The sequence below is a fragment of the Duganella sp. CF517 genome, assembly GCF_900110275.1.
Taxonomy (GTDB): Bacteria; Pseudomonadota; Gammaproteobacteria; order Burkholderiales; family Burkholderiaceae_D; genus Rugamonas.
In genome coordinates this window covers 689,164-804,506 of sequence record NZ_FODC01000003.1, presented here as the reverse complement: position 1 = coordinate 804,506, position 115,343 = coordinate 689,164, and the positions used below count along the sequence as shown (strand labels likewise).

General features: G+C 66.4%; 92 protein-coding genes, 1 tRNA gene and 5 pseudogenes (2 of these 98 only partly in view). 54 read left to right on the top strand and 44 right to left on the bottom strand.

Features of this window, described 5'->3' with window-relative positions; translation table 11 throughout:
• The 5 genes from BMX85_RS15075 to wrbA form a co-directional block, all read right to left on the bottom strand.
• Positions 1–1,389, bottom strand: the 5' portion of a protein-coding gene (locus tag BMX85_RS15075) for an FtsX-like permease family protein (protein ID WP_090320137.1). The gene continues 1,164 nt to the left of window position 1, outside the view; only the first 1,389 of its 2,553 coding nucleotides appear in the window; it begins with the start codon at positions 1,387–1,389; its stop codon lies off the left edge, out of view.
• A gap of 65 nt (positions 1,390–1,454) precedes the next feature.
• Positions 1,455–1,910 (bottom strand): DUF4124 domain-containing protein, encoded by a 456-nt coding sequence (locus BMX85_RS15070; protein ID WP_090319423.1) that lies wholly within the window; start codon positions 1,908–1,910, stop codon positions 1,455–1,457.
• An 11-nt stretch (positions 1,911–1,921) separates the two neighbouring features.
• Positions 1,922–3,328, bottom strand: a complete 1,407-nt coding sequence (locus tag BMX85_RS15065; RefSeq protein WP_090319420.1) for an FAD-binding oxidoreductase — start codon at positions 3,326–3,328, stop codon at positions 1,922–1,924.
• Positions 3,325–3,732, bottom strand: coding sequence for a DUF2069 domain-containing protein (locus BMX85_RS15060; protein WP_090319417.1), 408 nt, complete (start codon positions 3,730–3,732; stop codon positions 3,325–3,327). The genes BMX85_RS15065 and BMX85_RS15060 overlap by 4 nt, the downstream gene beginning before the upstream one ends.
• A 28-nt stretch (positions 3,733–3,760) precedes the next feature.
• Complete coding sequence (wrbA, locus tag BMX85_RS15055; RefSeq protein WP_090319413.1) at positions 3,761–4,372, bottom strand: NAD(P)H:quinone oxidoreductase; 612 nt, start codon at positions 4,370–4,372, stop codon at positions 3,761–3,763.
• 134 nt (positions 4,373–4,506) lie between these two features.
• Here wrbA and BMX85_RS15050 point away from each other — a divergent pair, with 134 nt between their 5' ends.
• A complete protein-coding gene (locus BMX85_RS15050) occupies positions 4,507–5,814 on the top strand; it encodes a YihY family inner membrane protein (protein ID WP_229210473.1) in 1,308 nt (435 codons plus the stop codon).
• A gap of 191 nt (positions 5,815–6,005) precedes the next feature.
• Positions 6,006–6,464, top strand: a complete 459-nt coding sequence (locus tag BMX85_RS15045; protein ID WP_090319407.1) for a CBS domain-containing protein — start codon at positions 6,006–6,008, stop codon at positions 6,462–6,464.
• Positions 6,465–6,530: 66 nt separating this feature from the next.
• Here the strand turns inward: BMX85_RS15045 and BMX85_RS15040 are convergent, their stop codons facing one another.
• Positions 6,531–8,798, bottom strand: a complete 2,268-nt coding sequence (locus BMX85_RS15040; RefSeq protein ID WP_090319404.1) for a putative bifunctional diguanylate cyclase/phosphodiesterase — start codon at positions 8,796–8,798, stop codon at positions 6,531–6,533.
• A gap of 266 nt (positions 8,799–9,064) precedes the next feature.
• Between BMX85_RS15040 and aroC the strand changes: the two genes are divergently transcribed.
• Positions 9,065–10,162: a chorismate synthase gene (gene aroC, locus BMX85_RS15035; RefSeq protein ID WP_090319401.1), complete on the top strand. Its 1,098-nt coding sequence runs from the start codon at positions 9,065–9,067 to the stop codon at positions 10,160–10,162.
• A gap of 20 nt (positions 10,163–10,182) precedes the next feature.
• Here aroC and BMX85_RS15030 read toward each other — a convergent pair whose 3' ends face one another.
• On the bottom strand, positions 10,183–11,679 hold the full coding sequence (locus BMX85_RS15030; RefSeq protein WP_090319397.1) for an HDOD domain-containing protein: 1,497 nt from the start codon (positions 11,677–11,679) through the stop codon (positions 10,183–10,185).
• Positions 11,676–13,352: a putative bifunctional diguanylate cyclase/phosphodiesterase gene (locus BMX85_RS15025; protein WP_090319394.1), complete on the bottom strand. Its 1,677-nt coding sequence runs from the start codon at positions 13,350–13,352 to the stop codon at positions 11,676–11,678. Before BMX85_RS15025 ends, BMX85_RS15030 begins: the two co-directional genes overlap by 4 nt.
• Before the next feature lie 382 nt (positions 13,353–13,734).
• On the opposite strand from BMX85_RS15025, the gene BMX85_RS15020 reads away from it, so the two are divergent.
• The 4 genes from BMX85_RS15020 (at position 13,735) to BMX85_RS15005 (ending at position 17,062) form a co-directional block, all read left to right on the top strand.
• Positions 13,735–15,498, top strand: coding sequence for an isovaleryl-CoA dehydrogenase (locus BMX85_RS15020; protein ID WP_177196763.1), 1,764 nt, complete (start codon positions 13,735–13,737; stop codon positions 15,496–15,498).
• 48 nt (positions 15,499–15,546) lie between these two features.
• Positions 15,547–16,197, top strand: coding sequence for a uracil phosphoribosyltransferase (gene upp, locus BMX85_RS15015; protein WP_090319391.1), 651 nt, complete (start codon positions 15,547–15,549; stop codon positions 16,195–16,197).
• A 7-nt stretch (positions 16,198–16,204) separates the two neighbouring features.
• Positions 16,205–16,567, top strand: coding sequence for an Hpt domain-containing protein (locus BMX85_RS15010; protein WP_090319388.1), 363 nt, complete (start codon positions 16,205–16,207; stop codon positions 16,565–16,567).
• 291 nt (positions 16,568–16,858) lie between these two features.
• On the top strand, positions 16,859–17,062 hold the full coding sequence (locus BMX85_RS15005; RefSeq protein WP_008448165.1) for a cold-shock protein: 204 nt from the start codon (positions 16,859–16,861) through the stop codon (positions 17,060–17,062).
• An 86-nt stretch (positions 17,063–17,148) separates the two neighbouring features.
• Here BMX85_RS15005 and BMX85_RS15000 read toward each other — a convergent pair whose 3' ends face one another.
• The gene (locus BMX85_RS15000) at positions 17,149–18,063 is read right to left on the bottom strand and encodes a LysR family transcriptional regulator (protein WP_090319385.1); all 915 of its coding nucleotides are present in this window, start codon (positions 18,061–18,063) and stop codon (positions 17,149–17,151) included.
• A 204-nt stretch (positions 18,064–18,267) separates the two neighbouring features.
• On the opposite strand from BMX85_RS15000, the gene aceB reads away from it, so the two are divergent.
• Positions 18,268–19,866: a malate synthase A gene (gene aceB / locus BMX85_RS14995; RefSeq protein WP_090319382.1), complete on the top strand. Its 1,599-nt coding sequence runs from the start codon at positions 18,268–18,270 to the stop codon at positions 19,864–19,866.
• A 55-nt stretch (positions 19,867–19,921) separates the two neighbouring features.
• On the opposite strand, the gene gloB is transcribed toward aceB, so the two are convergent.
• On the bottom strand, positions 19,922–20,728 hold the full coding sequence (gene gloB / locus BMX85_RS14990; RefSeq protein ID WP_090319379.1) for a hydroxyacylglutathione hydrolase: 807 nt from the start codon (positions 20,726–20,728) through the stop codon (positions 19,922–19,924).
• Between the two features lie 20 nt (positions 20,729–20,748).
• On the opposite strand from gloB, the gene BMX85_RS14985 reads away from it, so the two are divergent.
• The 11 genes from BMX85_RS14985 to BMX85_RS14950 all read left to right on the top strand — a co-directional run bounded on the left by BMX85_RS14985 (position 20,749) and on the right by BMX85_RS14950 (position 26,753).
• Positions 20,749–21,573 (top strand): class I SAM-dependent methyltransferase, encoded by an 825-nt coding sequence (locus BMX85_RS14985; RefSeq protein ID WP_090319373.1) that lies wholly within the window; start codon positions 20,749–20,751, stop codon positions 21,571–21,573.
• A 4-nt stretch (positions 21,574–21,577) separates the two neighbouring features.
• Positions 21,578–22,018 (top strand): ribonuclease HI, encoded by a 441-nt coding sequence (gene rnhA, locus BMX85_RS14980; RefSeq protein WP_090319370.1) that lies wholly within the window; start codon positions 21,578–21,580, stop codon positions 22,016–22,018.
• A 94-nt stretch (positions 22,019–22,112) separates the two neighbouring features.
• Positions 22,113–22,823, top strand: coding sequence for a DNA polymerase III subunit epsilon (gene dnaQ / locus BMX85_RS14975; RefSeq protein ID WP_090319367.1), 711 nt, complete (start codon positions 22,113–22,115; stop codon positions 22,821–22,823).
• An 86-nt stretch (positions 22,824–22,909) separates the two neighbouring features.
• Positions 22,910–22,984, top strand: a tRNA-Val gene (locus tag BMX85_RS14970).
• A gap of 125 nt (positions 22,985–23,109) precedes the next feature.
• Positions 23,110–23,292, top strand: coding sequence for a hypothetical protein (locus tag BMX85_RS31030; protein ID WP_229210472.1), 183 nt, complete (start codon positions 23,110–23,112; stop codon positions 23,290–23,292).
• 41 nt (positions 23,293–23,333) lie between these two features.
• The gene (locus BMX85_RS31025; protein WP_229210471.1) at positions 23,334–23,867 is read left to right on the top strand and encodes a hypothetical protein; all 534 of its coding nucleotides are present in this window, start codon (positions 23,334–23,336) and stop codon (positions 23,865–23,867) included.
• Between the two features lie 24 nt (positions 23,868–23,891).
• Positions 23,892–24,455 carry a site-specific integrase gene (locus tag BMX85_RS31020; protein WP_229210470.1) on the top strand — a complete coding sequence of 188 codons (564 nt, stop codon included), beginning with the start codon at positions 23,892–23,894 and terminating at the stop codon, positions 24,453–24,455.
• Positions 24,456–24,684: 229 nt separating this feature from the next.
• Positions 24,685–24,918: a hypothetical protein gene (locus tag BMX85_RS14960; protein ID WP_143067984.1), complete on the top strand. Its 234-nt coding sequence runs from the start codon at positions 24,685–24,687 to the stop codon at positions 24,916–24,918.
• Positions 24,915–25,088: a hypothetical protein gene (locus BMX85_RS30795; protein WP_218147340.1), complete on the top strand. Its 174-nt coding sequence runs from the start codon at positions 24,915–24,917 to the stop codon at positions 25,086–25,088. The genes BMX85_RS14960 and BMX85_RS30795 overlap by 4 nt, the downstream gene beginning before the upstream one ends.
• An 81-nt stretch (positions 25,089–25,169) precedes the next feature.
• Complete coding sequence (locus tag BMX85_RS14955; protein ID WP_218147339.1) at positions 25,170–25,643, top strand: VRR-NUC domain-containing protein; 474 nt, start codon at positions 25,170–25,172, stop codon at positions 25,641–25,643.
• Positions 25,644–25,655: 12 nt separating this feature from the next.
• Positions 25,656–26,753, top strand: coding sequence for a type VI immunity family protein (locus tag BMX85_RS14950; protein ID WP_218147338.1), 1,098 nt, complete (start codon positions 25,656–25,658; stop codon positions 26,751–26,753).
• Positions 26,754–26,828: 75 nt separating this feature from the next.
• On the opposite strand, the pseudogene BMX85_RS14945 reads toward BMX85_RS14950, so the two are convergent.
• Positions 26,829–27,203: pseudogene (locus BMX85_RS14945) on the bottom strand (helix-turn-helix domain-containing protein); the annotation flags it as partial.
• A gap of 99 nt (positions 27,204–27,302) precedes the next feature.
• Here BMX85_RS14945 and BMX85_RS14940 point away from each other — a divergent pair.
• Positions 27,303–27,680: pseudogene (locus tag BMX85_RS14940) on the top strand (integrase core domain-containing protein); the annotation flags it as partial.
• A gap of 140 nt (positions 27,681–27,820) precedes the next feature.
• Here the strand turns inward: BMX85_RS14940 and BMX85_RS14935 are convergent.
• From BMX85_RS14935 to BMX85_RS31010, 4 genes are read right to left on the bottom strand one after another with little or no spacing between them, the layout of a single operon-like run.
• Entirely contained in the window at positions 27,821–28,396 is a 576-nt protein-coding gene (locus tag BMX85_RS14935; protein ID WP_090319362.1) for a hypothetical protein, read from the bottom strand.
• 7 nt (positions 28,397–28,403) lie between these two features.
• Positions 28,404–29,291 (bottom strand): glycine zipper family protein, encoded by an 888-nt coding sequence (locus BMX85_RS14930; protein WP_229210469.1) that lies wholly within the window; start codon positions 29,289–29,291, stop codon positions 28,404–28,406.
• A complete protein-coding gene (locus tag BMX85_RS31015; RefSeq protein WP_229210468.1) occupies positions 29,288–29,638 on the bottom strand; it encodes a hypothetical protein in 351 nt (116 codons plus the stop codon). Before BMX85_RS31015 ends, BMX85_RS14930 begins: the two co-directional genes overlap by 4 nt.
• 49 nt (positions 29,639–29,687) lie before the next feature.
• A complete protein-coding gene (locus BMX85_RS31010) occupies positions 29,688–29,867 on the bottom strand; it encodes a PAAR domain-containing protein (RefSeq protein WP_229210505.1) in 180 nt (59 codons plus the stop codon).
• 407 nt (positions 29,868–30,274) lie between these two features.
• Here BMX85_RS31010 and BMX85_RS14920 point away from each other — a divergent pair, with 407 nt between their 5' ends.
• A complete protein-coding gene (locus tag BMX85_RS14920) occupies positions 30,275–31,147 on the top strand; it encodes a hypothetical protein (RefSeq protein WP_143067983.1) in 873 nt (290 codons plus the stop codon).
• Here BMX85_RS14920 and BMX85_RS14915 read toward each other — a convergent pair.
• The 4 genes from BMX85_RS14915 to BMX85_RS14905 all read right to left on the bottom strand — a co-directional run bounded on the left by BMX85_RS14915 (position 31,144) and on the right by BMX85_RS14905 (position 34,292).
• Positions 31,144–32,271, bottom strand: coding sequence for a sensor histidine kinase (locus BMX85_RS14915; RefSeq protein ID WP_177196762.1), 1,128 nt, complete (start codon positions 32,269–32,271; stop codon positions 31,144–31,146). The genes BMX85_RS14920 and BMX85_RS14915 overlap by 4 nt on opposite strands.
• Before the next feature lie 374 nt (positions 32,272–32,645).
• Positions 32,646–32,855, bottom strand: coding sequence for a hypothetical protein (locus tag BMX85_RS30110; RefSeq protein WP_143067982.1), 210 nt, complete (start codon positions 32,853–32,855; stop codon positions 32,646–32,648).
• Between the two features lie 151 nt (positions 32,856–33,006).
• On the bottom strand, positions 33,007–33,198 hold the full coding sequence (locus BMX85_RS14910) for a hypothetical protein (protein WP_090319350.1): 192 nt from the start codon (positions 33,196–33,198) through the stop codon (positions 33,007–33,009).
• A 68-nt stretch (positions 33,199–33,266) separates the two neighbouring features.
• Complete coding sequence (locus BMX85_RS14905; protein ID WP_229210467.1) at positions 33,267–34,292, bottom strand: glycoside hydrolase family 43 protein; 1,026 nt, start codon at positions 34,290–34,292, stop codon at positions 33,267–33,269.
• Between the two features lie 180 nt (positions 34,293–34,472).
• Between BMX85_RS14905 and BMX85_RS14900 the strand changes: the two genes are divergently transcribed.
• The 11 genes from BMX85_RS14900 to BMX85_RS14850 all read left to right on the top strand — a co-directional run bounded on the left by BMX85_RS14900 (position 34,473) and on the right by BMX85_RS14850 (position 55,835).
• Positions 34,473–35,417 (top strand): alpha/beta hydrolase, encoded by a 945-nt coding sequence (locus BMX85_RS14900; RefSeq protein ID WP_090319344.1) that lies wholly within the window; start codon positions 34,473–34,475, stop codon positions 35,415–35,417.
• A gap of 324 nt (positions 35,418–35,741) precedes the next feature.
• Entirely contained in the window at positions 35,742–38,678 is a 2,937-nt protein-coding gene (locus tag BMX85_RS14895) for a TonB-dependent receptor plug domain-containing protein (RefSeq protein ID WP_229210466.1), read from the top strand.
• 1 nt (position 38,679) lies between these two features.
• Positions 38,680–40,131: a glycoside hydrolase family 43 protein gene (locus tag BMX85_RS14890; protein ID WP_218147337.1), complete on the top strand. Its 1,452-nt coding sequence runs from the start codon at positions 38,680–38,682 to the stop codon at positions 40,129–40,131.
• A gap of 154 nt (positions 40,132–40,285) precedes the next feature.
• Positions 40,286–42,562 carry a TonB-dependent receptor gene (locus BMX85_RS14885; protein ID WP_090319338.1) on the top strand — a complete coding sequence of 759 codons (2,277 nt, stop codon included), beginning with the start codon at positions 40,286–40,288 and terminating at the stop codon, positions 42,560–42,562.
• Positions 42,562–44,526 (top strand): serine hydrolase domain-containing protein, encoded by a 1,965-nt coding sequence (locus BMX85_RS14880; protein WP_090319335.1) that lies wholly within the window; start codon positions 42,562–42,564, stop codon positions 44,524–44,526. Before BMX85_RS14885 ends, BMX85_RS14880 begins: the two co-directional genes overlap by 1 nt.
• A gap of 20 nt (positions 44,527–44,546) precedes the next feature.
• Positions 44,547–46,532, top strand: a complete 1,986-nt coding sequence (locus BMX85_RS14875) for a serine hydrolase domain-containing protein (protein ID WP_090319332.1) — start codon at positions 44,547–44,549, stop codon at positions 46,530–46,532.
• Between the two features lie 28 nt (positions 46,533–46,560).
• Positions 46,561–48,048, top strand: coding sequence for a M81 family metallopeptidase (locus BMX85_RS14870; RefSeq protein WP_090319329.1), 1,488 nt, complete (start codon positions 46,561–46,563; stop codon positions 48,046–48,048).
• 77 nt (positions 48,049–48,125) lie between these two features.
• Positions 48,126–48,818 (top strand): helix-turn-helix domain-containing protein, encoded by a 693-nt coding sequence (locus BMX85_RS14865; RefSeq protein WP_090319326.1) that lies wholly within the window; start codon positions 48,126–48,128, stop codon positions 48,816–48,818.
• A 209-nt stretch (positions 48,819–49,027) separates the two neighbouring features.
• Complete coding sequence (locus BMX85_RS14860) at positions 49,028–50,161, top strand: NAD(P)/FAD-dependent oxidoreductase (protein WP_090319323.1); 1,134 nt, start codon at positions 49,028–49,030, stop codon at positions 50,159–50,161.
• Between the two features lie 39 nt (positions 50,162–50,200).
• The gene (locus BMX85_RS14855) at positions 50,201–51,499 is read left to right on the top strand and encodes a peptide MFS transporter (RefSeq protein ID WP_090319320.1); all 1,299 of its coding nucleotides are present in this window, start codon (positions 50,201–50,203) and stop codon (positions 51,497–51,499) included.
• A gap of 172 nt (positions 51,500–51,671) precedes the next feature.
• Positions 51,672–55,835, top strand: coding sequence for a YCF48-related protein (locus BMX85_RS14850; protein WP_090319316.1), 4,164 nt, complete (start codon positions 51,672–51,674; stop codon positions 55,833–55,835).
• Between the two features lies 1 nt (position 55,836).
• Here the strand turns inward: BMX85_RS14850 and BMX85_RS14845 are convergent, their stop codons facing one another.
• The 9 genes and pseudogenes from BMX85_RS14845 to BMX85_RS31570 all read right to left on the bottom strand — a co-directional run bounded on the left by BMX85_RS14845 (position 55,837) and on the right by BMX85_RS31570 (position 69,575).
• Positions 55,837–56,349, bottom strand: coding sequence for a M15 family metallopeptidase (locus BMX85_RS14845; protein ID WP_090319313.1), 513 nt, complete (start codon positions 56,347–56,349; stop codon positions 55,837–55,839).
• Positions 56,346–57,569 carry a hypothetical protein gene (locus BMX85_RS14840; protein ID WP_090319310.1) on the bottom strand — a complete coding sequence of 408 codons (1,224 nt, stop codon included), beginning with the start codon at positions 57,567–57,569 and terminating at the stop codon, positions 56,346–56,348. The genes BMX85_RS14845 and BMX85_RS14840 overlap by 4 nt, the downstream gene beginning before the upstream one ends.
• 57 nt (positions 57,570–57,626) lie before the next feature.
• On the bottom strand, positions 57,627–61,820 hold the full coding sequence (locus BMX85_RS14835; RefSeq protein WP_090319307.1) for a hypothetical protein: 4,194 nt from the start codon (positions 61,818–61,820) through the stop codon (positions 57,627–57,629).
• Positions 61,817–65,215, bottom strand: coding sequence for a hypothetical protein (locus BMX85_RS14830; RefSeq protein WP_090319304.1), 3,399 nt, complete (start codon positions 65,213–65,215; stop codon positions 61,817–61,819). The genes BMX85_RS14835 and BMX85_RS14830 overlap by 4 nt, the downstream gene beginning before the upstream one ends.
• Complete coding sequence (locus tag BMX85_RS14825; RefSeq protein WP_143067981.1) at positions 65,216–67,645, bottom strand: hypothetical protein; 2,430 nt, start codon at positions 67,643–67,645, stop codon at positions 65,216–65,218.
• A gap of 827 nt (positions 67,646–68,472) precedes the next feature.
• Positions 68,473–68,595, bottom strand: a pseudogene (locus BMX85_RS30105) (histidine kinase dimerization/phospho-acceptor domain-containing protein); the annotation flags it as partial.
• A gap of 179 nt (positions 68,596–68,774) precedes the next feature.
• Positions 68,775–68,968, bottom strand: a pseudogene (locus BMX85_RS31005) (winged helix-turn-helix domain-containing protein); the annotation flags it as partial.
• A pseudogene (locus BMX85_RS31575) lies at positions 68,937–69,347 on the bottom strand (NAD(P)H-dependent oxidoreductase); the annotation flags it as partial. The pseudogenes BMX85_RS31575 and BMX85_RS31005, both read right to left, overlap by 32 nt.
• 12 nt (positions 69,348–69,359) lie before the next feature.
• A complete protein-coding gene (locus tag BMX85_RS31570) occupies positions 69,360–69,575 on the bottom strand; it encodes an NAD(P)H-dependent oxidoreductase (RefSeq protein WP_218147335.1) in 216 nt (71 codons plus the stop codon).
• Positions 69,576–69,776: 201 nt separating this feature from the next.
• Here BMX85_RS31570 and BMX85_RS14805 point away from each other — a divergent pair, with 201 nt between their 5' ends.
• A complete protein-coding gene (locus BMX85_RS14805; RefSeq protein ID WP_229210465.1) occupies positions 69,777–70,670 on the top strand; it encodes an AraC family transcriptional regulator in 894 nt (297 codons plus the stop codon).
• 8 nt (positions 70,671–70,678) lie between these two features.
• Here BMX85_RS14805 and BMX85_RS14800 read toward each other — a convergent pair whose 3' ends face one another.
• The gene (locus BMX85_RS14800; RefSeq protein WP_090319296.1) at positions 70,679–71,143 is read right to left on the bottom strand and encodes a cache domain-containing protein; all 465 of its coding nucleotides are present in this window, start codon (positions 71,141–71,143) and stop codon (positions 70,679–70,681) included.
• 284 nt (positions 71,144–71,427) lie between these two features.
• Here BMX85_RS14800 and BMX85_RS14795 point away from each other — a divergent pair, with 284 nt between their 5' ends.
• The 13 genes from BMX85_RS14795 (at position 71,428) to BMX85_RS14735 (ending at position 87,154) form a co-directional block, all read left to right on the top strand.
• Complete coding sequence (locus tag BMX85_RS14795) at positions 71,428–72,636, top strand: ABC transporter substrate-binding protein (RefSeq protein ID WP_090319293.1); 1,209 nt, start codon at positions 71,428–71,430, stop codon at positions 72,634–72,636.
• Between the two features lie 25 nt (positions 72,637–72,661).
• A complete protein-coding gene (locus BMX85_RS14790) occupies positions 72,662–74,341 on the top strand; it encodes an AMP-binding protein (protein WP_090319291.1) in 1,680 nt (559 codons plus the stop codon).
• Between the two features lie 59 nt (positions 74,342–74,400).
• Positions 74,401–75,105, top strand: coding sequence for a Crp/Fnr family transcriptional regulator (locus BMX85_RS14785; RefSeq protein WP_177196761.1), 705 nt, complete (start codon positions 74,401–74,403; stop codon positions 75,103–75,105).
• Positions 75,106–75,193: 88 nt separating this feature from the next.
• Entirely contained in the window at positions 75,194–75,667 is a 474-nt protein-coding gene (locus BMX85_RS14780) for a (2Fe-2S)-binding protein (protein ID WP_090319288.1), read from the top strand.
• Between the two features lie 10 nt (positions 75,668–75,677).
• The gene (locus tag BMX85_RS14775; RefSeq protein ID WP_090319285.1) at positions 75,678–77,906 is read left to right on the top strand and encodes a xanthine dehydrogenase family protein molybdopterin-binding subunit; all 2,229 of its coding nucleotides are present in this window, start codon (positions 75,678–75,680) and stop codon (positions 77,904–77,906) included.
• 267 nt (positions 77,907–78,173) lie between these two features.
• Entirely contained in the window at positions 78,174–79,340 is a 1,167-nt protein-coding gene (locus BMX85_RS14770; RefSeq protein ID WP_090319282.1) for a DegT/DnrJ/EryC1/StrS family aminotransferase, read from the top strand.
• Positions 79,337–81,118 (top strand): glycosyltransferase family 39 protein, encoded by a 1,782-nt coding sequence (locus tag BMX85_RS14765; protein WP_307173465.1) that lies wholly within the window; start codon positions 79,337–79,339, stop codon positions 81,116–81,118. The genes BMX85_RS14770 and BMX85_RS14765 overlap by 4 nt, the downstream gene beginning before the upstream one ends.
• Before the next feature lie 52 nt (positions 81,119–81,170).
• A complete protein-coding gene (locus BMX85_RS14760; RefSeq protein WP_090319280.1) occupies positions 81,171–82,184 on the top strand; it encodes a glycosyltransferase in 1,014 nt (337 codons plus the stop codon).
• Positions 82,185–82,195: 11 nt separating this feature from the next.
• Positions 82,196–83,134, top strand: a complete 939-nt coding sequence (locus BMX85_RS14755) for a formyltransferase (protein WP_090320118.1) — start codon at positions 82,196–82,198, stop codon at positions 83,132–83,134.
• Positions 83,131–84,183 (top strand): bifunctional UDP-4-keto-pentose/UDP-xylose synthase, encoded by a 1,053-nt coding sequence (locus tag BMX85_RS14750; RefSeq protein ID WP_090319277.1) that lies wholly within the window; start codon positions 83,131–83,133, stop codon positions 84,181–84,183. The genes BMX85_RS14755 and BMX85_RS14750 overlap by 4 nt, the downstream gene beginning before the upstream one ends.
• A complete protein-coding gene (locus BMX85_RS14745) occupies positions 84,183–85,145 on the top strand; it encodes a polysaccharide deacetylase family protein (protein ID WP_090319275.1) in 963 nt (320 codons plus the stop codon). The genes BMX85_RS14750 and BMX85_RS14745 overlap by 1 nt, the downstream gene beginning before the upstream one ends.
• Before the next feature lie 87 nt (positions 85,146–85,232).
• The gene (locus BMX85_RS14740; protein WP_090319272.1) at positions 85,233–86,675 is read left to right on the top strand and encodes a UDP-glucose dehydrogenase family protein; all 1,443 of its coding nucleotides are present in this window, start codon (positions 85,233–85,235) and stop codon (positions 86,673–86,675) included.
• The gene (locus tag BMX85_RS14735) at positions 86,675–87,154 is read left to right on the top strand and encodes a GtrA family protein (protein WP_090319269.1); all 480 of its coding nucleotides are present in this window, start codon (positions 86,675–86,677) and stop codon (positions 87,152–87,154) included. The genes BMX85_RS14740 and BMX85_RS14735 overlap by 1 nt, the downstream gene beginning before the upstream one ends.
• A 48-nt stretch (positions 87,155–87,202) precedes the next feature.
• On the opposite strand, the gene BMX85_RS14730 is transcribed toward BMX85_RS14735, so the two are convergent.
• The 4 genes from BMX85_RS14730 to BMX85_RS14715 all read right to left on the bottom strand — a co-directional run bounded on the left by BMX85_RS14730 (position 87,203) and on the right by BMX85_RS14715 (position 90,902).
• Entirely contained in the window at positions 87,203–88,588 is a 1,386-nt protein-coding gene (locus BMX85_RS14730; protein ID WP_090319266.1) for a sensor histidine kinase, read from the bottom strand.
• Positions 88,557–89,243 (bottom strand): response regulator transcription factor, encoded by a 687-nt coding sequence (locus BMX85_RS14725; protein WP_090319263.1) that lies wholly within the window; start codon positions 89,241–89,243, stop codon positions 88,557–88,559. The genes BMX85_RS14730 and BMX85_RS14725 overlap by 32 nt, the downstream gene beginning before the upstream one ends.
• Before the next feature lie 160 nt (positions 89,244–89,403).
• Positions 89,404–90,090, bottom strand: a complete 687-nt coding sequence (locus tag BMX85_RS14720) for a response regulator transcription factor (RefSeq protein WP_090319260.1) — start codon at positions 90,088–90,090, stop codon at positions 89,404–89,406.
• Complete coding sequence (locus BMX85_RS14715; RefSeq protein WP_090319258.1) at positions 90,090–90,902, bottom strand: MipA/OmpV family protein; 813 nt, start codon at positions 90,900–90,902, stop codon at positions 90,090–90,092. The genes BMX85_RS14720 and BMX85_RS14715 overlap by 1 nt, the downstream gene beginning before the upstream one ends.
• Before the next feature lie 165 nt (positions 90,903–91,067).
• On the opposite strand from BMX85_RS14715, the gene BMX85_RS14710 reads away from it, so the two are divergent.
• The 3 genes from BMX85_RS14710 to BMX85_RS14700 are packed head-to-tail and all read left to right on the top strand — an operon-like array spanning position 91,068 to position 96,808.
• Positions 91,068–92,573 carry an efflux transporter outer membrane subunit gene (locus BMX85_RS14710; protein WP_090319255.1) on the top strand — a complete coding sequence of 502 codons (1,506 nt, stop codon included), beginning with the start codon at positions 91,068–91,070 and terminating at the stop codon, positions 92,571–92,573.
• A complete protein-coding gene (locus BMX85_RS14705; RefSeq protein ID WP_090319251.1) occupies positions 92,563–93,696 on the top strand; it encodes an efflux RND transporter periplasmic adaptor subunit in 1,134 nt (377 codons plus the stop codon). The genes BMX85_RS14710 and BMX85_RS14705 overlap by 11 nt, the downstream gene beginning before the upstream one ends.
• Before the next feature lie 13 nt (positions 93,697–93,709).
• Positions 93,710–96,808: an efflux RND transporter permease subunit gene (locus tag BMX85_RS14700; RefSeq protein WP_090319249.1), complete on the top strand. Its 3,099-nt coding sequence runs from the start codon at positions 93,710–93,712 to the stop codon at positions 96,806–96,808.
• On the opposite strand, the gene BMX85_RS14695 is transcribed toward BMX85_RS14700, so the two are convergent.
• Positions 96,802–97,890: an NADH:flavin oxidoreductase/NADH oxidase gene (locus BMX85_RS14695; protein ID WP_090319246.1), complete on the bottom strand. Its 1,089-nt coding sequence runs from the start codon at positions 97,888–97,890 to the stop codon at positions 96,802–96,804. The genes BMX85_RS14700 and BMX85_RS14695 overlap by 7 nt on opposite strands.
• A gap of 98 nt (positions 97,891–97,988) precedes the next feature.
• On the opposite strand from BMX85_RS14695, the gene BMX85_RS14690 reads away from it, so the two are divergent.
• The gene (locus tag BMX85_RS14690; protein ID WP_090320116.1) at positions 97,989–98,297 is read left to right on the top strand and encodes an ArsR/SmtB family transcription factor; all 309 of its coding nucleotides are present in this window, start codon (positions 97,989–97,991) and stop codon (positions 98,295–98,297) included.
• A 136-nt stretch (positions 98,298–98,433) separates the two neighbouring features.
• Here the strand turns inward: BMX85_RS14690 and BMX85_RS14685 are convergent, their stop codons facing one another.
• Both BMX85_RS14685 and BMX85_RS14680 read right to left on the bottom strand, forming a co-directional pair.
• The gene (locus BMX85_RS14685; protein WP_090319243.1) at positions 98,434–98,670 is read right to left on the bottom strand and encodes a 2-hydroxymuconate tautomerase family protein; all 237 of its coding nucleotides are present in this window, start codon (positions 98,668–98,670) and stop codon (positions 98,434–98,436) included.
• 34 nt (positions 98,671–98,704) lie between these two features.
• Complete coding sequence (locus BMX85_RS14680) at positions 98,705–99,445, bottom strand: SDR family NAD(P)-dependent oxidoreductase (protein WP_090319240.1); 741 nt, start codon at positions 99,443–99,445, stop codon at positions 98,705–98,707.
• Between the two features lie 158 nt (positions 99,446–99,603).
• Between BMX85_RS14680 and BMX85_RS14675 the strand changes: the two genes are divergently transcribed.
• The gene (locus BMX85_RS14675; RefSeq protein WP_090319237.1) at positions 99,604–100,536 is read left to right on the top strand and encodes a LysR family transcriptional regulator; all 933 of its coding nucleotides are present in this window, start codon (positions 99,604–99,606) and stop codon (positions 100,534–100,536) included.
• A gap of 28 nt (positions 100,537–100,564) precedes the next feature.
• Here BMX85_RS14675 and BMX85_RS14670 read toward each other — a convergent pair whose 3' ends face one another.
• Positions 100,565–102,865: a TonB-dependent receptor gene (locus BMX85_RS14670; RefSeq protein WP_090319234.1), complete on the bottom strand. Its 2,301-nt coding sequence runs from the start codon at positions 102,863–102,865 to the stop codon at positions 100,565–100,567.
• 165 nt (positions 102,866–103,030) lie between these two features.
• On the opposite strand from BMX85_RS14670, the gene BMX85_RS14665 reads away from it, so the two are divergent.
• The gene (locus BMX85_RS14665) at positions 103,031–105,151 is read left to right on the top strand and encodes a LamG-like jellyroll fold domain-containing protein (protein ID WP_229210464.1); all 2,121 of its coding nucleotides are present in this window, start codon (positions 103,031–103,033) and stop codon (positions 105,149–105,151) included.
• A gap of 127 nt (positions 105,152–105,278) precedes the next feature.
• Here BMX85_RS14665 and BMX85_RS14660 read toward each other — a convergent pair whose 3' ends face one another.
• The gene (locus BMX85_RS14660; protein ID WP_090319232.1) at positions 105,279–106,823 is read right to left on the bottom strand and encodes a cryptochrome/photolyase family protein; all 1,545 of its coding nucleotides are present in this window, start codon (positions 106,821–106,823) and stop codon (positions 105,279–105,281) included.
• 113 nt (positions 106,824–106,936) lie between these two features.
• Here BMX85_RS14660 and BMX85_RS14655 point away from each other — a divergent pair, with 113 nt between their 5' ends.
• Positions 106,937–107,179, top strand: a complete 243-nt coding sequence (locus tag BMX85_RS14655) for a TIGR02450 family Trp-rich protein (protein WP_090320109.1) — start codon at positions 106,937–106,939, stop codon at positions 107,177–107,179.
• Positions 107,180–107,330: 151 nt separating this feature from the next.
• Here BMX85_RS14655 and BMX85_RS14650 read toward each other — a convergent pair whose 3' ends face one another.
• From BMX85_RS14650 to BMX85_RS14640, 3 genes are read right to left on the bottom strand one after another with little or no spacing between them, the layout of a single operon-like run.
• The gene (locus BMX85_RS14650; protein ID WP_090319229.1) at positions 107,331–107,756 is read right to left on the bottom strand and encodes a BLUF domain-containing protein; all 426 of its coding nucleotides are present in this window, start codon (positions 107,754–107,756) and stop codon (positions 107,331–107,333) included.
• A gap of 18 nt (positions 107,757–107,774) precedes the next feature.
• Positions 107,775–108,482 carry a GTP cyclohydrolase I gene (folE, locus tag BMX85_RS14645; protein ID WP_090320107.1) on the bottom strand — a complete coding sequence of 236 codons (708 nt, stop codon included), beginning with the start codon at positions 108,480–108,482 and terminating at the stop codon, positions 107,775–107,777.
• 58 nt (positions 108,483–108,540) lie between these two features.
• Positions 108,541–109,506: a MerR family transcriptional regulator gene (locus BMX85_RS14640; RefSeq protein ID WP_090319226.1), complete on the bottom strand. Its 966-nt coding sequence runs from the start codon at positions 109,504–109,506 to the stop codon at positions 108,541–108,543.
• A gap of 153 nt (positions 109,507–109,659) precedes the next feature.
• Here BMX85_RS14640 and BMX85_RS14635 point away from each other — a divergent pair, with 153 nt between their 5' ends.
• Positions 109,660–110,652, top strand: a complete 993-nt coding sequence (locus BMX85_RS14635) for an NAD(P)/FAD-dependent oxidoreductase (protein ID WP_090319223.1) — start codon at positions 109,660–109,662, stop codon at positions 110,650–110,652.
• Here BMX85_RS14635 and BMX85_RS14630 read toward each other — a convergent pair.
• The 3 genes from BMX85_RS14630 to BMX85_RS14620 form a co-directional block, all read right to left on the bottom strand.
• Entirely contained in the window at positions 110,630–112,792 is a 2,163-nt protein-coding gene (locus tag BMX85_RS14630; protein ID WP_090319220.1) for a TonB-dependent receptor, read from the bottom strand. The two genes, BMX85_RS14635 and BMX85_RS14630, sit on opposite strands and share 23 nt — an antisense overlap.
• A gap of 111 nt (positions 112,793–112,903) precedes the next feature.
• Positions 112,904–114,226, bottom strand: coding sequence for a M20/M25/M40 family metallo-hydrolase (locus tag BMX85_RS14625; RefSeq protein WP_090319217.1), 1,323 nt, complete (start codon positions 114,224–114,226; stop codon positions 112,904–112,906).
• 17 nt (positions 114,227–114,243) lie between these two features.
• Positions 114,244–115,343, bottom strand: the final stretch of a protein-coding gene (locus BMX85_RS14620; protein ID WP_090319214.1) for an ATP-binding protein. 1,105 nt of this gene lie beyond the right edge of the window; only the last 1,100 of its 2,205 coding nucleotides appear in the window; the start codon falls outside the window, past its right edge; the stop codon is at positions 114,244–114,246.

The following is a 115,343-nucleotide window of genomic DNA, read 5'->3' as shown; positions in this document are numbered from 1 at the left end:
GGTGGCGGCGCTCCAGCGCTGGTGGGCGAAGCGGAACACGATGGCGGCCAGGCGCGGCATCAAGGCGATCACGCCGACCAGCAGCAGCGCGATCGACAGATAGCCGAAGATCGGCAGCTCGAATACCGGCGGCGCTTGCGACAGCAGCGCGGCCAGCGCGATGCAGGCCAGGGCCGGCCAGGCCGCCGCCAGGCGCGACATGGCCGCTTCCTCGGTGCCGGATTTGAGCGCGACCGCAGGTTTGGCGCGGGCGGCGTCGAACGCCGGCGCGGCGCAGCCCAGCAGCGACACGCCGACGCCGAGCGCGAAGTAGACGGCGGCGGCCACCGGTGTGAAATGCACCGTCGGCTGCACGCCGGAAAAGAAGCCCGCGCCCAGGTCCGCGCCCATGAAATGCAGCGCGGCGGCGGCCAGGCCGTAGCCGGCGGCGATGCCGATGGCCGATCCGGCCACGCCAAGGCTCAGGCCTTCCAGCAGGATCTGGCGCAGCAGGTGGCGCCGGTCCATGCCCAGCACGCGCAGCAGCGCGAACTGGCTGCGGCGGCGGATCACCGACAGCGCCTGCGTGGAGAACACCAGGAAGGCGCCGGTGAACAGGGCCACCAGGGCCAGCACCGTCAGGTTGACGCGGTAGGCGCGGCTCATGCCTTCGTTGCGGCTGTTCTGTTCCTGGTCGTTGGGCTGGTTGACGCGGAAGCGGCCGGGATACTCGCGCTGCAGGTCTTGTTCCAGTTGCGCCTTGAAGGCGTCCCGATTGACGCCGTCGCGCAGTTTCAGGTCGACGCGCGAGAGTTGGCCCAGTTTGTCGAAGCGCCATTGCGCCGCGCCCAGGTCCATCACGCCGATGCGCTGGCCGGCGCGCGCGCTTTGCAGCGATCCGGCCACGCGCAGTTGCAGTTGATCGACGCCGACTTGCAGGGTGATCCGGTCCGCGGTGGGGCGGAGCCACTGCCGCGCGGCGGGCGACAGGAAAATCGCATCGTCGGCCAGCGTGTCGCCCGGGTCGCCGCTGGCCGGCACGCCGATCAAGTCCGGCGCGACGAAGCCGGCGCGGAAGACGTCGATGCCGATGATTTTGAGCGCGGTGCGCTGGCCGGGCACCGAGGCGTCGAATTCCAGCACCGGCGCGGCCACGGTGACGCCGTCGCGCCGCGCCAGGATCGGATAGATCGCCTCGTCGAAGGCCGGCTCGGTGCCGCGCACCTGTACGTCGGCCACGCCGGACAGGCCCTTTATCGCCGACGAGAACTCGTTGAAGGCGGCGGCGTTGATCAGGTGGATCGCGAAGCCGAGCGAGATGCCGACGGCGATGGCGGCGATGGCCACCAGCGCGCGCATCGGGTGCGCCCGCCATTCGCCCAGCAGCAGCCAGCGCGACAGACGGCGCATCGACGCCGCCTCGCGTTTCGATGCGATGCCTTGCCTGCCGCCAGCCGCGCTCACCGTATCGGACATCAGTGGCCGCACTCCAGCGAAAACGATTCACCGGCGCGCTTGGCGCGCAGCCTGGCCTTGTCGGCGTTGGCGTTGGTGGCGCTGCGCGCGTCCTCGTCGGCCCACTGTTTGGTCAACGCGAGCTTGGCGCAGCGCTTGCGCCGGGCCGCCGCGGCGACGGCGGCGCGTTCGGCTTCGCGGGCCTCGCGCTGCTCGACCTTCTGCCGGGACGTTTGCAGCGCCGCCGATTCCTTCTGCATGCGCTGCAAGTCGGCGCTCGCGCCTTCAGCGCCAGCGGGCGCCTTCGGTACCGCCAACGTCGACGACGCGGCGGCGCCGGCCGGGCAGGGCAGGTCGCTGTAACTGATCTTGCCGTCCACGGTACATTTGTAGACGCTTTGCGCGACGGCGTGGTTGGCCGCCAGCGCGGCCGCGCACAGCACGGCGGCGCACGGCGCGCGGAGATGGTGGTTCATGGCGGTCCCGTTCACAGAATTTTCCCGGGATTCATGATACCCAGCGGGTCCAGCGCCGCTTTGATGGCCCGCATCATGTCGAGTTCCACCGCCGATTTGTAATGCGCCAGTTCGTCGCGTTTCAGCGCGCCAATGCCGTGCTCGGCGGAAATCGAACCGCCGAAACCGACCACGCTGTCGTGCACCACCCGATTGACCTTGTCCTGGTTGGCCAGGAAATCCTCGTTGGAAATTCCGTCCGGCGGCGCGACGTTGAAATGCAGGTTGCCGTCGCCCAGATGGCCGAAGCACACCAGCTGGCAACCGGGGAAGGCCGCCTGCAATTGCGGCGCGGTGACGTCGATGAAGTCGGCGATGCGCGATACCGGCAGCGAGATGTCGTGCTTGATGTTCTTGCCGGCCTTGGCCTGCGCCAGCGGGATATGCTCGCGCAGCCGCCACAATCCGGCCGACTGCGTGGTCGATGTCGCCACCACGGCGTCGCTGACGATGTCGCGCTCGAGCGCCGCGCCGATCGCGCGCTCCAGCAGGTCGACCGCGTGCCGTTGAGATTCGCTGCTCGACAGCTCCAGTAGCACGTACTGGGGATGGGCGTCGGCGAAGGGCTTGGGCAGCTGCGGGAACTGCGCGGCGACCAGCTCCAGGCAGTAGCGCGACATCAGTTCGAAGCCGGTCAGGCTGGCGCCGCAGTGGTCCTGCATCAGCACCAATAAACGCAGCGCGTGGGCGGGCGAGGGCAGCGCGGCGAGCGCGGTGATGCTGGCCTTGGGCTGCGGGTACAGCTTGAGCACCGCGCCGGTGATGACGCCCAGCGTGCCCTCGGCGCCGATGAACAGGTCGCGCAGGTCGTAGCCGGTATTATCCTTGCGCAGGCCGCGCAAGCCGCTCCAGATCTCGCCCTGCGGCGTGACCACCTCCAGCCCGAGACACAGCTCGCGCGTATTGCCATAGCGCAGAACGGCCGTGCCGCCGGCGTTGGTGGACAGGTTGCCGCCGATGGTGCAGCTGCCCTCGGCGGCCAGCGACAGCGGGAACAGGCAGCCTTCGGCGGCGGCGGCTTGCTGCGCCTGTTGCAGGATGCAGCCGGCATCGACGGTCATGGTGCGGTTGATGGTGTCGATCTGGCGGATGGCGTTGAGCCGCGCCAGCGACAGCACCACGGCGGTGCCGCTGGCGTCGGGGATGCTGCCCAATACCAGGCCGGTGTTGCCGCCCTGCGGCACCAGCGGCACGCGGTGGCGCGCGCAGGCCTTCACCAGCGCGGCCACCTGTTGCACCGAGCCGGGGCGCAGCACGGCGGCGGCCTTGCCGGTGAAGCGTCCGCGCCAGTCGGTGAGGAAGGGCGCCATGCCGGCGTCGGTGTCGAGCACATAGGCGTCGCCCAGCAGCGAACGGCACTCCAGTAAAAACTCCGTCATTTGACAGTGGTGCCCTTTACCTTGTCGAGCAATTCCTTGGACAGCTTCTTGGCCGCTTTTTTATACGGACGCAGATACATCACGGCGCAGATGAAATAGACGCAGACGATCGCCGCCTCGCCCCAGGCCAGCCGCGACGACAGTTCGTCCGTATCGCTCCAGCCGCGCACCACGCCCTCGGTGAAGTACAGCAGGATCATCATCGAGGTCCACTGCAGGGTGTAGATATCGCGCTTCCACACGCCGTACAGCGGCAGCAGCAGCGGCGCGGCCTTGAGCACCAGCCACGAGCCGCCCGGTTTGAGCGGCGCCAGCACCATCTCCCACAGCACGCACCAGACGATCAGCAGACCGAGGCTGCCGATGGCGCCCCAGTGAAAGTACTTATGCATCGCGTTTTGCATTTTGCATCCCCGTCTGGCATCTTAAAATTTAGGTGGCGGCGCGCAGTTTCATCGCCGTTTCGGCCAGGCGCCGGCCCTGCGCCAGCGCCAGCCGTTTCTCGTCTTCGGTGATGGTCTTCTTGCCATCGAGGCCGGACCAGTGGCTGGCGCCGTAGGGCGTGCCGCCGCTGGAGGTGGTCATCAATTCCGCATTGGTGTAGGGCAGGCCCATCACCATCAAGCCGTGGTGGAACAGCGGTATCATCATCGACAGCAGGGTCGATTCCTGGCCGCCGTGCAGGCTGCCGGTGGAGGTGAACACGCACGCCGGCTTGCCGGCCAGCGTTCCGGCCAGCCATTCGGCGGCGGTGCCGTCCCAAAAATACTTCATCGCCGCCGCCATGTTGCCGAAGCGGGTGGGCGAGCCCACCGCCAGGCCGGCGCAGTCCTTCAGGTCGTCCAACTCGACGTAGGGCGCGCCCTCGGCCGGCACGTCGGCCTCGGTGGCCTCGGCCACCGTCGACACGGCCGGAACGGTGCGCAGGCGGGCGTCACAGCCGGGCACGCTTTCGACCCCCTGCGCGATCAGCTCCGCCAATTTGCGGGTCGCCCCATGACGGGAGTAAAACAATACGAGAATAATCAGATTAGGTTGGTTCATCGGCGGTATTATAGGGCGCTTTCGCTGGGGGCAACACCGCCAGTCTTGTAATCCGATTATCGCTCATGTACGCAAAATATATTCATCCGATTCTTCTTTATGTCTTCAGCACCTGCCGCAACGGCATCGCGACCATGCGATCGCTGTCCTGGCCGGAGGTGCGCGACCTGGTGCTGTTCGCCCACCGCCGCCTGCGCGAGGAAAGCCTGCCCCAGGTGGCCGGCAGCCTCACTTTCACCACCGTGTTCGCGCTGGTGCCGCTGCTGACCATCGCGCTGGCGATTTTCACCACTTTCCCGCTGTTTAACACCTTCCGCACGTCGCTGGAGGCGTATTTCGTCCAGAGCGTGATGCCGAAGTCGATCTCGACGACGATCCTCAATTACCTGACCCTGTTCGCCTCCAAGGCCACGCGGCTGTCGGCGGTCGGCGCGGTGGCGCTGATCATGACGTCGATCGCGATGATGAACCTGATCGAGCGCGTGTTCAACCGCATCTGGCGCGTGCGCGGGGAGCGCAGCTGGACGCGCCGCATCCTGGTCTACTGGGCCATCATCACGCTTGGGCCGCTGCTGATCGGCGTGTCGTTGACGCTGTCGTCGCAGGTGTTCATGGCCACCGTCGACTTGTTCGGCCGGGTGCCGGTGCTGGGCGCGATCATCTACACGGTGGCGTCGCTGGCGCTGACCACGGCCGGTTTCACCTTGCTGTACCTAGCGGTGCCGAACCGCGACGTCGACTGGCAGGACGCCGCCTGGGGCGGGCTGGTGGCCGGACTGGCGTTCGAACTGGCCAAGCGCGGCTTCGCCATTTTCATCACCCAGTTCCCGACCTATTCGAAGATCTACGGCGCGCTGGCGGCGCTGCCGCTGTTCCTGCTGTGGGTCTACGTGTCGTGGGTGATCACCCTGATCGGCGCGCTGCTGGTGGCCGCGCTGCCGGTGGTGAAGTACGAGCGCTGGTGGCACGAGGCCCAGCCTGGCGGCGAATTCGTCGACGCCATGGCGATCATCAAGGTGCTCTACGTGGCCTGCAAATGCGGCGACACGGCACTGGTGGGCGCCGGCGCGATCCGGCTGCGCACCCGGCTCGGTTTCGACGAGATGGATATTCTGCTGGAAAAAATGCTGGCCGAGGGCTGGGTGGGGCGGGTCAAGGTGGAGGCGCCGCCACGGGTCCAGTGGGGCAAGCGGGTCAGCGACGGCACCGATCACTGGGTATTGCTGGCCAACGTCGAGAAACTGACCCTGGCCGAGGTCTACCGCCTGTTCGTTTTTGGCGGCATGCCGGTCAATGCGGGCGTGGTGGCCGTCGGCGACGACGAGCGCGATCTGCAGGCCGCGCGCGAGGCGGCCAGCCTGGCGCGCGAGGTGGAAAACGCCGTGGAAACCGGGCTGGGGAAAACCCTGGCCGAGCACTTCGGGCCGCTGGACTGCCGCTAGGATCGGCGCTGCCATCGGGTGCTCGCTTTGCGCGCCGCATCACACCCAGGCAACATCAGGACAAGAATGTTGTGATTTGCTTATCCGCAGCGCTGGATTTTTTGCCGGGCATAGGCTACATTCGCTATAAGGCTAGAACAACTACAAACCCCATTCACACAGCCTATATCTCAGCGGACAGGACGGCCAAAATGAAAGTCTCCGAAATTCTTCAGGTAAAAGGTAGCATTCTTTATACCATCTCTCCTGACCAGCCTTTGGCGGACGCCGCCAACACGATGGCTGAAAAGGACATCGGCTCGCTGGTCGTCATGGAGTTCGGCGACCTGGTCGGCATGCTGACGTTCCGCGAAGTGCTGCGGGCGCTGCACGACAACGCCGGCACGGTCGGCGGCGGCACGGTGCGCAAGCACATGGACGACCATCCGATCACCGTGACCCCCGACACCGAGGTCAACGAGGTGCGCCGCATCATGCTGGAAAAGCACGCGCGTTACCTGCCGGTGATGAACGCCAAGACCATCCTCGGCGTGATCTCGTTCTACGACGTCGCGCGCGCGGTGCTGGAGGCGCAAAGCTTCGAGAACCGCATGCTCAAGGCGTATATCCGCGACTGGCCGGCCGAGACGGCGGACCAGCATCCGGACTAAAAAACCACGACGCGCAAAAAAAAACGCCATCGGCCCGCGCCCATGGCGTTTTTTGCATGGGGGGCGTCAGGCGGCGCCTTCGAGGGCGTCGTTGCTGAGCCAGCCGTCGAGGGCGGCGGCCGTCATCGGGCGCGCGAACAGGAACCCTTGCGCCAGCGGGCAGCCCAGCGCCTGCAGGATCTGCGCCTGGCGCTCGTCCTCGACGCCTTCGGCGATCACCGACAGCCCGAGGTTGCGGCCCAGCTGGATCACCATCTCGGCGATGCTGCTGCCGCGCGCCGACCCGGTGATCTCGGTGACGAAGGCGCGGTCGATCTTCAGGCGGTCGATCTGCAGCCGCTGCAGATACGACAGCGACGAGAAGCCGGTGCCGAAATCGTCGATGGCGATGCTGACGCCGGTTTGCTTGATCTGACCGAGCATCTTGATCAGCATGTCCGGCTCCTCCATCGCCATCGATTCGGTGATCTCCAGCTCGATGTATTGCGGCGGCGCCTGCGTGTCTTCCAGCGCCTTGCGCAGCATCTCGAGGAAGTGCGGATGGCGGAACTGCACCTGCGAGACATTGATCGACATCATGAAGTCGTGGTGCCCGGCCTTGCGCAGGTCGACCAGCTCGCGGCAGGCGGTGCGCATGACCCATTCACCGAGGTCGATGATCAGCCCGGAGTACTCGGCGATCGGGATGAAGCGGTCCGGCGAGATGAACTTGCCGTCCGGCGTTTGCCAGCGCAGCAGCGCCTCGGCGCCCACCGGCCGGCGCGTGGCCAGGTCGATCTGCGGCTGGTAGACCACGAACAGCTGGTTCTGGCCGAAGGCGGTGCGCAGCGCGTGCATCATGCGCACCCGCTCGCGGATCTCGACGCCCATGCTGCGCGAGAAGTAGAAGTGGCCGGCGCGCTGCTGCGATTTGGCGCGTTTGAGCGCGATGTCGGCGTCCTTCAGCGCGTCGGCGCCGCTGCCTTCGTGCTCCGACAGCCGCACCAGGCCCAGCGTGGCCGACAGCTGCACGTCCTGGCCGTCGATGCTGAACGGGCGCTGGAACAGCGCCAGGATCTTGGCCGGGTTGACCTGCGCCGAGTCGCCCACCAGGCAGAAGATGTCGCCGCCGATGCGCGCCACCGTCAACTGGCCGCCCAGCTCGAACTGCAAGCGGCCGGCGACGGCCACCAGCAGCAGGTCGCCGAACTGGTGGCCCAGCGCGTCGTTGGTCTCGGCGAAGTGGTCGAGGTCGACCAGCGACAGCGTCGACGCTTCGCGCGACGGCCCGGCCAGCGTGGCGTCGAGGATCTCGACCAGGCGGGTGCGGTTGGGCAGCTTCGACAGCTGGTCGTAGAAGGCGGCGTTGTGCAGGTGCGAGACCAGTTCGACATTGTCGAGGCCGACGGCGACGTTGCTGCAGAACACGTCCAGCAACCGCTCGTTGATCTCGCCCGGCTGGCGGCAGACGTCGATGTGGGCGACGAAGTCGCGGCTGGCCTTGCCGGCGAAGTACAGGGTGACCGAATCGGCGCGATAGACGTTGCGGCGCTCCGCCAACGCCAGTTCCATGGCCTGGTGCACGCGCGGCAGCTTTTCGGCCGTCAGGAAGGTGTTGTCGAGGTGGCCGTAGGCGCCCGACGCGGCCATGACCACCAGCTCGTGGCCGCCGTCGTCCTCGCCTTCCTTCACGCACAGCACGCCGCTGTCGTCCTGGCACAGCAGCGCGCCGATCTGCGCCAGCACGCCGGCCGCGAAATTCTTGACGCCGTGCAGGCTCATCAGTTCGGTGCTGCCCTGGACGATCTGGTTCAGGCCGCGCCGGCTGTCGTTGATCTTGCGGATCTGCTCGTACGAACGGATCGCCGCGGTCACCGTCGTAAACAGCTTGATGCGGGTGAGCTCGGACTTGGTCTTGTAATCGTTGATGTCGAAATCGCGGATGGCGTCGATCTCGGGCGCGTAGCCGGGCTGCCCGGTGCGCAGGATGATGCGCACGTCGGCCAGCTTGAGCGTCTCGCGGATATAGCGCACCAGGTGCAGGCCGGCGTCGTCCTGTTCCATCACCACGTCGAGCAGGATGACGGCGATTTCGCGCTCGTGCGCGAGCATGTCGCGCGCCTGGCTGGCCGAATACGCGTGCACGAATTCGAGCGGCCGGTGCTGCATGTCGAGGTTGCCGAGCGCGAAGGTGGTGGTCGAATGGACGTCCTCGTCATCGTCGACGATCATGACGCGCCATACATTGCGCGCGCCCGAGGCGTCGGGCGGGGCTGGATGCTCTTCTAAGAATACCAGATCGTCTTGATCATCCTTGGCCGTGGACGGCTCAAGTGGCGTGATCGGTGGGGGCATGTGTAGCTTCTCCAGGATTTCTCGGTGTTCTTGTGATCAAGTATATAGCGGATTGTCAAAAAGAATGCGGGATTTCCCCCGCTTTGGCCGCGCCGATGCATTCCTGTGTGCAACTTGCCGCTTAGGTGTCGGTTAGTTGTCACACCCGGCTAATATTTTGCCAAGCGATAATTGCCATTGTGCAAATTATTGCCGTGGCCGGCCGCGCGCGGCGGCTGGCTGGTAGAATGAGGAACTTTCCACCTTTTTCCGAAGATTCTCTTCCTATGTCCGGCAATACATTTGGCAAATTGTTTTCTGTTACCACTTTTGGCGAGTCGCACGGCCCGGCGATCGGCTGCGTGATCGATGGATGCCCGCCGGGTTTGCCGTTGTCCGAAGCCGATATCCAGCCGGAACTGGACCGCCGCAAGCCCGGCACGTCGCGCCACGTCACCCAGCGCAAGGAGCCCGACACGGTCGAGATCCTGTCCGGCGTCTACCAGGGCGTGACGACCGGCACGCCGATCGCGCTGCTGATCCGCAACGAAGACCAGCGCAGCAAGGATTACGGCAACATCGTCGACAGTTTCCGTCCCGGCCACGCCGACTACACGTACTGGCACAAATACGGCGTGCGCGATCCGCGCGGCGGCGGCCGCTCGTCGGCGCGCCTGACCGCGCCGGTGGTGGGCGCGGCGGCCGTGGCCAAGAAATGGCTCAAGCAGCAATACGGCACCGAGTTCCTCGGTTGCATGAGCCAGCTGGGCGACATCGCGGTGCCGTTCCAGGACTGGTCGCACGTGCACGACAACCCGTTCTTCGCCGCCAGCGGCGACGCCGCCCTGATTGCCCGCATGGAGGCGGCGATGGACGAGCTGCGCAAGGCCGGCGACTCGATCGGCGCGCGCATCGACGTCATCGCGCGCAACGTGCCGGTGGGCCTGGGCCAGCCGATCTACGACAAGCTCGACGCCGACATCGCCTACGCGATGATGGGCATTAACGCGGTCAAGGGTGTCGAAATCGGCGCCGGCTTCAAGTCGGTGGCGCAAAGGGGCACCGAGCACGGCGATTCGCTGACGCCGCAAGGCTTCATCGGCAACAACGCCGGCGGCGTGCTGGGCGGCATCTCGACCGGCCAGGACATCACGGTGTCGATCGCCATCAAGCCGACCTCGTCGATTCGCTCGCCGCGCGACTCGATCGACAAGGACGGCAACCCGGTCGTGGTCGAGACGTTCGGCCGCCACGATCCGTGCGTCGGCATCCGCGCCACGCCGATCGCCGAGGCCATGCTGGCCCTGGTGCTGATCGACCACGCGCTGATGCACCGCGCCCAGTGCGGCGACGTCAAGGTATCCACGCCCGACATCACGCTGTAAGGGCCGGCGCCGGCGGCCGCTTACACGCGGCTGCTGACGATTTCCTGCGCGTGGCGCCGCTCCACCGCGCGCACCACCAAGGTGCGCATGTCGTTGAGCAGCGAGAACTCGGTCTGGCTCAGCTGGATCGGCGGGAACGAGTCGTCCCAGTCGCCATACAGGAAGCCGGCCGGCTGGCCGTTGGCCGACAGCGGCAGGATCACGAAGCTGCGCGCCTCGGCCAGCGAACTTTTCCACCACAGCGGCAGCTTGGCGGCGAACTTGGCGTCGCGCGCGTTTTCGATGAAGATCACGCGGTCGCTGTTGAGGGCGGCGTGGAACACGTTCGGTTCGTAGGCGTCGTCGAACGTCATCGCCGCCAGCAGCTCCCTGGTGCCTTCGCCGAACGAGATCTTGGCCGAATAATGGCTCTCCTTGCGGTTGCGCACGAAGGCCACCGCGCGCGAAAAATCCAGCCCCTTGTAGACCGTCTCCAGCGCGATTTGCACCATCTGGCCCGGGCTGGCCGTGTCGAGCATGTCGCGCATGTCGGCCAGGCCGCTGAGCAGGATCTTGTTGCCGGCGGCGCGCTGGCGCGTCTTGGCCAGCGCCTTGGCGCGCCGCTCGGCGGGACGCGACAGCGGGGCGATGGTCAGGTCGTTGGCCGCCACCACCTTGGCCTGTTCGATGGCGTGCATCAGATTGGACGGCGCCACGCCCAGCATCACGGCATAGCTTTCGGTCAGCTGCTTGACGATGGCTGCGCCGTCCGGGTCGTCGTGCCACAGCGATTCGGCGCACAAGGCCGACATCGTCGACAGGCCGGCGATCCAGTCGGACGCGCTGACCTCGGCGCCGTCCTCGGCCGGCGCCAGTTTGCGCATGCCCTTGACCAGGTTGGCCGGCAGTCCCCAGTGGAGGGCGGCGGCGTGGCCGATTTCCTCCATGCTCAGGCCCAGCATCTCGGGCGCGACGTCGTCGATGGCGCGGCCATCCTGGTCGGCCAGGCGCTGCAGCTCGTGCCAGCGCTCCGGCATATAGAACGTCATCATCATGCGGCCGAGCGAATGCAGCATCGAGCACACCACGGCCGCCTCGCCGTGCTGGCTTTCGGCCGTGTAGGCGATTTGCTGGGCGACGATCCCCGCCAGCACGGCCTTTTCCATTTCGACGTGGGCGATGGTGGTGTCGGCGGACGTGGCGGACAGCTCCTCGATCAGCTTGAGGCCCAGCGCCAGGTGACCGATCGCCTCGGTGCCCAGCACCAGCACCGCCTTCGAGACGGTGTTGACGTGCTGGCCGAAGGCCGAGTACATGCCGCTGTTGGCCAGCCGCAGCACCTTTTGCGTGAGCACCGGGTCCGACAGCACGGTGCGCGTCATGTTGAATTCCTGCTCGTCCTCGCCGCGCATGGCGCTCAGGATGGCGGTGATGGCCTTGGCGAAGCCGGGCATGTCGCCGCGACGGCGCGTGCAATCCCACAGCTGGGCCAGCGTTTTGTCGCCCAGCGGCGTGCTGGCTTTGAAGCTGTCCGTCATGGCGCCACCTGTCGCAGTTCGGCCGGCACCAGCTTGACGTGGATGCTTTCCCTGAGCGCGGCCAGGGCGACGTTGGCGGCCATCGGCTTGCCGGTCAGGTAGCCCTGGATGTACTGGCAGCCGCGCCGCTCGAGGAACTGCATCTGCTGCTCGGTTTCGACGCCCTCGGCCACCACCGACAGGTCCAGGTGCTTGGCCAGGTCGAGCACGGCGTTGCAGATGGCGCCGTCCTTTTGCGATTCGGGCAGGTCGCGGATGAAGGCGCGGTCGATCTTGAGCACCGAAATCGGGAAGCGTTTGAGGTAGGCGAGCGACGAGTAGCCGGTGCCGAAATCGTCGATGGCGATGCGGGCCTTGCGCGCCGCCATTTTGGACAGGATCGATTCGGCGTGGACCGGATCGACCATCAAAGTGCCTTCTGTGATTTCTAACACCAATTGCTCACCAAGTAGGCCCGAGAACGCGATGGCGTCGTCGAGCACGTCGAGAAACTTATCGTTGCGGAATTGCCGGGGGCTAATATTAACAGAGATGTAGAGGGGGCGTTTCGCCACCTCCTCGAACTGTTTGAGCTGGACGCAGGCGGCCTTGAGCGCCCAGGCGCCCAGCAGGTTGATCAAGCCGTTGGTCTCGGCGATGGGGATGAAGCGGGCCGGCGGCACCATGCCCAGGGTCGGATGCTTCCAGCGCATCAAGGTCTCGAAGCCCTGGATCTCGCGCGTCCTGGCGTCGACGATGGGCTGGTAGTACAGCAGGAACTCGCCCTCGCGCACCGCCTGGAACATCGCCGCCTCGAGCGAGATGTCGTGCGCCGGCGGGCCGGCGTCGGCGGGGCTGTAGACCACGCAGCGCGCCTTGCCGGTTTCCTTGGCGCGCGACATGGCGGCATCGGCCAGCGCGACCAGGCGCACCTCGTCCTCGGCGTGGGTCGGATAGACGGCCACGCCGACCGAGGCGCCGACATAGATCGTGTGGCCGTCGATCTCGAACGGCGACTGCAACGTGGCGATCAGGCGCCCGGTGACCAGTTTGATCTGGGCGTCGGTGGCGGTGCCGGGCAGCACGGCGACGAATTCGTCGCCGCCCACGCGGGCCAGCGTGTCGCTGTCGCGCAGCGTCTTGCGCAGGCGGGCGGCGGCCATGCGCAGCATGGCGTCGCCGATCGGATGGCCCAGGCCATCGTTGACCTTCTTGAAGCCATCGATGCCGATGGTGGCGACGGCGAAGCCCTGGCCGGAGCGGCGCGCGTTGGCGATGACCATGCGCATGCGGTCCGACAGCAGCAGGCGGTTGGGCAGCTCGGTCAGCGCGTCGTGCGTGGCCATGTGGCGCAGGCGCTCCTCGGTGGCGTGCTGGATCGACATGTCGCGCCCGACGACCAGCAGCCCGGCGACCGCGTGGTGCGGGTCGACCAGGCAGGAGAGCCGCAGTTCGTGCCAGACTTCGGCGTCCGCTGTCTTTAGGCGCGCTTCGATCAGGCGCGTGGCGCGCGATTCGGCCACCTCGATCAGCGCGGCCGCCAGCGGCGCCTGGTCGGCTTCACAGATCAATCGGGTCAGCGTGCCGCCCACGAGGGCGTCCGCACGCGCCAGCAGCGCGGTCGCGCGGCGGCTGGCGAAGGCGATGGCGCCGAGCGCGTCGAGACGGAACACGACATCGCCAGCCTCCTCCATGAGGTGGTCCACGAAGTGGTCCGATCGGTCGCGCTGATCGCGCTCGGGCTGTGCTGGATGAGTGGGCTGCATCGCGTGGTTCTACGCTTTCAAGTTGTTCATGTAACAATTGGATTGCTTTTATCTTGCAAAACCAGAACGAAATGTATCACTGATGAGTTTGGATTTACATGAAAATAGACAACATTCTGTCGAGTTTTACTCATTTCTATTGAGAAACCTCTAAAAACCTGCTGGCAGAGGGAAGGGCGGGCCGCCGCGGGCGCTTTTCGCCGCCGCGCGACGACCGGCCGCGGCGCCGGTTCGTGCGCTTGCCTGACACTTTTGTTTGCGCTAGTCTGGCTTGTCAAATTAGCCGGGCGCCGCCCGGGAGGAGCCCGCCGTGAACGCTTTCGAGACCCCTTTCGACACCCATCGGGTGCAAAATACCGTCGCGCCGCTGGAGAATTTCAACTTGTTTACGTCGGACCCGGCGTTGCAGGAAGCGCTGCTGCGCGAAGGCGGTGGCGCGCAGGCCGACGCGCTGCGGGCGCTGGGTGAGCAACTGGGGCGCGCCGAAACGCTGGACCTGGCGCGCCTGGCCAACCAGCATCCGCCGGTCCTGCACAACTTCGACCGGGCCGGCAACCGCATCGACGAGGTGGAGTTCCATCCGGCCTGGCATCGCCTGATGACGCTCCTGATAGGGAGTGGCGCCCACGCATCGCCGTGGCTGGGCGGCGATGGCGCGCAGGTGGCCCGGGCGGCGAAGTATCTGCTGTTCGGACAGGTGGAGAATGGCTCGCAATGCCCGGTGACGATGACCTATGCCTGTGTGCCCGCCCTGCGCCAGGCGCCGGCCATCGCCGCCAAATGGTTGCCGAAGATCCTGTCGATGGAATACGACCCGCGCTCCTTGCCGGTCGAGCAAAAGCGCGGCGCCATCATCGGCATGGGCATGACGGAGAAACAGGGCGGTTCCGACGTGCGCGCCAACACCACCCGCGCCGAGCCGCTGTCGCCGGCGGATGCGAAAGCGCGCTACGGCGACGAGGGCGGCGACGTGTATCGCATCGTCGGCCATAAATGGTTCTTCTCGGCGCCGCAGAGCGACGCGCACCTGATCCTGGCGCAAACCGGCGACGGCGGCGGCGCCGGGTTGTCGTGTTTTTTCCTGCCGCGCTATCTGCCGGACGGCAGCCGCAACCAGATTCGCGTGCAGCGGCTCAAGGACAAGGTGGGCAACCGCTCCAACGCCTCGTCGGAGGTCGAGTTCACCGGCGCCCACGGCTGGTTGATCGGCAAGCCGGGACGCGGCATTCCGACGATACTGGAGATGGGCGGCCACACCCGGCTCGATTGCGTGCTCGGTAGCGCCGGCGCGATGCGCGCCGCGTTGACGCACGCGCTGCACCACGCGCGCGGCCGTTCGGCGTTCGGCCGGCCGCTGTCGGAACAGCCGTTGATGCGCAACGTGCTGGCCGACCTGGCGCTCGAATCGGAGGCTGCCACCGCGTTTGCCATGCGGCTGGCGCGCTGCTTCGACCAGGGCGGCGATCCGGCGCAGCAGCTGCTGGCGCGCATCCTGACGCCGGCCGGCAAATACTGGATCTGCAAGCGCGGCCCGGCCTTCGGCGCCGAGGCGATGGAGGTCGCCGGCGGCAGCGGTTACGTCGAGGACGGGCCGTTGGCGCGCCTGTACCGCGAGCTGCCGGTCAATTCGATCTGGGAGGGTTCCGGCAACGTGATGTGCCTCGACCTGCTGCGGGCCTTCGGCAAGACCCCGGCCGCGCGCGACGCGCTGGCGGCGGAGCTCGAGCTGGCCGGCGCCGGGCAGGGCGCAGGCCATGGCGAAGGTTATGGCAAAGGTGATAGCAAAGGTGATAGTAAAGGTGATAGTAAAGGTGACAGTAACTACGTGCGCTACACCGAGGCGCTGCTGGCGGACCTGGAGCGCCCGCAGGCCGACGAATTCGGCGCGCGGCTGCTGGCCGAACGCGTGGTGCTGGCGGTGCAGGCCGGACTGCTGCTGCGCCACGCGCCCTCGTATGTGTCGTCGGCGTTCGTCGCCTCGCGGCTGGCGCGCGAGCCCGGAGGCGCCTTCGGACGGCTGCCGGCGGGCGTGGATTGCGAGGCGATTCTTGGTCGGGCGCTGGTGCCGGCCTAGTATAATGGGGCGAACATGACACGACAACCCGTCTAAAAAGAGCAAACAATGAAACAAGATCCGCGCTTCCCCAATCTATTCATCACCGACCACCCACTGATCCAACACAAACTGAGTCACATGCGCGAGAAAGATACGTCGACCCGTACCTTCCGCGAACTGCTCAAGGAAATCACGCTGTTGATGGGTTACGAGATCACGCGCGACCTGCCGCTGACCACGCGCACCATCGAAACCCCGCTGATGACCATCGACGCACCCGTCATCGCCGGTAAAAAACTGGCGATCGTGCCGATCCTGCGCGCCGGCATCGGCATGAGCGACGGCCTGCTGAACCTCGTGCCGTCGGCGCGCGTGGGCCACATCGGCGTGTTCCGCGACCCCGACACCCACCAGCCGGTGGAGTATCTGGTGCGTCTGCCGGATCTGGCCGAGCGCACCTTCATCCTGTGCGACCCGATGGTCGCCACCGGCAATTCGGCGGTGCACGCGGTGGACGTGCTGAAGTCGCGCGGCGTGACGGACGAACAGATCATCTTCCTGTCGCTGGTGGCCGCGCCGGAAGGCATCACCGTGTTCCAGAAGTCGCACCCAGGCGTGAAAATCTATTGCGCCTCGCTCGACTCGCACCTGGACGATCACGCCTACATCGTGCCTGGCCTGGGCGATGCCGGCGACCGGATCTTCGGCACCAAATAATCACGCCATGGCCACTCCAGTCGATCCCGATTTCCGCGCCCGCCTGGCGGCGCTAAACGACAAATTCGCCGCCACCGTGCCGGTGACGATGGAAAAGATCACATCGGCGCTGGCCGTCTGCGTCGCCGAAAGCGGGGCGGGGGGCGCGCCGGGCGAGGCGTCGATGCGCGCGCTGCACGAGCTGCTGCACGGCGTGGCCGGTTCGGCCGGCACCTTCGGCTTCGGCACGCTGGGTCGGGAGGCGCGCCGCATCGAGCACCTGCTGCGCGAGGCGATGGCTGCCGGTTCCGGATGGGAGGCGGTGCCGCCCGAGGTGGAAAAACTGCTGCGCTGGGCCGCCCGTGACCCGCACGCAACACTATTCGATTGAGACGTGCGCTTGATGTAAATCAAACCAGTTATCATTTACTTGTCTATAGTGACAGTTACACCACTCACGGACGAGGGAAGAAGTACCGGCGGGGAAGCCCGGACAACTCGGTTTTTCTACCAAAAAAAGCGACGGTTTGCATTTATTTTCGTGAACACGTGCTTTTCTCTCGTAAATGGGTATAATGCGGGATCGTTTAGATTCAAGAGTAGTGCAGTTAGTCTGTCATTTCTTTCTTGCCTCAAACGATATCACGGGCGCAAGCCCAACTTAACTGAAATAGGAATTGTAATGGCAACTGGTATCGTAAAATGGTTCAATGATTCGAAGGGCTTCGGCTTTATCACCCCTGACGAAGGCGGCGAAGATCTGTTCGCTCACTTCTCGGCGATTCAGTCCGCAGGCTTCAAGTCGCTGCAAGAGAACCAGCGTGTTTCTTTTGAAGTGACCGCTGGTCCTAAGGGCAAGCAAGCTTCGAACATTCAGCCTCTGTAATACGCTGAATCAAACGAAATAAAGAAATCCTCGGTACCCGAGGATTTTTTTTCGTCCAACGTTTTGTTGTTGCTGCGATATAAGGGTTATTGCTTCCCCGATTTGCGCCAGTAATCCCCCTGCGCATAGGTATGCCGCAGAAAGTCCACAAACGCCCGTATCCGCAGCGGCAAATGCCGGCGCTGCGCGAACACCGCGTAGATATCGTTGCCCGGTGCCGCGTGATGATCGAGCACCGTTCGCAGCTTGCCCGCCTCGATCTCGCTGCCCACCTCCCACATCGACCGCCATGCCAGCCCCTTGCCGGCCAGCGCCCAGTCGTGCAGCACCTGGCCGTCGTTGCAGCCCATGTTGCCGTTCACCTTCAACACCACGTTCTTGCCGTTGTCGCGGAAGGTCCAGCCGCGCTGGCTGCCCTCGCTGCTGATGGCCAGGCAATTGTGCTTGGCCAGGTCGGCCAGCGTCTTCGGCTCGCCGTAGCGCTTGAGATAGGACGGCGCGGCGACCACCACCCGCTCGTTGTCGGCCAGCTTAACGCTGACCAGGTTGGAGTCGGCCAGGCTGGCGATGCGGATCGCCACGTCGATGCCCTCGCCGACGATGTCGACCACGCGATCGCTCATGTTCAACGTCGCCGTGACGTCGCGATGCTCGGTCAGGAAGGAGGGCAGTAGCGGCGCCACGTGCTGGCGGCCGAAGCCGGCCGGCGCGGAAATCATCAGGTGGCCGGTGGCGTGCGCGCTGCGCTCGGCGACCGCCGATTCGGCCTCCTCCAGTTCCGCCAGGATGCGCTGGCAATCCTCGAGGAAGGCCGCGCCTTCGTCGGTCAGCGCCAGCTTGCGCGTGGTGCGCTGCAATAGCTTGACGCCAAGGCGGCTCTCCAGCGCGTCCAGGCGGCGCCCGATCATGGCCGGCGCGATGCCCTCGGCACGGGCGGCGGCCGACAGGCTGCCGCGGGAGACGACTTCGACGAAGGTGGATATTTGTCTGAACTGGCCCATGGAACCGGCGTGCCTCTCACTTGTGATAAAAACGCATAGATGAAGTGATTTTTAGTCTCGTTTGCATAACTTATGAGTGAATATACTGTAAAACAGAACGCCGCGTAACCGAGCAGCCACACTAAAAGATTCAGGCGCGCAGCCGCAGCATCAGTGCTTATAATTTGGTATGGAAGTTAATATTTTCTTACGGAGACCTATCCCATGACGCAGTCCACCATTACTTTGCCGGCAGGCATGCAAATCACCGGCGAGATCAAGCCCGGCTACGAAAACATCCTGACCGCCGACGCGCTGTCGCTGGTGGCCAAGCTGACCCGCGAGTTCGAATCGCGCCGCCAACAGTTGCTGGCCGTGCGGGTCGAGCGCGCCAAGCGCCTCGACGCGGGCGAGCGTCCGGACTTCCTGCCCGAGACCGCGCACATCCGCGCCGGCGACTGGAAGATCGCGCCGATCCCGAAGGCGCTGGAGTGCCGCCGCGTCGAGATCACCGGCCCGGTCGAGCGCAAAATGGTCATCAACGCCTTCAACTCGGGCGCCGACAGCTACATGACCGACTTCGAGGATTCCAACACGCCGAACTGGGACAACCAGATTACCGGCCAGATCAATATGTTCGACGCCGTGCGCCGCACCATCGCGCTCGAGCAAAACGGCAAGTCCTACAAGCTGAACGACAAGATCGCCACCCTGGTCGTGCGTCCGCGCGGCTGGCACCTGGATGAGAAGCACGTGCTGGTCGACGGCAAGCGTATTTCCGGCGGCATATTCGACTTCGCGCTGTTCATGTTCCACAACGCCAAGGAGCAACTGGCGCGCGGCGCCGGCCCGTACTTCTATCTGCCGAAGATGGAATCGCACCTGGAAGCGCGCCTATGGAACGACATTTTCGTGATGACGCAGAACGAGCTGGGCCTGCCGCAGGGCACCATCAAGGCGACCGTGCTGATCGAGACCATCCTGGCCGCCTTCGAGATGGACGAGATCCTGTACGAACTGCGCGAGCACAGCTCGGGCCTGAACGCCGGCCGCTGGGATTACATCTTCTCGTGCATCAAGAAGTTCAAGCTGGACAAGGATTTCTGCCTGGCCGACCGCGCCAAGGTGACGATGACGGCACCGTTCATGCGCGCCTATGCGCTGCTGCTGCTTAAAACCTGCCACAAGCGCAATGCGCCGGCCATCGGCGGCATGGCCGCGCTGATCCCGATCAAGAACGATCCGGAAAAGAACGAGGTCGCGATGGGCGGCGTGCGCAACGACAAGGCGCGCGACGCCACCGACGGCTACGACGGCGGCTGGGTCGCCCACCCGGGCCTGGTCGAACTGGCGATGACCGAGTTTACCAAGGTGCTGGGCGACAAGCCGAACCAGATCGACAAGCAGCGTCCGGACATCGACGTCAGCGCCGAACAGCTGCTGGACTTCAAGCCTGAAGCGCCGATCACCGAGGCCGGCCTGCGTTACAACATCAACGTCGGCATTCATTACCTGGGCAGCTGGCTGGCCGGCAACGGCTGCGTGCCGATCCACAATCTGATGGAAGACGCGGCCACGGCCGAAATCAGCCGCTCGCAGGTATGGCAGTGGATCCGGTCGGACAAGGGCGTGCTGGACGACGGCCGCAAAGTGACGGCCGACATGGTGCGCGCGATGATACCGGAGGAGTTGGCCAAGGTGCAGCGCGACGCGCCGGGCGGCGACGGCCCGACCTATGTGCGCGCCGGCCAGATCTTCGAACAGATGTCGACCTCGACCGAGTTCGCGGAGTTCCTGACCTTGCCGCTGTATGAAGAAATTTAAATCCGGGTTCTAAAAACCAAAGCCGGCGGATGATGTTTGTCCGCCGGCTTTCGCATCAAAAATCATTTTTCCACAAGCGCAGCGCGGTGAACGTCGCCAGCGCGGTGTCGATACGATCGAGCCGTCCGGCCTTGATCAACTGTTCCGCGATCGCCGGTTCCCGGTAGCGCAGGAAGGGATTGGTCGCCTTCTCGACACCGATCGTGCTCGGCACCGTCGGCAGATTATGCTCGCGCTTGTCGGTCTCCACCTTCACACGCTCTTGCAGCGCCACATTATCCGGCTCGACCACGCGCGCGAAGCGCAGGTTGGACAGCGTATATTCGTGGGCGCAATACACCTTGGTATCATCCGGGAGCGCGGCCAGTTTGCCCAGTGAGCTGATCATCTGCGCCGGCGTGCCCTCGAACAGGCGGCCGCAGCCGCCCGCGAACAAGGTGTCGCCGCAAAACAGCCAGGTCGGCTCGTCGGCGGACGGCTCGCGCACGTAGGCGATGTGGCCCATCGTGTGGCCGGGCACGTCGAGCACGGACAGGCGCAGCGGAAGGCCCGGCACGTCGAACTGCTTGCCTTCGCCGACCGGCAAAGTGACGGCGGCGATGGTCTCGTTGCGCGGGCCGAAAACGGGAACCTGATAATGCTGTAATAATTCGGGAACGCCGCCGATGTGGTCAGCGTGGTGATGGGTGAGTAGAATGGCGGTGAGCTTGAGTCCGTTTGCTTTGAGCGCCGCCAGTATCGGCTTGGCGTCGCCCGGGTCGACGACGGCGGCATGCACGCCATCATGTATCAGCCACAGGTAATTGTCGTGGAATGCTGGAACCGTCAGAACACTGAGAGCTTGGTTAGAAGATATGGTCATTGGATCACAAAAGGCTAGACATGGATAAAGCGGGATCGGAGCAATCCATTATAGCGCTGGAAGGCTGGCTGCAAACGCCCGCAGGCGTGTACTTGCGTGCGTGGGAACAAACATGTCTCGATAATTTAACAGCCGATATCTTCGGGTACAACGCGGTGCAGATCGGCATGCCGCAAATCGATGCGCTCGCGGCCAACCGCATGCCGTACAAATGGCTGGCCGACCGCAAGGTGCGCCCGCCGGTCGCGCCGCAGCAGCAAGCGGCGCCGGCGCATGGCGGGCCGGAGATCGCGGTGGCGCCGGCGCCGCCGCCGCGTCCGGTCGCGCTCACGCTCGATTACACCGAGCTGCCGTTCGCCTCGCAAAGCATGGACCTGGTGGTGCTGCCGCACGTGCTGGAATTTTCCACCGACCCGCACCAGGTGCTGCGTGAAGTCGAACGCGTGCTGATCCCCGAAGGCCAGGTCATCATCTGCGGCTTCAACCCGGCCAGCCTGTGGGGCGCGCGCCATGTGATGCGGCGCGTCGGCGGCACCTCGTTCCTGCCGCGCACCGAGGAGCTGATCACTATGCCGCGCATGAAAGACTGGTTAAAATTATTGAATATGAGCGCCAGCCAAAGTCATTTCGGTTGCTACGCGCCGGCCTGCCGCACAGAAAAATGGTTGAACCGTTACGCATTCATGGATAATGCCGGGCCGCGCTGGTGGCCGTTCTTCGGCGGCGTGTATATCGTGCAGGCGATCAAGCGGGTCAAGGGCATGCATCTGATCGGTCCGGCTTGGACCAAAAAATCGGCGACGGCCCAGGTGGTCGTCCCGGCAACAAACAAAAGGCGGGAATAGCAGTATGGATAAGGTGGAAATTTTTACCGACGGCGCGTGCAAGGGCAATCCTGGCCTCGGCGGCTGGGGCGCGTTGCTGGTGGCCGAGGGGGCCGAGAAGGAAATCTGCGGTGGCGCGCGCGACACCACCAACAACCGCATGGAATTGCAGGCGGTGATCGAAGCGTTGAGCGCGCTCAAGCGCCCGTGCACGGTGGTGCTGCACACCGACAGCCAGTATGTTCAAAAAGGCATCAGCGAATGGATACACGGCTGGAAAGCGCGCGGCTGGAAAACCGCCGCCAAGGAGCCGGTCAAGAACGAGGACTTGTGGAAGGCGCTTGACGCCGCGCAAACCATGCACACGGTCGAATGGCGCTGGGTGCGCGGGCACAACGGCCATCCGGGCAACGAGCGCGCCGACGTGCTGGCCAACCGCGGCGTCGAGCTGGCGCGCGGCCGCTAAAGCGCCGGGCCGGCCGAGACCCTGACTGGCCGCGATCGCGGCCCGACCGGCCTGTTATACTTCTCCGCTTGACCGTAGCAACCACAGAGTACTTATGCGCCAAATCGTTCTCGATACCGAAACCACCGGTATCAACCCCAAGCTGGGCAACCGCATCATCGAGATCGGCTGCGTCGAACTGCACAACCGCATGCTGACCGGGAATAACTTCCACGTCTACATCAATCCGGAACGCGAATCGGAAGAGGGCGCGCTTAACGTCCACGGCCTGACGACCGAGTTCTTGCGCGACAAGCCGAGATTCCACGAGATCGTCGACCAGCTGCGCGAATACATCCAGGGCGCCGAAGTCATCATCCACAACGCGCCGTTCGACCTTGGGTTCCTGAACCACGAGTTCCGCCTGCTCAAGCTGCCGGACTTCTCGACCCACATCGGCGGCGTCATCGACACGTTGGTGCACGCCAAGGAGCTCCATCCGGGCAAGCGCAACTCGCTCGACGCGCTGTGCGACCGCTACGGCGTCTCGAACTCGCACCGCAAACTGCACGGCGCGCTACTCGACGCCGAGCTGCTGGCCGACGTCTACCTGTCGATGACGCGCGGGCAGAACAGCCTGGGCATGGATGTGGAGGAGGAGGTCGTCGTCGGCGGCGCCCTGCTCGAACCGGTGCCGCTGGCCGATATCATTTTCCTGCCGGCGTCGGACGATGAGCTTGCCGCTCACGCGGCCACCCTGGCGGGCCTCGACAAGGCTGTCAAAGGGCAGTGCATCTGGACCGCCAGCTTGGCGCCGGCCGCTTGATGGGGACGATAGCAGGGCCGAATGCATAATTTTCACGCCGGCCCTTCCATTTCCCTGGGGATGTATGCGATAATTCGCCCCGCTTCGGGAGGTTAGCTCAGGGGTAGAGCACTGCATTCACACTGCAGGGGTCGCAAGTTCGAAACTTGCACTTCCCACCAAATTTTTGTTTTGAAATCAATGGCTTGGCGTTCGCCGGCTCGTTTCAGGACAGCGGCTTATGCCGGCTTTGCGGTGAAAAATAGGGGGAATTCGACAAACGATTCCACCAACGCCAAAGGCCATCATGGCATCATCCATACCACGCGGCATCCGGGTCATCGACTGGAAAAACGCCGACAAGTCCAAATCCATACGTTATAGAGTGCGCGTCGAGCGCGGCGACTTCGTGGTCGACCGGTCGTTCGCCGATCTCGAGCGCGCCAAGCTCTTCCTCGAAGACACCAAGACCCCCGAGGGCGGCTGCTGATCGCGCGCGGGCGCGACCGGGCGACGCTCGAAGTGTCCAAGATGGAGCTCCTCGCCGCCGAGCTTGTGATGAAGGGGCGCTGCACGCTCGGCCACGCCATCGACAGCTACATGCGCGCCTATGTGAATCCCAAGCTCGAATCCGAGGTCGACAAGGTGCGGCAGACCGCCAAGGCCGCCGCCGCCCGGTTGCTTCATTGCAAGGTCATCCCCATCTCCTACGTCAAGGAGGGCTTCGCGGTGCCCAGCGGTCCGCTGGCCGCGCTGCGCGACAAGTCGAAGGGCTTCGCGACCAAGCAGATCGGCGACTTCTACGTCGACGAGCTGACCGAGCAGGAGGCGACCGAATACATCGACTACCGCTTGGGGCAGGGCAAGGCCAAGAGCACCGTCAAGCGCGAGCTCTACGCGTTGCAATCGGTGGTGAACAAGCTACGCTACACGGACCATCCCGCCTGGAAGCAGTTGAACGGGCGCAACCCATTTCAACTGGCCGACAAGACGAAGGTCAAGGGCGGCGAGCGCAAGCGTCGGACCATCATCGGGCCTGAGCAGGAGGAGGCGCTGCTGACTTAGCTGCGCAAGTGCCGCAACAAGGAGATGCCGCTGATCTTCGCGGTGGCGATGTCCACCGGCATGCGCAGGGCGGAGGTGCTGGGCCTGCTGTGGTCGCAGATCGACTTGGAGCGCGGCGTCATCAATTTGGACGCCGAACAGACCAAGGCCGACGAGGAGCGCTTGGTGATCCTGTTGCCGGAGGCCGTCGAGGCGTTCAGGGCGATTCCTCGCGCGGACGGCGATGACTGCGTGTTCCACTACAAGATCGAGGGCTTCAAGTCGGTGTTCCGCCGCGTGTTGACGCGCGCCAAGTTGGAGGGCATCCGCATGCACGACACGCGGCGCTCCTTCATCTCCCGCGTCCTTCGGGACATCACCTCGTCGCCGGTGGTGATCGCCGACATGATCGGCGCGCGCAGCGTGGCGAACCTGCAAAAGCGCAGCATCGAGCGCATACGCCAAAGCGAGATGATCGACTCGGGAGCGATACAGACCGAGGAGCAGTTCCGCTGGGTGGTCCACCACAAGGATGGCCAGACCACCGCGCGGTATGCCAATTTGGCGCCCGCCAAGGGTTCAAGCAAGCCAAAGAGCTCAGGCACGTAGGCGGCGAGTTGGAAGGCCATCGAGGCGGAAACCGGCCTTCCAAGTCGAGCGAATGGTGTTTGATAGAGCTTGATAGACTATCCAGATCAAGGCGCATCGCCGCTCGTTCGGCGCAGCGATGCGGTCGCTCAACGTGCCCGATAGCGTTCGCCAGCGATTCCTCAACAGCTCGGACGCCAGCGTGAGGCCTGGCGCCTGCTCCGCCCGATCCCGTATCAGCGGTGCCGGCATGGCGGCAGCGTATGGGGAGCAGAGTCTTGGCGGGGCCGATGAGCGTTTCCAAGGTCGATTCCAGTTAGTGAGCGCCGATGACGCCAAGCCGATATCGGGCGAGACTGTCCGTGTGCGTTCCACCGGTGGCCAATACCTTACTGGAGTGACAGATGCCGAGGGTTACACCCAGTGGGTGGAGCGGGATGCCGCCGAGGCTCTGGCGTTCGACTTGATGAAGGAGAAGAAGTGAGCGATCTTCCACCATTGGCGACAGGCGGCATGTCGCGCGAAGGCACAACGACGGTCGTTCGCATCCATGGAGCAAAAATCGATTCGGTGGACAAAAAAATCCTATGCTCCGCGATGTGCAAATGCGACAAGCAGCCCAACATCGGCAAGGACGGCAAGCAGCTCAAATAGGGATGCGTCAGCGCGCACCTGAAAGGTCTCGACAAAGCGCTTGACCATAGATCCAACTACAAGCAAGAGCTGAACTATGACATGACCCAGACGCCACCAGCGCCGATAACGGATAGCGACGTGGACACCAAGGGCCACGATTATCTGCCCGGCTGGATCAAGAAATACTGGGGGTCCAAACCGGAGCATACGCGCGCCTACAAGTCGGGCATTGGACTCATTCGCCGGCCAGACGTCGTCGTTGTGAAAGATGCTTCCAAGCCCCCGACGCAGGACAACATCAAGCAGATTGTGGAGATGAAGTTCCCTCCCGACACACTCAAGGCTGAGCAGAGGGACGCCTACGCTAAAATTGCCGGGGATGAGAAGAAGCTCGCGACGCTGGAGCCTGGCGACTGCGATTGCCAGAGCGAAGAGCCGAAAGATCCGAACATACCGATTGAGGAGCTTGGCGCTGCGGCGACGGTCGCCGCGTGGGTCTTGTATATTCTGTCGAAGGGCAAATCGCCACGCCCACCGTTGAGGCCCGTTCCGGGCCTCGCCCCTGTTTTTTAAGAGAGCTTCACAATGGCAAAACCAGATATCGACACATTCATGGCCGAGTGGAACAAGACTCATGGACATCTCGAAATGCCCGGGGCCTTGTTGATGAAATACGGTCCCGAGGACTACGTCGGCGCCACGATTGCGGTAAGGGGCACGTTGTATTTCAAAGGTTCGCACACCCTCGAAGGGCGCGAGGCCTTATGCAAGTGTTTCGATGCCTACCGCGCTGTGGCGGAGGACCATTTGAAATGGCTGTGGCGCGACGAGCCGCCCTCAGGCCCGGACAAATACGCCTACGCCAAAGCGCCCGAACTCCGCGCGATGGTCAAGAAAATGGACGAGGACGACCATTTCGGATTCACCTATACGGGCGGCGAAAAACCGCATGACGCCAGTCCTTGGCTGTTCAGCACGTTCGGTCGCCGGGCATGGCAGGCGCGAATGGGGACGTGGGGGCCAGACTCATTGATTTTCTCTGTTCCCAAAGAGGTCGTCGAAGAAAATCCGACGCTGTTTCAAAAGCTCTTCGTCGATTTTTGCAGGCTTCTCAATGCGGAGCACGGGCACGGCGGGTTCGCGTTGAATCTTTCGGCGGTGCGGGTGGAGCCCAACGAGCCGACCGAGGCTTTCATGGTTCCAAAAATGGCCGGGCTCGACGCCGGGTCCGGCCACATGATCGGCGGCCTGCCCGGAAGGGATGTCGAGCATCATTTGGTCACGGTGGGCTGGCTGACCGCGATCAACCATGCCATGGTGGAGAAGGCGGGCGGGCTTTTCACTTTGCGATCCGAATTGCCCGCCAGCTGGTTTGCGAAATACGACTATGGCGGCGGCATCGTCATCCAAGCCGGGCCTGAGCCGGAAATTGCCCCGGTCGAGCTTGATCCCAAACCTTCAATATACGTATTGCCCGCGATGGCGTTGAGGGACGTCAGGTTGATGGCCGACCTCTCCCTGCACTACGGTTCAAAAGATGGGGAGCCGAGGCTCACCGGTCTTGCCGCGAAAGAATGGCTCACTCGCTTCGACGTGCCCGACGAAGAATTGATGCGCTACAAGACCAAGCTTCTCAATGAGCCGAAGTTGACGAAGGAAACGACGCTTCCTGGCGCGCTTTGAACCGTGAGGGTTTGATGGCATCTGGACGTGCAAGCGGGGCGGCGGCTTGACGCCCAAAGACTTCGCGCGCCTCTGTCGACCTGTGCGTTTGCTAGCTGAGTTGACCCTGTCAGTTTGACCCGCCCGCCATACCCTCGCGAACGCCGCGACCCGGTCATAAGATCCTTCAAAGCCCAACTCCCTCAGTTCTTCATGAAGCTGCTTTAAAGTGCGCCGCTGCTTGCGTGATTTGGCCGCCTCGGTCTTTAATAGTCCAGAAAGCTGGAATGCGTACTTGTCGATTGCGCTGGGCGAGCGCCTGTCCGCATAGGAAGGCTCTGTGGTTTCCGAGCGTAGATAGCGTCGGACGGTGTTTCTTGAAATGCCAAGGCGTCTGGCGATTTCTGTTAGTGGGACCTGGTCACGAATGTGCCAGCGTCGAATAATTCCTAGTAATGCCACGTCGATCACTCCAATTCCCCACTCAATGTCATGAGCAGGATTGTGTCTTAAACGTGGGTCAGTTTCGTGTGCAAATTATGCGGCAAAGTGGGTCAGTTTTCGGTGCAAATCAACATCGAGGTCGACTTCTCGCTGCCTTCTGGACGGGTGATCCGGTCGCTCGACAGGATCATCGAATGGCGAGGCAAGCCACTGGTCATTCGTTGCGATAACGGCCCAGAGTACATCAGCGCCGTGACGCTGGCCTGGGCCGCCAGGCGCGGCATCCGCATTGACTTCATCCAGCCCGGACAGCCGCAGCAGAACGCCTATGTCGAGCGCTATAACCGCACGGTGCGCTACGATTGGCTGGCCCATCACTTGTTCGACACGCTCGATGAGATACAAGATTTTGCAACCCGATGGCTATGGACTTACAATCACGACCGGCCGAACATGGCACTTGGTGGCATCACCCCAAAACAGAAGCTTGCCTTGGCCGCTTAACCTCTACTTTTAGCGCGCTCTAAAAATGGGAGGATTACCAGGTTTTGTGTCGAGAACCAGTTCAAAGAAGTCGACGCCGCAGATGGCCACCATGGACTTGCGCGAGGAGTGGATACAGAGTTGTGCGGCCTTGGTGAGAATCATGGCGCATGCAGCACTAGGAACTCCCGCCATTCCTTGCTGGCGCCGTGCTTGGCCACGTAGCGCGAACGTGTGGCAGGGTCGGCTGAGTTCCAAAATGGCAAAAACAGCCAGTCAAACCAGTGCTCCATGGCGCCTTGCAGGCTTCCCAAGGCAAGCGGATCGGCCTCGGGAAACACGACCCAAGGGGGAGGCGGGGCGAGGTCCAATGCGTCTATTTTTTTCAGCAGCGGGATGGAATTGGTGACGATGACCACCACCGCTCCGCCGAACTCGGGCCGCGAAGAAAAGTGCAGCGAAAGGCTGCCTTTTTTTGCCGGACCCTCCTGAAACGTGGCATGGCTGGGCAAGTCAAATTCAGAGCCCACCGTTTGGACCACGCGCGCGGCGTCAGGTTCGGAAACCATGAATTCCAACCGATAAGCGAAGATGTTTTTTTCGCCCAAAAACACCTTTGCGGGGTAGTTCGCAAGGTCTTGCGCCGGGTCCAACGCGGACTGCGGATAAGCTTGCGCCATCTCGTCAATGGGCTTTGAACCGCCGAGGACGGCGCCGATGCGTTTGAAAATATTCACTGGCCGCTCAGTTCTTGTCGATGTGGTCGGCGACCCAATCGGCGCCGAAGTAGCCGGCCGTGCCGACGATGATTCCGCCGACCAGACCGGTGAGGATGGCGCCGGGCCCAGTTTCGATGCCCAACGCCGCGCCAGCGGCGCCGCCTATCTTGAATCCCGCGATCGCGCCGCCCCACCCGCCCGCTTGGCGGATCACCTCGGCGGAGATCGGCTTGACGCTTTTGGCTTTGAATGATTTTTCCGTCGCCTGCTCCAAATCATAAGCGGTCAGGACGATGCCGAGCACTTGGACCACGCGTCCAGCTCCGTTGGCTATCTTGGCGACTTTGAGGGAGTTTGCGTTGAAGATCGCTTTGGCAGGCACCTTCTCGCCGTGGATAAGCACTTCCTTGTCGAAGTCCTGCACATACTTTGCGATCTTCTCGATCCGTCTGGCCAGGTGGGGATTCTTCGCTTTGTATTGCGCCAAGGACTCGAGGATCTCTTGGGTGGAAACCAGACGCGCGCCGGAAGCCTTGGCCTTGGCGATGTCGATGTAGACCGATCTTCCATCGAAACGCGGGGACCCCTCAGGAAAGATCGAGCTGGACGACACGTAAGAGGACTGGTGGTTGCCCATGACATGCTCGGCGACCGTTGGCGGAGCGCCCCATTGTTTGGGCATCAGCCCATACGTCTCGGGATGGGTCTGACTCAGTTGGGCCAGCGGGGCCAGTTTCATGGTCGACAAATAGGGGCTGGTGGGGGAGGCATAGACTTTCCTGACCAAGAAGCCGTCTTTGCCCACCTCGTCGACCACGATGAAAAAGAACGCCCGCGCCGGCATGTGGTGGCTGGACACCCCGCGGCGCGATCCTGCTTTGTCGTTGGTCGGCGTTTTGAATTCGAAGCTCATTGCCATTTCTCCATCGCGAGCGCTCCGGTCAGGATCGAGAGCGATTGAACATTCTCGGTATGCACCCGCTCGCAGCAACCGTCAGCGTCGGTCAGGCCTTTGTAGACGGTCCCGGATTCGTCGGTCATGTGGTAGGGCATGTTTGCTATGGGGGCGCCGTCCTGGTCGAGCACTCGCACTTGCTCGTCAAATTTGCCCTTGTCCTCTACTTTGGCGGCCCTTTGGGCGGCGCCTGCGATGATGGCTGCGAGCGCCGCGCTCGCGGCCGGCGCGGCTGGAGTCGCGGCGGCTGCTGGCGCAGCGCCGCCACCGTATTCAATGGTGTCGGTGATTTGCGACGCGATCAACGTGGCGCCGCATGAGGTCTTATGCCATCAACGGCGACGTTGATGCCCATCATGGTTGTGGTTGCCGCGCCTTCAGCGATGACGATCGTGCCGGGGCACTTGGGCAATGGACTTTGTGGCCCACGCCGGCGGCTGGCTTGCCATGGATGATTAAAAACAGATGGCCTTCAAGCACCGTGCCCCAGTGGGAGGTGCGGTCCCCCTGCCTGATGATGGCTCTTTCGCCCATAACAAGACCCCGGTTGTATCCGAAATCAAATGTTATCATTTAATGAACCTAGGCCGCGCTTCAACTTCGCACGCGCGGTAACCGTGTCAATTTTGCTGCTCATCGCATCGCGCCAAAAAATGTTTCTCCCCGCATCGCAGTGAACGCATGACAGTGAAATCAGCGAACTCGACCGGATAGATAGGTACGGAAAAAGTACCGAAAAGTACGTAAGACTTTAGCGCATGACGGCGCGCGTCACCGCACATCGATCAAGCTTTCTCCTATAAGAGGCATGTCCAGGGTGGTGCTATAATGTCCACTCGGACTGCGGTCACACTGCAGGGGTCGCAAGTTCGAAACTTGCAGTTCCCACCAAGAATACGTTGTCGATCGAGGGCTCGCAAGAAATTGCGGGCCCTTTTTTCATGCTCAAAAACTTCTTCCTGATACGTTATCGCGCCTTTCGCGAAGTGCTGGCGTGCCTAGGCATGGGCCTGCGCGATATCCGCCACGACGGCCTGTGGTGGCGCTCGGCGCTGTGCAGCACGGCCGCGGTCGGCCTATGGTTCGGGCTGTACTACCATTTCGGCACGTTTTTCCTGCAAGTGAGCGGTGTCATCTCGCTTGTTTCGGTGGCCGGCTTGATGGGGTTGGGCGTGCTCGATTTCGGCCCGGGCATGGCGTCGGCTCCGGCCAGCCTGTCGCATATGGGCAGCTTGCACGGGCTGGGCGGCTTGGCCCAGAGCCTGATGTCCATCGCCCAGGTGGCGCTGGTCGCGCTGGCCTTGGCCAGCGTCGTCTACGTGCTGGTATTCGTCGCCGGCGTGCTGGGCACCTTGCAGTTGCCGGCACGCTGGCAGTTGCTGCCGCGCGCACAGCGCGTGGTGGCGCGCCGCTATCCGCGGTGGCAGCCAACCGTGCCGGTGCGGCGCGCGCCGATGACGGCTTGGGACCTGGGCCGGCGCATCCTCGGGCTGCTGGCCCTGTTTGTCCCGGTTTGGAGCATGTTCGTGCTGCTGCGCCTGCTAATCACCTTCAATATGCATTGGATGTACGGGCCGGCGGCCGAAGGGGTGGTGGCGGACCAACAGCGACGCGACTTGGCGACGGCGCAAAGATCCGCCATTTTCATGCTCGGTGTTCTGCTGTTCATGGCGATGGTGGTGCCGGTGCTGAATCTGCTTGTGCCAGCGTTGCTCTGCACCAGCATTTGCCACCTGCAACGGCGCGGCTGGACGGGCCAGACCGGGTCCAACGCCGCGACGGAAGATGGGCTCGTCCCCCAACCCAGACCCTAGGGCGCCTCGTCCGGCACGAACGGACGGCAATCGACCGGCAGGTCGATCAAAAACGTTGTTCCCTGTTCCGATGAGCTGTCGACCGCCACGCTGCCGCCGTGGCTCTCCGCCACCGACTGCACGAACGGCAGGCCGATACCCCATCCGCGCTGATCGCGCGCGCTATCCTGGCGCCACAGGTACTGGAAAATGCGCGTCCGATGTTCCGCCGGGATGGGATTGCCCGTGTTGTGCACGGACAGCATCATCCGGCCGTGGGCGCCAGCGACCTTGATGGTCACTTCCGCGCCGTCGCCGTATTTCATCGCATTTGCGACCAGATTTTCCAACGCCCTGCGCAACGATTTCTCACACCAGTAGCCGACCAGGGGCGACCCGCCCACCGAGCATTTACCGTCGCTCACATTGGCATCCGCGCACACTTGCTTGGCGAGCTCAAGGAGATCGAAGCGGGACAGGTCGAGCGGAACGGTCTCGCCCTTGTGAAAACTCAGGACGTCGAGCAGTTCCTCGATCATTCCGCTCAGGCGCCGGCCGCTATCGAGGATTTTTCCTGCCAGGCCTTGCGCTTTCTCCGCCGGCGGACCGAGCGTCAACACGTGGGCGCCGTTGACGATCACCGACAGCGGATTGCGCATATCGTGCGACAGCGACGCGGCGACGCGCTGGCGCATCGAGTCGTGCATCGCGGTGAATTTCTTGACCGCCTCGCGGACGGCGCAGTCGATCGAGGCATTGACGATGCCCCATTCGGCGCGGCTCAGCGTGACCCCCTGGGCGTCCGCCACCCGCGAAAAAACGTCCCGAAAAATCTGATACTCGTGGATGATCTGATCGGGCCCGTAGGACGTCATCCTGGCGCGTTCGTTGCCGTGCGCCGCCGCGATGTCGTTGTTGCTGGTGGCGTGCTGGCGTGGATGGTCCGGGCTTAGCGCCTCCGCAATGTTGTCGTAAAAAACAGGAAGTGTATTGATGAGTATCGGGCGCAGGACGTGCTTGGCGCCGGCGACCACGCGCCGGACTTCGCTTTCCCATTCGGCGAAGACAAGATCCCGCATCCCGAGGATTTGCCGCGACAATCGAGATAAATCCTGTTCGCTGGTAGCTTGATCCGACGCTTGCATCAGTGGAACCTTTTTCGTTGGGAATGCCGGAGAGCGGTGGCGCATCCCTCCCGCTGCGGCGACGGGCGATAACGGTAGCGTTGCTGCGACCGCGGCCGTATGCCGTGGAAGCATCCATTCCCTTATGATACGATAAAAAGTCACTGTAGAGGCCGCTCGCGGGGCTGGATCTCGCGTCGAAAGCGGGTCGGCCGACGCGCGCCGACATTGGGCTGCCCGAACGAGCGCAGTTGGCCGACAGCGGTTTTTTTGAGCGCCAGCGATGGAGCAGCATCTTTTGCGCAGCGATTTCGGCCTCGGCCGGATTTTGCGCAGCTGGGTGGTTATGGCGCGCCGACGCCAAATGTCGTCGTGCTTGTGCTGGGGGGCGTCAGCTAGCGCAGCAGCGACTTTCGGCGGAAGCCGGGTCCTGTCAGCACTCGTACCGCAACTTGGCGATCCACGCCCGCCTGCTGCATGAAATCGAGTGCTGGACCTATACCCTCCAAGCGGGCAATGTTAAGCGCCTGTTCGACTTGGTGGGTCGTGTCGGAATTTTTCCTCATTTCTGGCTGAGTAGTAACCGTCGATTGATCGTTTTTCATCGTACCTCCCGGTTGGATACACCTTCCCAGATATGATCGGCCGCGTATGTTAGGTATCGCACGTTAATCGCCGCGCACACGTAACTAGTTGCTCAGCGGTGATGAGTGTTACCGGATCTGCGTGAGGGCTCGCCGGCCGCTCAAGGTCAGGTTAGTTAGTGAACAGCTTGAGGAGGGACGGCAGCAACTGCGCAATGAAAATCGCAGAGACCACCCGCAGGATGATCGCGTTCTTCGCTTCAGCAATTTCAGCCTTGGTGGAGGCCCGCAAGTCTGCGATATCAACCTTGGTGCAGGCGCGCAACCCTGCAATATAAGCCTTAGTGGCAGCGTATTCGACCAATCTGATCGTAAAAAGTTCCTTTCTGCCGAAAATGCAGCGTCAACACAGGGCGGGTCCGACTGCCGTGCTTAGCGCGCCGGCGGGGCGCTGATGCCGGCGTCGCTCTGCACCACCGCTTTCATGGTGCCGTCCGCGTTGTATTGAAGGTGCTCGACAGTGACCGCGCGGCGCCCGATCGCGCCGTTCATGTCGCCGATCGCCAGGGTGGCGTTGTGCAGGAACAGATACCAATTGTCCTTGAACTGGACGATGCCTGGGTGGATCGTAAAGCTGTACTTCCCCGAGCCGGTCAGCAGGCCGCGATAGGTCCACGGGCCGGTGATCGAAGGCGCCGTCGAATACGACACATGCTCGTCGCGCTGCGTGGCGCGGTCCAGCGAGGCATAGGTCAGGTAATAGAGCTTGCCGCGCTTGTGCAGCCACGGGCCTTCCTCGAAGTGCGGCGGTGTGATTTCCTGGATCGGCCCGTCGATCTCCACCATGTTGGGTTTGAGCTTGGCGATGTAGCACTGGCGGTTGCCCCACGCCAGCCACGTGGTGCCGTCGTCGTCGGTGAACACGGTGGGATCGATGTCTTCCCAGCTGTGCGTGCCCTTGGGCGTCATCTCGTTGGTCACCAGCGCCGAGCCGCGGGCGTCGACGAACGGGCCGGTGGGCTTGTCCGATACCGCCACCGCGATCGCCTTGCCCGGATTGGTGGCGTCATGCTCGACGGCGGCATAGAAGTAGAATTTGCCGTTCTTCTCGATGGTTTGGGACGCCCAGGCGTCGGCCTTGGCCCACTTAAAATCCTTCACGTTCATGATGGGCGCATGGCTGGTCCACGTGCGCATGTCCTTGGTCGAGTACACCAGCCACTCGCGCATGTTGAACATCTCGTCGCGCTGCGCCTCGTCGTGCCCCACGTACAGGTACAACGTGTCGCCGACCACCAGCGGCGCGGGATCCGCGGTGAATTTGTCGCGGATGATGGGATTCGAACCGGCGGCCGCGCCGGTGGCTGCTTGGGCCGCCAGCGCCAGCGCGGCGCACAGCACGCACCTCGCCATCCAGCCCCGGCTTCCTCGCGGGCCCGCTTTATCTGTCTTCTGCATCGATGTCTCCACTATTTTTGTTTGCACAAAACCATGTTCCGAAAGCGTCAATCATTCCCTAACACTAAATGATATGCGCTACCATTGGCGTGCTTTTATGGTAACTGTGGTGGTGTACGAAGTCCAACAATATTTCCCGGATGGCCGATCGCGCTGCCGGGAACCCATACGGAGACGACAATGACCTTGGTAAAACAATTAAAAATTCGGGCATGCGCGGGCGCGGCGGTGGCGGCGATTCTGGCCGGCGCGCTGGCCGGCACCGCGCTTGCGGGCGAGGACGTCATGACGCCCATTCCCGTGCCGGCCCAGCCGGACGCGATCACGCTCGACACGGGTGTCCTTCCTGGCGCGACGGCGCCGGAAAGCTGGCATCGCCAATACGGCAGCGTATTTGCACGCAACGTCACGGTCGCCACGCTGACGCCGTTCCTGCCGCCGGCGGCGAAGGCCACCGGCGCCGCCGTCATCGTCGCGCCCGGCGGCGGGTTCCGCACGTTGTCGATGGATAACGAAGGCTGGGCGGTGGCCAAGGCGTTGGCCGACAAGGGCGTGGCCGCGTTCGTGCTGAAGTACCGCCTGAACCAGACGCCGGCGGACATGGCCGGCTTCGAGCGCTCGATGGCGGAAATGTTTTCGGCCACGGCCAAGCGGCCGCCGGCCCCGCAAGACCCCGCCGTCGCCTACGCGCCGCAGATCGACGACGCCCGCGCCGCGTTCGCGCTGGTGCGTGCGCGCGCCAAGGGCTGGCATGTCGACCCCGACCGTGTCGGCATGCTCGGCTTCTCCGCTGGCGCGATGCTGACCATGTCGACCGCGTTGCACGGGCAGGACGCCAAGCCCGCGTTCATCGCCAACATCTACGGCCCGCTATCGGCGGTGGCGGCCGTGCGGGCCGACGCGCCGCCGCTGTTCGTCGCGCTGGCGGCCGACGATCCGTTCTTCGCCAACGCCGGCTACGGCCTGATCGACAGCTGGCGCGCCGCCAAGCGCCCGGTGGAGTTCCATCTGTACGAGCAAGGCGGCCATGGCTTCGGCATGTATCCGAAGACCACCACCAGTACCGGATGGTTCGACGGGTTTACGCGCTGGCTGGGCATGCACGGCTATCTGAAGCCGCGTTGAAAAGTGCCGGGCGTGGCCGCCTGACCACAGTCGGCCCGGCCGCAGTCGACGGCCAACCCAATGTTAGCGCCTCTCATTTTATCGATAACGCTCTATGGGAGGCGCGCGCTGCCATACCGCTTTAGGTATCGCAGCCGCATAAAAAGTTATTGGTTATTCGATAAGCAGGTGGCTACATTCAGTTTGTGAGTAAGTCAATTTCATGTTTTACTAAACAACAATTTGCCTGGGAGGTGACCAACGACGACACCAGCAGTAAGGAAGCAGGGCGGCCAAGCCGACCGTCCGCACCACGACACACTAAAAAAAATAGATGGAGACCAAATGAAATCACCATGTCAACGCAGCTTGATGAACCTCGCCGTCGCCGGGGCCTGTGCAATGTTCGCCATGCCCGGCCAAGCCCAGCAGACGCCAAAAGAAACGGAAACTCCTGTTAGCGCTATCACGCCCGAGCCCGCTGCGGCGGCGCCGGAAAACACGGTGGTCGTTTCCGGCTCGCGCATCGCCGCGCGCGGTTTCAACCAGCCGACACCGACCACCAGCCTGACCAGCGCCGATCTCGACAAGGCGGCCAAGCCGAACCTGTTCGAGACGCTGACCGAGCTGCCGGCGCTGCAGGGCAGCACGGGCCGCACGGTCAACACCTTCAGCACCTCGAGCGGCTTGCAGGGCTTGTCGTCGCTGTCGCTGCGCGGCCTCGGCACCAACCGCACCCTGACCTTGCTCGACGGCCAGCGCGTGGTCGGCGCCAACGTCACCGGCGTGACCGACGTCAGCCAATTTCCGCAATTGCTGGTCAAGCGTGTCGACGTGGTCACCGGCGGCGCATCGGCGTCCTACGGTTCGGACGCCATCGGCGGCGTGGTCAACTTCATCACCGACAAGAAATTCAGCGGCTTCAAGGCCCACGTCGGCGGCGGCATGACCACCTACGGCGACGACAGGAACGGCACCGTGCAGGCGGCCTGGGGCAAGGCCTTCGCCGGCGACCGCCTGCACGTGACCGTCAGCGGCGAGTTCACCAAGCAGGGCGGCATCGATTCGCCCGGCTTCGGCGAAGTCGGTCCGAACGGCCGCGACTGGTACAAGAATCCGGCCCTGCAGGAGTCGACCAGGGCCATGCAGGCCGCCGGCCTGCCGCGCTACACCAGCATCCTGCACGCGCAGCACGTGCAGTACGCCAAATACGGCCTGGTCACCGGCGGCGCGCTGCGCGGCACGGCGTTCGCGGCCGACGGCACGCCGTATCCGTTCCAGTACGGCGACAATTGCGTCGGCAACTTCTGCGTCGGCGGCGACCTGTCGGGCAGCGTCGGCGCCGGCACCAACCTGGCGATGAACTTCAAGCGCAAGGTGGCCTACAGCCGCGTGTCGTGGGACCTGGACGCGGACAACGAAATCTACGTCACCGGCAACTGGGCCGAAGTGACGTCGGTGTTCTCGCCGAGCCCGGGCGCGGCCAAGCAGGGCAACCTCGCCATCAAGTGCGACAACGCCTTCCTGCCGGCCTCGGTGGCGGCCGGTTGCGCGTCGGGCTATCCGGGCGGCACCATGCCGGTTGGCACCGCCAACGCGCAATTCCCCGACCTGATCAACGTCCATCCGACGCGCACCCAGCGCCGCGTCGTGGTTGGCGCCATCGGCAAGTTCGGCCTGTTCGGCAAGGAATGGTCGTACGACGCCTACGCCGAGCACGGCGAGAACACCACCGTGCTGCGGGTGCAGGACATCACGCTCAATCCGCGCTACAACTTCGCCATCGACGGCGTGCGCGATGCCGCCAGCGGCCAGATCGTCTGCCGCAGCGCGGCGGCGCGCGCGGCCGGCTGCCTGCCGATCAACATCTTCGGCAACAACCCGATCGACGCCGCCACCTGGAACTACATCGCGCCGTCCAACGGGCCGCGTCAACATACCGATTCGAGTCAAAATGTTGTTAGCGCTAACATAAACGGCACGGTAGTCGACGGCTGGGCCGGCCCGGTCTCGATGGCGTTCGGCGCCGAGTGGCGGCGCGAGAAGTACTCGGTCTACGGCGATCCTTATGGCGCCGGCGTGGCCTACGAGTCGCCGTACAGCAGCAGCTATCCGCAGGACCCGACCTTGTCGGCCACCGGCGACAACTGGTTCGCGGGGAACTATCACAACGGCAAGGGGTCGTTCAACGTCAAGGAAGCGTATGTCGAGTTCAACATCCCGTTCCTGAAGTCCGCCACCTGGGGCGAGGCCAATTTGAACCTGGCCGACCGCGAGGAGAAGTACAGCACGGCCGGCAAGGCGCGCGCGTGGAAGCTCGGCGCCACCTGGCAGACGCCGATCGACGGCCTGCGCCTACGCGCGGTGAGTTCGGCCGACGTGCGCGCGCCCAACCTGAGCGAACTGTTCGCCGCCACCACGGTCACCAACCAGGCGGTCAACAACAACCAGGGCTCGTCGATCCAGATCCAGCAGCGCAACGTCGGCAACCCGGATCTGAAACCGGAGCGCGCCCGCAACAATTCGTTCGGCGTGGTCCTGAGCCAGCCGAGCTGGGCGCGTAACTTCAACCTGTCGATCGACTACTACGACATCAAGGTCAATAACGTGATCAACTCGCTGAGCGCGCAGCAGGAGGTCGACCTGTGCTACGCCGGCTTCCAGCAGGTGTGCGCGGCCGTCTCGATCAACGGGCCAGCCGGCACCAACTTCGTGCAGGCGCAAAGCTTCAATTTCGCGTCGCTGCACACGCGCGGCATCGACTTCGAGGCCGCCTACCGCGCCAACCTGAACGACTACGGCGTGCCCGGCACGATCACGTTGCGCGGGCTGGCCAGCCGCATGATCCACTCGATCTCGGACCCGGGCCTGCCAGGGACGACGCCGAGCGAGGGGGCGGGCAACATGTTCGGCAGCACGCCGAAGTGGAAAGCGCTGCTGCAGCAGTCCTGGGATTACGGCAAGATCGGCCTGACGTTGTCGCAGCGCTGGATTAGCGCCGGCGTGTACAACAACGAGTACATCGAGTGCCGCAGCAACTGTCCGCTGCCCACGGCGGCGCACCCGACCATCGCCGACAACCACATCCCGGGCGCGTTCTACGTCGATGTCGGTGCGACCTACAAGTTCTCGCCGCAAATCACCGTCTACGGCAAGATCGACAACCTGGCCGACCGCGCCCCGGTGTTGCTGCCGCAGACCAACCTGAGCTACGGCATCAACCCGGCCATCTATGACGTGGTGGGCCGCACCTATCGCGCCGGCGTGCGGATGGCGTTCTAACATGGATCTGATCCGTCAAACCAAGGCCCGCACGCCGGGCCTGAGGTACGCGCTCGACCCGGCGTGGCGGGCGGCGTTGCTCATGGCGCTGGCCATGGGCGCGCCGCCCGCCACGGCCGCCAACCCCATCGTCCAGACCCGGTTCACCGCCGACCCGGCGCCGCTGGTGCATGACGGTGTGGTCTACCTGTACACCAGTCACGACGAGGACGACGCCAGCGACTTCAAGATGCGCGACTGGCTGCTGTACTCGTCCACCGACATGGTCAACTGGACCGACCACGGCGCGGTCGCCTCGCTGGCCACGTTCCCGTGGGCGGTGCAGGACAACGACGCCTGGGCGCCGCAAGTGATCGCGCGCAACGGCAAGTTCTACCTGTACGCGCCGGTCAGCGTCGCCGGCTGGCCCAAGAACGTCATCGCCGTCGCGGTGGCGGACAACCCGGCAGGTCCGTTCAAGGACGCGCTGGGCAAGCCGCTGATCGACAAGGCCGAAGGCTTTTTCGACCCGACGGTCGCCATCGACGACGACGGCCAAGCCTATCTGTACTGGGGCAATCCGCATCTGTGGTACGTCAAGCTCAACGAGGACATGGTGTCGTACTCCGGCCCCATCGTCAAAAGCGACAGCAAGCCGGCCGACTACCAGGAGGGGCCGTGGTTCTACAAGCGGGGCAAGCACTACTACATGGCCTACGCGTCGACCTGCTGCCCGGAAGGCATCGGCTACGCGATGGCCTCGTCGCCGACGGGACCTTGGCAGTACAAGGGGCCGGTCATGGCCGCGAACGCGGCGTCGAGCGGCAACCATCCGGGCATCATCGATTACAAGGGCAATTCCTACGTCTTCGGCTTCAACTACGAGCTGAACTTCGCGCAGTCGCCGGTACACCGCGAGCGGCGCTCGGTCACGGTCGCCAAGTTCGGCTACAACGCCGACGGCACCATCCCGGCGTTGCCGTGGTGGGACAAGGACGGCGTCGAGCAGCTCGGGCGGCTCGACCCGTATCGCCGTGTCGAGGCCGAGACGATCGCCTGGACCTCGCGCATCAAGCAGGACATCGACCGTCCGTTCGACTGGGCTCGGGGCGTGCGCACCGCCAAGGGACCGGGCGCCGGCATGCACGTGGCAGACATCGTCGACCGTACCTACATCAAGGTGGCGGGCGTCGATTTCGGCGTCGCGGGGCCGGCGCGCTTCGCCGCCAGCGTGGCCAGCGGCGGCAGGGGCGGGCAGATCGAGATCCGGCTCGGCAACCTCCAAGGTCCGTTGCTGGGCTCCTTGACGGTGCCGAACACCGGCGGGTGGCAGGCCTGGCGCACCGTCGAGACGCCGGTCGGCGGCGCCACCGGCGTGCATGATGTTTTCTTCGTCTTCAAGGGGAAATACCGGGCGCCGTTGTTCAACCTCGACCACTGGAGGTTCTTCGGCGCCGCCGCGCCGGCCGGCTAGCGCACGAGCGCCAGGCCGCAAGCCCGGGATAGGGCCGCGTGTCAGTTTTCCACAATAGAAAAAAATATTCATATTTTCCATTTGTTCAATTTATGGAAAATAATGTAATATTTGGAAAACGGATTGCCCGCGGTCCCATCTCCAGGAGTGCATCATGTACCCAAGCGTATCGAAGCTGTCGAAGTCCACCCTACACGACGTTGCGCAAAGGAATGCCCCGGTTGGCGATCCGCCGCGCCGGCGCGCGCTTTCCCTGGCGCTGGCCTCGGTCTTCACGCTGGGTTGCGCGCAAGCGTTGGCCCAGACCCAGGTCGGTGCGGCCGCCGAGCCCGCCCCGACAGCCGCCGCCGCTGCCACCGGCGCCAGGATGGATGTCGTCACCGTCAGCGCGACACGCCGCCGCGAGCCGGTGCGCGACGTGCCGCTGCGCGTCGAAACGCTCGGCGCCGAGACGCTGGAGCGTTCCGGCGCGGCCTCGTTGACCGATTACGTCGGCTCGCTGCCGGGCGTGTACGTCGCCAGTGACGGCGGTCCCGGGCGCGGGCAGGTCAACATCCGTGGCGTGTCGGTCGGCAGCATGGGCGCGCCGACGGTGGGCGTCTATGTCGACGAGGTGGCCTTCGGTTCGAGCACCAGTTTCGTCGGCGAGGCGGTGTCCGCGCTGGACCTGTCGTTGCTCGACCTGCACCATGTCGAATTGCTGCGCGGTCCGCAGGGCACCTTGTACGGCGCCGGCGCCATGGGCGGCCTGCTCAAGTATGTGACCAACGAGCCGGACGCCACAGGCTTTTCCGGCAAGGCCGGCCTGGCGCTGCGCGAGAGCAAGGGCGGCGGACTCGGCCACACGGAGAACGCCGTGCTCAACATTCCGCTCAGCGAAGGCGTGGCGGCGCTGCGCGTGGCCGCCTTCAACCAGCGCGACGGCGGCTACGTGCGCGCCACCGGCCGCGTCACGGGCGAGCACGTCAACGACGGCACCACGCGCGGCGCGCGCGCCTCGCTGCAATTCGACCCGAGCCGCGCGCTGCGCGTGCGCCTGACCGCCACCAAGCAAAACATAGAACGCAACGGCACCAACCTGGTCCAGTACGACGTCGCCACCGGCCAGCCGCTGTACGGCGACCTGACGCACCGGCTTTACCGGCCGGAACCCTACACGATCAAGACCGGCCTGTTCTCCGGCGACATCGAGTACGACCTCGGCTGGGCCAGGCTCAACGTGATCGGATCGAGCCAGCGCTTCAAGGGCGCCACCGCGCTCGACGCCACCGAGATCCTGGGCGGCGAGGGCCTGAACTTCGGCGCGCTCGACAACGCCATCAAGCTGCGCAAGCGCACCGCCGAAGTGCGGCTGACGTCGGCGCGCGGCCCGCTGGAATGGCTGCTCGGCTACTACCACAACAAGGAAACCGGCAACCGCGAGCAACGGCTGTGGGCGCAAGCGGAGGACGGTTCCGAGTCGACGCTGGTGACGTCGGGCCAGCCGTCGAACTTCATCGAAAACGCCGTCTACGGCGACCTGACGTGGAATCCGACGCCGGCCTGGTCGGTCACCGTCGGCGCGCGCGCGGCCCGCAACCGCCAGGTCTACGGCACCGTCACCAACGGCGTCAAGGACTTCGAGTCGCCCGGCAAGGACAGCTCCAAAACCTATCTGGCCACCGCGCGCTATTCGCTCGACAAGGTCAGCAGCGTGTACGCGCGCGCCGCCAGCGGCTACCGGCCGGGCGGGCCGAATCCGCCCGCCATCGACCAGAACGGCAACGTGGTGCCGGGGGCGCCGTCGTCGTTCGCCGCCGACACCTTGTGGAGTTACGAGCTCGGCTACAAGGCCGATCTGCTCGACAAGCGCCTGTCGGTCGAGTTGGCGCTGTTCGACATCCGCTGGAACAAGCTGCAGCAGCCGATCGCCGTTGGCGCCACCACGCTCACCGGCAACGCCGGCAAGGCCGAATCGCGCGGGTTGGAACTGGCGCTGCGCTACCAGCTCAACGAGCGCTTCAGCATCGACGGCAGCCTGGCCTACACCGACGCCCAGCTCAAGGAGGACGCGCCGGCGCTGGGCGCCTCGGGCGAGCGGCTGCCCAATTCGGCCAGGCTGTCGACGATGCTCGGCGGGCGCTACAGCTTCGCGCCGGCCGGCAAGCCGGCCTACGCCGGGATGACGGTGCGCCAGGTCGGCTCGCGCAACGCCGGCTTCGACTCACCGACCACGTCGATTCCGAATTTCCGCATGGCCGGCTACACGCTGGTCGACCTGCAAGCGGGCATCGATCTCGACGGTTGGGAGCTGGCCGCCTATGTCCGCAACGTCGCCGACAAGCGCGCCCTCAGCGGCGCCGACACCGCGCTGACGTCGTTCGGCGGACCGCTGCGCGCCATCCCGGTGCAGCCGCGCACGTTCGGCATGAACCTGTCGAGGGCCTTCTGATGGCGCGCCTGTCGATGGAGAAATGGCTGGCCGCGCTGGCCCTGGCCGCCGGTTGCGTGACGGCGCTGGCGCAAACGCCGCCCACCACGCCAGCGGCGGCGGTGGCGCCTGCCGCGCCCGCGCCCGCGCCGGCGACGCCCATGCCGGCGTCCCCCGCGGCGCGGGCGATGACGCCGGCCGAGGTTGAAGCGTGGCTCGACGGCATGATGCCGACCGCCTTGCGCATCGCCGGCGTGCCCGGCGCGGTGGTGGTGCTGGTCAAGGACGGCAAGCCGTTGCTGCAAAAAGGCTACGGCTACGCCGACCGCGACAAATCGGTGCCGGTCGACCCCGCCGCGACCTTGTTCCGGCCCGGCTCGATCTCCAAGCTGTTCACGTGGACGGCGGTGATGCAATTGGTGGAGCAGGGCAAGCTCGACCTCGACGTCGACCTCAACCGCTACCTCGACTTCAAGGTGCCCTCGCGCAACGGCAAGGCGCTGACGCTGCGCCACGTGATGACCCACACCACCGGCCTGGAGGAGGCCGGCCGCGCGCTGATCGTCTACGACGCGCCGACGCCCGACACCGGCAAGGTGCTCAAGGAATACATCCCGCCCTACATCTACGACCCGGGTACCACCGCCGGCTATTCGAACTGGGCCACGTCGCTGGCCGGCTACATCGTCCAGCGCGTTTCCGGCAAGCCGTTCGACGACTACATCGAACAGCAGATCTTCGCGCCGCTCGGGATGCGCCACGCGACGTTCCGCCAGCCGTTGCCGGCGGCGCTGCAAGACATGATGTCGCGCGGCTACCCGAGCGCCGACGACGCTGCCAAGGGATACGAGGTCGTCAACATGCCGCCGGCCGGCAGCCTGGCGGCGACCGGTTCCGACATGGCGCGCTTCATGCTGGCCTACCTCGGCCAAGGCGAGCTCGACGGCAAGCGCATCCTGCGCGCGGAGACGGTCGCCCTGATGCAGACCAAGATCACGCGCGCCATGCCGGACCTCAACGGCATCGGCCTGGGCTTTTACCAGCAGGACATGAACGGCCACCGCGCCGTGGGCCACGGCGGCGACACCAATATGTTCCACTCCGACCTGATCCTGCTGCCGGACGACGGCGTCGGCCTGTACGTGTCGGTCAACTCGCCCGGCCGCCACGACCAGGGCAAGTGGCTGCGCGAGCACCTGTACCGCGAGTTCGCCGACCGCTACCTGCCCGACACGCGCCCGCCGGCCGGGCCCGGCGTCGACCTGGCCACGGCCGAAGCGCACGCCGCCATGCTGGCCGGCGCCTACCGCACCACCCGCCGCGAGGACTCGACCTTCCTGTCGCTGCTGCAGTTGCTCAGTCCGTTGAAGGTGGAGGCCATCGAGCAGGGCCGCGTGGCGATCCAGATCGGCGGCAGCCGCGGCGTCTTCCGCGAGGTGCGCCCGTTCCTGTGGCAGGAGGAGCACGGCAAGGGGCGCCTGCAGGCCACCGTCAAGGATGGCAAGGTGGTGCGCTGGGGGCTGGAGCCATACGCGTTCGCCTTCGTGTTCGAACCGGTGCCGTTCATGGCCGGCACCACCGCGTTGGTGCTGCTGCTGGGCGCGCTCGGCGTTGCCGCACTGACGGCCCTGGTGTGGCCGGTCGCCGCGCTGCAGCGGCGCCGTCACGGCGCGCCGCCGCCGTCGCGTACGGTGCTCTGGGTGCGGATCGCCAGCTGGCTGGTGTTCGTCAGTATTGGCTTGTGGACGGTCACCGTCGCCATGACCGAGGAACTCGACCCCAGCTTGCTGCTGACCCTGGCGCAGGCCTGCACCTTCGTGGCTTTCGTCGGCGGCCTGCTGGCGGCGCTGTGGCATGCCCGCGTCGCCTTCGCCGGCGGCGGCAACGCGGCGAAGGCGTTGGCCCTGCTGTGGGTGCTGTCGTTCGCCGTGCTGGTGGCGATCGGCTGGTATCACCATTTGCTCAGCTTTAACCCACACTACTGATCCGCGCGAAGGACCAACCGATGAAACTACGCAGCATTTTCCCCGCCGCCGCCATGCTCTGCCTGGCGCTGGGCGCGGCGGCACAAACCCCGGCCATCGATCCGCAAGTGCCGCCAATGCCGCCGGCGGCGTCCGCGCCCGGCGGCAGCGGGACGGGCGCCGCCACCGGTCGGGCGCTCGACGCGACCGACTTGTCGGCCTGGCTTGACGGCAGGGTGCCGTACGCGCTCAAGAGCGGCGAGATCGCCGGCCTGGTCATCAGTGTCGTCAAGGACGGCAAGGTGCTGTTGGAGAAGGGTTACGGCCTGGCCGACGTCGCCGCCGCCGTGCCGATGGACCCGGCCACCTCGCTGGTGCGGCCCGGCTCGACGTCCAAGCTGTTCACCTGGACGGCCGTCATGCAGCTGGTGCGACAGGGCAAGATCGACCTCGACCGCAGCGTCAACGATTACCTGGACTTCAAAATCGACGAGCGCTTCGGCAAGCCGGTGACGATGCGCCACCTGATGAACCACCGCGCCGGCTTCGAGGAGGGCATCAAGGACTTGCTCGGCTTCGATCCGGCGCAGGCGCAGAGCACCGAGCGCTATTTGAAAGAGCATCCGCGCCCGATGCTGTTCGCGCCGGGCGCCGTGCCGGCGTATTCGAACTACGGCGTCGCGCTGGCCGGTTACATTGTCCAGCGCGTCTCCGGCGAGCCATTCGAGACCTATGTCGAGCGCCATATCTTCCGCCCGCTGGGCATGCTGCATTCGACCTTCGTCCAGCCGCTGCCCAAGGGTTTCCCGGGCCGGCTGTCGAAGGGCTACCGCACCGCCGGCGAACCGCCGTCCGAATTCGAACTGGTGATCACGGCGCCGGCCGGCTCGGTGTCCACCACCGCCGCCGACATGTCGCGCTTCATGCTGGCCCACCTGGGCCAGGGCGCGGTCGACGGCGCCCGCATCCTCGACGCCGCCACGACGGCCCGCATGCACAGCCCCAGCGAATCGGCGCCGCCCGGTTTCGGCGTGATGGCGCATGGCTTCTTCCGGGGTACGCAGAACGGCCGCGAGGTCATCGGCCACGGCGGCGACACCATCGTCTACCACACCGAGATGAACCTGCTGCCGGGGGAGGGCGTCGGCATCTTCTTCACCTTCAACAGCCGTGGCAAGGACGACGCCGTCTACGGCGCGCGCAAGGAGCTGTTCGACGGCTTCATGGACCGCTACTTCCCCGCCGCGCCCGCAGCCGTGGAACCCGCGCTGAAATCGGCCGTGGCCGACGCGCAGCGCATCGCGGGAAGTTACCAAAGTTCGCGCCGCGTGGAACACGGCTTCCTGAGCCTGCTCTATCTGCTGCAACAGAGCACCATCACGGCCAACCCCGACGGCACCATCACGGCGCCCGAGGCGACCGGCGGCACGGCCACCTACCGTGAAACCGGTCCTCAGCGCTGGTGCAAGGTTGGCGGCCAGCAGACGCTGATGCTCACCGAAGTCGATGGCGTCAAGACCGTCATCGACAGCGAAAATCCGGTGTCGGTGCTGCAGCAGGGACCGGCGACCCGGTCGGCGGCGCTCAACCTCGGCGTGCTGGTGTTTTCGGTAGCGATGCTGTTGTGTGCGCTGGTGGCATGGCCGCTGGGCGCTCTGTTGCGCCGCGCCGACCGCGCCACCAGCGGCGCCACGCCCGAACTGCGGCGGCTGCGCGCGCTGCAGCGCGGCGCAGTCGTCGTGGCTTTGCTGTATCTGGGCGCGTGGTTCTTGCTGATCATGCCTTTGCTCAGCACCGATGTTGGCGTCTACCGCACGGCGATCGACTGGGTGGTGGGCCTGCTCGAGGTGAGCGGCCTGCTGGCCGTGGCCGCTGCGGTTGTCGGCGTATGGGTAGCGTGGCGCCTGCCGCGCGCCGGCGCCACCCGACTGACGCGCGTGTGGGCCGTGCTGGTGGCGCTGGCCTTGCTGGGCGTGGTGTGGATCGGCGTTGTCGGGCAGTTGATGACGTGGAACCTCAATTATTAAACCCAAGCGACAGGCACCGGAGCAGCACATGAAATTCTTTATCGCCCATTTCGCCACCGAGACCAATACCTTCGCCGCCGCGCCGACGGGCCTCGGCGACTTCGAGGGCATCGGCATCTTCCACGGCGACGCCAGCCGTCGCGATCCCGAGGGCACGGGATCGTTCCTGCGCTTCCTGCGCGGGCTGATCGAGGCCGATGGCGGCGAGGTCGTCGAAAGCCTGTGTACGCTGGCCCAGCCGGGCGGGCGCACGGTGCGCCACGTGTACGAGGCTTTGCGCGACGAGATCCTGGCCGACCTGCGCGCGGCGCTGCCGGTCGACGCCGTGCAACTGCTGCTGCACGGCGCCATGGTTGCCGAGGGTTACGACAATTGCGAGGGCGACCTGGCGGCGCGCATCCGCGAGGTCGTCGGCCCGGACGTGGCCGTCGGTGTCGAGCTCGACCTGCATTGCCACTTCACGCGCCAGCTGCACGCCGCGGCCGACGTCGTCATCGCTTTCAAGGAGTATCCGCACACCGACACCGAGGAGCGCGGCCGCGAGTTGTACCGGCTGCTGGTGGACACGGCGGCGCGGCGCGTGCGCCCCGTCACCGCCGTCTTCGACTGCAAGATGATGGGCCTGTGGCACACCACGCGCGAGCCGATGCGCGGCTTCGTCGCGCGCATGGCCGAGACGGAGCGCGAACCCGGCGTGCTGTCGGTGTCGCTCGGCCACAGTTTTCCGTGGGGCGACGTGCCGGAGGCGGGCGCCAAGCTGTGGGTGGTGACCGACAACGATCTGGACCTGGCGCGCGCGGTGGCCGGGCGGCTCGGACGCGATTTCTGGTCGTTGCGCGAGCGCAGCGGGCCGGAGGTGGTCGGTGTCGATGAAGCGCTCGACCATGCGCTCGACGGCGCGCGCGATCATGCGCCGGCGGCAGGCCCGGTGGTGCTGGCCGATATCTCGGACAACCCGGGCGGCGGCGCGGCCGGCGACAGCACGTTCATCTTGCGCCGGCTGATCGAACGCGGCATCGCCAATGTCGCCCTCGGCGCCATCTGGGACCTGGGCGCGGTGCATATTTGCAGGAGCGCCGGCGTCGGCGCGCAACTCGACTTGCGCGTCGGCGGCAAATGCGGGCCGGCGTCCGGCCTGCCGGTCGACCTGCGCGTGACGGTGCGCGCCGTCGCCGCCAACCACAGCCAGGGCGCGCTGGGCGCGCGCGAGCGGCTGGGCGACTGCGTCTGGGTCGAGGCGGCCAACGGCGTGCACCTGCTGCTGTCGTCGATCCGCACGCAGACCTACGGCACCGATGCCTTTACCGGCATCGGTATCGACCTGGCCGATAAGGCCTTCGTCGTGGTCAAATCGACGCAGCATTTTTACGCCGATTTCGCCCCGCTGGCGCGCCGCGTGTACTACGTCAGCACGCCCGGCGCGATGGATTTCGACTTCGCCGCCATTCCATATAAGTTGTTCCCGCTCGACCATTGGCCCCGGGTGGCGAACCCGCATGGGGCGGCAGGAATTTAGCATCCTGGAAAAGCGGCGCACCGAGTTTTCAATCCGGGCAAGGGCGTCTATAATAAGCGCTCTTACAGGGAATACGCATGGCCACTAAACGCGCGAGCACGCACGGCACGGAACGGGACGGCGATCTGGGCGAATCGCTCCGGCGCATCCGCAAGGAACGCGGGATGACCCTGATCGAGGCGGGCGCCCGCAGCGGCATGCCGATGTCGACGATTTCCAAGATCGAGAACAACAAGATGTCGCTCAGCTATGACAAGTTGCTGCGCATCTGCAACGCGCTCGAGGTCGACATTTCGCAGCTGTTCAGCGGCGCGGCGGCGGTCGGCAAGCCGGCCGCGCCCGCCGCCAGCGGGCGCCGCAGCATCAACCGTCGCGGCACCGGCTACGCCATCAATACGCCCAATTACTCGCACCTGTACCCGGCGGCGGACCTGCTCAACAAGCGCGCCGTGCCCATCATCGCCGAGATCCATACCCGCTCGCTGGCCGAGTTCGGCGAGATGATCAGCCATCCCGGCGAGGAGTTCGCCATGGTGCTCGAAGGCACGGTCGACCTGTACACCGACCTGTACGCGCCGGCGCGGCTCGAGACGGGCGATTCGATTTATTTCGACAGCGGCATGGCGCACGCCTATATCGCCGTGGGCGAAGGATGCTGCCGCGTGCTGTCGGTCTGCACCTCCGACGAGCCGAACCAGGAAGCCATGTACACCGCGCTGATGGAAGCGCCGCCGGCCCAGACGCCGGTCGTCAAAAAAGCGAAGAAGTAACGCGGTACGGGAACGGGCGCCGCGCGCCCGCTCCGATTCTCCAATTCCGAAATTCCGATTCCACTCCGTTTTCCGCAGGGCGGGCCGGGTCGTGCCGCCCAATTCGCAACGTCCGTGCGCAAATTCAAAAAAGCGCTTGCGCGGTTCCCCGTACTCGCCTATCTTTCGTATATAGAATAATTTTCTTATTTTGAAAATATAGGAGTCGTATGAGTCAGGAAAACGCGGACTTCATCGTGATCGGCGCCGGCATCGGCGGCGCCTCGGTCGCCTACTGGCTGTCGCGCCAGGCGCGCGTGATCGTGCTGGAGGCCGAAACGCAGCCGGGCTATCACAGCACGGGACGCTCGGCGGCGCTGTTCATGGAAAGCTACGGGCCCGACCAGGTGCGGGCGCTGACCCGCGCCGGCATCGACTTCTTCAGGAATCCGCCGGCCGGCTTTTGCGAGCATCCGCTGCTGACGCCACGGGGCGCCTTCGTGTTCGCCGGCCCCGGCCAGGAGGCCGAGCTCGACGCCCACGAGGCCTCGGTGCGCGCCACCTCGTCGGCGGCGCGGCGCCTGGACGCGCGCGAGGCGATGGAATTCCTGCCGGTGCTGCGTCCGGACCACGTCATCGGCGGCGTGCTGGAACAAGATGCCTCCGACATCGATGTCGACGCGCTGTTGCAAGGCTTCCTGCGCGGCACGCGCCAGCATGGCGGACGCACCGTTTACGATGCCGCCGTCACCGGCCTGAGCCGCTCCGGCGGCCAGTGGACGGTCACCACCGCGCGCAGCGTCTACCAGGCGCCGGTGGTCGTCAACGCCGCCGGCGCATGGGCCGACGACGTCGCGCGGATGGCCGGCGCCGCCCCGGTCGGCCTGGTGCCCAAGCGCCGCTCCGCCTTCCTGTTCGCGCCGCCCGAGGGCATCGCCTCGTCGCACTGGCCGCTGTTTCTGGATGTGCAGGAATCGTTCTACATCAAGCCCGACGCCGGCATGCTGCTGGGCTCGCCGTGCAACGCCGACCCGGTCGCGCCGCACGACGTCCAGGCCGAGGAACTGGACATCGCCATCGCCATCGACAACATCGAGCGCATGACGACCTTGCGCATCCGCCGTCCGGCGCATGTGTGGGCCGGGCTGCGCAGCTTCGTCGCCGACGGCGAACTGGTCGGCGGATACGACCCCAAAGTCCCCGACTTCTTCTGGGCGGCGGGGCAGGGCGGCTACGGCATCCAGTCGGCGCCGGGCGCGGGCCGCTATTACGCATCGGAGTTATTGGGCGAGGGCGCCGGCGCCTTGCCGGCCTTGCCCGGCTTCGACCCGGCCCGTATCAGTCCGGCGCGCTTCCCATGTTGACGCGCGCTGCCATGCCCGTCCCGCCTGCGGACGACGATCATGCGTGACAACGACACCTGGTTCGGCCAGCCCAAGGGCCTGACGATACTGTTCCTGACCGAGATGTGGGAAAAGTTCTCGTTCTTCGGCATGCGCGCGCTGCAAATCTATTACATGACCAAGGAGCTGCATTACACGCAGGCGTTCTCCTCGATCGTGTTCGGCGCCTACGCGGCCGGCGTCTACCTGACGCCGATCTTCGGCGGCCTGATCGCAGACCGCTGGCTGGGCCGCAAACGGGCGGTCATCGCGGGCGGCGCGCTGATGGCCGTCGGCCATTTCATGATGGCGTTCGAAGCCTTGTTTTTCCCGGCGATGGTCGTCATCGCCATCGGCAACGGGCTGTTCCTGCCCAATCTGCCCAGCCAGGTGCCGCTGCTGTACCCCAAGGGTGATCCGCGCGCCGGCGCCGCGTTCAATGTCTACTATGTGGGCGTCAACCTCGGCGGCTTGCTTGCGCCGTTGATTTGCGGCACGCTCGGCGAGGTGTACGGCTGGCATTACGGTTTCGGTGCGGCCGGCATCGGCATGTGCCTGGGCTTGGCGATTTACATTCTGGGCGGCAAGCATCTGCCCGCCGAGGTCTCCAGGGCGGTCGAGCGGCACGAGCCGGTGGCGGCCGGCGACGGCGGCGGCAGCGTCCGCATGCTGGTCGCCGTCGCGCTGGCGGTCATGTTGTTCCGTGTCGCCTACGAACAGACCGGCAACACCTTCGCCGTCTGGGCCGACGCGGCGGTGGAACGCCAGGCGTTCGGGATGACGATCCCGGTCACCTGGTTCCAATCGCTCAATCCGATGTTCGTTTTCCTGCTCAGTCCGATATTGGTGCGCGTGTGGACGAGTCGCGCCGCCCGGGGCAGGGCGACGCCGGCGCTTGAACGCATGAGCATGGGCGCCATCGGCGTCGGCGCCGCCTATGCCCTGCTGGCGGCGTTGATCGTCGTCAGCGGCGCCGGCGGCTACGCCATCAGCTGGCTGTGGCTGGTCGCGTTCTTCGGCATCTTCACGCTGGCCGAGCTGTACATCCTGCCGGTCGGGCTCGGGCTGTTCGCCAGCCTGGCGCCCAAGCGCTTCGCCGCCACCACCATCGCCGCCTGGTTCTTTTGTTCGTTCACCGGCAACCTGCTGTCCGGCTTTGCCGGCGCCCTGTGGGAGCGGGTCACGCCGCAAGGCTTCTTCATGCTGATGGCGGGCATTTGTACCATAGCGGGTTTGGTGCTGTACGCGATCCACCGCGCGCACCGATCTGGCGCGGTGGCGTTGTCGGCAACGACGCCGCCCGTCGACCAGCGGGCGTGAGCGCAAAGGCTGGCGCGATGCCTGCCGGCGCGTCCGGTCGCAGCGCTGGCGGGTATCCCTTGTTTTTTGTCACTGCCCATGCTAATGTTGTTAAAACAGCATTTTCTGGCTCGCGCGTCCTCCTCGCTCCGCTGCTGCCAGCCTGCGGTTTTCCATTTTCCGAGGCAGGCACATGGCAACCCCCCCATCACCGGCGCGAAAGCCCAGACACAAGCTCAATGCCTGGTTCCTGCTCATCCTGGTCTGGCTGGCCGCGACGACGTGGGTCGCGATGCGTCAACTTCCCCCGCCCATCGGCATCAATTGGTTCAAGCCAACATCGTTTTGGACGCCATTGGAACGCAATGCTTTTCTGCGGTTGCCCGATACCGGCGCGATGCGTTTCATCATGTTCCTGCGCGATGGCCGCCGCGGATGGGGCCTCTCCACGGCCGGCGACCTGGTCGGCACCGACAACGGTGGCGCCGATTGGTCGCCGATCGCCAGCGCGCTGACGCAGGTCGACGCGCTGGCCTTCAGTGCGGACGGGCGGCTCGGCTGGGCGGTGGGTGGGGCCGGGCTGCGGCGGACCACGGACGGAGGCCGGCGTTGGACGACGGTCTCGGCGGCTGCGCTGGAGGGCAAGCGGTGGACTTCGATCGCCTTCGATCCGGCCGGCCGCCATGGCGTGGTCGTGGGTCTCGATGGCGCTTTTGCCAGTAGCGACGATGGCGGCGAGCATTGGCGTTCGCCGACCTGGAGCACCTCATGGCGGCCCGGCCGGGACGATGCGCTGAAATCGGCTTTCTGGAGCGACGACGGCGAAAAGGCGTGGGTCGTCGGCGATCGAGGCACGTTGCTTACCACCGATAACAGCGGCGCCACCTGGCGGCGCGTCTCTGGCATGGACATCGATACCCGATCCCCCTTCGTCAAGGTGCGTTTCCTGCGCGACGGCAAGCGCGGCTGGATTGTCAACGAAGCGGGCGACCTGTTTTGGGCCACCGATGGTGGCCGCGATTGGCGGCGCGTGGACCGCCAACCGGACCTGGTCTTTTCTGATATTGAAAGGCTCGAGGACGGCAAACATGGTTGGGCCACGACCCAGGCCGGCCGGCTGTCGGCGACCCGGGATGGGGGACAGACTTGGACGCACACCGCAATCACGGGCCATTCCAGGATCTATGCGTTGGCCGCACAAGGCGATGGTGCCCGTCTCTGGATCGCCGGGTCGGCGGGTATCGTCCATTCCAATGACGGCGGTGTCGGTTGGCAGGCACAGACACGCAACGCGCTCGGGCGCATCTCGTCGCCGGCGTTCGCTGCCGACGGTCGGCGCGGCTGGGCGGTCGGCAGCGGCGGCACGATCATCGCCACTGCCGACGGCGGGGCGACGTGGGCGGCCCAGACCAGCGCGGGAGCGGACGCCCTGAATGCCGTCGCGGTGCATCGGGACGGTCTGCGGGGCTGGGCCGTGGGGGACAACGGCAGCATCCAGCAAACCGTCGACGGCGGCCAGCGTTGGACGCGGGCGCCGGTCCAGGAGCGCACCCACCTGATCAAGATCGTCGTGGCGAAGGATGGTTTGCATGGCGTGGCCCTCGGCCAGGACGGCCCCATGCTGCTCACCAGCGATGGCGGGACGGCTTGGCGCAGGTCGTCGGAAGGACTCGGCGAGACCGTGTATGACCTTGCACTGTGGGAAGGTCAAAAAGAGCTGTTGTGGGCGGCCGCCTTGACTCAACGCTTCCGGTCCGAAAACCTTGGCGAGACATGGCATGCGGTGCCGGCAAACGAATTTCGTAGCCCGCGCGGCATTGTTCTCGACGGCGGCCGGCTCGATGCGCCGAATCGGCACGATGTCGGCGCGGGTATCGGTGCCGGGTATCCCGCCTTGCCCCGTTTTAGCGCCGACGGCGCACGCGGATGGTGGACCATCAGCAACCGTTTCGGGAGCAGCATCATCTACCTGAGCGGCGATGGCGGCCGCGACTGGTGGTCGGCCGGGCTGCCGGAGGGGGAGGGGCCGGACTCCCCGTCGACGGCGGCGACATTCCTGGAGGACGGCCTGCGCGGCTGGGCCATGCGCAACGGCACCCTGTACGCCACCACTGATGGCGGCGCCAACTGGCGCGAGGGCTGGGCCGGCTACCGGCGGCTTCCCGCCCTGTGGTATTGGGTCGCGCTGCTGCCGGCGATCGTCATGTTGCGCTTCGCATTGCGCCGGCGCCGCTCGCTCGCCGGCGACAAGTCGGCGGCCGGGATGTTTGTCGACGACGACGCCATCGCCGCCTTCGAGGACGACCGGCTCGAGTTCGGCCCGCTGGCGCGCGGCCTGTCGCGCTTCCTGCGCAACAAGAAAACCTCGCCGCCGCTGACCTTGGCCATCACCGGCGATTGGGGCACCGGCAAAAGTTCACTGATGCGTCTGCTGTGCGCCGACCTCAAACGCTACGGCCAGCGTCCGATCTGGTTCAACGCCTGGCACCACCAAAAGGACGAACAGCTCTTTAGCGCGTTGCTCGGGGCGATACGCGCCGAGGCGGCGCCGTCGTCGCTCAAGCCGGCCGGATGGATATTCCGCCTCAAGCTGCTGTGGATACGCTCGAAACAGCATTTTCTATTGAGTTTCATATTGCTGGTGCTGGTGTCGAGCGCATGCGCGTTTCCATTCCGGCATTCGGTGGGCGAATTGCTCGATCTGTTGACTCGGCTGGCCGCGCTGCCGAAACTGCTCGACGGCTCCACAACGGCCGCCGCCAGCGGCCTTGGCGTGCAGCAGCTGGCGCCGCTGGCGCAACTGCTGGCCCTGTGCGCGGCGGTGGCGGCGCTCTACAAGGGCATGAAAGCGTTCGGCGTCGATCCGGCGGTCATGGTCAAGGGCGTGTCCGAGCACATCAGTCTGAGGCAGGCAACCGCGCAAAACAATTTCCGCGCGGCGTTCGCCCAGCAGTTCGAAGAAGTGGCCGACGCCTTACCTTACCGCATGACCATCGTCGTCGACGACCTTGACCGGTGCCGGCCCGAGAACATCCTGGAAGTGCTGGAAACCGTGAATTTCCTCACGGCCTCGGGCAAGTGTTTCGTGGTATTCGGCATGGCCACCTCCAGGGTAGCGGCGGCGCTGGGCATGGCGTTCGAGAAGATCGCCAACGAACTGGCGGCGGAGACCGCGACCACGCTCGACGGGCCGCAGCCCTTACCGGAAGAAGCGGCGAGGCGGCGCCGGCGCGCCTACGCGCACGACTATCTTGAAAAACTCATCAATCTGGAAATCATGGTGCCGACACGCGGTGAAATCGGTGCCGATACCTTGTTCAGCGGACGCGCGGCAGGCGACGACGACGGCTGGCGCCAAATCGTGCAAGGCTTCGCCGCCGCCTGGCCACTCTGCCTGGCGGCGGCCGCAATCTGCCTCGGCATCCTGATCGGCGCCACGGTGCGCATGCCGGCGTCCGAGGTGACGCCGGCGGCGGCCACGCCGCCGGCCGCCGCGTCGCCGTCGGCGGCGCCATCGAAAACGGCGTCGCCGTCGGCGCCCGCCCAGGTCCCCGCGGCGCAGGCCTCGCCGGTGCAGGCCAAAAAATTCCAAAGTGGCCAGGTCAATCCTGTCGAGTTCGTCTATGGTTTGCCGCTGGCGCTGCTCGCGGTCATGTCGCTGATCCTGTTGATGCACGGCCTGTTGCGGCTACGGGAACAAGCCATTGAAGTGCGGGACTCGGATGACTTCAAGAAGGGTTTGAAGGTCTGGACCGAGGTGGCGGCGCAGCATCGCAACACGCCGCGCGCCATCAAGCGCTGGGGCAACCGCCTGCGGTATTTCGCCATGCTGCAGCAAGGCAGCGCGCCGGAAGAAACGATCGGCGAACGTTGGCGGCGCGAGTCGCACGAAAAAGTGCAGCGGCTTGGCATTCGCCTTGGCATCTCGACCCCAGGCGCGGCGGCGCCGCCGCCGCGCACCCACATCATCATCGAAGAAACGCGGCTGATCGCCATCGGCGCCGCGCATGAGGCGTATGGTTGGGACTGGCGGGGCAAATTGGAGCGTGCGTCCTATTTGGGCGAGGACGATCCGCTAAGAAAAGCCATGCGGGAGCACCCGCTGGTCACAGGCCAGCCGTGGTGGCCGGTATCGGACGATGAGGCACAGGCGTTTGAACGCCTGCTGGCGGGCATCAAACTGCCGCCGGCGGGGGTCGACGCGAGCTTGAGCGCGACCCGTGCGCACGTGGATGCCGACCTGCCGTCCGAGCTCCCGGAGGATTTTCCCTCCGGGTCTGCCTCGGAGGCCGGCCCGGTCGCCCGGCCGGCCTCCGCCAGTGCGGGGGGCTCAAGCTCGTCCCTGCCGTTCGCCTAGTCTAAGCCGGTTTGCCGTCAATCGCGCCCAGGCGGCTCCAGACGGCCTGCATGCCGTCGCTGGTGATGAGGTCGCGTGCCGCTTTGGACGGACTGGCCGTACACAGGCCCCATTGGAAGTGTGGCAGGTCGACGCTCTTCCAATCGCCGCCCCAGGCGCAGCCGTGCTGTTTGAAGATGGCGGCCACCCGGCGGAACCATTTCTCCCCTTCCGGCGGCGACCAGTATTTTTTCTCGTGCACGATGTCGACGGCCAGCCCGTAGCCGTGCCAGCTTTGCAGATTGGTCGGCGCGTTGGTCACCGGCGCGAGCGGCGGTATCACCGTGCGCCCGCGCTGGTAATACATCGCTTGCAGCTCGGCCGACCGGTAACCCTCGTATAGCATGGCGCCCAGCGCGTTTTGACTGGAATTGCATTCGGCCAGGGCGCGAAGCACCGACTCGGCGAAGGCCGGCGCCAGACGGCGCGGATCGCGATCGACCATCAATGCGGCTTGATTGGAACCTGCGCTCATAGTGTGATCTCCTTGAGGTTGACGGCGTCGTCACGCCATTGGTGTGGAACAAAGGATTTTTCCGCTGGATAGCCAGTTGCCGGTTGCTCCACCGGTTTGGCCTGGTCGGCCGGGACCGGCGCCGGCGTGGGGGCTGGCAAGGCCGCCGCCGGCGGCGCGGCGGCCGTGTTCTTGCGGTCTTCGCTGCCTTCCTCGGGCGATTTTTCGTGCGGCTTGACCGTCGAGCGGATGACCATGAACTTGTTCAGCACGTCGAACCAGAACGGCGCGCCCAGCATGACCCCGATCGCCGTGATCAGCCAGCCGATCAGCAACTGCATGAGGTTGTACGGCTGGCCGCACTCGGTGTGTTTCCCCGTCACGCAGGTCTGCACCGGCGTGTAGCCGAAGACATTGGGCGAAGTCGCCGACGCGACCCATCCCATCGGCATGCCCACCGCCGCCAGCGCATCGCGCGCGTCGTCGGCCAGCTTGGCGGCATCCTTTTCCGCCGGGTTGGGCGCCTTCGCGGCGGCCGTCACGATGGTTTCCCGCAACGCCTTATCGGTGGTCAGGCGGCCCATGACATACAGGGCGTCGACATTCATCACGACCGCCGTCAGCAGGCCCAGCCCGAACAGGACGGCCTGGGTGCGGCGTTTGTACCAGCCCGAGGCGCGGTCCATCGAACCGTCGAACCAGTTTTGCAGATTCAGCGTCATCTGCTTCAAATCGCCTTCCGAGTGGTCGATCGCGCTCAACACCACGCGCTGCAGCACGGGCGAGCCGAGCGCCGCAGCGCGCTTGCGCAACAGTCCGATGGTCAGCGATTCATCGGCGACCGGTTCGCCGGCGCCCACCGGCCCGCGTCCGACCACGTCGATGAGCGCCTTGACGAACAATTCGGCCGGAATATACGACGGCAGGTTGCGCCGCGCCGCCAGTGGCATGTGCTTGGATTGACCATCGCCGCCGATGCTGCGGTTGACGCTGCTGCCGGTTAGCCTGGCCGGATCGTACTGGCCTTGATACAACGACGAGATCAGCGGATGCGAGAAAAAAAACTGGGCCAGCGCGCCGTCCTTGTCGTCGAGCAGGGTGCGCACGGCGCGCTCTAGGTCCATGGCGCGCCACTTCAAAATCCCTTCGATATATTCCCGGATTCCGGTGCAGATCAGCGACATCATCAGGAACAGGAAAATCATGCCGATGCAGACTTCGAGCGTTTCTGAGTTGAACATATTTCTCTCCAAAAGTAGACGCGGGGTGGGCAACGCCGCCGCCGGCGTTGCGTGGACTTAGTGGAAGAAGTGCGTGCGGCGCCCGTCCAGATCGATCGTGGTGACCTGGTGCGCCATCGCGTGCTGGCGCGCCGGCAACGCCACGGCGGCCACGCGCAACCATGTGGCCGCGGTGGCGTCGCCGGCGGGCGGCGCGACGGGGGCGACATAGACGCTTTGTTCCTCGCCGAACGCCAGCAGCTTGCCGTCCCGGTCGAACACTCCGGCCAGGCGCGCGCCGGCGCGCGGGAACAAGGATTTGCGCACTGGCCCGCCTGCCGTCCCCAGCGTCAGGTGCAACAGCCCCCAGCCTCCCGGGGTCGCCTGTCTCAGTTCGAGCACCAGCTTGTCGGCGGCAGGCAACCGCAGCGCCTCGTCATTCTTGACGTCGGCCCAGCCATCCGGCGAGTTCCATTGCAGGCCGGCCGGCGCGCCGCCGATCTGGACGGTGTTGTACGCTTGTTGCAGCGTGTATCGCACGACATTGCCGGGCAGGGCCACGAGTCCGGCGGGCGCCAGGTCCATGCTTTCGGCCGCCCAACTGATCAGTTCGTCCATCACCGACAGCGGCGCCCCTTCGGTCGGCGCCGGGATCGCCAGCGGCGTCGCGGACGGCAAGGCCTGAGGCCCTTGCGGACCGTAGGACACGGCCTTGTGATGGACGCCCACGCGCAGGCCCCGGGCGCGGAAAGTCAAAGCCGTCGGCCCCGGCGCGCCGGAACCGTTGCCGCTGTCACGCACCAGCATGGCCCGGGGTTCGCTTTGCCGGCGGTCGTGGTCGAATTCGACCTGCAGCGAATAGCTCTGCCGCGCCGCGCCGCGGGTCTGCGGCGCTTGCCGGCTCGAGGGCAGCGCCTCGCGCAGATATTGGGCATCGGGCGCGAGCGGCCAGCCAAACCAGGCCAGCGAGGCTCCCCGGTTGACCAGCGGCGAATCGACGATGCGCCACGCGACCCCGGCCGGCGTGTCGGGCGCCGGCGATTCGAGCACTGCTTCGCGGGTCCAGCCCATGCGCCACAGCCGCTGGCGCGCATGCCCGAGCGCCGCCCGCAGCCGGGCCTCGGGCGTGTCGCCGGTCGGCGGCCATTGCGCGACCACGCGCGGCCCCGGATTGAACAGCCACAGGCGCTGCATGGCATCGGCGCCGGCGCCGCCGCCGGGTTCGGCCACGGCCGGCGGCGGCACGCGCACCGGCGCGGGCGCCCACAGCGGCAATCCGGTCGCATCGGTGTGATCCGGCCCGCGCACGCCGATCAGGGTCGAGGCATAGCACTGGCTCATGTTAAGGCCACCCGGCGCCACCAGCCGGATGTCGAGCATGTTGCCGCCGGCCTCCGCCGCCGTGCGCAGCAGGCCGGCCGAGCTCCAGTTGTCGCGGTCCGGCGGCGCGGTGCCGGTGCCGGTGTTAAACCAAGGGATCAGGTCGCGGTCGCACAGAAACCATGCCGGCACGATCCGCGCCTCGACGCTGGTATCGAGCGCGGCGGGGACGACCGCGTCGGCTCTGGCGCCGCGTATCCGCAGGAAGCCGGCGTAGGAATAGAACGCATCGGGCGCGGCGTTGAACAGCAGGCGGTACAGTTTGCGCCGTTCCGGCGCCCACGGATAGGAGAGCTGGGCCGTCTGCTCGCCGCTGCTGGCGCGCAGGATGGCGATGTCGGCCGACAGATCGAGCCGGCCGTCGACCACCGCCGCGTCCTGCAAGGCGCAGATCGAGGTGTAGGTGTTCTTGGCCTGCTGCAGCCGATAGTGGCTGATGACGCGCACCGAGGCGGCGCCGTGTGCCAGCAGCGCGTCCCAGAAATACAGTTCCACCGTGTGCTGCTTGTCGACCTGGCGCGCCAGCACGCCGTTGAACTCGACCGAACGGCGCAGCCGGTCCGCCGCGCGCTCGAAGTTTTCGGTGACGTGGAACTCCGGGGCGTCCGCCTGCGTGGCTTGCTTGCCCCAACCAAAGGCTTTGGCGACCCCCCAGCCCAGCATGGCGCGCACCACCACCAGCCGGCCGCCGCGCCGCTCCAATTCCACGTATACGCGGTTCAGGCGCGCCGTCACCACGCCCGGCGACAGGTTGACCGCCACGTCGAGGCCGGCCGCGCACGACAGCGCGATCCGGTTCACCCCGGCCGGCTGCTGGATCGGAAGATTGACCACCGTCCCGGCCGCGCCGCGCGCCTCGAGCGTAAACTCGCTCACGCCGCCCTGGACGCGCTCGTTGAGATACAGGTGGGCCAGGCCCCCATCGTCCGCCGCGCCTGCCTCGGCCAGGGCGTAGGCGCCGAGCGAGATGTCGGGCGCGCTTAGCACGGCGGCGGCGGCCTCGTACGACGCCACCGCCGCCGAGCCCAGCGACTTCAGCGAGTCGTCGCTCAGGCGCACCCATCGGATCGGCCGGAATTGATCGCCTTCGCTGCGCATCTCGCCCCAGGCCAGCGCCGGGTTGAGTTCCGCCCCGGCGTTGTCCCCGAGCGCCGCGCGCGACAGGAACAAGGCGTCGGCCCAGCCGAAACGCTCGCCCGGCCAGGCCGTGCGGTCCTCCTCGCGCCGCGCCGGATCGGCGGCGCCGGGCGCGTAGGCCCAGCCACGTTGCGCCTGCCACTCCTCGTCGCTGACCGGTTGCGGCGCGACGTCGGCCGCCGCCGACGGCGGGCCGGCCGGCACCCGCGTGGCGCTGAAGGAGGCCAGCGCATCGCCGGGCTCGACGCCGCCGGGCAGCAGCCGGTAGGCCGGGCGCAGCGCGGCCGGCTCGGGTACCACGGCGGCGGCGCCGCCGGCCCACAGCTCCCGCGCCGGCTGCGCCAGCGGGTGGAAGCTGGCCAACGGGCCGAGCGCGGTGGCCTCGGGCGACATCGCCGTAAACTCGCCGAGCGCCTCGACGTTCAGGAGGGCGCCGCCGCCGGGTGTCGCGCTGCCGCCGCCCACCAGGAAGCTTTGCTGGGCGCCGTCCGGCGCCATCGGGATCAGGGCCCGCGCTATCGACGGGCCGGGCGCGTCGTTGACGGCCGCCTCCGGCGGCCGCACCCAGTTCCCGTGACCGGTGAAATGCGTCAGCGCCGCGTCGCCGGCGGCGGCCGGGGCCCGCCAGTGCAGCCGCAGATCGCCCGCGTATCCGACCGACCACTGGCTGTCGTGGTCGCCGCAAAGGTGGACCGGCACCAACTGCAGCGGCGCCGCCGAGGCGAGGTCGGCGGCGCCCGGCGGCAACATCGGCGCCTGCAGCGTCGCGCCGTCGATCGCCAGGCCGAACAAGGTGAACACCAGCGCCGGCCGGTCGACCTCGAGCGTGAACTCGCGCGTGTTGCCGGGGCCGCGGCGCACCGTCAGGCGCTTGCCGCCGCTCTGGTCGAGCATCAGGCGGGCGCGCGCGCCGCGTCCGGTTGCGGGAAACCAGCCCTGCACGTCGACGCCGCGGCTTTCGCTGAACAGCAGATAGGGCGCCGCCGCGTCCCCGGGCTGGACGATGCGCAGCAGGCCGGTGGTGGTGGGCAACCACAGTTGCGCCGGGCGCTCCCATGCGCCATCGATCTTCTCGTCGAGCAGCAGCGACACGGCGGCCGTCATTTCCACGGACGGCAGGGCGCCCGGGCCGGGGGCGATGTCGCCGTCGTCGTCGAGCGCGACGGTCAGTTTCAGCGTCAGGCGGCCGGCGCCGATCTCGCGGTCGGCAAGCCCCGGCTCGTCGAAGGACAGGGCGTCGTCGGCCAGCGTTACCACCGCCGGGCGCAGCGAGAGCGTCTCGGCCAGGCCCGGGACGACGAAGTCGCCGGAAACGGTCACCGACCATCGCCGGGCGTCGACCGTCTTGCCCGGCGCCGGCGCCGGCGCGGCGAGGCCCAGCAGCGGGCGGTCGTCGATCTTCAACGCCGTCGCCGCGTCGGGCAACATGCCCAGGTAGGTCTTCATGGCCACCGCCAGCGCCGTGGCGCCGTCGATGTCGTTGCCGTTGAGCCAATGGCCGCTGACATACGCCGCAGTCCCGGCCGCGCCGGCGCGGGTGGTGATGCCGGCCAGCGTTTCGCCGTAGGCGCTCAGGGTCGGACTTTTCTGGCCCGCGATCCGGCCCAGCGCCACCGTCCGGCCATCGGCGACATATACCACGTTGACCGAGCGTGGCTTGCCGTCGAACCAGACGACCGGCGTTTTGTCCATGCGGGTGTAACCGTCTGCGACGCCGACCGGCGCCGGCAGTGATTTCGCTGTGTTGTCGGTCATGCTATCGACTCCTGGGTGATGGGGGGAAATGCCATGCCTTGACGGCGCCAGCAGGCGATGATGCGCTGCGGCTCCCTGGCGTTGATATCCATGGCCATGCTGAGGCGCAGGTGGCCGCCGGCCAGGCTGGGCGTCAACTTGTCCCATGCGCTGACCGTGCCCCACGCGATCTGCTGGAACGCCGGCAAGCCGGCCTGCGTGTCGAAGTCCGATCCCTTGAGCGCGCTGCCGCGGAAGCGGGCCACGGGCCGCGCCGGCTTGTCGAACTCGAACAGCAGCACCAGTTCCGCGTCGGGGTCGGGGAGATCCAGCAGCGCGCGGTCGCGGAAGCCTTCCAGCGCGGCGGCCGGGATGTGCGGGCCGATGCGGCCGCCGCCGTGGCCGCTGTAGCTCCAGCCGAGCCTGGCCAGCGGAATATCGACATGGAGGGTGTTGTCCTGCTTCGAGCGCTTGATCGGCAAGCGATTGAAGGCCGGGCCGACGGCCACGCCGTGCCGCCGTAGCGACCTGATACCGGCCGGCGCGGCCGCATGCATGTCGTCGGCGCTGGCACCGACCTCCACCGACAGTTCCATGCAGGGCGGCTCGTCGTACAGCAGTTCGCCATATATGCCGGCCTGGTCCTGCCTGGCGTCGCCGAACGTCATCGTCGGCGCCTCCGGCTTGTCGTCCGGGGCCGGGGCGGGCGGCGGCTCGCCTAGCCAGGCGCCCAACAGCTCCGGCGTGGCGCCGTCATAGGCGTCGCCGTACAGGAACCGGGTGGTGGCCGGCGAGGGATGCATGCGCAGCACGCCCTGGCGCGTGCGCGCCACCGTGTTGTGCAGCGCCTGGCGGAACTCCCGCGGCGCGTCGAGCGCGATGACAAAGGCGTCGTCCTTGGCGTCGAGCACCTGGGACAGCGCGAAATGCGCGTTGAACGGCAAGCGCCGTTGCACCACCAGGCGATGCCACAGCGCGGGCGCGGCCTGGCGCACCGCCATCGCCTCGCCATTGGCATCGGGGCCGAGCGCGGCGCGCTGCCGGTTGATAGGCGCGTAGCGCGGCACCGCCTCGACCAGCCATTCCAGTTCGTGGCGCCACAGGTCGGCCAGGCCGTTCCAGGTCCAGGCCACGCGGCCGAAGTCGTCGAGCGCGACCGTGTCCTGGGCGCTGGGCGGCTCGGCCAGTTGGTACATCGAGCGCAACGCCGCGTGGGGCGCGACGCCCGCCGGCAGCCAGAATTGCAGCGCGCGGCCCAGCAGGTTGCCGTTCTGGTCGCGGAAAAACAGCCAGTTGCCGGGCGGCGGCCGCAACGCCCGCTCCATCGCGCGCCGGGTGGCGACCGACAGCAACACTTCGCGCGCGCAGTCGGCCCGCTGCAACTTGCGCACCGCCTGCAGCAACAGGGGGGCGTCGCCGGGGGCGTCCATCGCCTGTTGCAGCGCCTTGGCGGCCGAGGCCGCGCTGGTCCGCTGGTCCGCCTTCGGTTCGGCCGGCGCCGCCGGCTCGCTGAGCGGGGTGTAGCCGGCCGGCGGCGCGTCCGGCGGCGCCGGGTCGAACGCGTCCCCGGGCCCGGCACCGGCGGCCGGCCGCGCGAACGCCCATTGGCGGCCGCCTTCGATCGGCGCATAAACCTTCACCAGCCGCGGCACCGCCTGCACCATGGCCACCGCCTCGAACGGGGTGTCGTCGCCGGGGGCGGCCACATCGCGCAGCCACAGCCGGTAGCCGCCGATCAGCGTGCGGTTGTCGGCGTTGGCGTGCTGCACCACCACGCGGACCGCCGCCGGCCTGGCCGGATCGCCTTCGACCTCCATCACGCGGGCGCGCCCCTCGCCGAGCCATTCGGCCGCCGGCGGCGCTCCCCAGAACCGTTCGAAGTGCGGCACCATCAGCAGGTTGTCCAACGTGAGGCCGGTGACGTGCTGCGCCAGCGCCACCGGCGACTCCGGCACGGCGGACACCCCTACCGCGTCGCGCCGCAGGGCCAGAAACAGCTGGGTGGCGCGGCCGGATTCGAGCTCCAGTGGCATGCTGATTTGCCAGCCGGGGCCATTGGTCCCGTCGGTCTCCCGGTCCGTCCGCGCCGCCGCGGGCGCCGGCGCGATCGGATAGGCATCCACTTCGACCAGGTTATGGTTCGACAGGTTCGGCATCTCCTCGCCGCCGGCCTGCACATCGTTGAGAAACTGCACGCCGCCGGCCAGCCCGCCGTCGCCGGCCTGGTTCAGCGAGCGGGCCACCACCAGCGCGCCATCGTCGTCGTCGCCGTAGAAGCCGGTCGGCACGACCGCATAATCCTGGCGGTAGAGCACCGCTTTCAGCGTGCCCGGCTCGGCCTCGTCGGCGGCGATATCGAACGCCACCGTGCAGATGGCGGTCGAACCGTTGTCCGCCGGCGCCAGCAGCTCGGCGCGCGCCCGCAACGGCGGCGCCACCGGGCCCAGTCGCTGTCGCTTCAGCATGACGCGGCCGCTGTGCGTGCAGCGGCCGTGGGCGTTGAACAGCTTGACCTCGTAGTTGAGCAGTTCGCCGATCAGTTGCCGCGGCCCCAGGCGGTCCGCCAGGCTGAACGGGCGATCCGCCCAGGCGGCGAAGTCGGCCGAGGCGCCGGCGGCGGGGCGCGGCGCCTCGGCCGGAATCAGCACCGCGCCGGACTCGCCGGATCGGCGCTCGGCGACCCCGAGCGTGCGATACCAGCGATAGAACGGCGCGAACGTCGAGCCCGGCTGGCCGGCGCCGGCGTTGATCGCGGCGACGATGCCGCCGTTGGTCAGGGTGCCCGCGCCATGCGCCAGTTGCAGCACCACGCCCGATTCGGCCTGGCTCGCCACCAGGCGCAGCTGGCCGACCGGGCCCGCGCCGGCGTCGATTTCCGGCCCCGGCGCCGGGCCGGGGCCGGCCGCCGAATCGACGATGAACAGCAGCTCGGCGTAGGCCTCGACTGGCTGGTTGGCGGCGGTGCCGCCGACCGCTTGCATCAGCGTGAGCAACACGCGCTCGTCGTCGTAGGCGGGGGCGCCGGCATCGCCCTGGTAGTCGCGGTAGGCCTGGTACAGTCGCAGCGGCAGCACCGGACTGAGCGACGCCTGCTCCATCGCATCGCCCAAGGCGGCGATCTCGTCGCTGGCCGGCAAGGCCCCCAGTACCGAGCGGCTGCCCCGGAACGGTTGCCAGGCGGCGTCGCCGGCCGCTATCGGCGCCAATCCCGGCTCGGCGCTGCCGTCGGCGCCGCGCAGCGTGAGCACGCGCGCCTGGCCGGCCCATCCGGGCAGCGGCGAGAGCGGCTCGAAGCGCCACGGCGCGGCAACCTTGACCGCGCCGTCGTCGCCGACGTCCAGCCGCAGGTCGCGCGGCAGGCGCAGGCCCAGCCACTGGCTCTGGGTGATCTTCTTGAAATAGTAGAGGTCTGCCATTTAAGCTCCGAGCAATTGGTTGACGTCCTGGTTGATGGTGGCGTACATGGCGCGGCCGTCGCGGACCAGCTGGTCGTTGGCGGCGATCTGCAGCGACAGCGCCGCGCCGATGCCCAGCACGTTGACTTCGATCCTGGCGCGGCCGTCGATGCCGATGCCGCCGTCGCTGGTCAGCGTCACTTCGAGATCGAGATCAACATGCATGCGCAGGTTGAAATCCCAGTCCTGGTGCCAGGAAATGGTGATGCGCACGAAGCCGGCGCGGATGCGGATGCTAAAGCCGATCCGCACATGCAGGGACAGTTCGATCCAGCAGCTGGCATGGGCGACGCCGTAGATCGTCAGCGTGTCGTTGGCGTAATGTCCCAGCAGCCCCAGCGTGGCGGCGAAGCCGGCGTTGATGCTGCCGCTGAGCGAGGCGGGACCGACGCTGAGCGTGCGGGTCGAGGCGCTGAAGCTGGCCGACAGCGACGAGCGCGAGATCGCGTACACCCGGCCGCCGGCCGAGCGCAACGCGAACAGCGTCGAGCCGGCCACCTGCAGGGGTTCCAGGGTGGTGCCGACCTCCACCGGTCCCAGCACCAGCGCCATGCCCGCCGGCGTGGCCTCGAACGCCAGTTGGGCGCGGGGGATGCGCATGCCGAGCAACTGGGCCGCCGGAATCTTGTCGGTGAGGGTGGAGCGGCCGTCCGGGTGCGTCATCGCCACCACGCGCAGCGACGGCTGCTGGCCGTCGAACATGGCCAGCCCGACGGCGGACGGACACTGCTGGAACGGCGCGGTTCTGGCATCGCCCCTGCTGGTGTAGAACCATAGCTTGCCGAACGCGGCGAACTGGAACTCCGACGTCATCAGCAGCGTCATGTCGGCGACGTACAGCGATGGCGTGGCGGCGCCGGTGGTCTGCGACGATTCGACGAACAGGCGCGCCACCATCGTCAGCGCGGTCTCGTGGTCTTCCCAGCTTTCCTGCTTGAAGACGTCGGGCAGGCCGTCGCGCAAACGTTGTTGCGCCTGTTGCAGCGAGAGCTTGGTCACGCCGGCGACATGGCGGTTGATGCCGGCGCCCAGTTCGATGCGGGTGATCACCACGCCGGGGAACAGGGGGATGTTGACGTCGTCCTCGCTGACCATGATCGAGACCACCGGACGCCAGGTCTTGCCGTCGACCCGGCGCGAACTGCCGATGGTGAAGGTGGCTTCGACCGGCGCCAGCGCCGGCGAGGAAATCCGGCCCTCTCCCCGGATCGCCTGGAAGTCGGGGGTGGAGATGTCGCACAGCCGCGCCTGGCCCTTGAAGCCGCCCGGCGTGGCCAGTTCGATGTCGATGGCCATTTTGCCTTTGCTCAGCTCCAGTCTCGGGCCGGCGTCGAGCAGGATTTTAAGGTCGCCGATCGTCCCGCTCAGGACTGCGCCCGCTTCGGCTAGCCGGATGTTGGTGTCCTTGAGCGTGACGTATCCCTTGCCGAAGGCCAGTGACGGCACGTTCAGCTGAAAAATCTCCAGCGCCTTCAGGCGCATCGCCTCCGGCGGTGCGAACGTGAAAGAGGGCAAGTCCACATTGCCGGTCTGCAGGGTGACGTCGGCGAAGGTGACTGTGAGCCCGCTGAACAGCCGGCCGAACCAGGCTTCCACGCTGGCCGGCAAGCTGCGCGGGGCAAACGTGACGCGCCCGCCGATGCGCACCGTCGACGTATAGCCCGCGTCGGCGGCGGCGAAGTCGACTGTGGCCGTCATCTGGTCGAACGTCAGCAGGCCGCTGGGATCGCGCCACGGCGCGTTGCTGCCGATGTGGCTTTGGCCGCTGATCGTCCAGGGTCCGTTGGACATATCGCCGGAGACGTTCAATTGCAGGTCGATGCTGGCGCCGGCGAAGTCCTCCAGCTCAAAGCGGGCTTTGAGCCGCGCCTCGACCCGGGTGCCGCGCACCGCCAACGTGCCTTCGCTGACGTGCAGCGACAACGCGCCGATGCTGGCCGGACCCGGCACCAGCGTCGCGGCGCACAACGCGATGCCGGATGCGTCGAGTGCCAGTTCGTTGATGTCGAAGGCGATCCCGGCGGTTCCCGGGAGCGCGATGCGCCCCACTGGTTGTCCATCCTTGGCGACCAGCGCCAGCCGCCAAGGGGCCAGCCCGAGCGTGAGGGTGGCCGTGCCGGCGGCGAGCGACAGCGAATCGAACAGCTTCGTCTCTTCTATCCGTGCGCTCAACAGCCCCAAATCGCGGAGCAGGTAACCATCCAGATGTTGATGCAACACCACCGAGGCTTGCAAGCTTGGAAGCGCGATGCGCAATGCGGAAATCGGCGACAGATCCAGCACCGCGTTCAAGGCTATCGCTTCCCCGGTGAATGATTGCTGCGCGAAGCGGATAATAAAGTCCGGCCCCGACAGCGCCAAATCCTTCATCACGTCATTTTCAACGGTCAATCCCTGATCCGGAAATAGGTCAATAACAGATTCTGATAAGACTGCCATGATTTTGGACGTCATTATATCTCCCGTATAATCGCAGGCGGCGTGCACCGGCCCGCGATTGAAATCGCGAGCGCAGCGGAATTCTATTTGTAAATTAATTAATTAAGCTAAATGCGGTGGCTCTTGGTCCAGGCTCGGTGTCGCTGAAAGCGGCCAGTGATGCGGATCCGTCCGGTTTTTGACGAATCACCATTTTGAATGGACGTGTCGGGATAAGCGCCATGGTTGGATAACCAATGCATGATTAGAACCCTAGTTGAAATTTTTGGAATTTATATTTTTATAATAATATGATTTTTTCGGGAATTTCCAAAAATTTTTCTTTGTGTGGCATTTATGCTACTAGCGGCATATTGCTTACAGTTGCTGCCGATTAATTTATTTTTGTCATTCAAGTTACAAGAAGCAATTGAAATTATTACTTAATTAATGTTGAATCATAAGTCAATTATTTCATCGTTCTGCGCGCCTTCACAACTGAAGCTCGTTCCAGGACGGAGTGAAATTCGATTGACCCGGGATCGGCGAATATCCCGGGAGAAACTAGGGAGGATTAGGCGGAACACCATAATCGGCCATGGTTGCGCCGCCGAGCGAGCATGCATGGCCGATTACGCTACGCTAATCCGCCTTACGTGTTTTAGATTCATTCAGCGTGACGTGACATCGGAGGGCGATGCTGAAGATGGCGCCGCTGCTATCGGCGCGGCGGTAGCCGGCGCGGCCGCCGTGCACTTGCGCGAAGGCCCCGCCGCCGCCAATCCCAGGCCGCTGGCGCGCAGCAGGCTGTGGAACTGCGCCTCGTCGGGCGCTAACACGCCTTCGGCCAGCCCTTGCAGGCGCATGCGCAGGATCGTGACGGGCGTGTGCAGCTCGTGGGCGATGGCGGCGGTCAACGTGACCAGCTCGTTCGCGGTGCGCTCCAGCCGCAGGGGTCTCCGCGGCGCCAAGCCTGATTCGGGATAGAACAGGATCGACAGCGTGTAAAAAATGTACAGGCTGACCATCACCGCCACCGCCATGCCGACGCCCACGGTGCCCATCGACCACAGGATCTGTCGGCTGAGACCTAATTCGCGCATCATGTCGGCTTCACCATGCGGTAGCCTACGCCGCGCAAGCTGAACGGCATGCCGGCGACACCCGCGTCCTCGAGCTTGCGGCGCAGTTTGTGATGTGGCTGTTGACGGTGCGCTCCAGCGGGTCGCCTTCGGCCAGGCAGCCGGCCAGCAGCGCGGCGCGGTTAGCTCCCCGTTGAATCACCGGCGCTTCCGCATCGGAGATGGTAGTCTAACCCGAGTACGGCGAGATGCCTGCGCAGTCGCGCGACGTCTCCTTCGACGTCGGGCTGCTTCACCACATCGTGGCAGGAGAAAGAGGGCAGGATCTCGGCGCCGCAGAACTTGTAGTTGGCGGTGTTGCCGACGAAGACGTCGTCAACCGATTGGCCCCCGAACAGACTCTGCCGGGGATCGCCGAAGGATGCGGCGGGCGCGTTCCACGTTAGCGACAGCATGTATTTTTTTCCCTGCATTTTGCCGCCGCTGCCGTATTGCTTGCTCGGGTCGTCACGGGTGCGTCCATCGTCGGTCAGCAAACTCTGTTGCACCAGACCGGCGGTGAACACCTCATCGACATATTTCTTGTAGATCCACGGCGTGCCGAACTAGTAGACCGGTGTTTGCAGCACGATCAGGTCGGCATCGACATGCTTTTGCACCTCGGCGGCGATATCGTAGCCTTCCTGTATCGAGGTTTCCATCACCTCGTAGCCGCGTTGCGTCATTTCCTCCTTGATGACGCCGGCCATCTTGTGGTTCAACTTGCCGGGGGCGAAGCCTTCGTAAAACTGGTGCGCGTTGATAATGAGTACTTTTTTCATTGTCGATCCTGATGATGGCCGTGGCGGCGAGTTGTTGTTGCGTGCAGACATTGTGGCGCCGGGTTGGCCAAAACCGGTTGCCGGATCCGATGGGCTTTTTGCCTGATTTGACGAGTCGCCATCCGGCCTGGAATTCCGGCCAGCAGGCCGTGCTACGCTCTGACTTGTGGCTTGAACGCGAGGATGCGATGAATTTCGGAGTTGAAACACCGGCACTGGCGGGGGGGCGATCTCGCCGAGCTGATCAGTGAAATTGCCCAAACCGATGGCGATTACGCCACCCCGGTCCCGGAGCTGATGCTGTACCGGCGCAGCGCCGCGACCGACCCCATGCCTTGTATCTACGGCATGGGGCTTGGCATGACGGTGCGGGGTGAAAAGCGTGTGACCCTTGGCAGCGACATCCACGACTTCATGCCGGGACAGACGTTGGTGACCTCGGTCGACCTGCCGGTGGTCACCTACGTGACGCGCGCCAGCCCGGACGAACCGTATCTGGGCCTATGGCTGCAACTCGACGCGCGCGTCATCGGGCAGGTGGCCGCCAGCATGGATTTCCTGGCGCCGGCGCCGGGCGGCTCGTCGCTGGGGCTGACGGTGGCCACGCCCGATGCGGGCCTGCGGCGCGCGCTGATTCAGCTACTGCGCCTGCTGCGCGAGCCGGCGCTGGTGCCGTTGGTGGGGCCGCTGGTCCAGCAGGAGATCGCCGTGCGCCTGCTCACGGGCGAACACGGGCCGACGTTGCGCCGGCTGGTCATGGCCGGCTCGCCGAGCCAGCAGATCGCCAAGGTGATCGCCTGGTTGAAGCAGCACTTCACGAAGAATTTCCCGATGGACGACCTGGCCACGCAGGCGCACATGAGTCCGTCCACTTTCCGCCAGCATTTCCGCGAGGTGGCGGGCATGAGCCCGCTGCAATACCTGAAGCAGCTGCGCTTACAGGATGCGCGGCAACTGATGCTCAACGAGGATATCGATGCCGGCAGCGCCGCCATGCGGGTCGGCTATGAGAGCGCCTCCCAGTTCAGCCGCGAGTACACGCGGCTGTTCGGCGCGCCGCCGCTGCGGGACATTCGGCGCTTGCAGGAGTCGTGACGCCCGCGTTATTGCTTGTAGATGCCGCAACCGATGACCAGGTCGTCGACCTTCTCGACGTAGGTCGATTTCGGTTCGATCGCCTTGGTGACCGGGTGCGGCCATTTGTAGTCGACCCAGCCTTTGCCCTTGGCCTTGGCGACGTCGAGCATCGTCTTGATGAAGAGCTTGTCGTCGGAATCCTTCAGGTTGGTCAAGTCCTTGCCGATCAGTTTGGCGTTGGCGCCGTGCGCGAGCATCTTGCCGTTCAGATCCATGACGAACACGTACAGGTCGCGGTCCTTGAACTGGCCGGCCGCGTCGTTGAACGCGGCGTAGGATTTGGCCGGACCGTTCGCCTTCAGATACTCGGCGGCGCGCTGGACCAGCGCGGTGGCCTCGGCGGCGGTGCCGCGGTCGTCGGCCGCCAACACCGGAATATGCAGCGCCAGTACGCAGGCCGCGACGGACATCGATTTCAGCAGTTGTTTCATTCTGGTCTCCTTGAAAATTGGTCTTGTGTTCTTGGCGCCCCGCAAGGCAACGGCTTTCTGCGCGTTCTTCAGCGAGTACCTAATCGTAGTCCGGCGATCGGCGCCGAAACGTAACGGCATCGACAATTAGCGCCGGGAACGTCAAAACGTTGCACTAAAACAACTCACAAAAACCCGCCCAATTGTCGCGGCACGGACAATTGGGCAAAACCATCGGTGCTACGCTGATTGTCGACTTACGTTTACGTAAGCGTAAAAAATAGAAAATATAACGGAGACAAACCATGAAGCTTACGCAAATGTCGCTGGCCGCCGCCATGCTGACCGCCGTCACCGCCGGCGCCGGCGCCCAGGTCAGCAACAACACCGTGAAAATCGGCGTGCTCACCGATCTGTCGGGCCTGTACTCGGACCTGTCGGGGCAGGGCTCGATCGTCGCCGCCCGCATGGCGATCGAGGACTTCGGCAAAACCGTGCTCGGCAAGCCGATCGAGCTGATCTCGGGCGACAGCCACAACAAGGCCGACGTCGCCGCCAACAAGGCGCGCGAGTGGATCGACCAGCAAAACGTCGATGTGCTGATGGACCTGGTGCCAACCAACGCCGCGCTGGCCGTGATGGACATCGCCCAGCAAAAGAACAAGCTGGCCATCGTGGTCGGTTCGGCCTCCAGCGTCATCTCCAATGAAAAATGCACCAGCACCAGCGTGCATTGGATGTACGACACCTATTCCAGCTCGGTCGGCACCGGCAAGGCACTCCTCAAGCGCGGCGGCGATAGCTGGTATTTCCTTACCGCCGATTACGCGTTCGGCAAGTCGCTGGAGAAGGACGTGTCCGACGTGGTCACGGCCGGCGGCGGCAAGGTGCTCGGCGCGGCCAGGCACCCGTTGAACAGCAACGATTTCTCGTCGTACCTGATGCAGGCGCAGGCCTCGAAGGCCAAGGTCATCGGCCTGGCCAACGCCGGCGGCGACGCCGTCAACGCCGTCAAGCAGGCCGGCGAGTTCGGCATCGCCGCCAAGGGCATGGTGGTGGCGCCGCTGCTGATGTTCATCAGCGACGTCCACGCCATCGGCCTCAAATACGCGCAGGACATGTACCTGACCGAAGGCTACTACTGGGACTACAACGACGACACGCGCGCCTGGTCCAGGCGTTTCTTCGCGATCCAGAAGAAAATGCCGACGATGGCGCAGGCCGGCATGTATTCGGCCGTGACGCACTACCTGAAGGCGGTCAAGGCGGCAGGCACCGACGACACCGCCGCCGTCATGAAGAAGATGCGCGAGCTGCCGGTCAACGACGTCGTCATCCCCAAGGGCACCTTGCGTGCGGACGGCCGAATGGTGCACGACATGCTACTGTTACAGGTGAAGAAGCCGGCCGAGTCGAAATCGCCCTGGGATTATTACAAGGTGGTCGACGTCATCCCCGGCAACGAGGCGTTCCGGCCGTTGGCACAGTCGGGCTGCCCGTTGATCAAAAAATAAGGGGCGGGTCCCCAAGGAGATCTGTATGCAGAAAAATTTGAGCTACGTTCACGGCGCGCACGACGTGCCGCTGATCGGCGTGACGATCGGCCCCTATCTGGCCTCGGTCGCCGCCCGCCACGGCGACAGCGACGCCGTGGTGGTGCCGCATCAAAACGTCCGCTGGACCTACCGCGAGTTCGACGAACGGGTGACCCGCGTCGCCGCCGGCCTGCTCAGGCTCGGCCTGCGGCCGGGCGACCGGGTCGGCATCTGGTCGCAGAACTGCGCCGAGTGGGTGCTGGTGCAGTTCGCCACCGCCCGTGCCGGCCTGATCATGGTGAACATCAACCCATCGTATCGGCGTTCGGAGCTCGAGTATGTGCTCGACAAGGTGCAATGCAGCGCGCTGATCCTGGCGCCGGCGTTCAAGTCCAGCGACTACATCGCCATCGTGCGCGACGTCGTACCGGCCATCCACCACGCCAAGCCCGGCGCGCTGCAATCGGACCGGCTGCCGCATCTGCGCCACGTGATCCGGCTCGGCGACGAGCGCACCGACGGCATGTTCAACTTCAGCGAATTGCTGGCGCCGCCGACGGACGAACAGCTCGCGCAGCTGGCGCAGGTGGAAGACGGGTTGCAGTTCGACGACCCGGTCAACATCCAGTTCACCTCCGGCACCACGGGCGCGCCCAAGGGCGCGACACTGACCCACCACAACATCCTCAACAACGGCTTCTTCATCGGCGAAGCGATGCGCCTGGGCGCCGACGACCGGCTATGCATTCCGGTGCCGCTGTACCACTGCTTCGGCATGGTGCTGGGCAACCTGGCCTGCGTCACGCACGGCGCCGCCATGGTGTTCCCCGGCGAGGGCTTCGAACCCAAGGCAGTGCTAGAGACGGTGCAGGCCGAACGCTGCACCGCCTTGCACGGCGTGCCGACGATGTTCATCGCCATCCTCGATCATCCGGAGTTCGGCAACTATGACCTGTCGACCCTGCGCACCGGCATCATGGCCGGCTCGCCTTGCCCAACCGAGGTGATGAACCGCGTCATCGGCACGATGCACATGAACGAGATCACCATCGCCTACGGCATGACGGAGACGTCGCCGGTCAGCTTCCAAAGCTCGACCGACGACCCGGTCGCGCTGCGCGTGGCCACCATCGGTCGCGTGCACCCGCACCTGGAGGTCAAGATCGTCGACGGTTCCGGGCGCATCGTGCCGCGCGGCGTCAAGGGCGAGCTGCTCACGCGCGGCTACTCGGTCATGCTCGGTTACTGGGGCGACGACGCGAAGACCCGAGAAACCATCGACGCGGCGCGCTGGATGCATACCGGCGACCTGGCCGTCATCGACGAGCAAGGCTATGCCACCATCGTCGGCCGCTCCAAGGACATGGTCATCCGTGGCGGCGAGAACATCTATCCGCGCGAGGTCGAGGAATTCCTGTACCGGCACCCGAAGATCCAGGACGTGCAATGCGTCGGCGTGCCGGACAAGAAATACGGCGAGGAGCTGTGCGCCTGCGTCATCCTGCGGCCGGGCATGCAGGCCGACGCCGACGAGATCCGCGCCTTCTGCCAGGGGGAGATCGCCTACTACAAGGTGCCGCGCTACGTCGTGTTCGTCGACGCCTTCCCGATGACGGTGACTGGAAAGATTCAAAAGTTCGTGCTGCGCGAACAGATCACCGGTGACCTCGGGCTTAGCGCTTGACAGCGAAGCGTAGAACTACCATTGTAGGCGTCACGAACAGCAACCGTGAATTGTAGACAATGGCGAGTGAGCAGATCGAAGAATTCATCGCATCTTCCTTGTGGGGCCGTAACTTGAATGCGGAGCAGTTGCGGCGGGTACTCGGTGATACGTCGGAGTTGATGGCCGAGGGCGGACAGACGGTGTGCCATCGCGGCGTGCGCGCCGAATATTGGTATGGCGTGGTCGAAGGGCTGGTCAAGGTCTCCAATGTCACGCGCGATGGACGACCGACTTCGTTGATCGGCATCCCCACGGGCGGCTGGTTCGGCGAAGGCTCGGTGTTGAAAAACGAGAATCGTCCTTACGATGTGGTGGCGCTGCGCGCGAGCCATCTTGCCCAAGTGCCAGCCGCGACCTTCCACTGGCTGCTGGGATGCAGCCTGCCGTTCAACCGGTTTCTGATCGAGCAGTTGAACGCCCGGCTGGCGCAGTTTGTCATTCGCGTGGAGCATTTCCGCTCCTCCGGGCCGGAACGGCACGTTGCGCACTGCCTGGCCGAGTTGTTCAACGCCGAGCTGTATCCGGGCACGGCGGCGATGCTGCGGATTTCGCAGGAAGAAATCGCTTTGCTGGCCGGGGTATCGCGCCAGCTTGTGAACCGCGCGCTGCGCCGGCTGGAGGACGCGCGGCTGCTGCAGGCCAGCTACGGCTCGATCCGGATACTCGACATCGCGGCACTGCGCGCCTTCGCCTCCGAGGCGGATGGAAAGCCATCGGTTTAGGCAAGATATCGGTCGGATTCGGCAACCGGTTTCAGCACGGCCGGAGCGATACTTCAGTGGATAAAATTTCACTGGAGATACGCTTACCATGACCACACTCATTGTCAACGGCAGCCCGCGCGCCATCGATGTCGACGCCGATACGCCCATCCTGTGGGCGCTGCGTGACACGCTCGGGCTGACGGGCACCAAGTTCGGCTGCGGCGCCGCGCTGTGCGGCGCCTGCACCGTGCACCTCGACGGCCAGGCGATCCGCTCGTGCGTCACGCCGGTCTCCGCCGCCGAAGGCAAGACGATCACCACCATCGAAGCGGCCACCGGCGGCGCCGACCGCGTCGGCAAGGCCGTGCACGCGGCCTGGGTCAAGCACGACGTGGCCCAATGTGGATACTGCCAAAGCGGCCAGATCATGAGCGCGATCGCCTTCCTTAAAACGCTGCCACGCGGCAAACAGCCGACCGTCGCCGAGATCGAGTCCGCCATGACGGGCAATATTTGCCGTTGCGGCACCTACGCCCGCATCCGCGCCGCCGTCGCCGACGCCGCCCGCACTCTCGCTTAAAGGAACCGACATGCTGACCAACTTCAATCCCAAGGAATTGCCGCGCGCGCTGCAAAACATGATCGTGCGCGACCAGGGCACGGCGAGCGCCAGCCCGCCACGCCGCGCCTTCCTCAAAGTGATGGGCCTGTCCGGCCTGGCGCTGGGCACGTTTCCGGGCATGGCGCCGGCGCAGCAGGCCAACGGCCTGAAGCCGACCGAACAGCCGCTGGCGTTCGTCCAGATCGCGCCCGACGGCGTTGTGACGGTGACCATCAACCGGCTCGAATTCGGCCAGGGCGTGCAGACCGGGCTGCCGATGATCCTGGCCGAGGAACTCGACGCCGACTGGGCGCTTGTCACCGCCAGGATGGGCAGCGACGACCCGGCGTATATCGATCCGGTGTTCGGCATGCACATGACCGGCGGCTCCGGCGCGATCAAGCACAGCTACACACAATACCGCGAGCTGGGCGCGCGCGCCCGCGCCATGCTGCTGACGGCCGCCGCGCAACGCTGGAACGTCGATGTGTCGACCTTGCAAACCCGCGCCGGCAAGGTGCTGGGGCCGGGCGGACGCCAAGTTGGTTATGGCGAACTGGCGCAGGCCGCCGCCGCGCTGCCGGTGCCGCAAAAGGTGGCGCTGAAAGATCCCAAGGAATTCCGCATCATCGGCCGCGCCACCGGCCGCATCGACGCCAAGGCCAAGAGCAGCGGCAAGCAGGCGTTCGGCATCGATACACGTCTGGAAGGCCAGTTGACGGCGCTGGTCGCGCGCCCACCGGTGTTCGGCGCCCGCCTCAAGTCGGTCGACGAGGGCGCGGCCCGGGCCATCAAGGGCGTGCGCGCCGTGCTGCGCGTGCCGCTCGACCGTGGCGCGGAAGGCGTGGCCGTGGTGGCCGACGGCTACTGGAACGCCAAGCGCGGGCGCGACGCCCTGAAACTGGAGTGGAACACCGACGACGTCGAAAAGGTCGACAGCGAACAGCAGCTCGCCCGGTACCGCGAGCTGGCCGGCCAGCCCGGCAACCGCAAATTCGACGCCGACATGGCGCCGCTGGCCGGCGCGCCGCTGAGCATCAAGGCGGACTTCGTGTTCCCGTATCTGGCCCATGCGCCGATGGAGCCGCTGAACTGCACCGTCAAGCTCGACGACGGTGCCGCCGAGTTGTGGACCGGCACCCAGATGCCGGGCCTCGACGCCATCGCCGCCGCCCGCGTGCTGGGCCTCAAGCAGGACCAGGTCAAGATGAACGTGGCGGTGGCCGGCGGCGGTTTTGGCCGCCGCGCCGTGCCCACCAACGATTTCGTGGTGGAGGCGTGCCAGATCGCCAAGGCCGCCCGCGCGGCCGGCGTGGTGGCGCCGATCCGCACCGTTTGGAGCCGCGAGGACGACATCCGTGGCGGCTACTACCGCCCGATGCACCTGCACCGCGCCCACATCGGCTTCGACGCCATCGGCAACGTGCTGGCGTGGGACCACGCTATCGTCGGCCAGTCGATTACGGCCGGCTCGCCGTTCGAACCGTTCCAGGTCAAGGACGGCATCGACGGCACCGCCACCGAAGGCATGCGCGACCCGTATCCATTCCCGATGCGCCTGACCGTACATCATCCGCAACAGAACGTGCCGGTCCTGTGGTGGCGCAGCGTCGGCTCCAACCATACCGCCTTCGTCATGGAAACCTTGATCGACGAGATCGCGCGCATGACCAAACAGGACCCGGTGGCCTACCGCATGAAGCTTCTCAGTTCGAAGCAGGTGCGCCACCGCGCGGCGCTGCAACTGGCGGTCGACAAGAGCGGTTACGGCAAGCGCCGCCTGGCGGCGGGCCGTGCCTGGGGCGTGGCGGTGCACGAGTGTTTCGACAGCGTGGTGGCGTATGTGGTGGAGGCGTCGGTCAAGGACGGCGAACCGGTGCTGCACCGCGTCACCGCCGGCGTGCACTGCAACCTGGCGGTCAACCCGCGCAGCATCGAGGCGCAGGTGCAGGGCGGGGCGCTGATGGGATTGTCGATGTGCCTGCCCGGTGCGGCGATCACGTTCAAGGATGGCGTGGTCGAGCAAAGCAATTTCGGCGACTTCGCGGTGCCCCGGATGACCAGCATGCCGGCCGTCGACGTGCACATCGTGCCGAGCGCCGAACCGCCGACCGGCATCGGCGAACCGGGCTTGCCGCCGCTGGCGCCGGCCTTTGCCAACGCGCTGGCGCGCGTGACCGGCAAGCCGCTGCGCGACATGCCGTTCAAGCTGGCGTAATCTCCCCGCAGCAGACCGATGGTCGTATGCGATCACCGAGAGCGGCCGCCCCGGATGCGGCCGCCGACCAATCCATACCGGCCTTGACAATATTGTAAGCCGCCGGTCCGTCATGCCCGCGTCAATCCCGCGTCTATCCCTTTCCCCGGTAAGTGTTCAGTAAGTGAAGTTGCCCGATTATGAGCTCCCAGCCTTAACACTCGGAGAAATAATCATGCAGCTCCCGCGTCGTTTCACCTCGAGCAAGCGCCTAAGCAGCACACCGGCATGAGCGCCCCGCTTTCGGCAGCCGTCCTGCCTTTCCTGCCATTTTCCCGACCCACCATCGACGAGGGGACCATCGCCGCCGTCGGTGACGTGCTACGCTCCGGCTGGATCAGCAGCGGCCCCAGGGTGCACGACTTCGAACAACAGCTGTCCGCCTATTTCGGCGGGCGGCCGGTACTGACTTTTAATTCCGGCACCAGCACCATGGAAATCGCGCTGCGCGTTGCCGGTGTCGGCGCCGGCGACGAGGTGGTCACCACGCCGATCTCCTGGCCGGCCACCGCCAATGTGATCCTTGCCGTCGGCGCGACGCCGGTGTTCGCCGATATCGACCCGGCCGCGCGCAACATCGACCTGGACCAACTGGAGGCGGCGATAACGCCGCGCACGCGCGCGCTGATCCCGGTCCATTTGGCGGGGCTGCCGGTGGACATGGACCGCCTGTACGCCATCGCCGCGCGCCACCGGCTGCGCGTGGTGGAGGACGCGGCGCAGGCCTTCGGCTCGCGCTGGCACGGCAGGCGCGTCGGAGCGTTCGGCGATCTGGTGTCGTTCAGTTTTCAAGCCAATAAGAACCTGACCACGGGCGAGGGCGGTTGCCTGGTGCTCAACGACGCCGGCGAGGCGGCGCTGGCCGCGAAGTACCGCCTGCAGGGCGTCACCCGCAGCGGCGTCGACGGCATCGACGTCGATCTCCCCGGCGGCAAGCACAACATGAGCGACATCATGGCGGCGATCGGCCTGGGCCAGTTCGCCAACATCGACGCCGTCACCGCGCACCGGCGCGCGCTGGCGCGCCACTATTTCGCCCGCTTCGGCGCTGGCTTCGAGTCGGCCAGCGGCGCCCGCCTGCCGCTGGCCGACTTCGAGCACGGCAACTGGCACCTGTTCCAGATCATCCTGCCGGACCGCGGGCCCGGCACGCGCGCCGGCTTCATGGAGGCGATGGCATGCCGGGGGATCGGCACCGGCTTCCATTACGCGCCGATCCATTTGTTCAGCCTGTACCGCGCGCGCGGCTACGCGGAGGGCATGTTCCCGGTCGCCGAGCGTGTCGGCCGCCTGACGGTGACCCTGCCGATGTTCCACGCGATGACGTTCGACGACGTCGAGCGCGTCGTGGCGGCCGTCGAATCGATCCTGATCCACGCGCGGGTGCCCCGATGAGCCCCGATGCGATGCACGGCAGGGCGCGCCGGCCGTCCACCGGCGGCGCCGGCGACGCGTTGCTCGACGACGCCCTTGCCGCGCGCCCGGCGGCGCCGTCCAGGCGCGCCGGCGCCACGCTGTCGCCGGCGCTGCTGTGGATGCTGTTCGGCGGCTTCGTCCTGGTCACGCTGGGCGCGCTCGGCGTGCGCACCCTGGTGCCGCCCGACGAGGGCCGCTACGCCGAGATCGGCCGCGAGATGTTCGTCAGCGGCGACTGGATCACCACGCGCCTGAACGGCATCAAGTATTTCGAGAAGCCGCCGTTGCAAGCGTGGATGAACGCGCTGACCTTCACGCTGTTCGGCCTGGGCGAATGGCAGGCAAGGCTGTGGACCGGCGTCTGCGGCATCCTCGGCGTGGTCATGACCGCCTGGGCCGGGCGCGTGGTGTTCTCCCCGCGCATCGGACTGTATGCCGGCCTGGTGCTGGCGTCGACCTTGTTCTGGCTGGCGGCAGGCCAGATCAATTCGCTCGACATGAGCCTGTCGGGCATGATGGCCACATGCCTGGCCGCCGTGCTGATCGCCCAGCGCGACGGCGCCACCGCCGGCCAGCGGCGCGCCTGGATGCTGGTTGCGTGGGCGGCGATGGCGCTGGCGGCGTTGGCCAAGGGACTGGTCGGCGTGGTGCTGCCGGGTGCCGTGCTGGTCCTCTACGGGGCCGCCGCGCGCGATTGGCGCGTCTGGACCCGTCTGCACATGGGCAAGGGGTTGCTGCTGTTTTTCGCTGTTGCCGCGCCTTGGTTCATCCTGGTCGCCCAGCGCAACCCCGAACAGCCGCACTTCTTTTTTATTCACGAACATTTCGACCGCTTCCTGAGCCCCGGCCACCAGCGCGAGGGGCCTTGGTACGCCTTCATCCTGCTGTTGCTGCCGGGCCTGTTGCCCTGGCTCGGCTGGCTGCCGCACGCGTTGGTGGAGGGCGCCCGGCGCGCGCCGGGACGATTCCAGCCGAGGTTGCTGTTGCTGATCTGGTTCGCCTTCATCCTGGTGTTTTTCAGCATGTCGAGCTCGAAGCTGCCCGGCTACATCGTGCCGGTGTTCCCGGCGGTGGCGCTGCTCACGGCGCTGTGCCTGGACGCCGCCGGCCGCCGGCCGCACATGGTCGCCGCCGCGCTGCTGGCGGCGGTCGGCGCGCTGCTGGTGGTCGCGGTGCCGGTGGCGCTGGCGACGGGCGCGGCCGGCTCCGCGCCGCACAGCCTGCGCAGCTACCAGCCGTGGCTGATGTTCGCCGGCTGCATCCTGTTGGTCGGCGGTTGCCTGGCGTGGTGCCAGGCGGCGCGTGTCCAGCGCGATCAGACGGTGTTGACGATGGCGGTGGCCGGCTTTCTCGCCACCCACCTGATCGTCGCCGGCTTCGAGGTCTACGGCAAGGACCGCGCGGGCACCGCGCTGCTGCCGGCGATCCGGGCCGAACTAACGCCGTCCACCAAGCTGTACGCGCTCGGCCGCTACGAGCAGTCGCTGACCTTCTATCTAGGCCGGCCGGCGATCCTGGTCGAGTATGTGGACGAATTCGGCTTCGGGCTGCGGCAGGAACCGGGACTGGCGCTGTCCGGGTTGGAGGAGTTCGTCGTCCTGTGGCGGCGCGACGCGGCCGCCGGCCCGCCCTCGATGGCCATCGCCAGCCAGGCCGTGTACGACCGGCTGCGCCAGCGCGGCGTGCCGATGCGGCTGGTGGCGCGCGACGGGCGCCGGATCGTGATCTCCAATCAATTGACAAAAGGACTGCCATGACCGCGCCTGCTTGCTTACCCTTGTTGCCTGTGTTCCCCCGGGCGGTGTCGCCATGACGCCCGAATTGTCCATCGTCATTCCGGTCTACAACGAGGAAGCCGGGCTGCCCGGCCTGTTCGACCGCCTGTACACGGCGCTCGACGCGCTGCGCACCGGCTATGAGATCGTGTTCGTCAACGATGGCAGCCGGGACGCCTCGGCGTCGTTGCTGGCCGAGCAGTTCCGGCGGCGCCCGGACGTCACCCGGGTGGTGCTGTTTAACGGCAATTACGGACAGCATATGGCGATCCTGGCCGGCTTCCAGTCCGCGCGCGGCCAGATCATGGTCACGCTCGACGCCGACCTGCAAAACCCGCCAGAGGAGATCGGCAAGCTGGTCGAGCGGATCCGCGCGGGCCACGACTACGTCGGCTCGATCCGGCGCGTGCGTCAGGATACGGCCTGGCGCACGCTGGCGTCGAAGGCGATGAACCGGCTGCGCGAACGCATCACCAATATCCGCATCACCGACCAGGGAAACATGCTGCGCGCCTACGGCCGTAACGTCATCGACCTGGTCAACCAGTGCGCGGAGGTCAACACCTTCGTGCCGGCGCTGGCCTACACTTTCGCGCGCAACCCGACCGAGGTCGTGGTCGAGCACGAGGAGCGCGCGGCCGGCGCGTCGAAGTACTCGCTCTACAGCCTGATACGGCTCAACTTCGACCTGGTCACCGGCTTCTCGCTGATCCCGCTGCAAATGTTCTCGATGTTGGGCATGGCGCTATCGGGCGCGTCCGGCTTGTTGGTGCTGGTGCTGTTGACGCGCCGGCTGCTGCTCGGCGCCGAGGCCGAGGGCGCGTTCACCTTGTTCGCGCTGCTGTTCTTCCTGATGGGCGTGATCCTGTTCGGCATCGGCCTGCTGGGGGAGTACATCGGCCGCATTTACCAGCAGGTGCGCGCGCGGCCGCGCTATGTGGTGCAAACCATCCTCGAGGAGCCGGCACCGGGGGCGCGGCGGCAGGTGGCCGGCGCCGCCAACGCGGCGTCCATCCTGCCGCTGGAACAGCGCGGGGTGGGGCGATGACGGCGCCGGGCGTGGCCCCGCGCGCCGTGGTGTTCGCCTACCACGACGTCGGCGTGCGCTGCCTTCGGGTGCTGCTGGCCGGCGGCGTGGACGTGGCCCTGGTCGTCACGCACGACGACGATCCGGCCGAGAACATCTGGTATGGCTCGGTGCGGGCGCTTTGCCGCGAGCACGGCATCGCCACCGCCGTGCATTCCGATCCGGCCGAACCGGCGCTGCTGGCCGCCGTGCGCGCGGCGCGGCCGGATTTCCTGTTCAGTTTTTACTACCGCCACATGCTGCCGGCCGCCGTGCTGGCGGTGGCGCCGGCCTACAACATGCACGGCTCGTTGCTGCCGAAGTTTCGCGGCCGCGCGCCGGTCAACTGGGCCGTGCTTCACGGCGCCGACCGCACCGGCGCCACCTTGCACGAGATGACCGCCAGACCCGACGCCGGCGCCATCGTGGCGCAGACGGCGGTGCCCATCCTGCCCGACGACACGGCCTTCGAGGTGTTCGCCAAGGTTACCGTGGCGGCCGAGCAGACCTTGTGGGGCGTACTACCGGCGCTGTTGGCGGGCGACGCGCCGCGCCGCGACAACGACCTGCGGCAGGGCAGTTACTTCGGCGGGCGCACGCCGGCCGATGGCCGCATCGACTGGCGCGCCGACGCGCAAACCGTCTACAACCTGCACCGCGCGGTGGCGCCGCCTTATCCCGGCGCCCACACGGAGGTGGATGGCGTGTCGTTGACGTTGGCCCGCGCGCGCCTCGTGCCGGGCTGTCTGGCGTGCGGCATGGCGCCCGGCCTGGCTGTGCTCGACGGCCGGATCGTCGGCGTGTGCGGCGACGGCCGCATGCTCGCCATCTCTTCCCTGCTGCACGGCGCGACCGAGGTATCGCCACAACAGTTACAAACCATGCTGGCCGGTTCGGCGGCGCAGATCGACATCACGCGAGTACACCCATGAAAAAAGTTCTTATCCTTGGCGTCAACGGCTTTATCGGCCACCACCTGTCCAAGCGCATCCTCGAAACCACCGACTGGGAGGTGTTCGGCATGGACATGCACACCGACCGCATCGCGGCCCTGCTGGAGAACCCGGCCTACAAGTCGCGCATGCATTTCTACGAGGGCGACATCACGATCAACAAGGAATGGATCGAATACCACGTCAAGAAGTGCGACGTGATCGTGCCGCTGGTGGCCATCGCCACGCCGTCGACCTACGTCAAGCAGCCCTTGCGCGTGTTCGAACTCGATTTCGAGGCCAACCTGCCGATCGTGCGCTCGGCCGCCAAATACGGCAAGCACCTGGTGTTCCCGTCGACGTCGGAGGTGTACGGCATGTGCCACGACGAGGAGTTCGATCCCGAAAGCTCCGAACTGGTGTGCGGACCGATCAACAAGCCGCGCTGGATCTATTCCAACGCCAAGCAATTGATGGACCGGGTGATCTGGGGCTACGGCATGGAGGGATTGAACTTCACGCTGTTCCGTCCCTTTAACTGGATCGGCGCGGGACTGGATTCGATCCACACCGCCAAGGAGGGCTCGTCGCGCGTGGTGACGCAGTTCTTCGGCCATATCGTGCGCGGCGAGGCCATCTCGCTGGTCGACGGCGGCGCGCAGAAACGCGCCTTCACCTACATCGACGACGGCATCGACGCGCTGGTGCGCATCATCGCCAACGTCGACGGTGTCGCCAGCGGCAAGATCTACAACATCGGCAACCCGGTCAACAATTATTCGATCCGCGAGCTGGCCGGGATGATGCTGGCGTTGGCCGCCGACTACCCCGAGTACGCGGAGGCGGTGCGGCGGGTGAAGATCGTCGAGACCACGTCCGGCGCCTACTACGGCGAGGGTTACCAGGATGTGCAGAACCGCGTGCCGAAGATCGCCAACACCAGCGCGGACCTGGGCTGGACGCCGGTCACCGGCATGGCCGACGCGCTGCGGCGCATCTTCGACGCCTACCGGGGCCAGGTCGCGCAGGCGCGCGCGCTGATCGACTGATGGCGACCACACCACCGCTGTTGACGCTCAAGATCGACGTCGACACCTTCCATGGCACCCGGATCGGCGTGGCCAACCTGGTGCGCATGCTGCGCGCGCACGGCGCCAACGCCACGTTCCTGTTTTCGCTCGGGCCGGACCACACCGGCCGGGCCTTGCGGCGCGCGCTGCGGCCCGGGTTTTGCAGCAAGGTCGCGCGCACCTCCGTGGTCGAACATTACGGTTTGAAAACGCTGATGTACGGCGTTTTGCTGCCCGGTCCCGACATCGGCCGGCGCTGCGCGGCGCAGCTGCGCGCCGTGCGCGACGCCGGTTTCGAATGCGGCATCCACACCTGGGACCACGTGCGGTGGCAGGACAACGTGGCCGCGCGCGGCGCCGACTGGACGCGCGAGATGATGCGCAAGGCCGCGCGCCGCCACGTCGACGTGTTCGGCATGGCCACGCGCACGCATGGCGCGGCCGGCTGGCAGATGAACGCCGCCGCCTTCGCCGAACACGACGCGGCCGGTTACCGCTACGCCTCGGACGGCCGCGTCCCGCTCGACGAACGGGGCGCGCTGATCGACCCAACCAGCGGCCCGCACCGGGTGCTGGCCGGCGGCCACCTGATCGACTGCGTCCAGTTGCCCACCACCTTGCCCACGCTCGACGAACTGCTCGGGCGCGCGGTCGACGGCAGGACGATTACGGCGGACAACGTCGCGGCGCACCTGTTGTCGCTGACCGCCGGCGCGCCGCGCGACCATGTCTACACGCTGCACGCCGAGCTGGAGGGACAAAAGCTGGCGCCGGTGTTCGAGCAGTTGCTGCTTGGCTGGCGCGCGCAGGGCTACCGCTTCGGCGCGATGGCCGACTACTACGACAAGGTCCGGCACGCGCCGCTGCCGACGTCGCCGTTGGGCTGGGGCGAGCTGCCCGGGCGCTCCGGGCGCGTGATCATGCAGGGCGGGGCGCCGTAGCGTGGCCTTGCGTTTCCTTCCCTATATTTTGAGGAGTATCCCGATGTCGCAATTTCTTGATCCGTTCCAACCGAGCGGGGCGCCGGCATGAAAATCACCATCATCGGAACGGGCTACGTCGGCCTGGTGACGGGCGCCTGCCTGGCCGAACTGGGCAACGATGTCGTCTGCCTCGACCTTGACGAAGCCAAGATCGCGCTGCTCAACGGCGGCGGCATGCCGATCCACGAACCGGGGTTGGCCGAGATCGTCGAACGCAACCGCGACGCCGGACGGCTGCGCTTTTGCACCGACGTCGCCGCCGCCGTGGAGCACGGCGACTTGCAGTTCATCGCGGTCGGCACGCCCAGCGACGAGGACGGCGCCGCCGACCTGCGGCACGTGCTGGCCGCCGCGCGCGCGATCGGCCGCCACATGCGCGGCTTCAAGGTGGTGGTCGACAAGTCGACCGTGCCGGTCGGCACCGGCGAGCGCGTGGCCGCCGCGCTGCGCGAGGAGCTGGACCGGCGCGCCTCGGACGCCGCCTTCTCGGTCGTCTCCAACCCCGAGTTCCTCAAGGAGGGCGCGGCGGTCGAGGATTTCATGCGGCCCGACCGCATCGTCATCGGCTGCGACGGCACGCCCGACGGCGCGCGCGCGCGCGAGCTGCTGCGCACGCTCTACAAGCCTTTCAACCGCAATCACGAGCGCACCCACTGGATGGACGTGCGCTCGGCCGAGTTCACCAAGTATGCCGCCAACGCCATGCTGGCGACGCGCATCTCGTTGATGAACGAATTCGCCAATCTGGCCGATTGCGTCGGCGTCGATATCGAGGCGGTGCGCCGCGGTATCGGCTCCGATCCGCGCATCGGCGCCAGCTTCCTGTACGCCGGCGCCGGCTACGGCGGCTCCTGCTTTCCCAAGGACGTGCGGGCGCTCGCGCGCACCGCCGGACGCTTCGGCCAGGAGCTGTTGATCCTGCGCGCGGTGGAGGCGGTCAACCAGCATCAGCAGCAGCTGCTGGGCCGCAAGATCCTCGTGCGCTACGGCGACGATCTGGACGGCATGCATTTCGCCGTATGGGGACTGGCGTTCAAACCGAACACCGACGACATGCGGGAGGCGCCGGCGCGTGTGTTGCTGCGCCAGTTGCTGCGCGCGGGCGCGACCGTCGCGGTGCACGACCCGGTTGCGATGGCCGAAGCCGCGCGGACGTTGGCGCTCGACTTGCACGCCGATGAGCTGGCGCGGATACGCTTCGCCGCCGCCCCGCTCGACGCCCTGGCCGGGGCCGACGCGCTGGCCATCGTCACCGAGTGGAAGGCGTTTCGCAGCCCCGATTTCGGCAAGATCAAGGCGGCGCTCAAACAGCCGGTCATCTTCGACGGGCGCAATCTGTTCGAGCCGGAGGCGATGGACGCGTATGGATTCGAGTACCATGGCATCGGACGCGGCTCCCGGCTCGCCAAGGACGCCCCGTCCGGCGCGCCGCGCGCCCCGGCCCGGCAGGCGGTGTCGCACCATGCGGTTTCCTTAATGCGCGCCTGATGGAACGCCGGACAGGCCGCGCCGCGACGACGGGCCAGCGGGAGCACCAAGGCGGCGTCCACGGCGGGACCACCATCGTGGACGCCGCCGCTGCGGCGCCGCTGTCGAAGCAGTTCCTGCGCTTCGCGTTGGTCGGCGCGTCGGGCACGGCGCTGCAATACTTGGTGTTGTGGCTCGGCGTCGAGCGCTGCGGCGCCGGCGCGGCCGCCGCGTCGGGCGTCGGCTACGCGCTGGCGGCCGTGGTGAACTACGTGTTGAACTATTTCTTCACGTTCGGCGGCGCCCGCTCCCACCTGCGCGCGGCCGGCCGCTATTTCACCCTGCTGGGCCTGGGCTGGTGCCTGAACACCGCGCTGATGTGGCTGCTGGTGGACGGGGCCGGCTGGCACTACTGGGTGGCGCAGGCGCTGGCCACCGGGCTGGGACTGTTGTGGAACTTCGCCGGTAGCCGCTGGTGGGCGTTTCGTCCGCCGCGTTAGGCGACGTCATTAATTTCTCCTTCCACGGGCGCGCGCCGGGCCGGTTTTTTACGCATCCGGCGCAGGTCGGGTCGTCAGCCGGAACAGCAGGCCCGGCTCCATCCGCTGCGCCGCCAGTGTCCAGCCGTGCGCCCCGGCGATCTCCTGGCAGATCGACAGGCCCAGGCCGGCGCCATGGTCGCGGCGATGCGCGCCACGCCAGAAGCGCTCGAACATGCGCGCCATCTGTTCCGGTGTCACCCCGGGGCCGCTATCGCGTACCGTCAGTGCCTCGGCGCCGATCGTCACGCTCACCTCGGTGCCTTCGGGGGCATGCTGGATGGCGTTTTCCAGCAGGTTTTTCAGCAAGGTGAACAGCGTCGCCGGGTCCGCCTGCCATGGCGCCACCGGGCCGTCGTCGCGCAACGTCAGGCGCACGTTCGCCGCGTCGGCCATGCGGCGCAGATAGCCGACCGCCTCGGCGCCGACGTCGCGCGGATCGACCATGGAGAAAATGTAATTCTGCTCCTCGCTCGCTTCGGCCAGCAGTAGCAACTGCTGCACTTGGCGCGTCATGTGCTGGATGTCGCCGAGCAGCGAATCGCGCTCCTCGCCTTGGTCCGTCAGCTCGACCTGCGCGCGGATCAGGGCCAGCGGCGTCTTCAGTTCATGCGCGGCCGTCGCCAGAAAACCTTGCTGTACGCGATACCCCTGTTCCAGGCGCTCGAGCACGCGGTTGAAACTGGCGACCAGCGGCGCGATCTCGGCCGGCACCGCGTTGACCCGCAGCCGCGCGTGCAGCGCGCGCGGGGAAATCGCCGCGGCCGACTCCGACACCTCGCGCAGCGGCTTGAGCGTGTAGCGCAGCGTGATGAGCGCGCAGGCGCCGAAGACGAACAGCATGACCAGACTGAACAAGACGATGCCGGCGCCCATGAACGGCAGCGCGAACTCGGTCTGGAACAGCTCGACGATGCGCTTGCTGGCGGCGAACTGCACATACCAGCGCTTGCCCTCATGCTCGACGGCGGCGGTGCCGGCGTACATCGGCACGCCGGCGAAATCGAAGGTGAACGGGCCGGGTGTCAACCGGCGTGTCGCCGGTGTCGACGGCCATGCCGTCCCGGGGCCGGTGGCCGACGCCAGCGCGACGTCGCCGGCCGCGTCCAGCACGCGGTACGAGATCTCGCGCCGCAGACTGTCGTAGGTCCACGGATGACTGTCTTCGCTGTCCAGGAAGCCGACCGGCCGTCCGGCGCTATCGAACAGCAGCGCCTCGGCCATTTCCTCCGCGCGTTCCGCCACGTCCATGCTCGGCAAGATCTCGCTTTTCGTCGTGATGAGGTAAAAAACGGCCGCCAGCAGCAGGGCGACGCTGAGGACCATGCCGGCCACGTAGGCGAGCAGGACTTTGACGCCCAGGCTATTGAGCCACTTCGGGTTCGCGTAGCGCATAGCCCAGTCCTCTCACGTTGACGATCCGCTGGCGCGAACCGACGGCCAGCAGTTTGCGGCGGATGCGGTGCACGACGACGTCGAGGGCGTTGGGCGTGACGGCCTCGCTCAAGCCCCACGCGGCCGCCTCCAGCGCGCCACGGCGCACCACCTGCGCAGGTTTGCGCACCAGCAGCAGCATGATTTGCATCTCGGCCGGCGCCAGGGCGACGCTTTCGGCGCCGCAGCAAAGCAGGCCGGCGTCGGGGCGCAAACCGAGGTCGGCGTGGCCGGGCTCGAGTGGGCGGAAGTCCACGGGGCGGCGCAGCAAGGCCCGCACGCGCGCGACCAGTTCGTCGATGGCGAACGGCTTGGCAAGGTAGTCGTCGGCGCCCGCTTCGAGGCCTTCAACCCGGTCATGCAGTGCTTCGCGCGCCGTCAGCACCAGGCAGGGCACGCCCAGCCCGGCGCCGCGCAGGCGTCGCAGCAGGGCCAGCCCGTCGCCGTCCGGCAAGCCGCGATCGAGCACCAGCGCCTGGTAGGGCATGCGCGCGATGGCGTCCCACGCCGAGTCGATGCGTTCGACGACATCGACGGCGATGCCGGCGTCGCCCAGCGCCTTGCACATCAGCCGGGCCAGGCGGTCATGGTCTTCGATGAGTAGAATGCGGTTCATTGGAAGCGATACAGGTATCCCGGGCCGGACGCGGTACTGCGTCGTCGACCGCGCCCGAGCGGCGCCGTTACGGGGTGTCAATATAACACGCTGGCGTGGCGGGGCGCCGGTCCCAACGCCAGCCGAAGGGTGGCCGGCGGCGCCGCGCACGCCGCCACGGCTAGTCGGCGACATCGGCGGCGCGCAGCGCATAGCCCAGTCCCCTTATATTGACGATACGCTGGCGCGAGCCGATGGCCAGCAGTTTGCGGCGGATCCGGTGCAGCGCCACGTCCAGCGCGTTGGGCGTGACGGCCTCGCTCAGCCCCCAGGCGGCGGCCTCCAGCGCGCTACGGCGCACCACCTCGGCGTGCCGGTGCACCAGCATCAGCATGATCTGCATCTCCGCCGGGGCCAGGGTGACGCTGTCGTCGGCGCAGCACACCAGGCCCGCGCCGGGGCGCAGCGTCAGGTCGTCGTGGCTGGGGTCGAGCGGGCGGCAATCGGCGGGCCGGCGCAGCAGGGCCCGCACGCGCGCGACCATCTCGTCCATCGCGAACGGCTTGGGCAGGTAGTCGTCGGCGCCGGCCTCCAATCCTTCGACGCGGTCGTGCAGCGCGTCGCGCGCGGTCAGCACCAGGCAGGGCACGTGCAGGCCGGCGCCGCGCACGCGGTGCAGCAGCGACAGCCCGTCGCCGTCCGGCAAGCCGCGGTCGAGGATGACGGCCTGGTACGGCAGTTGCCGGAGGGCGGCCCACGCGCCGTCGATGCGGTCGATGACGTCGACCGCGATGCCGGCGGCCGCCAGCGCCTTGCACATCAGCTGGGCGAGGCGGTCGTGGTCTTCGACGAGCAGGATGCGGTTCATCAGAAGCGGTACAGGTATCCCAGGCCGACGCGGTTCTCGTTCGCGCGGTCGACCAGCGGGCTGTCCTTGATCTTCTTGGCCAGCTTGGTCACCCCCACATCGACAAACAGCGAGTGGTGGGCGTCGACGACGTAGGTGCCGCGCAGGCCGAGCTCGGCGTTGACGCCGGATTTACCGACGTAGGCGGGGCGGCCGGCGCGGGCCTCGTCGGCGGCGACGCCGTAGTAATAATCGACGTATTTCTTGTCGACCCAGGCCACGCCGGCGCGCGGCGTCAACATCAAATGCTCGCCGATGCGCCAGGTCTTTTCCAGCCCGAGGTTGGCGCGCCGGCCCTTGCTGTTGCCCGAGGCGTCGGCCAATAGTTCGGCGCTGACGTCGACGATGCCGGTGCGCCATATCATCTTGCCGCCGGCCCAGAAGCCGCTTTTGCGCTCGCGCATGCCGTTCAGGATGGGCGCGTCGCCGGTCTCATAGCCGCTGAAGTCGTACTTGCCGACCACGCGCAGGTCGAGGCGCTGGCCGGCGCCGAGATCGACGCTGTAAGCCTTGAATTCGGCGACCGGGCCGAACACGCGCACATATTGGTTCTCGTAGGAGATCAGCGGCAGCGCGCGGTTTTCCCGGTCGATGCCCGCGTAGGGTTGTTGCGCGCTGAACGCGGCGACGCCCAGGCCCCACGAGGACGCCTCGCCGGCCGCGGCGGCGCCCGCCACGCCGGTGGCGCACAGCCCCAGTGCCAGGGCCGCGGCGAGCCTCGCGTGCTTGATTGCCGACGGGAAGGCGAGGGTAGGGATGCGTGGAAGCTGCATGTGATTTCTCCGAATGTTGAATGTGAAGCCACATGGTCGCTCAAGTCGTCTTACTGAATACTTACCGGTAAAAAACACCAAAACCTGCGCCTTCCGGCGATCCGGTAAGTATACGGAAAGACGCGCTGCCCGATAGTGGCGCTCTGTTCAAGCCGAGGGCACCGCATGCGTTCATCCGCCAACTTCAAGTTATGCTTCCGCCGGCCGTTTTGGCGCGCGCCGTGGCTGGGCGCCGGCGCCGCGTTAATGGCCGGGTGCGCGACGTCCGTTCCGGCGCCGGCACCGGGTGGCCCGGCGGCGCCCGTGGCCGCCCAATGGCACGCGCCGCTGCCGCACGGCGGCCGGCTTGCCGACCTGGGCCTTTGGTGGGAACGGTTCGACGATCCGCTGGTGCCGCGCCTGATCGCGGCCGGACAGCAAGCGAGTCCGACCTTGGCGGAGGCGCTGGCGCGCATCGCCGATGCCCGCGCGGCCAGCGTTGCCAGCGGCGCCGCGCTGCTGCCCACGTTGGGCGCCAACGCCAGCGCCAGCCGGGGCCGCGCGGAGATCGCGGCGCCGGTCGGCCAGTCGGCGTCGGCCGGCTTGCAGGCCGGTTGGGAGCTGGACCTGTTCGGCGCCAACCGCGCCGGCGCCGCCGCCGCCCAGGCCGCGCTCGAGTCGAGCCAGGCCGGCTGGCATGTGGCGCGGGTGTCGCTCGCCGCCGACATCGCCACCAGTTATGTCAGCCTGCGCGCCTGCGAGGCGCAACTGGCGCAGACCGAACTCGACGCCCGCTCGCGGAACCGGACCTCCGCGCTGACCAGCCTGGCGGCGGACGCCGGTTTCCGCGCGCCCGCAGTGGCCGACCTGGCGCGCGCCAGCGCCGCGCAGGCCGGCGCCGCACTGATCCAGCAGCGCGCGCAATGCGATCTTTCCGTCAAGGCGCTGGCCGCGCTCACCGCGTGGGACGAGGCGGCGCTGCGCGGCGAACTGGCCGACGGCGCCGCCCGCTTGCCGCAACCGCCCGACTTGACCGTCGACGCCGTCCCGGCCGCCGTGCTGGCGCAGCGGCCCGATATCCATGCCGCCGCGCGCGACGTCGTGGCCGCCAGCGCGCGTGCCGACCAGGCGCGGGCGCAGCGCTGGCCGCGCGTCACACTGGCCGGCAGCATCGGCGCCGCCCGCGCGCGCTCGGACGGCGTCGGCAGCAACGGCGGCGTCTGGAGCGTGGGACCGGTGGCGGTGACCTTGCCGCTGTTCGACGGCGGCGCGCTGCGCGCCAATGCGCAGGCGGCACGCGTGCGCTACGACGCCGCCACCACCGTCTACGCGGCGCGGCTGCGCGAGGCGGTGCGCGGCGTCGAGACGGCGCTGGTGACGTTGCGCAGCGCGGCGGCGCGCGGCGCCGACACCGACGCGGCGGCCGCCGGATTCGAACGCTCCTACCACGCGACGCAGGCGGGCTACGAGGCCGGCACCGCCAGCCTGTTCGAGCTGGAGGACGCACGCCGCGGCGTGGTCGCCGCCCGGGTCGCGGTCATCGACCTGCGCCGCGAACGCGTGGCCGCCTGGATCGCCCTGTACCGCGAGCTCGGCGGCGGCTGGTCCCCGACCGACACGCCCCCACCATCCATCATCGCCACCGGCGCCGCGCCGGTCGATAGCAACCAAGGAACCCGTGATGAAAAATAGACGCCATCAGTTCTTCTACCTCGCCGCCGTGCTGGCCGCCGTGCTGGCCTATGCCGTGATCGCGCTGGCCATGCCGGAGTCCGTCAAGCCGTTGGCGGCCGCGCCCCGCAGCGTGCTTACGGTGGAGGTGGCGACACCGCAAGCGGTCGTATTGCCGCTGCGCCTGGCCGCCAACGGCAACATCGCCGCCTGGCAGGAAGCGAGCATCGGCGCCGAGGCCGACGGCCTGCGCCTGGCCGAGGTCAAGGTCAACGTCGGCGACGTTGTGCGGCGCGGACAGGTGCTGGCCACGTTCGCTTCCGCCACTGTGGGCGCCGAGCTGGCGCAAAGCCGCGCCGCCGCCGCCGAGGCCGAGGCGGCGCTGGCCGAGGCCGACGCCAACGCGGCGCGCGCACATCGACTGCAGACCACCGGCGCGTTATCGGCCCAGCAAATCGAGCAATATCTGACGGCCGGACGCACTGCGCGGGCGCGGCTGGACGCGTTGCGGGCCGCCGAGCACACCCGGCAACTGCGCCTGGCGCAGACCCGCGTGCTGGCCCCGGACGACGGCGTGATTTCGGCGCGCGGCGCGACAGTGGGCGCGGTGCCGCCGGCCGGCCAGGAATTGTTCCGCCTGATCCTGCGCGGCCGGCTCGAATGGCGCGCCGAGGTCGCGGCCCCGGACCTGGCGCAACTCAAGCCGGGCCAGCGCGCGCTGGTGACGCCGGCAGGCGGCAAGCCGATCGAGGGCAGGGTGCGGATGGTGGCGCCGGCGGTCGACCCGCTCACCCGCAACGCGCTGGTGTATGTCGACCTGCCGCCGGGCGGTGCGGCGCGCGCCGGCATGTTCGCGCGCGGCGTTTTCGAGACCGGCACGGCGCCGGCGCTGACCCTGCCGCAAAGCGCGGTGCAGGTGCGCGACGGCTTTAGCTTTGTGCTGCGGGTGGGCGCCGATTCGCGCGTGGTGCGCACCAAGGTGGGGGTGGGCCGGCGCGCGGGCGACCTGGTCGAGATCACCGGCGGCATCGCGCCGCCGGCGCGGGTGGTGGCCGCCGGCGGCGGCTTCCTCGGCGATGGCGACCTGGTCAGCGTGGCCCCGTCCGCCGCCGCGCGCGCGTCGACGACGGCCGCCGTCAACTAACCGAAAGAGCGCGATGCATTTCAATATATCCTCCTGGTCGATCCGCAACCCGACGCCGGCGATCCTGCTGTTCATCCTGCTGACCTTGGCCGGATTGCTCGGGTTTTGGGCGATGAAGGTGCAGAACTTCCCCGACATCGAGCTGCCGACGGTCACCGTCGGCGCCGCGCTGCCCGGCGCCTCGCCGGCGCAGCTCGAGAACGACGTCGTCCGCAAGATCGAGGACGCGCTGGCGACCGTCCAGGGCGTCAAGCACATGCGCAGCACCCTGACCGACGGCAGCGCCGACATCACGATCGAGTTCCACCTCGATAAACCGGTGCGCGAGGCCGTCGAGGACGTGCGCGACGCCGTCTCGCGCATCCGCGCCGACCTGCCGGCCGACCTGCGCGATCCGGTGATCCGGAAAGTGGAGCTGGCCGGCGTGCCGATCCTGACCTACGTCGTCGCGTCCGGGCGCAAGGATGCCGAGGCGCTGTCCTGGTTCGTCGACAACGAGGTCGCCAAGGCGCTGCTGGCGGTGCCCGGCGTGGGCGCGGTCAAGCGCGTGGGCGGCGTCAGCCGCGAAGTGCGCGTGGCGCTCGATCCGGCGCGCCTGCTGGCGCTGAACACGGGCGTACTGGACCTGTCGCGCCAGCTGGGCCAGACGCAGCGCGAGGCGCCCGGCGGCCGCGTCAGGCTCGGCGGCGCCGAGCAGTCGGTGCGCACCATCGCCACCGTACAATCGGCGGCCGAGGTGGCTGCGCTGGAGGTCACGCTCGGCGACGGCCGGCGGGTGCGCCTGGACCAGGTCGCGGACGTGGCCGACACCGTCGCCGAGCCGCGCTCGGCCGCGCTGCTGGACGGTGCGCCGGTGGTCGGTTTCGAGATCCTGCGCGCGCGCGGGGCCGGCGAGATCGAGGTCGCCGGGGCGGTGGGGCAAGCGCTGGCCGCGCTCAAGGCCGGGCATCCGGACATCCGCCTGGTCGAGGCCTTGAACGCCGTCGACCCGGTGCGCGAGAACTACGACGGTTCGATGCGCCTGCTTTACGAGGGCGCGGCGCTGGCCGTGCTGGTGGTGTTCCTGTTCCTGCGCGACTGGCGCGCCACGTTCGTGGCGGCCGTGGCGCTGCCGTTGTCGGCCATCCCGACCTTTGCCGTGATGCACTGGATGGGCTTTACCGTCAACACGGTGAGCCTGTTGTCGCTGTCGCTGGTGGTCGGCGTGCTGGTCGACGACGCCATCGTCGAGATCGAGAACATCGAGCGCCACCTGCGCATGGGCAAGACGCCGTTGCGCGCGGCGATGGAGGCGGCCGACGAGATCGGCCTGGCCGTGGTGGCCACCACCTTCACCTTGATCGCGGTGTTCCTGCCGACCGCGTTCATGGGCGGCACCATCGGCAGGTTCTTCGTCCAGTTCGGCTGGACGGCGGCCACCGCCGTGTTCTTCTCGCTGGTGGTGGCGCGCTTGCTGACGCCGATGATGGCGGCCCACCTGCTGCGCGCGCCGCGTCCGGACGTCGCGCCGGCGCCGCAACCGCGCTCGCTGCGCGCCTACCTGGCCTGCGCCGCGTGGTGCCTGCGCCACCGGGGCTTGACGGTCGCCGCCGCCGCCGCGTTCTTCGCCGGCGGGATCCTGCTGGCGGCGTCGCTGCCGGCCGCCTTTATTCCGGCCGACGACGACTGGCAGACGCAGGCGACGGTCAGCCTCGCGCCCGGCGCGCGGCTGGAGGAGACCATCGCGCTGGCCGGGCGGGCGCGCGCGATCGTCATGCGCAACCCGCACGTCAAGCTGGTCTACGCCCATGTCGGCGGCGGCGTCGGCGCCGACATGGGCGGCCCGCCCGGCGCGGCCGACGTCCGCACGGCCGTGCTCACGCTGACCTTGACGCACCGCGACGCCCGTCCCGGCCTGACCAAGCAGCGCATCGAGAGCGAGCTGCGCGCCGCGCTGGCGGCGCTGCCGGCCGCCCGCGTCAAGGTCGGCATGGAGGAGTCGGAAAACTATGTGCTGGTGCTCTCCGGCGAGGACGGCGCTACCCTGGCGCGCCACGCGCAGCAGGTCGAGCGCGAGCTGCGCGGCCTGCCCGGGGTGGGCGCGGTCACCTCCAGCGCCGGGCTGCTGCGGCCGGAACTGATCGTGCGGCCCGATTTCGCCCGCGCCGCCGACCTGGGCGTGACGTCGGCCAGCATCGCCGACACCTTGCGGGTGGCGACGGCGGGCGACTACGAGCAGGACCTGTCCAAACTCAACCTGAGCGAGCGCCAGGTGCCGGTGGTGGTGCGGCTGGCCGACGGCGCGCGCGACGACCTCGACACGCTCAAGCGCCTGCCGGTGCCGGGCGCGCGCGGCGCGGTGGCGCTCGAGAACGTCGCCACCCTGGAAATCGGCAGCGGTCCGGCGGAGATCGCCCGCTACGACCGCCGCCGCAACATCGATTTCGAGATCGAGCTCAATGGCGAGGCGCTGGGCGACATCGAGGCGGCGGTCCTGGCGCTGCCCAGCCTGCGGGAGATGCCGCCGGGCGTGACGCGGGCGTCGATCGGCGACGCCGAGTCGATGGACGAGCTGGCCGCCGGTTTCGCCATCGCCATGCTGACCGGCGTGCTGTGCATCTACATGGTGCTGGTGTTGTTGCTGAAGGACTTCCTGCAGCCGGTGACCGTGCTGGCCGCGCTGGTGCTGTCGGTGCCGGGCGCCTTCCTGGCGCTGTTCCTGACCGGCACGGCGTTGTCGATGCCGTCGATGATAGGCTTGATCATGCTGATGGGTATCGCCACCAAGAACTCGATCCTGCTGATCGACTACGTCATCCTGGCCCGGCGCGACCACGGCCTGGCGCGGCGGGACGCGATCATCGACGCCTGCGGCAAGCGGGTGCGCCCGATCGTAATGACCACCATCGCCATGGGCGCGGGCATGCTGCCGATCGCGCTGGGGTGGGGCGCCGACCCGAGTTTCCGGGCGCCGATGGCGATCGTCGTCATCGGCGGGCTGATCACCTCGACGGTATTGAGCCTGCTGGTTGTTCCGGTGGTGTTCACTTATGTCGACGACGCCGCGCAGTGGCTGGCGGCGGTGCGCCAGCGCGGCGCCGGCACATCGAGCGCCGCTTTACCCGATCAGTAGCGTTCGAGCCAGTGCGCGTACGGCGCCGGCAGCGTCCACGACGCCCGTTCGACGCCGAGCTCCTTGGCGGCGAAGTAGGCCCAGTGCGGATTGGCCAGGTGGGCCCGGCCGACCATCACCAGGTCGAGCTGCTGGTCGCGCACCACCTGTTCGGCGATGGCCGGCGTGCCGAAGCCCCACGCCGACGACACCGGCACGCCGGCCTCGCGCCGCACGCGCTCGGCCACCGGTCCCATGAAGGCCGGTCCCCACGGGATCGACGTGTCGGGAATCGTGAAGCCGACGCTGACGCTGACCATGTCCATGCCGGAGGCCTTGAATTGGCGCACCAGTTCGATCGACTCGAGCAACGTCTGCTCGTCGCGGCCGTCGTATTCGATCACGCCGAAACGCACCGTCAACGGCAGGTTTTCCGGCCACACCTCGCGCACCGCCTTGAGCGTCTCGAGCAGGAAGCGGGCGCGGTTGGCGGCGCTGCCGCCGTACATATCGTCGCGCTGGTTCGAGTGCTCGGAGAAGAAGGTTTGCGCCAGGTAGCCGTGCGCGAAGTGCAGCTCCAGCCATTCGAAGCCGGCTTCGACGGCGCGGCGCGCGGTGTCGACGAAGTTCTGGCGCACGCGCGCGATGTCGTCGAGCGTCATCGCCTGCGGCACCTTCGGCAGGTTGGCGCCGTAGGCGATGGCCGACGGCGCGAGCGTTTGCCAGCCGCGCGCGTCGCCGTCGGCGATATGGTCGTCGCCTTCCCATGGCCGGTTGGCGCTGGCCTTGCGGCCGGCATGGGCGATCTGGATGCCCGGCACGGCGCCGGCGGCCTTGATGGCGCGCACGATCGGCACGAACGCCTGCGCTTGTTCATCGTTCCACAGGCCGGTGCAGCCCGGCGTGATGCGGCCCTCGGGCGCGACGGCGGTCGCTTCGACGATCACCAGTCCGGCGCCGCCGCGCGCGATGCTGGCGTAGTGCGACAGGTGCCAGTCGTTGGGGACGCCGTCGGTGGCGGAATACTGGCACATCGGCGGCACCGCGATCCGGTTGCGCAAGGTGACGTCTTTAAGGCTGTAGGGCTGGAATAGGGCGGACATGGTTTCCTTTGTTGAAAAAGTGGCGTAATGAGAAGGACGATAGTTCGAAAATATACGAACAATGGAAGAAGTATAGCGCAAGGTGTATGATTCTGCTCATGCGTCCCTACAAACATCCCACCCCCGACGAATTCGTGCTTGAACGTGTGCTGTACGCGCTCAGCGACTCGATCCGTCTGGAAATCGTACGGCATCTGGCGCAAGTGGACGGCGCCACCTGTGGCGAGCTCGACGGCGGTCGGCCCAAATCGACCGTATCCCACCATTTCAAGGTGCTGCGCGACGCCGGACTGGTGCATACGGAAACGGCGGGGACCGCCCACATGAACACGCTGCGCCGCGCCGACATCGACGGCCGCTTTCCCGGCCTGCTGGCGGTGGTCTTGGCGCAGCCGCCTCTGAACTAACAAGTGCGCCGCCCGGTCGGCATCGCGCCAGATACGCTCCCACCTCCGCGCTCAAGTTCGCTTCGTCGTCGGAGAAACGGACGAATCGATGGGGGCGAAGGCTGGGCCCTCGCCCCCGTGATGCTGGCGGGCGGCGTTACGACGTCGCTGCCGCCTTTGCCGCCGTTGCCGTTTTCTCCCGCTGGCGGCGGGTGGTGACGTTCTCGCGATTGACGCCCCAGTTGTCGGTATCGACCTCGTCGATGATGACGAAGGTGGTGGCCGGATCTTTGTCCAGGACGCGCGACAGCAGATCGGTGGCGCCCTCGATCAGCGCCAGTCTCTGGGCGGGCGTGGTGCCCTCCTTGGTGATGCGGATATTTACGAATGGCATGGCGGAATTCCTTTTAATGTCGGGTGAAGGCGGATTACCAGGTGCCGGCGGTCGCGCCGCCGTCCACCACCATCACCGTGCCGGTCGTGAAGGATGAGTTGGTCAGGTAGAGCACGGCATCGACCACATCGCGCGTGGTACCGATCGCACCGTTTGGCGCCAGCGTTTTGAGGAAGGCTTGCGTGCCCGCATCCTTGCTGTGCAGTGGCGTGTCGATGCTGCCCGGGGCCACCGCGTTCACACGGACGTTCGACGCGGCCAGCTCGATCGCCAGGCCGCGGGTGGCGTGGTTCAGGCCGCCCTTGATCAGCACCGGCAGCAGCGCCGGCACCTTGACGTTGGGCTGCATCGCGATGCTTGCCGTGATGGTGATGATATGGCCGTCGCGGTTGGCGCTCATGTGCCTGGCCGCCGCCTGCGAGGGATAGAAGAACCCGTTCAGATTGGTGCTGACGATGGCGTTCACGTCGGCCTCGGTGTAGTCGGCCACCGGCTTCGCGAGGAAGATGCCGGCGTTGTTGACCAGGACATCGACCTTGCCGAAGGCGGCGACGGCCTGGTCGAACAGCGCGCTTGCCGTGGCCGGCAGGGCGATGTCGCCGGCGACCGGCAGGAAGTTGTCCGGGTTACCCAGTTTGTCGGCGGCCAGTTGCAGCCGTTCGATGGTGCGCGCGTTGCCGACGACGTTGTAGCCGAGCGCCAGATACGCTTCGGCCAGGGCGAAGCCGATGCCGCTCGATGCGCCGGTGATGATGACTGTCTTGTTGGATTTCATGATGTGCTCCTTTGGTCGTTGATGGGTGCCGATATCGGTGTTGCGACGGCATGTAAGCAATATACTTATGCCAGTCGGGGATATAAATGGCTCTCGGGGAAGATGACTTGATACATGGTGTAATATCTCCGCTCGCACTTTAGCCGGGGATTCTTACGATGAAACGCAATTTCGACGACATGCAGCTTGGCAGCATCGATCTGTTCTGCCAGGCGGCGGAACTGGGCAGTTTTACCGCCGCCGCCAACGCGGCAGGGGTCACGCCGGCGGCCGTCAGCCGGTCGATCGCGAGGCTCGAGGAGCGGCTGGGCGTGCGCCTATTTGTCCGCACCACGCGCCAGATCCGCCTGACGGAAGGTGGCCTGCGCTACTACAAGCAATGCCGCGAGGCGCTGTCGCAGTTACTCGAGGCCGAGCGCGAGGTGACGGGCGAGCAGGTCGCGCCGGCCGGATCGCTGCGCATCAGCGTGCCGACGCCGTATGGCCATTACCGGCTGCTGCCATTGCTGCCGCGTTTCCGCGCGCTGTACCCGGACGTCAAAGTCGAAGTCCACCTCAGCAACCGCAATGTCGATTTTGCCGAGGAGAGTTTCGACATGGCGATACGCGGCCGCGATCCCGCCGACTCGTCGCTCATCGCGCGCAAACTGGAGGACGCCGAGTTGGTGCTGGTCGCGGCGCCGTCGTATCTCAAGCGCATGGGAACGCCCGTGGCCATCGAGGCGCTGCAAGCGCACGAATGCATCCAGTTCGACTTGCCTAGCACCGGACGCAAGATACCGTGGCTGTTCAGGATCGACGGCGAGCGGATGGATGTGGCAACAACCGGCGGCTACACCTGCGCCGGGGACGTGCTTGGCATCGTCACGTTGGCGCGCAGCGGCGCCGGCATCGCGCAGACCTACCGCTACATCGTCGAACGCGACCTGGCCGACGGCACGCTGGTGGAGCTGCTGCCGCAGCACGGCGGCACGTCGCGCCCGTTCATTCTGCTGTATCCGCATGCCCGCCATCTATCGCTGCGGGTGCGCAGTTTCGTCGATTTCCTGGCGCAGCAACTCGGCCAAAATCGTGGGGGTCACGGTATCTGACCCCATTGTTGGTTGTGACCGGACAACCTCAAAATTCGTACTTCACGCGCAGGCCCACATAGCGCTGCGAATTGCGCGGCAGCGTCTGCGTCATCACGTGCGCGCCCCGATAAAAGTTGAAGTTGTCGCCGATGAAGGTGGTGTAGCCTTTGTCGAACAGGTTGTTGACATACAAGGTGACCTTGAAGCCGCGCGCGGCGTCGTTCAGCGCAATGCTGCCGTTGAACACACCATAGCCTTTCTGCACAGTCAATGGATTGTTGCCCAGGTCGAAGTTGACCGCCGACTGGTGCTGGTAGTTGAGGTTGGCGATGCCGTTGTAACCGTCGAACAGCGGGAAGTTATAGGTCGCGCCCAGGCCGATCTTGAGCTTCGGCGCGTTGGCCAGGCGCTTGCCGGCCAGGTCCTGCACCGACGCGTTGCCCACTTGCCGGCAGCCGTCGGCCAGTGTCTGGCCCGGATAGCAGTTCGCCAGCGGGAATTCCTTGACGATGGCGTCGACCCAGGCGAGCGAACCCTCCAGCAGCAGTGTGTTGATCGGCTTGCCCGCCAGTTCCAGTTCCACGCCGCGCGTGCGCAGCGCGCCGACATTCATGACGGCGTTTTGCGTCAGGTTCGTCACCGGATCGATGCGGTTGGACTGCGCCTGGAAATCGTCGTAGTCGGTGTGAAAGGCCGTGGCGTTGACTTGCAGGCGGTTTTGCAGGAAGCGGCTTTTCAGGCCGATCTCATAGGCCTTCGACGTTTCCGGCGCGACCGGAAGGCGCACACGCGACTGGTCGAAGCCGGTGGAGATGTCGTAGCCGGCGCCCTTGTATCCGGTGGCGTAGGAGCCGTACACCATGACGTTTTTGGCCACGTCCTGTTGCAGCGCCAGCTTGCCGGTGACGACGCTGTCGGTGTTCTTGCCGCTGAAGCGGGTCGGCGTGGCCGGTATGCGGTTGGTGAAATCGACGTCGATGGTTTCGCGGTTGTAGCGCAAGCCGGCGTTGAGGCGCGTCGATGGCGTCACCTTGTAGTCGGCCTGTGTGAAGGCGGCCAGCGTGCGGTTGCCGGCGCTGGCTTCCCAGCGCGCCGGCGACAAGGTCGGCGCACGGTTGAACGAGCGGTCGTTGTCCGAATCGGAGAAGTACAAGCCGCCGAGATAGTTGAACCGGCCGTCGCCGTTGGAAGCGAGACGCAGCTCCTGCGTCAGCATCTTCGAGCGGTAGGGCCCGCCTTGCGTGACGCCGCCGTGGCTGGCGCCGCGCGTGAGGGCGCCGACGAGGTCGGTTTCGCTGCCGTCGTAGTCGGCGAGGAAGTCATACTTCCAGTCCTGCCAGGTGGTCACCGAGGTCAACGTGTGCAGGTCGCGCTTCCAGCTCAGCGTGCCGCTGACGCTGGCGTTGCGGTTGTCCGCGTAGCCGGGATCGTCCATGCGCACATCGCGGTTTTCCGGTCCGGGCGTCACGCCGGAGAGGGCAGGTGCCAGCGGCGCGACGTTTTGCTGGCTGGCGCCCGGCGGCACGGCGCGTAGGGTGGTGACCGGCCCCTCGACCAGGCGGGTGTTGTAGTCGGCGATGAGCTTGCCCTGCAGGCCGTCCGCGCCCTTGAAGTCCAGCCGCGCGCGCAGCCCCTTGGCGCGGTCGCCGTTGAGGTCGGTGCCGTGGGTCAGGTTGTGGATTTCGCCGTCGCGCCGCGCCGTGTAGGCGTTGACGCGGAAGCCGAGGCGCTCGCCCAGCGGGCCGGAGATGCCGGCGTCGAGCCGCCGCTCATGATCGCTGGTGACGGCGATCTGCCCGTGTCCCTCCAATATCTCGGCCGATGGCTTGGTGACGACGTTGATGACGCCCGCCGACGAGTTCTTGCCGAACAGCGTGCCCTGCGGACCCCGCAGCACCTCGATGCGTTCGATATCGCTCAGGTTGGAGAACGCCTGCGCCTGCTGGATGACCGGCACGTCGTCGACGATGACGGACACGGCCGACTCGATGCCGATGCTGTAGGCGAAGGTGCCGATGCCGCGCAGGGCGATGGTGCTGTTGTTCGGGTTCTGGTTCAAGGTCATCGACGGCGCTACCCGGGTCAGGTCGCTGAAGTCGACGAGTTGCTGATTCTCGATGGCGCGCGCGTCGACCGTATTCACCGCGACCGGCACGTCCTGCATCGACTGCGGGCGCTTTTGGGCAGTGACGACCACGCTTTGAAGGCCGGCTTCGGGTGCAGCTTGCGGCGGGGGCGTTTGCCCCAGCGCGTGCTGAGCCCAGCACGCTCCGACGACCGCCATCGCGGCCGCCCGCGCCATGGGTTTGAGCAGCGGTAGCGCCGCCGGATGTGCCGCAGATTTCATGTCGTCCCCTGATTTATGTAGTTGTGATGTTCTAATATATCAGCGCGAAACCCGCGAAATTGCTCAATCTGCTGATTGGATTCGCGAGTGACTTTCATGTTGTCATGAGCCCGTCACGCTCCGGAAATAGACTTGGCGCTCCACTATTTCTTGAGCACGAGTCATATGAGCGAACAAGGCAACAGCAAATTCCCGGTCCTCCCCACCGAACCAGGCGCCGCGCCGCGGCCACAGCGCCGCACCCTGCTGAAGATGGGTTTGGCCTCGGCGTCGGGTTTGTCCGTCGGTGGCTTGCTGGCCGGTTGCGGCGGCGGCAACAGCGACATCGGCAACACCGGCAATGGCGGCGGCACCGCACCGGTGGTCGTCCCGCCGAGCACGCAGATCTCCAGCTTCGCCCTGGCCGTTTTGCCGGACACGCAGTTCTATGCGCGCTACGCCACCTCGTCGGAAAGCAACCAGTACCAGCGCCACTACGGCAACGAGCCGTTCGGCGCGCAGACCAATTGGGTCGCGCGCAACGCCGCCGCGCTGAACATCCCGTTCCTGATCCACCTGGGCGACGTGGTCGACCAGGTCGGCAAGCCGGAGCAGTGGAAGGTGGCCGACAGCGCCATGCAGATGCTGGAAGTAAACAAGGTGCCGTACTCCATCCTGGCAGGCAACCACGACGTCGTCAACGACCTGGACTATACCGGCGATCAGACCAAGGGCACCGACACCCAGCGCGTGCTGGCCAACGAGCCGTATCTGCAATGGTTCGGCACGCGCCGCGCGCAGCGCCAGGCCACCTTCGGCGGGCGCGACAGCACTGGCTTCCACGAGTACCACATCTTCACCGCGCAGGAACAGAAGTTCATGGTGTTGTCGCTGTCGTGGCGCATCTCCGACGCCGGCATCGCCTGGGCGCGCAAGGTCATGGCCGACAATCCGACACTGCCGGTGATCCTGGTCAACCACCAGTTGCTGAATATCGCGGCCGACGCACTCAGCCCGCTGGAGACGGACTACGGCAAGATGCTGTGGGAAAAACTAATCCGTGACAACGATCAGATCTTCATGACCCTGAACGGCCACCACCACGGCGCCGCGCGCCTGACCAAGACCAACAACTTCGGCAACGCGGTCGAGGAAATGGTGGTCGACTATCAGATGGACTACCAGGGCGGCAACGGTTTGATGCGCCTGTACGAATTCGATCTGACCAACAACCAGATCAAGGTGCTGTCGTTCTCGCCGTGGGTGCCGATGAAGCCGGCCGACACCCTCAACGCCTTCGACCGCGCCGTGCTCACCGAGCCGAATGAAGCGTTCACCATCAACATCAACTTCGCCAAGCGCTTTGCCCGCTTCAACGCCACCTTCGGCACCGGCAAGGCGACGGTGGCGTCGTCGCTGGTCGACCAGGCCAAGGCGCTGGTCCTCAAGGGCTACACGGAGCCGGCCGTCGTCGTGGCCGTCCCGCCGAAGGACGCCGACGATTATCCGAAAGTGGCGTCGACCGTGGCGCACTGGCGCTTCTACGGCGGCACCGAGGGCGCGCCGGTGGCACCGGGCACCCGCATCGCCGACGTCACCGGCGCCAATCCGCTGACGCGGGATGGGCTCAACAAGGGCGGCATCGTCGGCGCCGAAGCGGGCGATATCGTCTGGAGTGGTGACCGCCACCGCCTGTCGTCGGCGCCCGGTTCGGTCAGCTTCGTCAACACCGACAAGAACATGCCGCGCCTGAGTTATTTCGTCACCGATCCATCGGCCGCGATCAACGCCCAGACCTTCGCCAAGACCGGCTACACGATCGAAGCGTTCGTCAAGATCAACCAGGCATGGGACAAGTCCAAGCACGCGTGGATGAACATCATGACGCGCGATGGCAAGCGCGGCGATCTGGCCGGCTTCGACGGCGGCGATCCGGAGTCGCCGCCGCTGCTGTTCGCCATCTCCAGCCTGCGCGAGGTGCAGTGGGAGGTGGTGCCGGACGTGGCGGGCGCGCGGGGAGGGCTAGCCAGCTGGTCGGGCGAGATCATCGCCGGCACGTGGGTGCACATCGCCATCGTCAACGACCCGGCCACGCACGATACGGTGATGTATGTGGAAGGCGCGCCGGTGCTGCGCAACAGCAGCAATGTCGTCGGCCTGGCGACGCTGTCGGCGACGTCGCAATGGGTGGTGGGCGGCGGCTCGTGGGATGGCGCGCGCGCCGACGGCTACTTCGGCAACATCGGCGAGGTGCGGGTGGCGGCGGCGGCGCTGCCGGCGACGCAGTGGTTGACGGCGCGCCGTTGATCAGGTGAACTTAACGATCTTCTAAACCACGTAGGGCGGATTAGCGGAGCGTAATCCGCCATGCATGCGCCGTCGGCGGCTCAACGGCGGATTACGGCGTTCCGCCTAATCCGCCCTACGTGTTTCCTCACAAATCCGCCAAGGTCGCGCGCGTGTGCGCCGCCTGGTCGCGCAATGCCTGCCTGGTCGGCCCGTCCATGCGCTTGATCTGCAGATAAACCATATTGAGCCGATTGTTCTTCCCCAGCGACTCCCGGTTGCGCTCAAAAAAATCCCAGTACATGGCGTTGTAAGGACAAGCCCTCCCGCCGACCCGCGCCTTTTTATCGTAGTGACAGCCCTTGCAATAATCGCTCATGCGATCGATGTAGGCCGCGCTGGATACATACGGTTTCGTCGCCAGCAAACCGCCATCCGCATACTGGCTCATGCCCAAAGTATTAGGCAACTCCACCCATTCAAAAGCGTCGATGTACACCCCCAGATACCACTGGTGCAGCTCATACGGCGACAGCCCCGCCAGCAGCGAGAAATTCCCGATCACCATCAGCCGGTTGATATGGTGGCTGTGCGCGTGCTCGAGCGACTGGCCGATCGCCGTCGCCATGCAGCGCATGCGCGTCTCGCCCGACCAGAACCAGTGCGGCAGCGGCGTCGTGTGGTTGAAGACGTTGAGCCGGTCGTAGCCCGGCATGCGGTGCCAGTACACGCCGCGCACATATTCGCGCCAACCGAGTATCTGGCGGATGTAGCCCTCGGCCGACGCCAGCGGCACGGCGCCGTCGCGCCACGCCGCCTCGACCCGTTCAATCACGGTGCGCGGATCGAGCATCTTGCTGTTCATCGCGAACGACAGCAGTGAATGGAACAACCGCCAGGCCTTGAAGCTCATCGCGTCCTGGAACTGGCCGAAATGCGGCAGGGCGTGTTGGACGAAGCGCTCGAGCTGTTCCAGCGCCTCGTCCCGATTCAGGGGCCAGCCGAAATCGCCGGCGTTCGGCTGGCCGAAGCTTTGTGCGCCGGCCGCCTGTATCGTTTTCCATAATTCGCTGTGGTCGTGGCGGCCGCGCAGGTCCGCCGGCTCCCATGGCATGCCTTTCCAGGCTTCGCGGTTGTCGTGGTCGAAGTTCCATTGGCCGCCTGCGGGCTTGCCGGTTTCCGATACCAATACCCTGTGGCGCACGCGCATGTGGCGGTAAAAGCGCTCCATCAGCCAGTTGTCGTGGCCTTCGAACAGCCCGGCCGCTTCGTCGCGGTCGGTGTAGAAATGCTCGGTGTCGTCCATCGTCGACGGGATGGACAGGCCGGCGGCGTAGTCGGCCAGTTGGCGGTCCAGCCGGTATTCGTCCGGCGCCTGCCAGCGGAATGCCGCCGCGCCGTAGTGGGCGATCAGGTGATCGAGATTGGCGGGCATGGATTGACGGTTGTCCGGATCGTCGATGGTCAAATAGTGCACGCGGTGGCCGCCTTCCCGCAGCCGCCGCGCCAGATCGCGCATGGCGGCGAAGATGGCGATGATCTTTTGCGCGTGGTGCAGCACGTAATCGGTTTCCTGGCGCACTTCCATCATGACGAAGACCACGTCGTCGCGTGTCTCGGCGAACCAGCTGTGCTGGCAGTTGAGTTGATCGCCCAGGATCAGCTTGAGTGTGGGGTTGGTGGTGCGGTTCATGCGGCCACCTTAGACGAAGAAAAATCCGGCGTCCAGCGTGCCCATTGCGAGCGGGCCGCAAAAATGGTTCAATGGCGGTTCAACCAGTTTCGAGGAGCGTGACGATGGATGCCATGACAACAAAGCCCGCGCCGGTGCCGCGCTTGAGTCCTCGAAAACTCAGGCTCAGCAAATGGACGGCGGTCGCGCCGAGCAACAAGGAAAAGCACTTCCTGGTGGTGGAGCTGGTCGAGCCGGTGCGCGAGGGCGGGGTGGTGGAGGAGATCGTGCTGGAGGCGGTGCATTCGCGCCGGCGGCAAACCATGCCGTGGCGCGCGTTGACGGATGCAGCGAGCTGGCGCCAGGGGTGGCTTTGAGGTGAACTGTGAATGATCTAAAACACGTAGGGCGGATTAGGCGGAACGCCGTAATCCGCCATCGAGCCGCCGATGGCGCATGCATGGCCGATTACGCTTCGCTAATCCGCCCGACGTGTATCCGGGGTGTGCGTCGGCCACGGGCCAAGCTTCAGGCGCGGCCCAGCACCGCCGCCGCGGCCATCAGCTCATCGATCAACGCCAGCGAGCTTTTGCCCGACAGCGAATGCGGGTCGAACTCCGCCGTGGCCGAGTAGCGCAGCAACGTGCCCGGATTGAGCTTGTTCAAATTGGTCTGCCCCATGGTCCAGCCGGAGTAGCGGCGTTCGCAGATTTCCTCGTAGTGCAGCAGCACCACGTCGGTGTGCCGCGTGTCGCGCATAATCTTGCCGTACAGGCGATTGACCTGGTCGCGTCCACCTTCGATCACCTGCAGGTAGGCGCGCTCGCTATGGCACAGCACGCCGGTGATGCCGTGCTTGGGATTGTAGGCATGCGAGTGCTGCATGATGGCCGTGACGGCGCCCGTTTGGGTGTCGGCGGCCGCGCGGCTGGCGTACAAAAGTCGGACGAGCATTCGTATTCTCCCGTGATATCAGCGTTTGATCAGCGACAGGAACTCGCGCCGCAGGGCCGGGTCCTTGAGGAATGAGCCGTGCATGACGCTGTTGATCATGCGCGCATCCATGTCCTTGACACCGCGCCACTGCATGCAAAAGTGGTCCGCCTCCATGATAACGGCCAGGCCGTCCGGCTGCATTTTTTCTTGCAGCAGATCGGCCAACTGGACCACCGCCTCTTCCTGGATTTGCGGCCGGCTCATGATCCAGCTGGCCAGGCGCGCATACTTGGACAGGCCGATCAGGTTCGAGTGCTGGTTCGGCATGACACCGATCCAGACCTTGCCGATCACCGGGCACAGATGGTGCGAGCAGGCGCTGCGCACCGTGATCGGGCCGATGATCATCAACTCGTTGAGGTTGGCGGCGTTCGGGAACTCGGTCACCGGCGGCATGTCGACGTAGCGGCCGCCGAACACCTCGTTCATGTACATCTTGGCGACGCGGCGCGCCGTATCCTGCGTGTTATGGTCGCTGACGGTGTCGATGACCAGGCTTTCCAGCACCTTTTGCATATGGCCGCTGACTTCGTCCAGCAACTGGTCCAGCTCACCGGGTTCGATGTAGGCGGCGATATTGTCGTTGGCATGAAAGCGCGTGTTGCTGGCGATCAGGCGCGCGCGGATGCGCTCGGAGGCGGTGGTGGTGGCAGGGCGATATGCCGGAAGCTGCTCGGTGGTCATGCGGTAGTCCAATCAGAAATTCAAATAATGAGTACAACTGCGGGTATAACTAAGGTGTTCACTGCTTGTCGGGCAAGGGGAGCCCTTCGGCATACGCCAATCGTTCCAGCGCCTGCTCCATCATCACGCGCGCGTGGCCGGCGCTGCGGCCGAGGTCCTCGTGCAGCGCCGCGTCGCTGGCATTGCGATTTTGGCACTGGTAGCTATAGCGCTCGAAACTGGCCAGCATCATCAGTATATCCGCCAGATGGCGCGGGCACTCACAATTGATGCTGGAGGAGGCCGACGACAGCGCCGCCAGTGCCTGGTCGTCCAGGCGGCGCGGCGGCGGCGCCGTGAGCGGGCCTGGCGGCGGGCGCGCCGCGCCGGTCAGCGCGGTGCTGCACAATACCGCCACTTCGGCGGCGTCGGATGGCGCGCGCGCCACCAGGCAGCCATGCTCCCGGAGACGGCGCACGGTGGCGCTGTCGCAGAAGCGGTACAGCACCACCACCGTGCGCACCTGCATCGCGCGGCGCGCGGCCTGGATTTGCGGCAGCGCGTCGGCGCTCATCTCGGACGATTCGATCAGCAGCACGTCGGCCGCTACGCCGGCCATCGCCTCGGCCGCGCCTTCGAGCTGCGAGCAGCTGGCGACGATATCGAGTTCCGGCGAGGTGCGGATGGCGCCAAGGCGGCGCGCCAGCGCGGTGCCCGCCACGGCGATCTTGAGCGTTTGCGTGATCGCGCCGGGGCCGGCGGGCGAGGGCGCGGCGCCGGCGAGCGCGATCAGTTCATCGGCCGCCAGCCTGGCCACGGTGCCGATCGCGTGTCCCTGGTCGACCACGCGTTTCAGCAGGCCGAGCCGGCGAACCTGGTCGGCCGAGTACAGCCGCTGGCCGTGCGGCGAGCGGTCGACATCGGAAACGCCGTAGCGGCGCTCCCATACGCGCAGCGTTTCCACCGGCAGGCCCGCCAGCCGCGCGGCGACGCCGCTGCGGTAGCCGGTGGGCTTCGATTCTGGCTTTTCTTCGGCTTTCGACATGTTGCTCCTTTTTCGCTATTTGCAGCATATTAGCATTTCGCGGGTCATCGTGTCGGTTGAACCGAAATTGAACCGCCGAAGGCGCGCCAGGCCTTCTGCCGCCGCGGTCTTCTCTTTATACTTTGGACTTTACATCGAAGAGGACCCTTCGCCATGCCTGAAACACGTCTTAATGTGGCGGTGATCGGAGCCGGGTTGGCCGGGCTGTCGTGCGGACGGCACTTGCAGAACGCGGGTTGCCGCATCACGGTGTTCGAGAAGGCGCGCGGCCCGGGTGGCCGCATGAGCACCCGCCGCGCCGACGGTTGGCAGTGCGACCACGGCGCCCAGTACTTCACCGTGCGCGACAGCGCCTTCCGCGAGGAGGTCGCGCGCTGGGAGGCGGCGGGCGTAGCTGCGCCGTGGGAGCCCAAGCTCGCCGTCATCGGCGGCGGCAAGGCCGAGCCGGACAGCGTGGTGCGCTTCGTCGGCGTGCCGCGCATGAGCGCTCCGGCGGCATGGCTGGCCGGCGGCCTGGCGGTGCACAGCGGCGTCACCATCGACGATATGCGGCATGAAGCGGAAGGGTGGCGCCTGCGATCGAAGGAGCTGGGGCTGCACGCCGAGCGTTACGACGCGGTGGTGCTCGCGGTGCCGGCGCCGCAGGCGGCCGTGCTGCTGGAACCGCTGCTGCCACTGACGGCGATGCAGTCGAACGCGGTCGCCATGCTTCCCAGCTGGACCTTGATGCTGCGGTTCGCACAGCCCTACAAGCCCGGCTACGACGCCGCCTTCATCAACGACGGGCCGTTGCGCTGGATCGCGCGCGACAGCTCGAAACCCGGCCGCGCCGGCAGCGAGGTGTGGGTGCTGCAGGCCAGCGCGGAGTGGAGCGCCGCCCATATCGAGGATGACGAGACGCTGGTCAAGGTGCTGCTGCTGGATGCCTTCGCAAAGCTTGGCGGTCCGGCGCCGGAAGGCGTGACCGCGCACCGCTGGCGTTACGCCAAGGCCGGCGCGGCGTCGTCGCGCCAGGCGGTGTGGCTGCCGGCGGTGCAGGTTGGCCTGTGCGGCGACTGGCTCGGTGGCGGCCGCGTGGAGGACGCCTGGTTGAGCGGCCTGGCGCTGGCCGCCAAGGTGCTGGCTAGAACTCCGTGCTTGCCGTGAGCGCGAAGCTGCGCGGCGCGCCCAGCACCAGGTAGCCGGTACCCTGCGAGCCGCCGGCCGACGCCCAGTAGCTCTTGTCGGTCAGGTTGTCGACCCGAACGCGCAGCGTGTAGCTGCGGCCGTCCAGATCGAGCTGAAAGCGCGCGCTGGCGTCGAGCCGGTTCCACGACGGCAGCTGCTGGGTGTTGGCCGCGTTGACCGCCTGCGACGCCGTGTGCAGCGCGCGCGCCGACAGGCTCAGGCCCGGCATGCCCGGCACGTCCCAATCGACGCCCAGATTGACCTGCGACTTCGGCACGCCGATGACGTCCTTGCCGTCGGTCGCGCCGCCGGCCGTGCGCTGCTGCGTGGCGTCGAGCAAGGTCACGCCGCCCAGCACGCGCAGGCCGCGCAGCGGTTCGCCGAAGGCCGAGAATTCGGCGCCACGGTTGCGCTGCTCGCCGTCGATGCCGAACACTTTGCTAACCGGGTTCAATACGCCCTGCGGCTGGGTGGTGGTGAACAGCGCGGCGTTGGCGCCGAAGCGGCCGCCGTCATACTTCGCGCCCACTTCCTTCTGGCGCGATTTGTACGGCGCGAAAATCTGGCCAACGTTGACGGCGGTCGATCCGGCCACCGCGCCTTGCTGCAGGCTTTCGATATAGTTCGCGTACAACGATACCCGTTTCGACGCCTTGTACACCAGCGCCGCGATCGGGGTGTTGGCGCTTTCGCTGTAATCGGCGTTCTGCTTTCCGGTATTGTAGGCGTAGCCGGTCTGGCGGATTTTTTGATGGCGCACGCCGACCGTCAGCAGCACGCTGTCGTCGAGGAAGCCCATGCTGTCGGCCACCGCGCCGCTGGCCAGCTTCACCTCGTTGGTGGTGCGCGGATCGGACAAGGCGTTGCCGAAGGTGGTCAGGACCGGCAAGGCCATCACCGGCGGGTGGTACAGCGACGTCGCCTGGTACGGCGATGTCGCGTAGGCGTTGCGCGAATCGAGATCGAAGCCGGTCGCCGTCAGCGCCAGCTTGTGGCTTACGGGAGCGCTGCGCAGCGCGGCGCGCAATCCCAGTTCGCCGGTCTGGATATGGTCTTCGCGGGCGTTGTCGAAGCGGCGCAGGTTGCCGGCGCCGGAGCTCGACGTCAAATTCAGGGTGCTGCCCAGCCGATTGAGTTCGTGGCCGCGCCGCCCGCCGAACGAGGCCCACGCCACCACGTCCTTGGCCACGTCCCACTCGCCGCGCAGGGTGCCGAAGACATCGCGCTCGCTGGAGTAGTCCCAAGGCTGGCCGAAGTTGTCGCCGCCGTCGGGCGCCGATGGTATCGGCAATCCGGCGGCGACGTTGACCGACGGCCTGGCGCTGCTCAGCGTACTGTCCTGCCAGCCCAGATCCGCCGACAGCCGGAAGCCGCGCCCGCGATAATCGGCGCCCAGCGCGGCCAGTCGCAGCTCGCGGTGTTCGTCGTCGATGGCGGTGCCGCCCTTGCGCTGCACGGCGTTGAAACGCAAACCGATACGGTCCTCGTCGCCGAAGCGGCGCGCGACGTCGGCCGCCAGGTGGGTCTGCCGGCCCGATTGCAGGCCGGCGCTGATTTCGGTGAGCGCGACGTTGGGTGCGCGCTTGGGCAGCAGGTTGATGGCGCCGCCGATGCCGCCGCCGGAGGGCGAGGCGCCGTTGAGGAAGGTGTTGGCGCCCCTGAACACTTCGACGCGCTCCAGCAGTTCGGCCGCGATGTACTGGCGCGGCAGCACGCCGTACAAGCCGTTGTAGGCCAGATCGTCCGAAGCGACCGGGAAGCCGCGGATGATGTACATCTCCTGGTAGTTGCCGAAGCCGCGCGCCACGCGCACCGACGGATCGCTTTGCAGCACGTCGGCCACGCTGCGCGCCTGCTGGTCCTGGATGAACTGCTGCGTGTAATTGGTGCTGTTGAACGGCGTGTCCATGTTGTCCATGTTGCCGAGCAGGCCGACGCGCCCGCCCTTGGCGACCTGGCCGCCGGCGAACGCCTTCGACAGGCCGGCCGCCGAGGCGTCGGCGCTGGCGCTGATGACGACCGTTTGCAGCTCAGGCCCGGATTGGGCGTGCGCGCATGGCGCGAGGACGGAGAGGGCGGACAGTACGCAGGCGGTGGTGGTCTTTAATGCAGGAGGCATGGGGCGCGAAATAAATGGGAATGATTCCCATTATCACTGCCACACGCCGCGCTGTACAGTCTTACTTAAGGAATAGCCGGCTCGATGGATAGCGGCTTAAGGGGCAGCGGCTTAAGGGATAGCCGGCGGCGCGGTGCCCTGGACGCCAGCCAGGCCAAGTATGGTCAGCATGACGTTCTGCGGCGCCGCGAAGGCATTGGTCGGCGCCCACCATTCGTTTTTTTCCGAGTGGTAGCCGCCGGAGCTGCCGCCGGCCGGCATGGTGATGGCCGGGATGCCAAGGCTCATCGGCAGGTTGGCGTCGGTCGAATGCGGGCCGTCGAGCAGCGCGGGCCGGCCTTGCGCGCTTGCCGCCGCCAGCGCCAGCTTGACGATCTTCGCGTCCTTGGCCATCTGGCCGGCCGGGCGGTCGCCGATTAACACGATGTCGGCGCTGATCGCTTTGCTGTTCCAGCGCTGATTGGTTTCGTCCACGCCCTGCTGGATCGCCGCCTTGATGCGGCGCTCGGTGTCGGCCAGCAGCGGCGCGTTGGCCGAGCGGATGTCGACCAGCATGCTCGCTTCGGCGGCGATGCTGTTGACCGATTGCCCGCCCTGGATCACGCCGACGTTGAAGGTCACCTTGGGTTCGGACGGCACGCGCAGATCGTCGATGCGGGCGATCGCGCGGCCCGCCGCGTGCACCGCCGACGGCAGGCCGAAGCCCTCGTAGCTATGCCCGCCGGGGCCGCGCACGGTCACCTTGAAGCGACGGCTGCCGGTGCCGATGTGGGTCACCGGATCGCCGTCCGCGCCCAGCGCCGGTTCGAGGCCGACGAAGGCCTTGATGTCCTTGCGTTGACTAAACAGGTGCTTGACCCCTTTAAGGTCGCCCAGGCCTTCCTCGCCGACGTTGGCGACCACCAGGATGTCGCCCACGGGCGCCACGCCGGCGTCGCGCATGGCGCTGACGATCACCAGCATCGCCGCCAGCGAACGGGCGTTGTCGGCGATGCCGGGCGAGTAGAAGCGGCCATCTTTTTCACGCACCGTCAGGTCGGTGCCCGCCGGGTAAACGGTGTCGAGGTGCGCGGCCAGCACGATGGTCGGTCCCTTGCCTGCGCCGCGATAGGTGCCCAGCACATTGCCTGCTTCGTCGAGGTGCACGTCGTGCAGGCCGGCCGCCTTCATGCGGGCCGCGTAGTCGGCCGCGCGCGCCGACTCGGCGAACGTCGGCGCCGGGATCGCGTTGATCGCCAGCGTGTTGGCGGTGGTCGTGGGCTCGTTCTTTTCGATATAGGCGAGCGCGCGTTTCACCGCCGGCTGCGCGGCGATGCGCGCCATGGTCCGCTGCTCGTCCTGCGACTGGGCCGGCGCCGCAATGGCCGACAGGCCGACGGCCAGGATGGCGCCGATGGTGCGGAGGTTACCGATGGTGCGGGCGGTTCGGGGCATGGAGTTCCTGTTGAGGGTTAACGGAGTGTTGCGATCATCGCCAGCAGGGCGTCGACATCGACCGGCTTGACGAAATAGTGGTTGAAGCCCGCGTCCTTGGCCAGTTCGCGGTCCTCGCGGCGCCCGTAGCCGGTCACCGCCACCAGGGTGGCGTTGGCCGTCTGCGGCAGCTTGCGCAAACCGCGCGCCAGATCGTTGCCGCTCAGGTCGGGCAGGCCGATATCGAGCAGGCACAGTTGCGGCGCGACCGCCTGGGCGATCTCCAGTCCCGCGTGCGCGGTATGCGCGAGCAAGACCTCGTGGCCGACGGTCTCCAGCAGCAGCTGCAAGGTTTGTGCGGCGTCGATGTTATCGTCGACCACCAGCACGCGCAGCCTGGTTTGCGGCGCGGCCGCCGGCTTGGCCGCCACCGGCGACTGCGTGCCCACCGTGCCGGGCAGCCTGATGGTGAAGGTGCTGCCTTTCTGATCGCCGCCGCTGTCGACGACCACCGTGCCGCCATGCAGTTCGACCAGGGTCTTGACCAGCGCCAGTCCCAATCCCAGCCCGCCCTGCGAGCGGTCGGAATTGCGGTCGGCTTGCGCGAACAGCTCGAACACGCGGCCGCGCAGTTCGTCCGACATGCCGATGCCGTTGTCGCTGATGACCATCTTGACTTCGCCCGCCTCGGCGCGCACCAGCAGCCGGATGGCGCCACCGGCCGGCGTGTACTTGGCGGCGTTGTTAAGCACATTGACCAGCACCTGCACCAGCCGCTTATGGTCGCCCATCACCTGCAACGGCGTCTCCGGCAGCACCAGGTCGAAGCGGTGCTGCTTGGCGCGCATCATCGGGTCGGCCTGTTCGATGGCGTCGGCGACGACGTCGGCCACGTTCAGCGGCACACGCGTCAAGGTCACCAGCCCGCGCGTCACGCGCGAGACGTCGAGCAGGTCGTCGACCAGGCGCGTCATGTGGGTAACCTGGCGCACGATGATGCCGGCGGTGCGTTCGACCGACTGCGGGCTGGCGTTGCCGCTCTGGAGCAGCTGGGCGCCGGCGCTGATCGGCGCCAGCGGATTGCGCAGTTCGTGCGCCAGCATCGCCAGGAATTCGTCCTTGCGCTGGTCGGCCTGGC

Excerpts from the sequence above, each read along its gene's own strand:
- BMX85_RS15070 (WP_090319423.1), bottom strand. The coding sequence starts at position 1,910 with ATGAACCACCATCTCCGCGCGCCGTGCGCCGCCGTGCTGTGCGCGGCC.
- BMX85_RS15065 (WP_090319420.1), bottom strand. The coding sequence starts at position 3,328 with ATGACGGAGTTTTTACTGGAGTGCCGTTCGCTGCTGGGCGACGCCTAT.
- BMX85_RS15060 (WP_090319417.1), bottom strand. The coding sequence starts at position 3,732 with ATGCAAAACGCGATGCATAAGTACTTTCACTGGGGCGCCATCGGCAGC.
- wrbA (WP_090319413.1), bottom strand. The coding sequence starts at position 4,372 with ATGAACCAACCTAATCTGATTATTCTCGTATTGTTTTACTCCCGTCAT.
- BMX85_RS15050 (WP_229210473.1), top strand. The coding sequence starts at position 4,507 with ATGCGATCGCTGTCCTGGCCGGAGGTGCGCGACCTGGTGCTGTTCGCC.
- BMX85_RS15045 (WP_090319407.1), top strand. The coding sequence starts at position 6,006 with ATGAAAGTCTCCGAAATTCTTCAGGTAAAAGGTAGCATTCTTTATACC.
- BMX85_RS15040 (WP_090319404.1), bottom strand. The coding sequence starts at position 8,798 with ATGCCCCCACCGATCACGCCACTTGAGCCGTCCACGGCCAAGGATGAT.
- aroC (WP_090319401.1), top strand. The coding sequence starts at position 9,065 with ATGTCCGGCAATACATTTGGCAAATTGTTTTCTGTTACCACTTTTGGC.
- BMX85_RS15030 (WP_090319397.1), bottom strand. The coding sequence starts at position 11,679 with ATGACGGACAGCTTCAAAGCCAGCACGCCGCTGGGCGACAAAACGCTG.
- BMX85_RS15025 (WP_090319394.1), bottom strand. The coding sequence starts at position 13,352 with ATGGAGGAGGCTGGCGATGTCGTGTTCCGTCTCGACGCGCTCGGCGCC.
- upp (WP_090319391.1), top strand. The coding sequence starts at position 15,547 with ATGAAACAAGATCCGCGCTTCCCCAATCTATTCATCACCGACCACCCA.
- BMX85_RS15010 (WP_090319388.1), top strand. The coding sequence starts at position 16,205 with ATGGCCACTCCAGTCGATCCCGATTTCCGCGCCCGCCTGGCGGCGCTA.
- BMX85_RS15005 (WP_008448165.1), top strand. The coding sequence starts at position 16,859 with ATGGCAACTGGTATCGTAAAATGGTTCAATGATTCGAAGGGCTTCGGC.
- BMX85_RS15000 (WP_090319385.1), bottom strand. The coding sequence starts at position 18,063 with ATGGGCCAGTTCAGACAAATATCCACCTTCGTCGAAGTCGTCTCCCGC.
- aceB (WP_090319382.1), top strand. The coding sequence starts at position 18,268 with ATGACGCAGTCCACCATTACTTTGCCGGCAGGCATGCAAATCACCGGC.
- gloB (WP_090319379.1), bottom strand. The coding sequence starts at position 20,728 with ATGACCATATCTTCTAACCAAGCTCTCAGTGTTCTGACGGTTCCAGCA.
- BMX85_RS14985 (WP_090319373.1), top strand. The coding sequence starts at position 20,749 with ATGGATAAAGCGGGATCGGAGCAATCCATTATAGCGCTGGAAGGCTGG.
- rnhA (WP_090319370.1), top strand. The coding sequence starts at position 21,578 with ATGGATAAGGTGGAAATTTTTACCGACGGCGCGTGCAAGGGCAATCCT.
- dnaQ (WP_090319367.1), top strand. The coding sequence starts at position 22,113 with ATGCGCCAAATCGTTCTCGATACCGAAACCACCGGTATCAACCCCAAG.
- BMX85_RS31030 (WP_229210472.1), top strand. The coding sequence starts at position 23,110 with ATGGCATCATCCATACCACGCGGCATCCGGGTCATCGACTGGAAAAAC.
- BMX85_RS31025 (WP_229210471.1), top strand. The coding sequence starts at position 23,334 with ATGGAGCTCCTCGCCGCCGAGCTTGTGATGAAGGGGCGCTGCACGCTC.
- BMX85_RS31020 (WP_229210470.1), top strand. The coding sequence starts at position 23,892 with ATGCCGCTGATCTTCGCGGTGGCGATGTCCACCGGCATGCGCAGGGCG.
- BMX85_RS14960 (WP_143067984.1), top strand. The coding sequence starts at position 24,685 with ATGGCGGCAGCGTATGGGGAGCAGAGTCTTGGCGGGGCCGATGAGCGT.
- BMX85_RS14955 (WP_218147339.1), top strand. The coding sequence starts at position 25,170 with ATGACCCAGACGCCACCAGCGCCGATAACGGATAGCGACGTGGACACC.
- BMX85_RS14950 (WP_218147338.1), top strand. The coding sequence starts at position 25,656 with ATGGCAAAACCAGATATCGACACATTCATGGCCGAGTGGAACAAGACT.
- BMX85_RS14930 (WP_229210469.1), bottom strand. The coding sequence starts at position 29,291 with ATGAGCTTCGAATTCAAAACGCCGACCAACGACAAAGCAGGATCGCGC.
- BMX85_RS31010 (WP_229210505.1), bottom strand. The coding sequence starts at position 29,867 with ATGGGCGAAAGAGCCATCATCAGGCAGGGGGACCGCACCTCCCACTGG.
- BMX85_RS14920 (WP_143067983.1), top strand. The coding sequence starts at position 30,275 with ATGCTCAAAAACTTCTTCCTGATACGTTATCGCGCCTTTCGCGAAGTG.
- BMX85_RS14915 (WP_177196762.1), bottom strand. The coding sequence starts at position 32,271 with ATGCAAGCGTCGGATCAAGCTACCAGCGAACAGGATTTATCTCGATTG.
- BMX85_RS30110 (WP_143067982.1), bottom strand. The coding sequence starts at position 32,855 with ATGAAAAACGATCAATCGACGGTTACTACTCAGCCAGAAATGAGGAAA.
- BMX85_RS14905 (WP_229210467.1), bottom strand. The coding sequence starts at position 34,292 with ATGCAGAAGACAGATAAAGCGGGCCCGCGAGGAAGCCGGGGCTGGATG.
- BMX85_RS14900 (WP_090319344.1), top strand. The coding sequence starts at position 34,473 with ATGACCTTGGTAAAACAATTAAAAATTCGGGCATGCGCGGGCGCGGCG.
- BMX85_RS14895 (WP_229210466.1), top strand. The coding sequence starts at position 35,742 with ATGAAATCACCATGTCAACGCAGCTTGATGAACCTCGCCGTCGCCGGG.
- BMX85_RS14890 (WP_218147337.1), top strand. The coding sequence starts at position 38,680 with ATGGATCTGATCCGTCAAACCAAGGCCCGCACGCCGGGCCTGAGGTAC.
- BMX85_RS14885 (WP_090319338.1), top strand. The coding sequence starts at position 40,286 with ATGTACCCAAGCGTATCGAAGCTGTCGAAGTCCACCCTACACGACGTT.
- BMX85_RS14880 (WP_090319335.1), top strand. The coding sequence starts at position 42,562 with ATGGCGCGCCTGTCGATGGAGAAATGGCTGGCCGCGCTGGCCCTGGCC.
- BMX85_RS14875 (WP_090319332.1), top strand. The coding sequence starts at position 44,547 with ATGAAACTACGCAGCATTTTCCCCGCCGCCGCCATGCTCTGCCTGGCG.
- BMX85_RS14870 (WP_090319329.1), top strand. The coding sequence starts at position 46,561 with ATGAAATTCTTTATCGCCCATTTCGCCACCGAGACCAATACCTTCGCC.
- BMX85_RS14865 (WP_090319326.1), top strand. The coding sequence starts at position 48,126 with ATGGCCACTAAACGCGCGAGCACGCACGGCACGGAACGGGACGGCGAT.
- BMX85_RS14860 (WP_090319323.1), top strand. The coding sequence starts at position 49,028 with ATGAGTCAGGAAAACGCGGACTTCATCGTGATCGGCGCCGGCATCGGC.
- BMX85_RS14855 (WP_090319320.1), top strand. The coding sequence starts at position 50,201 with ATGCGTGACAACGACACCTGGTTCGGCCAGCCCAAGGGCCTGACGATA.
- BMX85_RS14850 (WP_090319316.1), top strand. The coding sequence starts at position 51,672 with ATGGCAACCCCCCCATCACCGGCGCGAAAGCCCAGACACAAGCTCAAT.
- BMX85_RS14845 (WP_090319313.1), bottom strand. The coding sequence starts at position 56,349 with ATGAGCGCAGGTTCCAATCAAGCCGCATTGATGGTCGATCGCGATCCG.
- BMX85_RS14840 (WP_090319310.1), bottom strand. The coding sequence starts at position 57,569 with ATGTTCAACTCAGAAACGCTCGAAGTCTGCATCGGCATGATTTTCCTG.
- BMX85_RS14835 (WP_090319307.1), bottom strand. The coding sequence starts at position 61,820 with ATGACCGACAACACAGCGAAATCACTGCCGGCGCCGGTCGGCGTCGCA.
- BMX85_RS14830 (WP_090319304.1), bottom strand. The coding sequence starts at position 65,215 with ATGGCAGACCTCTACTATTTCAAGAAGATCACCCAGAGCCAGTGGCTG.
- BMX85_RS31570 (WP_218147335.1), bottom strand. The coding sequence starts at position 69,575 with ATGAAAAAAGTACTCATTATCAACGCGCACCAGTTTTACGAAGGCTTC.
- BMX85_RS14800 (WP_090319296.1), bottom strand. The coding sequence starts at position 71,143 with ATGAAACAACTGCTGAAATCGATGTCCGTCGCGGCCTGCGTACTGGCG.
- BMX85_RS14795 (WP_090319293.1), top strand. The coding sequence starts at position 71,428 with ATGAAGCTTACGCAAATGTCGCTGGCCGCCGCCATGCTGACCGCCGTC.
- BMX85_RS14790 (WP_090319291.1), top strand. The coding sequence starts at position 72,662 with ATGCAGAAAAATTTGAGCTACGTTCACGGCGCGCACGACGTGCCGCTG.
- BMX85_RS14785 (WP_177196761.1), top strand. The coding sequence starts at position 74,401 with ATGGCGAGTGAGCAGATCGAAGAATTCATCGCATCTTCCTTGTGGGGC.
- BMX85_RS14780 (WP_090319288.1), top strand. The coding sequence starts at position 75,194 with ATGACCACACTCATTGTCAACGGCAGCCCGCGCGCCATCGATGTCGAC.
- BMX85_RS14775 (WP_090319285.1), top strand. The coding sequence starts at position 75,678 with ATGCTGACCAACTTCAATCCCAAGGAATTGCCGCGCGCGCTGCAAAAC.
- BMX85_RS14770 (WP_090319282.1), top strand. The coding sequence starts at position 78,174 with ATGAGCGCCCCGCTTTCGGCAGCCGTCCTGCCTTTCCTGCCATTTTCC.
- BMX85_RS14765 (WP_307173465.1), top strand. The coding sequence starts at position 79,337 with ATGAGCCCCGATGCGATGCACGGCAGGGCGCGCCGGCCGTCCACCGGC.
- BMX85_RS14760 (WP_090319280.1), top strand. The coding sequence starts at position 81,171 with ATGACGCCCGAATTGTCCATCGTCATTCCGGTCTACAACGAGGAAGCC.
- BMX85_RS14750 (WP_090319277.1), top strand. The coding sequence starts at position 83,131 with ATGAAAAAAGTTCTTATCCTTGGCGTCAACGGCTTTATCGGCCACCAC.
- BMX85_RS14745 (WP_090319275.1), top strand. The coding sequence starts at position 84,183 with ATGGCGACCACACCACCGCTGTTGACGCTCAAGATCGACGTCGACACC.
- BMX85_RS14740 (WP_090319272.1), top strand. The coding sequence starts at position 85,233 with ATGAAAATCACCATCATCGGAACGGGCTACGTCGGCCTGGTGACGGGC.
- BMX85_RS14735 (WP_090319269.1), top strand. The coding sequence starts at position 86,675 with ATGGAACGCCGGACAGGCCGCGCCGCGACGACGGGCCAGCGGGAGCAC.
- BMX85_RS14730 (WP_090319266.1), bottom strand. The coding sequence starts at position 88,588 with ATGCGCTACGCGAACCCGAAGTGGCTCAATAGCCTGGGCGTCAAAGTC.
- BMX85_RS14725 (WP_090319263.1), bottom strand. The coding sequence starts at position 89,243 with ATGAACCGCATTCTACTCATCGAAGACCATGACCGCCTGGCCCGGCTG.
- BMX85_RS14720 (WP_090319260.1), bottom strand. The coding sequence starts at position 90,090 with ATGAACCGCATCCTGCTCGTCGAAGACCACGACCGCCTCGCCCAGCTG.
- BMX85_RS14715 (WP_090319258.1), bottom strand. The coding sequence starts at position 90,902 with ATGCAGCTTCCACGCATCCCTACCCTCGCCTTCCCGTCGGCAATCAAG.
- BMX85_RS14710 (WP_090319255.1), top strand. The coding sequence starts at position 91,068 with ATGCGTTCATCCGCCAACTTCAAGTTATGCTTCCGCCGGCCGTTTTGG.
- BMX85_RS14705 (WP_090319251.1), top strand. The coding sequence starts at position 92,563 with ATGAAAAATAGACGCCATCAGTTCTTCTACCTCGCCGCCGTGCTGGCC.
- BMX85_RS14700 (WP_090319249.1), top strand. The coding sequence starts at position 93,710 with ATGCATTTCAATATATCCTCCTGGTCGATCCGCAACCCGACGCCGGCG.
- BMX85_RS14695 (WP_090319246.1), bottom strand. The coding sequence starts at position 97,890 with ATGTCCGCCCTATTCCAGCCCTACAGCCTTAAAGACGTCACCTTGCGC.
- BMX85_RS14690 (WP_090320116.1), top strand. The coding sequence starts at position 97,989 with ATGCGTCCCTACAAACATCCCACCCCCGACGAATTCGTGCTTGAACGT.
- BMX85_RS14685 (WP_090319243.1), bottom strand. The coding sequence starts at position 98,670 with ATGCCATTCGTAAATATCCGCATCACCAAGGAGGGCACCACGCCCGCC.
- BMX85_RS14680 (WP_090319240.1), bottom strand. The coding sequence starts at position 99,445 with ATGAAATCCAACAAGACAGTCATCATCACCGGCGCATCGAGCGGCATC.
- BMX85_RS14675 (WP_090319237.1), top strand. The coding sequence starts at position 99,604 with ATGAAACGCAATTTCGACGACATGCAGCTTGGCAGCATCGATCTGTTC.
- BMX85_RS14670 (WP_090319234.1), bottom strand. The coding sequence starts at position 102,865 with ATGAAATCTGCGGCACATCCGGCGGCGCTACCGCTGCTCAAACCCATG.
- BMX85_RS14665 (WP_229210464.1), top strand. The coding sequence starts at position 103,031 with ATGAGCGAACAAGGCAACAGCAAATTCCCGGTCCTCCCCACCGAACCA.
- BMX85_RS14660 (WP_090319232.1), bottom strand. The coding sequence starts at position 106,823 with ATGAACCGCACCACCAACCCCACACTCAAGCTGATCCTGGGCGATCAA.
- BMX85_RS14655 (WP_090320109.1), top strand. The coding sequence starts at position 106,937 with ATGACAACAAAGCCCGCGCCGGTGCCGCGCTTGAGTCCTCGAAAACTC.
- BMX85_RS14650 (WP_090319229.1), bottom strand. The coding sequence starts at position 107,756 with ATGCTCGTCCGACTTTTGTACGCCAGCCGCGCGGCCGCCGACACCCAA.
- folE (WP_090320107.1), bottom strand. The coding sequence starts at position 108,482 with ATGACCACCGAGCAGCTTCCGGCATATCGCCCTGCCACCACCACCGCC.
- BMX85_RS14640 (WP_090319226.1), bottom strand. The coding sequence starts at position 109,506 with ATGTCGAAAGCCGAAGAAAAGCCAGAATCGAAGCCCACCGGCTACCGC.
- BMX85_RS14635 (WP_090319223.1), top strand. The coding sequence starts at position 109,660 with ATGCCTGAAACACGTCTTAATGTGGCGGTGATCGGAGCCGGGTTGGCC.
- BMX85_RS14630 (WP_090319220.1), bottom strand. The coding sequence starts at position 112,792 with ATGCCTCCTGCATTAAAGACCACCACCGCCTGCGTACTGTCCGCCCTC.
- BMX85_RS14625 (WP_090319217.1), bottom strand. The coding sequence starts at position 114,226 with ATGCCCCGAACCGCCCGCACCATCGGTAACCTCCGCACCATCGGCGCC.